Source organism: Chengkuizengella sediminis (genome assembly GCF_010078385.1).
Lineage (GTDB): Bacteria > Bacillota > Bacilli > Paenibacillales > KCTC-33759 > Chengkuizengella > Chengkuizengella sediminis.
On the sequence record NZ_SIJC01000012.1, the window covers coordinates 1 to 99198 of the forward strand.

Genomic DNA, 99198 nt, shown 5'->3' on the forward strand with positions numbered 1-99198 from the left:
TTTGGTTGATTTATAACTTCTAGGTTTGATGTCATGCCTCGATATAAATTAGAATCATTCAGGTTCATGACTTCACCTGTAAATTGAACTATATCGTTCGTTTCATTCGTTACAAGTAATAACCTACAATTTGTATCTTCAAGCATGTAGAGGATTCTATCTGTTGGGTATGTTGGATCAATCGGTACATAAGCTCCCCCAGCTTTCATAATTCCTAATACCCCGATAATCATCTCTATGGAGTGCTCCACCATAATGGCAACTAATTGATCAGGCCCTATCCCTTTGTTTTTCAACATTCGAGCTAGTTGATTCACCCGTCCATTTAATTCTTCATACGTCAACCGTTGATCTTCAAATTCGACTGCCACGTGATTAGGTGTTTTTTCTACTTGCTCTTCAAGTAGTTGAATCATCGTTTTATGTTTAGGATAATCTACAGTCGTATCATTCAACTCTACTAACTGCTGCTGTTTTTCTTGCTCAGTTAACATGTCAAACTCACCCAATGTAGCTTCTGGTTTCTCTATAATCTGTTCTGTTAATAAACTTAGGTGTGTGATCATCCTTTCGATCGTATCTTGTTTAAACAATTTCGTGCAATATTCGATATTAAGTAATAGCCCATCGGACTCTTCTCTTACCGTTAGTGTCAGGTCAAATTTTGAAATATGACTTTCCAGTGGATAAGGTTTAAAACTTAGGTTGTCCACCTTCATTTCTTTCATCTCTATGTTTAACATGTTAAACATGACACTGAATAATGGATTTCTGCTCATATCCCTCGTTAAGTTTAGACTTTCAAGTAGATCTTCCAATGGATAGTTTTCATTTTCGATAGCCCGTAATGTATTTTCCTTCACTTCAGTTAAAAAGGATGTGAATGTTTTGTCTGCTTCTGCTACATTACGAATGACTAATGTATTAACAAACATGCCAACAACCGGCTCTGTATCAACATGGGTTCTTCCTGCAGTTGGGGAGCCTACGATAATATCTTCTTGACCTGCATATTTGGACAACAGAATCGTGTATATTGCTAACAAAATCATATAAAGGGTCGTGTTTGTTTCTTTAGCCAACTCACCCAGTTTGGTGGTCATCCTTTTATCCAACTTAAAATGAAGATGATCTCCTTCAAAACTCTGAATGGATGGTCTCATATAATCTGTTGGTAGATTCAACACGGGCAACTCGTCAGAAAATTGATCTAACCAGTATTGCTTTTGTTTCTCCATCTCCTTGGTTGCGAACATTTCATTTTGCCAAACCGCAAAATCCTTATATTGTATTCGTAGATCTGGAAGATCTATTCCTTCATATAACTGTATAAAGTCTTGAATTAATAGGTTCATCGAAGTCCCATCTGAGATAATATGATGCATATCAAATACAAATAGATGTTGGTCTGTATCATATTGGATCAATTGCACTCTAAACAATGGGGCTCGACCCAACTTAAAGGGTTGAATAAACCCTGAGTCTAGTCTCTCTAGTTCGTGATGCTGAGCTTTCGTATATTGAATCTCAACGTCTACTTGATCATGGACTCGTTGTACCAGCTCATCCTCTAGCATTTCAAAGGAGGTTCTTAAACTTTCATGACGTTCCACTAAAGCATCCATTGCTTTTTCAAAACGCTTCTGGTTTAAATCCCCGGTGATTGTCATAACAGAGGGCATATTATAACTGGTATTGTGTTCTTCTAATTGCTGTAACACATACATTCGTTTTTGAGCCGAAGAGGCTGGGAATGTTTGCAGTTGCTCAAGTTGTGGAATGAAATGATATTGATGTTGATCTAATTGTTGTATTCGTTTTGAAAACTGTTCAATCGTTGGGAAAGTAAAAATATCTCTTAATGTCAAATTGACGTTCATTTCTTTATGCAACTTTGTAACAATTTGTACTGCTTTAATGGAATGACCACCTAATTCAAAGAAGTTATCTTTGATTCCAACAGTTTTTATATCAAGCACTTCTTCCCACAAAGATACAAGTTGACTTTCTAGTTTATTGCTTGGTGCTACATATTCTTCGACTTTTGTATATGAAACTTCCATTTTCAAAAGTGAATTCCGATCTATTTTCCCATTTGATGTAAGTGGGATTCTATCCACCTCTACCATATATGAAGGAATCATGTGAGAGGGAAGTTTTTCATACAAGCCCTCCACTATTTTGTCAACAGATGTTGATGTTTCTATAACAACAAACCCGCAAAGGTAACTATTATCAAACTTATCTATTTTATGAAGCACAACCGCCTCTTGAACGCCAATCTGTTCACTGATATTGGACTCAATTTCCCCTAATTCGATTCGATTGCCCCTAATCTTCACTTGTTGATCTATTCGTTCTATAAATTCAATATTTCCATCAGGTAACCACTTTGCCAAGTCACCTGTACGGTATATCCTTTTCTCAAGCTCAAAGGGGTGTGCTACAAATTTTTCATTCGTTAACTCTGGTTGATTCAAATAACCACGAGCTAAACCGTCCCCACTAATGCACAACTCTCCTACCACTCCGATTGGAAGCAGATTTAGATTAATATCTAATATGAACGCCTGATAATTTCTCATTGGTTTTCCTATCGATATGATAGCCCTACTATCATTCTCTCTGCACTGATAAATCAATGCATTAATAGTAGTTTCTGTAGGACCGTACATATTAAAAATTTGATCTGCATTCACATATTCCACTAACTTTTTATATAGTGATCCATGAAATGCTTCGCCTCCCAAAACGAAACGAGGAGTTGCAGTGTCAGGTTCTAGGTTCTTAACTATATGTTCCATTTGCGCAGGTACCATATCAATGAATTCAATATGATTATTTTGTACATATCGATAAAGAACATCATAGTTCGATTCCATTTCTACCGTCATTAAGTGTAAACATGCTCCACTACATAGTGCTGTATATATGTGTTGTAAAGATACATCAAATATGGATTTACTATACAACATGTGGTTTTTCATTTTGTAATATCCATGATCTTGAATTAATCCCAGCACTTGATTTGTTAAACTTAAATGCTCTACCATAACACCTTTTGGCAAACCAGTACTTCCTGAAGTATATAAGATATAGGCTAAATGATTTGTTCTAATTCCGACTTTGTTTATAACATTCTGAGCAGTTAACTCATCTATTATGTCTGTTATATATATTAATTTCCCTGAAAAATCTAAATTCATGGTTTCAATCGTTTTACGGTCTGTAATTAAATAATGACTTTTGCTATCATTTAATACATGTTTTATTCTCTCAGTGGGATAACTGCTATCAATAGGTAAGTAAACTCCTCCTACTTTATGAATGGCAAGTATAGAAGCTATCATTTCAATTGATCTTTCTAACATTAGACTCACAATAGTTTCAGTTTTCACTCCCTCATGAATTAGAAACTGTGCTATTGAATTTACCTTTTTGTCCAAATCTTCATATGTTATTTCTTCATCCGCATGCACAATGGCTTTATTTGTTGGATTCAACTTTAATTGTTCATCAAACAAATCAATTACGTTTTTTTCTTTAGAATATTCAACTTTTGTATCGTTAAATTCCACTAATAACTGATATTTTTCTTGTTTCGATATAATATCAATATCATCAAGTTTGATTTCAGGTTGTTCTACTATTTGTTCTATTAACAAACTAAAATGAACAATCAGACGTTCTATTGTTTCTCTTTTATATAATTTTGTGCAATATTCTACATTTAACTGGATTTCTCCAGCTTCTTCAGCCACACTTAAAGTCATATCAAATTGAGACACCTTATTCTCCAGTGGGTACGAGTGCATACTCAAACTCTCAAGCTTCATATCCTCAAATTCCATATTTAACATATTAAACATGACATTAAACAATGGATTTCTACTCGTATCTCTCTGTAGGTCTAAGTTTTCAATCAACTCTTCTAACGGGTAACTGTCATTTTCAATCCCTTGTAACGTATTTTCTTTTACCTCTTCTAAGAAGGACTGAAATGATTTATGACCTTTTGGAGCATTTCGCATCGCTAATGTATTTACAAACATCCCCATGATCGGTTCTATATCTGTATGATTTCTACCAGCGACAGGTGAACCTACTATAATATCTTCCTGACCGGTATATTTGTATAACAAAGTAGTATATGCTGCCATCATAATCATATACATCGTAGTGTTTGTTTGTATTGCCATCTGTTTAAGCTTAGAAGTTACCGTTTGATTCAAGCGAAAATCAAGATGATCCCCTTCGAAGCTCTGCATAGGCGGTCTTGTATAGTCCGTTGGCAAATTTAATACAGGGAGTTCATCTGCAAATTGAGTTAACCAATATTGTTTTTGTTTTTCCATCTGTCCTGTTGTAAACAACTCGTCCTGCCAAACTGCAAAATCCTTATATTGAACTCTTAAAGACGGCAATTCGTTTCCTTCATAAAGCTGTACAAAATCTTGAAGCAGGATATTCATAGAAGTGCCGTCAGAGATAATATGATGCATGTCCAATAAAAAGAAATGTTTTTCTTTGTTTATTTCAATAAGACTCACTCTTAACAATGGGGCTTCTGTTAAATCAAAAGACTGTACAAATGCTGATGTCAGTGTTCCCAATTCAAGTTCTTCTGCTTTTTTATAACTAATCTCAAAATCTATTTCTGAATGAATACGCTGAACAGGTTCTCCCTCAACCACTTCAAATGAGGTGCGTAAGCTTTCATGATGAGAAATTAAACCATAAATCGCCTTTTCAAATCTTGCTCTATTTAAATCACCTTTAATCTCCATAACTGAAGGCATGTTATAACTTTTGTCAGCGCCTTCTAACTGTTGTAACACATACAATCGTTTTTGCGCTGATGATGTGGGATATACTTCTCGTGTTTCAGCTTGTCGTAAAGACTTCATTTGAAGTTTATCTAATTGCTGCAAACATTTAGCTAGTTGTATTATGGTAGGATGTTCAAATATATCCTTTAAGCTAACCGACACCTCCATCTCTTTTTGGATGATGGAGATTAATTGCACTGCCTTTAACGAATGTCCACCCATCTCAAAGAAGTTATGTTGAATGCCTATACCATCAACACCAAGCACTTTTTCCCACAAAGATACTAGCTGGCTTTCTAATTCATTTCTTGGAGCGACATACTCTATTCCGGTATTCATGATACCTTCAGGTTGTGGTAGAGCTTTTCGATCAATTTTCCCATTCGGAGTTAAAGGCATTTTTTCTAATTGAACGAAAAAGGATGGAATCATATATTCTGGCAAAAACTTGGATAAACATTCTCTTAACTGTGCAGAATTCACTTGTGTATTACAAATCAAATAAGCACATAGTGTTTTTTCTCCTGTTCCATTTTCTTTTACAGTAACAACTGACTCCATGATTTCTGAATGTTTAAGAAGGTGGCTTTCAACTTCTCCCAACTCAAAGCGAAATCCCCTTATTTTCACTTGATGATCAATTCGTCCTAAATATTCAATATTCCCATCAGATGTCCATCTGGCTAAATCCCCAGTTTGATACATTAGTTCTCCTGGTTTATACGGATTCGAAACAAATTTTTCTGCTGTGAATTCAGGGAGATTCAAATATCCTCTTGCTACTCCACTACCACTTATGCAAAGTTGTCCACTTACTCCTATTGGAAGTAGATTGTTAAATTTATCTACAATATAAATTCTCGAATTTGCGATGGGTTTTCCAATAGGTATATTACTTTCATTTCCTTGAACTAAATAGGTAGTTGTATCCACAGTACATTCTGTTGGACCGTATACATTCGTTATCCTCACATCAGAAAACCCATTTAATACCTGTCTAACTTGCTTAATGTTTAGAATCTCTCCGCCAATGATTAAATGTTTGAGTTTACACTCTTCTCTATTTTCTATGAAGTAACTCATCATACTTATATGAATGGGGGTGCCGTCAGATATATCTATACTGTTTTTTTCATAAAAGTTTAATAGTTCTTCCCCATTATTTCTTGTATTCTCAGGAACTAGATGTAATGTATGACCTTTTGTTAAAGCTACAAATATTTGTTTTACAGATGCATCAAAATAATACGGTGCTACCAATGCAACATTTAGTTCATTGTTATACATGGAGTAAATACTCTTATTTAATGCTAACACCAGATTGTTCACACTGTTATGCTCAATCATTACCCCTTTAGGGTTACCTGTTGTTCCGGAAGTGTATAAAACATAGGCTAAATGACTTGCATTATTTATTGTTTCTAAATTAAATGAATCCCCTATAAATAATTCCTTGTTTAACAAATCTAAGGTCTGTCCATCAAACTCTATGTCACCCAACAATTTTTCTGTAGTTAGCAGTATATTGCTCCCACTATTCTTCAACATATACTCTATTCGCTCTTTGGGGGAGCCTGGATCAATGGGGACATAAGCGCCCCCAGCCTTTAATATCCCATAAATTCCTATAATCATTTCCAAGGAACGTTCTACCATCATACCTACCAGTTCGTCCGCTTGTACTCCCTTATTTCTTAGTACATTTGCAAGTTGATTTGCCTTTTCATTCAGTTGTTGATACGTCAACTTCTGATCTTCAAACACCACAGCAATGTTATTTGGAGTTTTTGCTGCCTGTTCCTCAAACTGCTCATGAATGGTTTTATATTTACAATAATTTTCGGATGTATCATTGAATTGCACCAACAACTGATGTTTTTCTTGTTCAGTTAACATGTCCAGATCCTGTATTAATTTATCAGGATTAGTTGCTAATTGCTCAACTAATAATCCCAGATGATGAACCATCCGTTCCATTGTTTCTTTTTTAAAGAGTTTTGAACAATATTCCAATTTGAAGGAAAGCTCCTCATTATCTTCTATCACCGTTAAAGTCATATCAAATTTTGAAATTCTGCTCTTCATTGGGTATGGTTGAAAGCTTAAATCTTCTAACTCCACTTCCTGCTGTTCCATATTTAACATATTAAATAACACGCTAAACAATGGATTTCTACTCATATCCCTTTTTAAGTCTAAGTTTTCTATTAACTCTTCCAACGGATAACTCTCATTTTCTATCGCTCTCAATGTATTTTCTTTCACTTCCGCTAAAAAGGCGTTGAATGACTTGATCCCCTCAGGTTGATTTCTCATAGCCAATGTATTTACAAAAATACCCACAATTGGATCTAGATCTACATGGTTTCTTCCTGCAATCGGTGAGCCTACGATAATGTCTTCCTGCCCAGAGTATTTGGACAATAAAATGGTATAAGCTGATAACAACACCATGTAAAGTGTTGTATTTGTTTTTTGAGCAAGTTGATTTATTTTATTTGTGAACGTATAATCCCAATGAAATTCAATATGGTCTCCTTCAAAACTTTGTATTGAAGGTCTTAAGTAATCAGTTGGTAGATTTAACACAGGTAATTCACCTGCAAATTGATTTAACCAATATTGTTTTTGTTTTTCCATTTGTTTTGTCTCAAACAACTCATTCTGCCAAACTGCAAACTCCTTATATTGAACTCTTAGAGGAGGAAGATCTACTCCTTCATATAACTGCACAAAATTTTGTACCAAGATGTTCATGGAGAAGCCGTCTGAGATAATATGATGCATATCCAATAAAAAGAGATGTTCATCTTGAACCGTTTGGATAAGACCTATTCTAAACAGTGGCACTTGTGTTAAATCAAAGGGTTGAATAAACCTAGATACAAGATCATCTAGTTCATGTATATCCGTTCTTTCATAAGATATCTCAATGTTCATAGGTAAATGAACTCGCTGAACAAGTTCTCCCGCTTCCATTTCAAATGATGTGCGCAAACTTTCATGACGAGAAATCAAGCCTCTGATGGCATTTTCAAATCGAGTTCGATTTATGTCACCCTTAATTGTCATCATCAAAGGCATATTATAACTATTATTTGTTTTTTCCATTTGTTGCAAAATATACATTCTTTTTTGTGCTGAAGAAACAGGATAAGTTTCCCTTTTTTCTATCTGAGGGATTGATGAAAATTCACTTTTTTCCAATTGTTGAATATGTAAAGCAAGCTCTGTTATGGTTGGATGTGAAAAAAGGTCTTTTAAAGTTAATGATATACCCATTTCTTTATGAATTTTAGAGATCATCTGCACTGCTTTTAAAGAATGACCACCAAATTCAAAAAAATTATTTTGAACACCGAGACTTTTTGTTCCTAAAATCCCTTCCCACAATCTAACTAAATCACTTTCCATTTCATTACTTGGAGCAATGTACTGTACATTTGTATTATTCTCTGGTTTAGGAAGCGCTTTTCGATTGATCTTCCCATTTGGTGTTAGAGGTATTTTTTCTATTTTCACAAAATAAGTTGGAACCATATATTCTGGTAAAGATTGTGACAAATGTGCTCTTAACTGAGTTGAATTCATTTCTTTTTTGCAAACAACATAAGCACATAAATTTTTGTCCCCTAATTCATCATCTTGAACCATGACGACAGATTCAATGATTTCTGGATGTTTTAAAAGCTGACTTTCAATTTCCCCTAATTCTATACGATAACCTCTAATTTTAACCTGAAAATCAATACGTCCTAAATATTCAATATTTCCATCTGGCAACCATCTCGCTAAATCACCCGTTCGGTACATCCGCTCTCCTTGATGAAAAGGGTTAGAAACAAATTTATCTGCTGTAATTTCAGGTTTAAATAAATAACCTCTGGCTAATCCGAATCCAGATATACACAGTTCACCAGGAACACCAACAGGTACTAACTGGTCATTAGAATCTAGCAGATAGATTTGATTATTAACTAGAGGTTTTCCAATAGGCACATTCCTACCCACTACTTTATGAGAGCCAAATTTATAAAAATTAGAACAAATAGTAGCTTCCGTTGGTCCATAACCATTTATGATTTGCATGGAATCGTTAAGCATCATATATTTATCTAATACTTCGTCTTTAATTGGTTCAACTCCTACTAACATCTTATTAAGTGACACGTGTTGATTAGTTTCTAATAATTGGGCTAATTCAGGTAAAATTGTTGGTGGAATGTAAGCAAAGGTGATGTCCTCATTTATAATCGTTTGTTGTAACAAATGGATATCTAGTGTTTTATGAAAATCAAACAAAACAAGGCGAGCACCCAACATCAAAGGTAAAAAAATTTCACCTACACTTACATCAAAGGAAATATTTGTTAAGCTTAAACATCTATCCTTAACGTCTATTTGTCTATTAAATTGATCATATATAGCCTCAATAAAGTTGTGTAGAGCCAAGTGCTCTACCATCACTCCTTTAGGTTCCCCTGTAGAACCTGAAGTATAAATAACATAGGCTAGATCATGAGATTTAGTCATTGAAAGTCTATTGTTTGAATCACCTTGGTATAACTCCTTGTTCTCTAAATCTATGACCTCTCCATCTTCAATCTTAATTTGATTGAAGTAGCGAGTTTGAGTTAAAACCCATTTGGAACGACTGTCTTTTAACATATACTGAATTCTTTGTTCTGGATGTGACGGATCTATGGGTACATAGGCTGCACCTGCTTTAAGAATGCTTAATATCCCTATGATCATTTCTAGAGAACGGTCTGCCATAATAGCAACTAATTCATTAGCCTGTACACCTTTGTTATTTAAACTTTGTGCCAATTGATTTGCTTTTTCATTTAATTGTTTATAGGTCAGCTTTTGTTCTTCAAACACAACCGCAACCTCATCTGGTGTTTTCTCTACCTGAGCCTCAAACAACTCATGAATGGTTATTTCTTTGGAAAAATCCAATTTTTCATTATTAAATTGATGCAATATCTGCTCTTTTTCTTCACTTGTTACCAATTCAACTTCTCTCAATGTGATAGTTGGATTTTCTACAACTTGGGACAAAATATGTTCCACATGTTTTGAAAATCGCTCCATATCAATCATTGAGTATTCATTCTCGTTATAATTTACAGTTAAGTATAGGTGATTATCGTTATTTATAATTATTTTCACATGACTATCAATCATTTCAGCAGACTGTAAATCATGGATGTTTTCATACAAAACAGCCACTTCAAATGTTTTATTTTCATTCATTGGAATTTTCAACTTTAAATCCTCTAAAATACGATTCAGTGGATAATTAGCATGTTTATAGGCTCCAACGATTGAGCTTTGAACCTCTAACACTAAATCTCTAAAACTTTTTTCAGAATCTACTGAATCACATATCGCTAAAAAAAGATGATCTTTCTCTTGATCTTCGAATGTTTTATCTAAAGTAGTTCCAATGGTAATATGATTTATTCCTGTATATTTATAAATACATATTTTAACTGCCGACAGGATAAAGATGAACAAAAGTTGATCAGAATGATTACAAATCTTCAAAAGTTTATGATATGTCATATCGTTAACTTTTGTTTGAATTGTGGATTCATTTTCCACATCACTTTGTTTCATTACATTGGAAGAATAAAAGGGAATATAAGTCTCTGTATTCCAATCTGATAACTTAGACATCCAATATTCTCGTTCCTTTATTCTTTTTTTATCATATAGTAACATTCTGTATCCCTCCGCTTTAAAATTGAAATGGGGCTTCATATATATCTGTTTTAATTTTCTCTTTTCTAGAATGAAAGTCCCCCTCAATCTCATCTATTTTGATGTCTAAATTTTGAGTAATGTTGTTAAGTAGATGTTCATAATGTTTAAATATTTTCTGTATAGTTGCTTTTGTAAAAAGCTGTGTTGCATATTCCACATTGAAAGATAATTTATCATCTTCCTCATTTACTACCAACATCAAATCAAATTTTGAAATCGTTGTTTGTAGTTCAGAGGGTTCAATTTCGATATCATTCATAATTAATTTTTCTTGATCAAAATTTTGAAATACAAACATCGTATCAAACAAAGGATTGCGACTTAAATCACGATCCATATCTAATTCCTCAACTAACTTTTCAAAAGGATACTCTTGGTTGGAGAAAGCAGTAATGGACTCTTCTTTCACTTCAGATAATAGACTTCTGATTGTTTTATCCCCTTTAGGAAAATTTCGCATGGCTAAAGTATTTACAAAGGCACCCATCACTTGATTAAGGTCAGCATGTGCTCTACCCGCAACAGGAGTTCCTACAATGATATCTTCCTGTCCAGTAATTTTATACAATAAAACATTGTAAATGGTTAGAAGTAACATAAACATCGTGCTTTCTGACGTTTGTAAAACTTCTCTCAATTGTTCAACTACTTCTTTTTCTAATTTAAACTTAATTTGATCTCCTTCAAAACTTTGCAATTTAGGTCTTTCAAAATCTGTTGGCAAATTCAGTATAGGTATTTCTCCTTTATAACGTTCCAACCAAAACTTTTCCTGGGCATTCATATGGGTTGTATTAAATTGTTCATTTTTCCATACTGCGTAGTCTTTATACTGGATTCGCAGCTCTGGTAGAGTTGTTTTCTGATATAACTTGATAAAATCCTTAACTAATATATTGATAGAAACACCATCTGCGATAATGTGATGCATATCAATGAAAAAGAGATGTTCTTCTTTATGTTTCTCAATGAGAACGACTCGAAATAATGGACCTTCACTTAAACGAAATGGTTTTATCAGCTCAGACATGAATTCATTCAATTCTATTTCTACTAATGATCTAAAATTAATCTCATAATTTATTTGATCATGTACACGCTGAACTGGTTCCTCATCTTTCATCTCAAATGTAGTTCTCAAACTTTCGTGACGAAGAACAAGTTCATGAACAGCTTCCTCAAATTTAGTTCGATTTAACACACCTTTCATCACCATTACTGAAGGAATGTTATAACTTGTATTGTTGACATCAAGTTGCTGCAACACAAAAAGTTGTTTTTGAGACGGTGATAAAGGATACAATTCTTTTGATTCAGCCTGTGGAATTGAAACAAACTCACTCTTATCTAATTGTTGAATTCGTCTGCTTAACTGTTCTATGGTAGGATTCATAAATAGTTCATTTAAACTCATTAAAATTTTCATCTCTTTATGCATCATCGAAATGAACTGAAGAGCTTTTAAAGAATGTCCACCTAACTCAAAAAAGTTATGTTGAATGCCTATCCCTTCTATCCCAAGTATTGTTTCCCATAAATATACAAGCTGATTTTCTAAATCATTCCTTGGAGCTAGATACTCTATGTCTGAATTCAGGATGACCTCAGGTTCTTGCAAGGATTTCCGATCTATTTTTCCACTTGAAGTTAATGGCATTTCTTCTAATTGTATAAAATAGGTTGGAATCATATAATCAGGCAAAGAGGTTGATGCATATTCTCTTAATTCCTTCATATTCATTTTTCGGTTACAAATTAAGTAAGCACATAAGGTTTTGTCTCCCGCTTCACCTTCTTTTACAGTGACTAAACACTCATTAATCTCTGAATGTTGTAATAGCTGATGTTCTATCTCCCCCAACTCAATACGGAATCCTCGGATTTTCACCTGGTGATCTAATCTTCCCAAATATTCAATACTTCCATCAGATAACCAACGAGTTAAATCACCTGTTTTGTACAATTTCCCTCCTGGTTGATAAGGATTCTCCACAAATTGTTTTTTTGTTAATTCAGAGCGATTTAAGTAACCTCTAGCTACTCCCACTCCTGAGATGTGTAATTCTCCAGCAACACCAACAGGACATAAATTTGAATATTCATCCAAAATGTAACATTGTACATTGTTTAAAGGTCTACCTATGGGTACGTTAACGCCTACCTGATGCGTGATTTCATGTTTGGTTGCATAGATCGTCGTTTCCGTGGGACCATAAATATTTTTAAGTTCTACCTGGCTAGTTAGTTTATAGAAATCATCTGCTATGTTACTTGGGACGGCTTCACCTGCTAAAAATACATACTTTAATACATTGAACATACTGATATTTTCTCGATTTAATATACTGAGTAGACTATTAAACATAGAAGGTACAAAATTAATATGAGTTACATTATATTTTTCAATACTACTTAAAATTTCATAAGGATCTTTTTCCTTACCATTTTTTAATATGGCTAGTTTACCACCACACAGGTAGTATCCAAACAACTCTGTAACCGATACATCAAATGTATATGTTGTTTTCAATAAATAGGTATCTTTTTCAATTAATGGATATGCATCCTGCATACCTAACAGTGTATTTATCACACTTTTGTGTTCTACCAGAACTCCCTTTGGATTTCCTGTTGATCCAGAAGTATAAATGACATACGCTAATTGGCTATTTTCTGCATTATTGTCCAAATTATTCTTATCCAAGTGATATATGCTTTCATCTTTTAAGTTCACAACGTCTAAATCATTCGTTGGATTGAACATCCACTCATCTTGAACTAACAGTGTATTAATTCCACTGTCCTGTATGATGAAGTGTATTCTTTCCTCAGGATAATTTGGATCAATAGGTAAATAGGCACCTCCAGCTTTGAGGATTGCATAAATACCTATGATCATTTCTATTGATCTTTCTGCCATGATTCCAACAATAGTCTCTGATTGAATCGATTTTTCTCTTAATGTTCGTGCGAGTTGATTCGCTTTTTCATTTAATTCTCTATAAGTCAACTGTTGATCTTCATATACCACAGCAATATTATTTGGTGTTTTCTCTACTTGCTTCTCAAATAACCCATGTATCATTTGCCCCTTTGGATATTCATTTGATGTATTGTTAAACTCGACTAACAACTGATGCTTTTCTTGTTTAGGTAGAATATCAATGTCTCTAATTCTAATTTTAGGTTGTTCTAAAATTTGTCTCACAAATATTTCAAGATGATTAACCATCCGTTCAATTGTTTCTTTTTTAAATAACTTTGTACAATATTCCATACTCAAGAAAAGTTCTTCAGCTTCTTCTATCACTGTCAATGTAAGGTCAAATTTGGCAACTTTATTCTCAATAGGATACGGAGTAAAATTTAAACCCTCACGATTCATTTCACGTAATTCCACATTTAACATATTGAATAAAACACTAAACAATGGGTTTCGGCTTGTATCTCTTTGTAAGTTCAGAGAATCAATTAACTCTTCTAATGGATAACTTTCATTTTCAATTGCACAAAGCACATTCATTTTTACTTCTTCTAAAAGTTTTTTAAATGTTTTGTGACCTTCTGGTGCATTTCGCATAGCTAAGGTATTAACAAACATTCCCATTACGGGCTCTATATCTGGATGAGCTCTTCCTGCAACTGGAGAACCTACAATAATATCTTCCTGACCTGTATATTTAGATAAAAGTGTTGTGTAAGCCGTTAACAATACAATGTATAAGGTAGAATCTGTTTCTTTCGCTAATCGCGTAAGTTTGTTAGTAATATTTTTACCCCAATGAAAATCAACACGGTCCCCTTCAAAACTTTGCATTACAGGTCTTATATAATCCGTAGGTAAGTTAAGTACAGGAATTTCATCAGAAAAACGCTCCAACCAATACTGTTTCTGTATCTTCATTCTATCTGTTGACGTCTGTTCAATTTGCCATGCAGCAAAATCTTTATATTGAATGTGTAACTCAGAAAGACTATTTCCTTCATATAGTTGAACAAAGTCCTTAATAAGTATGTTCATGGAAGTACCGTCTGAGATAATATGGTGCATATCGAATAAGAAAATATATTCCTCAAAATCAACTTGTATAAGGCTTACTCGAAACAATGGTGCTTGACTTAAATTAAAAGGTTGAATAAATGATGAAACCACTTGATCTACTTCATGTCTCACTACTTTCTTATAAGTAATATCTAAATTAATTTCATCATGAATACGTTGTACTGGTTCTCCCTCGATCATTTCAAATGATGTCCTCAAACTTTCATGACGTTTTATTAGGGATTTCAAAACATGCTCAAATCGACTCCGCTCTAAATTCCCCTTGATTCTCAAAACAGAAGGCAAATTATAACTTGTCGAGCTTTCTAATTGTTGTAGTACAAACATCCTTTTTTGTGCAGACGATAGCGAATAAACTTCTTTAGATTCAACCTGAGGGATTGGTGAATAATTTCTCTCATCTAATTCCTCTATTCTCTTAACCAACTTTTCAATTGAGGTATTTGTAAAGATATCCGTTAGAGTAAGTTGTATTCCTAATTTTTTTTGCAACTTAGATACGATCTGTACTGCAAATAAGGAATGTCCGCCTAATTCAAAGAAATTATCTTTAATACCAACCGGTTCCACTCCAAGTCCTTCTTCCCATAAGGAAACAAGCTGACTTTCTAGTTCATTTGTTGGTGCAACATATTCCACACCAACTCTATTATTAATATCCGGTTCAGGCAGTGCCTTTCGATCAACTTTTCCATTCGGAGTTAAGGGCATTTGTTCAAGTTGAACAAAAATGGCCGGGATCATAAAATCAGGTAAACTTTGCGATAAATATTCTCTTAATTGGGTGACATTTAATTCTTTATTACATACTACATAAGCACATAGTTGTTTATCCGTTCCCTCTCCTTTTACAACGATGATCGATTCCTCGATGTCTTTATGATCTAAAAGACGACTTTCAATCTCTTCTAATTCAATTCGCATGCCTCTGATTTTCACTTGGTAATCGATGCGACCTAAATATTCAAGATTACCATCAGGTAACCTTTTCACTAAATCACCCGTACGATATACTTTCTCCCCTAATTTATAAGGGTTTTCCACAAATTTTTCCAATGTTATTTCATCTGCGTTAAAATACCCTTTTGCTAAACCTGTTCCACCTATACACAATTCTCCAGCAACACCAGTCGGCATTAAAGTTAAATTTTTATCCATGACATATAACTCTGTATTATAAACAGCTTTACCAATAGGTACATTCGTTTTGATATAATCTTGTTTGTTTACACGATAATAAGAAGATACATCTGTACATTCCGTTGGTCCATAAGTATTAACCAATTCAACCTCTTTATTTGTGAATAGCCATGACTGTAGTTTATTCATATTAATCGGCTCTCCACCTAAAAACACTTTTCTTAGACTTTTTAATCGAACAAACTGAGAATCATGATTAAAATCAATCAAAGGATAAAATGCACTTGGTGCACAGTTGATTAAGGTAATCCCATTGTGAGCAACTACGTCCGACATAACATTATAATCATACAAACCTGGATAGTAGACATGTAATTGTCCACCCTTAATCAAGGCACTGAACAAGTTCTTTTGTGCCAGGTCAAAACTGGATGGTGCCATTAGCAATAACTTATCTTGTTCATGGATATGGAATTCAGATGTATACCAATGAAGTAAATTTACAAATGCATGGGACTTTACCATTACCCCTTTTGGATTACCTGTAGAACCTGACGTGTACAACACATAAATCAACTGTTCAGGATCATATGGCAACTCTAAATTGTGTGTTGGTAAATCTTGTTGGTGTAATACATCTTCAATACATACAACCATAGATTCAATATTCGTTAGATTAGCTTGCAGACGGTGTTGTGTCAGTAGTACCGACGTATTGGAATGTTGTAACAAGTATTGAATTCGTTCCTGTGGGTAATCTGGATCAATCGGAACATAAGCTGCCCCGGCTTTTAAAATGCCTAATACTCCTATGATCATATCCAGAGATCGTTCTACCATTATTCCAACAATGGATTGTGTCCGCACACCATTTTGTTTCAAATACCAAGCAATTTGATTTGCTTTAGCATTAAGCTCAGTATAGGACAACTTTATATCACCAAAAACTACAGCTATTTGATCAGGTGTTTTTTCAACTTGTTCTTCAAAAAGTGCATGAACTGACTTTTCCAGTGGATAGTTCATGGTTGTTTCAGTAAATCTATTTAATTCATCTTGTACTTCTCTTTCAGATAGTAATTCAATATCACCAAGCTTGATTTCAGGTTGTTCAACAACTTGTTCAACTAATAATCCTAAGTGATCAATCATTTGTTGAATTGTTTCTTTCTTAAATAACTTTGTACAATATTCTGTACTGAGAAGAAACCCATCTCCTTCTTCAATTACATTCAACATGATATCTGCATAAGATGCTTTATTTTTAATAGGATAAGGATGAAAACTTAAGTGTTCTAATTTCATTTCCTGTATCTCCATATTTAACATGTTGAACAAAACACTAAACAACGGGTTTCTACTTGTATCTCGCTGTATAGATAAATTATCAATCACATTTTCGATTGGATAGTTCTGATGATCAATAGCATGAAGTGCACTTTCTTTTACTTCTTGTAAAAAAACTTTAAATGTCTTATTACTTTTTGGAGTATTTCGCAGCGCTAATGTATTTGCAAACATTCCCATAATAGGTTCAATATCTATGTGAATTCTACCAGCTATTGGGGAGCCAACTATTATATCTTCCTGACCAGAATATTTAGATAGCATCGTTGTAAAAGCAGCTAACATTACCATATAAACCGTGCTACTTGTCTCCTTTGCAAGCTGATAAACCTTTTCAGTCATCTTTTTATCCCAATGGAAATCAATGCGATCTCCATCAAAACTTTGCATCACAGGTCTTACATAATCCGTTGGTAAATTTAATATCGGCACCTCATCAGCAAATTGATTTGACCAATATTGTTCTTCTTTTTTTAACTTGCCCTGAATTATTTGTTCATTTTGCCAATGAGCATAATCCTTATATTGAATTCTGAGATTAGGCATTGTTTTTTCTTCATAATACTGAATGAAATCTGATACTATGATATGCATGGATGTACCATCTGAAATAATATGATGAATATCAAATAGAAAAAGATGTTCTTCTTCATCTACCTGGATAAGACTCACTCTAAACAAAGGTGACTGACTTAAATCAAATGGTTGAATAAAACTAGAAATCAAATGATCAATTTCATCTTTCTCAGCTTTTTGATAATCTATATTGAAGTCAATATGCGTATGAATACGTTGTACTGGTTCTCCATCAGCCATTTCAAATGAGGTTCGTAAACTTTCATGATGTGAAATTAAACCTCTTAAAGCCTCTTCGAATTTTGCTTTATTTAACTGACCCTTTATGATCATTGCTTTAGGCATATTATAGTTTGTTTGTTTACCATCCAACTGGTGTAAAATATACATTCTTTTTTGAGCGGAAGATAAGTGATAAACTTCACTAGATTCAACTTTGGGGATTTCAATCTTTTCTCTTTCCTCTAATTGTTGATCTAATGAATTTTGAATGTATATCGCTAATTTTTGTATTGTTTCATGTTGAAGCAAATCAGTTACGCTAACTGTAATGTTACTTTTCTGACTGATTTGATTTACTATTTTTAAGGCTAAGATTGAATCTCCTCCTAAATCATAAAAAGGAGCATGAATATCTATCTCTTTAAAACCTAAAATTTCTCCCCATGCCTGCGCCACCGTTTTTTCTACCTCAGTTAACTCGTCTATTTCTCTTCCTATTATTTTAACTTCTCTCTCTACTTTGCTTTTAATCTGCGGTTCTGGCTGTAAATTTTCTACTGCTGGCAGCTCTAACCAACACCTAATATTTTCAAAACAATAAGTTGGTAAGCTGATTTTTCTTCTATGTTGACCATCGTAAAACAACTCCCAATCAATGTCTTCTCCATGTACATATGCTATACATGTCTCTATTAAATCCTTTTCTTCTCTTTGATCAGATGAAGGAGTGAATTCTACTTTCTTTTTATCACTATGTTTTGTTTTATGTTCACCATAAAATACATTTTTATAATCTTGATTAATCCCGCTATCTTTTTCAAGCATATTTAATTTCAATTTAAAATCTTCTACATCAGTAATTAACATTGCTAATCGATATGTATAATGTCCACGACCAGTATTGGCTGTATAACATAGATCATTCAGATTCACATATTCTTCTCTAGTAATAAAATTTTTATATTGTTTTATTAAACTATTTAATGAAGTTTTACTTTTAGCAGATAATGTAAACACATTTATAGATTGATTAATTAAGTTTTCTTGACCTTCCGTTTCGATCACTTCTGAAAATACATTTTCCTCTTCTAAAATAACGTGACAATTCGTCCCACTCATTCCGAAAGCACTTACACCAGCTCTTCTAGGGTAGTCTGTTTTCTCCCATTTTCTTAATTGACTATTTATGAATACAGGAGATGATATAAAATCAATTTCTGAGTTAGATTGATTAAAATGTAACATTGGTGGAATTTTGGCATGATGAAGAGCTAAAACCGCTTTCAATAACCCTGCTATACCGGCTGCATTATCTAAATGGCCAATATTTGTTTTTACTGCACCTATTGCACAAAACTGTTTTTGATCTGTGAATTTTCTATAGGCTCTTGTTATTGCGTCTATTTCAATTGGATCTCCTAATTTCGTTCCAGTTCCATGAGCCTCAAAATATGAAATCGTTTCTGGATTAACATCTGCATCCTGCAAAGCTTGTACTATAACTTCTTCTTGGGCTAAGACATTAGGTGCTGTAATGCCTATGGAGCTACCATCCTGATTTACTGCACTACCTTTTATCACCGCATAGATATGATCCTTATCCTGTTGTGCTTTACTTAATGGTTTTAGCAATAATGCAATTGAACCTTCACCAGTTCCCGTACCATCAGATTGATGATCAAAAGTTCTAGCTCTTCCATCAGAGGACTCTATCCCAATTTTAATATTTTTATCAAATGGTAGAATATTTACATTGACACTCCCTACAAGTGCCTGATCACAATCGCCGTTTTGAATCGCTTGGCAAGCAACATGGACAGCAACCAAAGAAGAAGAACAAGCCGTATCAATACAAAGAGCTGGACCCTTTAAATCTAGTAAATATGAAATTCTACTTGCAAGAATAGAAGTTAAATTCCCTGGTATCGCCATAGACAGAGCATCTGGTTCAACTTCAGCAATGAAGTTTTTATAATCAACAAAAGCATCTGCATTATAACCCACATACACTCCTGTTTTGCTACCTTTTAACTTATCTCCTCCATATCCTGCATCTTCAATCGTTTTCCAAGTAGTTTCTAAAAATAAACGTTGATTTGGATTCATTAAACTTGCTTCTTTTGGAGACAGTCCAAAAAATTTATAATCAAATTTATCTATTTCCTCAAGATATGCACCTTCATAAAACTGCATATTATTTTCCTTTTGAACTAAGGGGCGAATATCTTTCAATCGATTTTTGGGAAAGGTATGGACACAATCTTTTCCATTCATTAAATTTTCCCAAAATTTTGTTTGATCAGATGACATAGGTAAATTTGCTGAAATACCTATGATGGCAACATCCTTTAAGGAAACCTCTTTAATACTTTCGTCTAGCTGCTCTTCACTAGATTCTAGTAAGTTTAACTCTAGCATGTGACCCCTCCTAGTTAATTGAGTTTATGATAAAAATTAATTTTAAGTTAAGTAGATGGAGTTGCTGCTTCTGTTTCAATTTGCCTCGTTGAAGTTGACTGTCTTTGCTTCCATAGTGCAACCATCGTTCCAATTAATACAATTGAACTGACAAAAATAAGCGTGATAGAAGTCCAACCATATTCGTAGTTCATCTCTCTTAAAATGAAATAAGTTGCGAATAAACTAAATTCAATAGCAATCGTTGCCCAAATTGATTCATACCAGATGAAAACCAAATTAAAAATAATAGCGCCTAACATTCCGTAAATTGTAAGTATAATATCCCATTGAAAAAATAAATAACCGTATATTAAACCATTAATGACAATAGCTAAAGGTAACCATAATACACTTCTTAATTGATTAAAGATCATGCCTCTAAAAAATATTTCTTTATAAATCGCATGCAGTGCAACAAAGAAAATAACTAAAATTGCATTACCGGATAATAAGAATTTAAATAATGTTTGGAATATCGGAAATGAATCTTTTATGTATGGAATTTGAGTAATAGACATCACCCAAGTTCCCATGCTTACTCCTAATAATAAACAAAGGGCTGCCGTTTTTTTCTTAATTTTTACAAACTGACTAATTTGAAATAAACTTTTTTTATGCATAAAATAAATGATTATAAAGTAAATTGGCAAAGCAATAACATCATGTAATATTAGAAATAAAGGACCAAAATTTTCATTTATAAAAGACTCTAAAAATGAAATATTTAATTTTTCATAATAAAAATATTCAACAGACAAAATAATTACGCTATATAAGGCAATATAAATCACCAATATACCAAGCATTTGATAAAATTTTTCTCTTTTATTCGTTCCGTTTTCCAATATCCCTCATCCTTTCACATTTGTTTCTTTAATATTAGAGTTTTCATTTGGTACATCGCTTTTTAAAAAGTAAATTACAAATAGTAACATAAATAGAAAAGTCAATATATGAATAGGTATTAACACAGCATCTGACCATTTAGCCATACCTTCATCTACTTTTAATTCATGAAGTGAAAATATTGAAATATTAAGCACACTACCTATCCAAATCGTTGACCACAAGGACATTGTTTTTACATAAATTAACCCGTACAAAATTCCTAAGAGAAAACCGGTTACCATAATAACAGGGCTTGGTTGAAATAAACCATAAATAACAGCATTTAATAATAGAGCAAAAGGTAGAGGAAGTACTTTTCGAAATTCATTAAAAATAAGTCCTCTAAATAATATTTCCTCATAAAATACACCTATAATCCCTACCCCCAAAAACGTATAAATAAAGTATTCTGATGTTGCAAATAGCTCTATATATGACTGTAATCCTGGAAAAGATTCAGATATATATGAAATATTCATTAAGGAAATAAACCAAATTGATCCTGCAAATCCAATAAGAGTAAACCAAACCATTTGTTTTATATTCAACATTGAAAAATTACATATAGACCATAAACTCTCGTATTTTTCTTTTAAATACATCTTTTTAATTTTAAAAATTAAAAAATACATGATAAAAATCATTGAAACTGTAGCAGTTAATTGTATTGGAATATTTGATCCCATAAACGTTTTATACCAGTCTACATGGTTAAATATATAAGGATTAATCACATAAAAAGCTAACACTGCGGCACCAAAGTAAACGACTATATTCATTAACATAAGTAGCCATTTTTTTAATAGACTCATCAATTTACAACCTCTCTATCAAAATGATTTAAGATGTTTGATTGTTCTTCTCTACTCACTTTTTTTGTCTTTAAAATTTGCTGCAATAAAATAAATGCTTTTTTCAGTTGTTCTTCATCTAACAATTCCTTCTGCTGTGTCCATTGCTGTTGCATCTGTTGAAGTTTTCTATATGGTTGAATCACACCTTTTTCATACTCATTTGAATCCCAATTATAATTAGGAGTAGTGATGGCAGCGGTCATACACTGTGTAATAAAATGAATGGCAGACTGTTGTTTATTAGTTGATGAAAATTTCATCATCAGTTCATCTCTATCATTTCTTTTATCAAAGGAAAAAGACTTTATCGAAGGTTCAATCCGTTTGATCAAGTTTTTTAAAACTGTTCTAGGACCTAACTCTATCGTTGTTGTGACGCCTTTGTTAAATATATATTCCATTGATTCAACCCATCTCACTGGTTTAATCATCTGAGACACCAAATTTAACTTTAATTCATCTAAATCCTCAACATGAGGTAGTCCAGTTACATTGGATAAAACAGGTATTTTGAATTTTTGAAAAGAATATGATTTTAAATGATCTCCAAATTGTTCTGAGGCTTTGGTCATTAACTGATGATGGAATGGACCACTTACTTTTAGCGGGGTCACATTCCCTCCTTCTTGAGCACATTTCTCTGCTACACGTTTAACTTCATAGGAATGACCTGTTAAAACTAATTCCTTTTCTGCATTGTAACAAGCAATAGATACAGTACCGTTACCATCTGTCATTTGCTCAATACATTGTTCTACTGTTTGTGCTGATAGTTTTGATACTGCTGTCATCGCACCTATATTTTGTTCCGTTTCTTGCTGCATTAATTCTCCTCTCGTCCTGACTAATTTTAATGCGTCTGAAAACGTAAGTACTCCCGAACAAGTCAAAGCTGAAAATTCTCCTAAGCTATGACCCGCTAACATGTGTGGATTAAGCCCCAACTCATATTCAATCACTCTAAAATAAGCAATACTTGTAGTTAACAAAGCAAGTTGTGCATTTTTTGTTTTTGTTAATTCTTCAGAAGGGCCTTCATCACATAAAGTTTGAAGATTCATCCCCAAAACATCTTTCGCTTCTTCAAAAACCTCCTTTGCTATCGAATAATGATTTACTATATCCTTTGACATTCCAACATATTGAGAACCTTGACCTGGAAAAAGAAAAGCTACTCTTTCCATTACTCTTCCTCCTTCTTTGTTGCAGATACTTGAGATTGTGCAGCATATTGATTTGCTATAATGGTCGATAATTGTTTGAAACCTTGAAGAAATTCCTTCATTTTGTTGCTTGAAATTTTCTTACCATTAAATTCAGAAATAAGCATAAGTTCTGAACCTATTTCCATAAAGCCCAATGAAATATGAAACAGATTTACAATCTCCGTATCTAATGAGGACTTTCTCGTATGAATAAATAAAGGTAAAATATTGTATTTTTGGTGACTCATTTGTGCTTGTTTTAAATCATCCAATGTGTACGTCTGAGTTGGATTTTTTTCCTGTATCGTTGTTTTTAAATATGGTGGAATATCTATGAAATTTGTAAATTGATCTAAATCTAGTTTTAATGCCATATAGCTCTCATCACTAGTTAGAACTTGAATTGGAATCTGTTTGTTTTTTGTAATTTGCGCAAATAAATATCCGTATAAAGCGAGTAAAATATAACTTAATTCCAAATTTAGTTGGTAACTCATATCTTTAAAAATTTGAAATTGCTCTTCCTCTAACTTAAATGAATAGGATCGAACGGCCTGTTGTGATGTGCTTTCAAAATAAGTTTCTGGTAAGTGTACAAATTGAATTGGCAACTCACTTTTGTTTGTACTTTTGCTTTGAATAAATTCGGACAATTTTGCAATGGTTGGGTACGAGAATAAATCTGTCACCTTTATTTGCTGCGGCCAATGTTCTTCCAATTTAGAATGTACTCGAATCAAAAGTAATGAATTCCCTCCTACTTCAAAGAAATTATCGTAAATCCCAATCTTCTCATGACCAATAGTTTCACTCCAAACATGAAGTAATTTTTTCTGTATTTCATTTGTTGGAGAAACAGTATTTAAATCATTCTCCCTATCCATCATTGGCTCAGGAAGAGCTTTTCGATCCACTTTACCATTTGAAGTTAATGGTATTTTATCTACCTTCATGAAATAAGCTGGAATCATGTAATCTGGTAATCTTGATAATAAAAATGATCTTATGTCACTCGCTGAAAGCTTTTGTTCTGAAACATAATAAGCACATAAATATGGATCGCTTGTTTCACTTATTCTATCTACTACAATCGCCTGTTGAATATCACCAATGTCTAATAACTGAGTTTCAATTTCGCCAAGTTCAATTCGGTATCCCCTTATTTTCACCTGATGATCCATTCTACCTAAATATTCAATTTGTCCGTCCTCATTCCATTTTGCTAAGTCACCCGTTTTATACATCCACTGACCTACTGCAAATGGGTCTGGAACAAATTTATCCGCTGTTAACTCTTCATGATTTAAATAACCTGTTGCCAAACCTTCACCACTTATACATAACTCTCCGCTCACACCAATAGGTTGTAATTGTAATGATTCATTCACAACGTATAACTTCGTATTATCAATTGGTTTTCCAATTGGTACACTCTGTTCTCCATTAAAAGGAGTACATTCATAGTAAGAAACATCCACTGTAGCTTCCGTAGGACCATATAAATTAATCAAATTTGTATTGTTTGTTTTGAACAAAGTCTCGTTAAACTGTTCAACCTGTTTCAACTGTAAAGCTTCGCCACTTGTAAATACCTGTCTTAAACTTTTTAATTTAGGTTCAATAGATTTACCAGATACATACTCAAAAAATACTTGTAACATCGATGGAACAAAGTGCATAGTTGTAATCTTATGCTTTTCAATGGCATCAATCATCGATTGTGGATTTTTTTCCTCTTCAGGTTCAAGCAGGTGAACTTGAGCCCCTGTCCAGCTCCACCAAAACAACTCCCACACAGAAACATCAAATGTACAAGGTGTTTTTTGCATAATGACATCTGATTCTTGTAATGGATATTTGTGCTGCATCCAAGTAATTCGATTTACAACTGAGTGATGTTTGATCATTACACCTTTTGGCTTCCCTGTTGAACCCGATGTGTAAATAATATAAGCCAAATCTTCAGAACTGCTAATATCTTTAACTTTAATATCATTCTTTTCATTGATGTAATTTTTAGAATCATTTAAAACGATGATTTCACCTTCAAATGAAATCTTTTCTTTGAACTCTTTTTGTGTTAAAACAAGTTTACATTCACTATCTTTTAACATGAAAGATATCCGTTCTTGTGGAAACTGGGGTGACATTGGCAAATATGCCCCACCCGCTTTTAATATCGCTAAAATTCCTATGATCATTTCAGGAGAACGTTCCACCATAATGGAAACAATTTCGTTTTTTGTTACTCCCTTTTCCCTTAACTGTACAGCTAACTGATTGGCTCTATTGTTTAATACCTGATAAGTCATCTTTTCATCTTTAAATGTCAAAGCAACATGATTTGGCGTTCTTTCAACTTGTTCTTCAAATAATTTATGGATGGTTTTATGTTTTGGATACTCACGATCTGTATTATTAAATTGATATAGTATCTGTTTCTTTTCTTCTTTTGACATGAAATCCATATCACGAATTTTAATATTTGATTGTTCTGTAACTATATAAATCAACTGTTTAAAATGATGGGCAAGTCTTTCAATTTTGGATTTATGAAATAAATCCACATTAAATTCAAAGTTTAAAGTCATCCCCTGCTCTTCTTCAATAGCTTCAAGCGTCAAATCAAATTTTGATTGCTGATGATTTATTGGAAGTTGTCTACCTAATAAATCATCAAACTTAACTGAAGGAGTCCCCATATTTTGTAAAACAAACATGACATCAAATATTGGGTTCCGACTTAAATCACGTTTCACATTTAATTTTTCTACTAAAGCCTCAAATGGAACATCTTGGTTTTCAAAAGCTTGAAGTGCATTGTGATTCACTTTTTGCAAAAATTGTTTAAATGTATAGTTTTCTTTCGGTTCATTTCTCATTGCTAATGTATTGACAAACATACCGATTAAATCTTTTAAGTCTGAATGTGTTCTACCTGTAATTGGACTTCCTATAATAATATCTTCCTGTTTTGTATACTTTGCTAATAAAATATTGAAAACAGCTAACATAACAACATAAATTGTTGTCTCATGTTCCAATGCTAAATTTTTAATAGACGATAACAATTGGCTGTCTAGTTTAGCCTCATACTTATCCCCCTTGCCACTGCGTACAGGAGGTCTTATAAAGTCAGTTGGCAATTGTAATGTAGGAAGTTCTCCAGATAAAATATCGTTCCAATACTTTTCTTGTTTTTCATATTTTTCAGTTGTGAAAAACTCCGTTTGCCATTCCACATAATCCTTATATTGAATTTTCAGAGGAGATAAATCTAACCCCTGATAAATTTGTACAAATTCTTTCGTTAAATTCACTATGGATAATCCATCTGAAACAATATGATGCATGTCAAATAATAGTATATTTTTTTCTTTTCCTTGATTTACTAACCCTACTCTTAATAGAGGTGCTGAACTTAAATCAAAAGGTTTCATAAAATCGACCATCATCTGGTTGATATTATCGTATGTCTTATCTAACTTCTCTAATTGAAAAGTCACTTCTGGATGAATAAACTGTACTGCTTCTCCGTCTAGTAATTTAAAAGATGTACGTAATACTTCATGTCGTTTTAATATCTTTTGAAAAGTATCTTGAACTAATTTTTCGTTTAGTTTACCTGTGATCTCCATTGTAGCTGGCAGATGATACGTTAAATTATCCCCTTCAATTTGATGAAGAATAAACAACCGTTTTTGAGCTGATGACAAATAGTAATGTTCACGTTTCACAGCTTTTGTAATTGTGATATGCTCGCTAAAGTTAGCTTTCTCAATATACTTGGCTATCTCCCTTATCGTTGGTGATGAGAAAATTTCGCTTAAAGGAATCTCAACATTAAATTGTTCGTGAATTTGTGTAATTAACATCGTAGCTTTAAAAGAGTGTCCTCCAAGTTCAAAGAAATCATCATCAACACCTATACGTTTTATTTCTAATACTTTCTGCCACAAACCTACTAGTTTTTCTTCAATGTCATTGGTTGGAGCAACGTATTTATCTGAATTCAATTCCACAAGTTTGACCTGATTCTGTAATTCAATTCGATTTATTTTCCCATTTGATGTTAACGGCATTTCTTTCAAAGCTACAAAACGAGCTGGAACCATATAGTCAGGAAGGCTTCCTTTTAGAAATGTTCTTATTTGAGCAACATCAAATGGACCTTGACTTACAATATAAGCCACTAAAAATGAATCACCTTGAAGATCTTCTTTCACTAGAACAACAGCTTCATCTATATTCTGATGGTCTAATAAACATGCCTCAATTTCAGCAAGTTCAATCCGATAACCTCTTATTTTCACTTGATGATCTAATCTACCTAAATACTCAATATTTCCATCTGGTAACCATCTTGCCAAATCACCCGTTTTATACATAAGCTGTCCATCTATGAATGGATTAGGAACAAACTTTTCCTTTGTCTGTTCTTCTTTATGGATATAACCTCTGGCTAAACCATCTCCTGAGATACATAATTCTCCTACAATTCCAATAGGCTGCAACTGATGGTGATTATTCACTATCCAAAGCTGTGTATTATCAATAGGTTTACCAATTGGAATTACCTTTGTATCTTCAAGTGGAGTACATGGGAAGCAGGATACATCCACTGTAGCTTCTGTTGGACCGTATAAATTAATGAGTTCTGCATTATTTTTTAGAGATATAAAGTCATTAAATTTGGCCACGTGATGGGAATGTAGCACTTCACCACTTGTAAATACCTTTTTCAAAGCATGCAGCCTTTCCCATTGATTCGTTTGATTCAAATAATCTAGGAAAATTTGCAGCATCGACGGAACAAAATGCATCGTAGTAATATTCTGCTTGTCTATTTCTTCAACGATATGTGCAGGATCTTTTTCTCCTCCAGGGTCCAACAAAACTAATTTGGCTCCAACAAAACTCCACCAAAATAGCTCCCATACTGATACATCGAATGAAATTGGCGTTTTTTGCAGAATGATATCTTGTTCATTTAACGAATAAGTTTTTTGCATCCACATGATCCTGTTGATAACAGAATAATGCTCGATCATAACCCCTTTTGGTTTCCCCGTAGATCCAGAGGTATAAATCACATAAGCTAGATTGTTATATTCACTTGTTTTATGTAACGCAGAAACGTCACCTGTATAATATTGACTATCCCCTACATCAATCATTTTCCCTTGAAAACCAATGGAATTGATCCATTTTTGTTGTGTAAGTATCATTTTGACTTGACTGTCTTCCAACATATATTGAATTCGTTCTTCAGGTAGGTCAGGTGCAATGGGCAAATATGCTCCACCTGCCTTTAAAATTGCAAAGATACCAACTATCATTTCCAAAGATCGTTCAGCCATTACTGCAATCACTTGATCTGACTGTACACCAAAACTTACTAAAGTTTTTGCTAACTGATTCGATTTTTCATTCAATTCACGATAAGTTAATTTCTCATTTTTATACTGTACAGCAATATTGTTTGGTGTTTTATTTGCTTGTTCAACAAATAATTCAACCACAGTTTTATTTTTTTCATAAGGTGATGATGTTTCGTTAAAAACATTCGTTATCTTGAACTTTTCCTCTTCTGAAAGAATATTTATTTCTTTGATTTTTTGTTCTGGTACATTCGTAACCGACTTCAATATATTTTGGTAATGCTCTGTAAATCTGACCATCGTTTCTCTTTTAAAGAGATTGCAATTATATTCCAAAATACATTTTAAGCTTCCATTCTCTTCTGGAAAAATATCCAACTTAAAATCTAACTTCGATGTATTCGAATGTAAATCGTATTGTGTAAGTTTCAAATTGTCTGCCTCTAGGCTATAGTTGGTTTCCAGTTGATTATGAAAAATGAGCATTGTATCAAAAAATGGATTTCGTGACCGATCTGTATCTTTCAATAGTTTTAATATCATATCATTGTAAGGATACTCTTGATGTTCGTAAATATTTCCAAGCAGCTCCTGCATTTCACTCATCATTTCATTAGAAGATAATTCATCATTAACCTGATAACGAACAGGTAAAAAGTTAGCAAACATTCCTAACATACGATGAATATCTGGATGTCTTCTTGCTGCAGTTAAAGAACCAACAACAAGCTCATCCTGCCCAGTATATTTATTTAATAAAATATAATACACCGATAGTAAATACGCATTTAAGGTAATACGTTTTTTATGACATGTTTCATTTATTTGTTCCGTTATATGTTTTGATACATTAAAATAAACGGTTTCTCCATCAAACGTTCTCTTTTCTTCTCGACGGAGGTCTGTTTGAAGCTGAAGTTGAGGGATAACTCCAGAGAGTTGATTTGCCCAAAATGATTCTTGTAATTGATATGATTCCGTCGTCTTCCAGTGTTCATTTCTCACTGCAAAATCTTTATATTGTATTGAGATAGGAAGTAATGAACGGTGTTGATATAAATCAAAAAATTCTTCCATTAATACATTGATAGAAATGCCATCCATTATGATATGATGCATATCAAGAATAAGTATACTTTCATCATTTTCCTTCTGTACCCATCCTGCTCTTATCAATGGAGGTTCATTGAGATTAAAAGGTTCAATTAACTCTTCTGGTGTTTCTAAATCTTTTAATTGAATCGATAGAGAAGGCATTATTTTAGAGTATATTTTTCCATCTATCCACTGAAACGAAGTTCTTAAGACTTCATGTCGATCAATTAATTGATTTAATATTTTCTCAACCCTCAATTTATTTGGTTTTCCTATCACATTAAAAGCTACAGGCATATTATAAGATTTACCGATACCTTCAAACTGCTCCTGAATATATAATCTCTTTTGAGCACTTGATACTGGATAAAACTCTTGTTCAGCAATTTTATTAATAGGGACATATGACTTTTTGTTTGCTTGCAAGATGTATTTTGCTTGTTTTTCTATTGTAGCAAGTTGATAAAACTCAATGATCGGCAGTTCCACTTCAAACATCTTTTCTACTTCAGAAGCTAAAGAAGCCGCTTTTAAAGAGTTACCCCCAATTTCTAAAAAATGGCTTTTACGATCAATTTGTTCTATTCCTAAAACTTCAGACCATAATTTTGTTAATTTCTCTTCTGTTTCATTCATAGGTTTTTCTATCATCACAGCTTGTTTTTGTTCTACAAGATATTGTTCCATTTCTTTTACGATTTCGAAATAATCCCCATCCTCATACTGAGAAGCAAGTTTATATCTTTGCAGCTTACCACTTGTCGTTTTTGGAATGCTTCTAACTGGGATTACGTGTTTAATTTCCAATCCAGTTTGCAAATGAATGAATGTTTTTAGCTCTTGCACCAACGGAATAAATGCATCCGTTTTTTTACGAAAAACAACAAATGTTATGATGTCATCCTGCTGCTCCTCTGCATTAAATACCCCACAAACGGCTATCTTACCTGCATCAACACCTGGGACTTTCTCTGCAATTCCTTCAATATCATGAGGGTACACATTCTGTCCGTTAATAAAGATGATGTCTTTTTTTCTTCCAGTTACAAATAAACGATTGTGTTTTAGAAATCCTAAATCTCCTGTAACAAGCCACCCATCCTCAGTAATCAGTTCATTTGTCGCTTCTGAATTGTTGTAATATCCTGAAGTTACATTTTTACCCCGAATTTCAATATTTCCTATTACACATTCAGATAGTGGAATATGTCTATCATTTGTAATCCTAATTTGACATCCATCAACAGCATAACCTAAGTCGACAAAATGAATTTCATTTGAGGATGTTTGATCAATGATTTCAACTTGATTTCCTAAACGAACCGACTCCCTTTTTACGGATATAGATTGTAATGTTTCTTCAACTGGTGGGAAGGAAACAGCCAAACTTGCTTCTGCCATACCATACACTGGAAACATCGCATTTGGCTGCAATCCATACGGTTCGAGGACGGAAAGAAAGCGAAATGCTAGTTGATCTGAAATGGGTTCAGCTCCATTAAAAATTAATCTTATTTTAGATAAATCCCAATGAGCTGCCTTCTCAGGTTTGAAGGTTTTTAGAAAATGTTTATATCCAAAGTTAGGGGAAGCCAATGAAGTAATTTTGTGTTCACTTGCTTTTTCCAGCCATAACATGGGTTGCATCACAAACAAAGTCGTTGGCATAATAAATTGTGAAATATTAGCATACATAGGTGATAGATGATAACCTATGAGTCCCATATCATGGGTAAGCGGCATCCAGCTTAATGTTGAATCCTGACTACTCGTTTTAGAATTTAATACGATCCCACGCATGTTTGCCAACAAATTATCATGCGTAAGCATCACACCTTTAGGTTTTCCTGTGGAACCAGATGAGAACTGTATAAAAGCAATATCACTACTTTTAACCTGCTCTACATTCCCTAGTTGCTTCAAATCACTAATTTCATTTATTTCAATCGTATTCCTTGCAACTTCTTCATAAGGTGCGGAAACTTCCATTTGGTTAAAGGTTTCTTTTAAAGAAGGGAGTATATCATAATCTGTAACTATTTTAGGATCATCTAAAATCTGATAAATTTCGAGTACTTTTTTACGATGTTCATCAGTTGTTCCTATTGTCACTGGAACAGGGATCATTCCTCCTAATACACATGCCCAAAATAATAATATAAAGTTCTCATTTTCTTGAATTTGGAATATTATTTCTTGCCCTTTTTTAATTCCTTGGCTCTGTAAACCATGAAGCATTCTTAATGATCTATCGTATAAATCAGAGTAATATAAGGATTGTTCTTCCTTTTTTTTAATAAACGTAATATGTTGACTATCATTTTTACAATTTTCTATCACATCGATTAAACTTTCAAATTTATTCATTTTAACACCTCAATCGGCTATTTTTATATCATTAACCCTTTATTGGTCATCATTACTTCTCGATCAGTGACTGTATCAAGTTCCTCAAGTTTCCCCATATCTACTCTAAATAAACGATCAGCAACACCAAAATATTTGTCATCATGTGTAATGGCTATAATGCATTTCCCTCTTGATTTTAGTTCCGGTAAAAGTGTAGTGTAGAAAAAATGACGATAATCAGGATCTTGATCTGCAGCCCATTCATCAAATAAAGCAAAAGGTTTATCTTCTAAATAACTAATTAATAATGCCAGTCTTTTTCTTTGACCAGATGATAGTTTAATCGTACTGAACCCTTCTTTTGTAATTTGAACCTTATCTTGTAAATGTAATATTTTTAAATATTTTTGAGCCTCCTCAAATTTACTTTCAAAATCAATACCGTATAATTTATCAAATAAATAAACATCACTAAAAATAACTGAAAAATATTCTCCAACCTCATCCGAGGTTATCACTTGATCGTTCAGCCTCAATCCCCCTTCATCTGGATCATATAGTCCAACTAATAATTTTGCGAAGGTTGATTTTCCGCTTCCATTTCCCCCTGTAATAAATATTATTTCTCCTGATTGAAACTGTGCATTGATAGGTCCTATTTTAAAATGATCACTATTTTGTTGTTTATATTGATAAAAGGCGTTTTTCAGTTCCAACTTCATATGATTTACTTTTGGTAAATTTATAGGGTTTACATTTTTGGTTTCCAGTTCATTTAAATCTTTCAACATTACATTCATTCGATTCCAGCTCACTTTAATCATGAGTAGCTCAGGAATAGAGTTGAGAATACCTGTTAGTGGACCTCCCATATATAAAAATACGAATACAAAACTTCTTAACATGTCATTTTGAATATTTACGAATAAAATGGGAAAAAGAAAAACAACCGCTCCTATCACTGTTACAAAAAGTAAATCACCTGTCACAATACCATATGCTAATTTCGTGTCTGCAACAGTGCGTTTGTTACGATATTGATTACAGCTTTCCGTCATATCCTCTTTAAATTCGGTGGACTTCCGAGCATTCAAGGATAATTCTTTATAACCACCAACTAAATCATTTATAAATTTAAAAAAATGATTTTGGATATCTCTTGTTTTCTCCCAATCCTTCTCAGCAGATTTGCTAATAAAATAAAATAGAATAGATGCGATTGAAACAACAAACAATGAAATGAGTAATCCATAAAAGCTAAGTAAACCAAGATATATAAGTCCAAATACGATGGTAATAGACCACGTAAACACATTTACGAAAAAATTCGCAAATCTACTAATGATCTCTGTATCATTATTAAGAGAAGCTTGGATCTTTCCATCCTCCATCGATTCTAGAGTAGCATAGGAAGTTTTTAAAACTTTTTCTACAAAATGTACTCTTTTGTAGAAAACAATATCGTTTGTGATTTTAATCAACTTAAACCGAATCACAATTTGACAAAACAAAAATAATAAAATAGACAAAATAAAATAAGAGAATAATAAATTTTTTGGTAATATTCTCTGGTCAGCTATCGTTTCATTTAATACAAATATAACCATCGAGTTTCCTAATCCACTAATAATACTTAAAGTAATTAATGATATGTATGGTTTCTCTTCATGTTTTGTATAAATAGAGGTCATCCACATGTAGGATGTAAATAAACATATTGATGTTAAAAGTAATGCTAGTATCCATTTCATTTGATTTGGAACAGGATTAAAAAAATAAATGGTTGCAGTATATAAACAGTAAACGACAAATCCAATCACTATCATTGAAAATAATATTCCAAACCATTGACGTTTTCCAAATCTTATCCTAACTCGATCTTTTTTATAGATTTGAAAAATCGTTCTTACATTAAAAAAACAAAGACTTAACGTGATGAGTGTAAATAAAGATAATATACTAATATAAACTAATTGCATAAAATACAGTTCCTTTCACTTAAGTATAGTACTCATCAAAAATTTAACCCTAATTAAACTATATTTTAAACTTTTAGCCATTTGCTGATTATTTTCTTCAAAATATATAAATGCATGTTTATATTGAATGTGTTCAAAGTAACTCTCATCATGAATTCAGCAGTACTATCGTATTGAATTCATGCATGCCATTCTTATCACAAGATATATTTAATAAATTTGCTTTGTACAACTTCTTCTGGAAAATGAATATACATAGACTTTTGTTCTTTTAACCAACATCATGTTTTGTGAATATTTATCAATCATCCTCCAATAACTGAGACTTTTATTCAGATACTATAACTTTTAAATCGACATTATTTGCAACAATAAAGTATCCCTTCTTAACTTGTGAGTTCTCAGAAATTTTTTAATATCGTAACTCCACCTCCAAAATTATTTCATTTGGAATTTTTTTATCTTATAAAGAAAATTTAAGCAATTAAAAATCTTCTTCATCAATGAATTTATAAACATATATAGAATATTATAGAGTTCAAATGTTAATAAATAAAAACGCTATTTTTGTCATATTTAATTAAAATAATGAAAATTATTCTATTATTCCTCCTAATTCTCTATATTTCATAAAACAATATACATATATGTATATTGTTTTATAACTAAAGATTATAATTCTTAAACGATAAAAAAGCGTGACTTTTATGTCACACCTTAGACTTACTTTATATGTTGTATCATAGGATATAGGTAAATATTCTGCATAATCTGTTTTTTAAAAATATGTTTATAAAAAAAAGTGTGATACTGAATCACACTTTATAATAGATCTATTAACTTACTTCTCACCGATATTAGGAAGTTTAGTTTTTGCTATGCTTTGATCTAACTGTTCATATTCATAATATCCGATCGTTTCATACAATTCTTTTCTCGTTTGCATCTGTTCAAGGGATTTCACTTGTGTTCCAGAATTGAATATTTCTTTAAATACATTTTCATAAGCTTTTGCTGCTACTCTTAAAGAAGTTACTGGATAAATGACCATGTTATAACCCATTTCTGCAAATTGCTCCGCTGAGTAGTATGGTGTTTTCCCAAACTCAGTCATATTCGCTAATAAAGGACCTTCTATCAGCTCAGCCATTTTCCTAAATTCACTTTCTGAACTTAATGCTTCAGGAAAAATAGCATCGGCCCCTGCTTGAACATAAGCATTAGCTCTTTCTACTGCACTGTCAAATCCCTCAACTGATTTAGCATCCGTGCGAGCTACAACAAGAAGAGTCGGCGCTGCTGTTTTTATCATTTTTATTTTCTGTACCATTTCATCTGTACTTACTAATTTTTTTCCGTTTAAATGGCCACATTTCTTAGGTAAAACCTGATCTTCAATTTGTACTGCAGCCACCCTAGCTTCAACCATTTCTTTGGCAGTACGAGCTACGTTGATAACTTCTCCAAAACCAGTATCAATATCAACTAGTAAAGGTAAGTTTGTAGTTCGAACTAGCTCACGTGCTCGCTCTGCTACCTCTGTAGAAGTTACAATACCTATATCAGGCAAGCCACGACTTGCAGTATATGCTGCACCAGATAGATATAGTGCTTTAAAGCCAATTTTTTTTGCAATAAGTGCTGCCATTGCATCGTGTGTACCTGGTAATTTTAATATTTCATTACCCATGATAAGATCCTTCATCTGTGTAGCTAAATCTGTTTGATTCACTTCTTCTTCAATTAACCAACTCATATGTATCCTCCTCAATTGTTCATTTCATATATGAATATAAAATAATTGTACATTCTTTACTTCCATACTAACTGGATTTATCTATGAGATCAAGAAAGACAAATATAAAAAACCTTTCCAGTTGATATCTATATTCAAACTGAAAAGGTGTTTTCTTTATAATCATTTAATTCGTTATAGTAAGTTCATCATTCTCTAACTGCCAATTAATTTGAGTAAAGTATTCTTTAAAATAACTAACATTTACATACGTAATTCCTTCTTGTAAAACAACATGATCATCTACTGCTGGAAGTAGTAATTCTTGTTCATCGGTTTTAATTTCAATTGCTTTCTCTGTTTGATTCCAACTAATTTGTCCATCTACTAAAGCCGCTAAGATTCTTGATGGAACAAAGACTTCATTTTCTTTTTGTATAAATTCAAAATAATCATAAAAAGCAATGTCGTTAATAAAGACAGAATAATCATTTTTAACTAATTCTATCTTCTCTATTCCTGACATTTGTAAAGCGGAAATGAGCTGTGGAATTTCTTCCTTCACTTCAATGTCAGGTATCACACCAACTCCATCTACAATGTTTTTACTAGGATCAAAATACTCATGTGATGTTACAGATATCACTCCGCCATTTGATAGTGGTATTAAATTCTGAATGTGTCCCTTGCCATAAGATTGTTGTCCTATAACAGTAGCTAAATCATGTTCTTGCAAAGCAACAGATAAGGCTTCTGATGCACTAGCTGTATTTTCATTCACTAAAATAATGATTTCATAATCAATCGTTTTCCCATCTAAAATAACGATTGGATCCATATCATTAACATTATCTCTAGTAAACATTAGTATTTTTTTATCCATAAATTGCTTAGCTATATTTTCTAGTGTATAAATTAATCCACCTGGGTTATCTCTTAAATCTAAGATCAACGTTTCTAAACCATCTTCTTCTAATTCATTTAATTGCTCTGTAAATGGAATATCCATTTCCTCAGCAAACTCAAAAAGTCGTATATATCCAACTCCTTCTGAGATGACTTCACTTATGATTAGAGGATGCGTAACAAGTTCTCTCGTTAATTCCACATTCACTTTTCTACCATCTCTGACAATGGTCAACTCAATAGCGCTACCTTCCTTACCTTCAAATAATTCCTGTATCTCATCTTGTGTTAACCCTTTAATTGATGTACCATCAATCCCTACGATTATATCCCCTATTTCAAGGTTAATAGTAGATGCTGGAGAATCTGGGTAAATTCTATCAATAATTAAAGATTTATCCTTAACTACTGTTTCCAAACCTATTCCAACATACTCATAATCAAATAAACCTTCCTCTTCTAACTCACTTGGTGAAATGTAACGAGAATAAGGATCATTTAAATTGTTAACCATTCCCTCAATCGCTTGGTCTATTAATTCTTCTTGAGTCGGTGAATCTAGATGAAAGTATTCAATATAATCTATTGCCTCATATACTGCATCTAACTGATATGATTCATAATCATATTCGTTATCTTCAGCTATAACAATGTTTGGTGAAAATATCATTGAACATAATAATGTGAATGCAAGTCCAAGTTTAATAATTGCTAGTTTATTATTTTTAGTAATCAAAATGAGCACTCCTTGTGATGTTTAAGTTTATTCAAATTCTATATTTTGATTTATTGATTCAATCTCTATTATTTTCCATTTCCCATTCTTTGATTTCTTAAATTTAATTAAACTCTCATCCATTTCAACTTCTACTTCTCCAATATTTTCATACGTTGAAATAGCATTGTAATGTATAAAAAGTGTAACTTCATCCTCGTAAACATTCACAACTGATGCTTCTTCTATTTGAACAAAAGTATAATTATAATAAGTAAAAAGATATTCCTCATAATATTCTTCTAACCATCCAAGGTCCAACAATTCTATGTATTCTTCATGTAAAGTGGACTTTAATTTAGATAAATTTTCTTCTTTAATAGAATCTAAATATTTTTGAAAAGTTGTTAATATTTCTTTCTCATCTTTTTCTGGAAAATCAACATTTGAATTTTTAATTTTTTCTAAATTGATATATTCAAATAAAGTAATTTCAAGGTCATTTATGAGCCATTTATCATTTTCAGATTTCACTAATGTATATATTTGTTCATACATTTCATCTAAATAAAAAGACCCATCAATTCGTTCATATGTTTCCACAACATAAACATATGCTTCATTATCTTCATTACTTAAAATTTCTAAGTCTTTAATTTCAAAATGATCATTATAATTCTCAAAATTCCATTCAAATTCTGTATCCATACCCCAATCTTCTAAAAACTGGTCTTCAAACAAACTTATAATTTCCAAATTTTCTTCATTGTAATAATCTTCATATTGATTAAATAATTCAATAATTCGTTCTTCTTCATTCACCCTCGGTTCAGGGCTAGTGATAGATATCGTTTTCGTTGATCCATCCCAACTTACATTAGCTCCTGTAGATTCTCCTACAAACCGCAAAGGGACGAAGGTATGATTATTTACTAGTTGTGGCTCTACTAACATCTCAATAGACTTGCCATTTACTACAGCTTGGTTGCTATTCAGTGTCAATTCAACCGTTAGAGATTTATTTTCACCTGTGATTGTTTTCGTTTCTTGATTCCACTTTACATTCAATCCCAATTCACTAAACAATACTCTGAATGGAATAAGTGTTGTACCATTTTCAATAAAAGGTTCTTCTTCAAATAATAATTGTTCTCCATCAATCCATACTTCTATCTTTGTTTCTTCTGCCGCAAACGCTGTGGAAGAAAATATAATAGATAGAATAACCACACTAATTAATATACTTGTTTTCTTCAAAATCTTAATTCTCCTATAATCATAATTTTTATTATTCTTCTATTTAATTAGTTTCAAGGTCGAGAGTCTCAACAAAAAGTATTTTCCAACTCCCATCCATTGACTTTTTAAAATGAAAAATTTCATTAACATTTTGCTCAATTTCGGTTACTTCTTCATCTAACTCTTCATCATAATAGGTTGACTCAAAGCTATGAATTACATACAAACCTATATAATCCTCATCAAAAAATGAAACTAATGAGGTATGATCCATCTCAAGATCACTATATTCTACGAATTCAAATATAAGTCTCATAGTTTCCTCGTTTCCACCTAGATCCTCTGATATGATGGAGTCTTCATGAAAAGTAGAAATGAATAACCCTGCGTCACCATTGTCAAGTGCACGAAAATATTGTTTTAAGGTATTCATTATTTTCTTTTCATCTTTACTTGGTACTTCTATTTGAATATCTTTTAATTTTTCTAAATTAATATTTTCCATTTTTTGAATTTCGTCCTCAGAAATCTTCCATAATCCATCTTTATTTTTATGTAATGTATATATAATCTCCTGCCTGTTATCTACATAAAATGAACCACCTCTTCTTTCATACACTTCAATAGCATAAACTATGGCTTCTTCATTATCAATTTCTATAATTTCTAATTCTTCTATCGTCGTTTCTACATCATATTTTTCATAAAAGTAAGAAAATACTTCTTTCAGATTAATTCCGCTATTTATTTCATATTGCTCATTAAAGACCTCTAGAAGCTCAGTTAAATTTTTCTCATTTGAAGAAGTAAGATATTGTTCAAACAATGCTAAGATCAATTCTTCATCATTCACCTTTGATTCAGGGCTAGTAATAGATATCGTTTTCGTTGCGGCATCCCATTGTACTTTTGCCCCTGTAGATTCCCCTACAAATCGTAAAGGAACAAAGGTATGATTATTTATTAACTGTGGCATTACTAACATTTCAATAACTTCGCCATTTACTTTTGCTAGATTGCTATTCAATGTCAATTCTACCGTCAAATCTGCATTTTCACCTGTTACAGTTTTCGTTTCTTGATCCCACTTAACATCCAATCCTAATTCACTAAACAGTGCTCTAAATGGAACGAGTGTTGTACTTCTTTCAATAAATGGTTCTTCTTCAAATTGTAATTGTTCTCCGTCAATCCATACTTCTATCTCTGTTTCTTCTGCAGCAAACGCTGTAAAGGAAAATATAATAGACAAAATAAATAAGACTGAAAATATGATTCCTCTTCTCAATTTTTACTCCCCCTGATGTTCTGTTTTTTATGTAATCTTGAAGCACAATAACTATACACTATCATATATAAATTTAAAAGAATATACTATATGAAAATAATGTATGACTTTTTCATTACTTCTATATTTAAAAAAACGTTCTAAATGATCACTTCATTGAGATCAATTTAGAACGTTTTGTTTCTTTCTTAAAACATGATTCAAGCACCAAATTTTTCTTTTAACGATTCAACTAATTTTTCTGCCGCTTTCCAAATATCTCCTGCTCCCATTGTAATGACAAGATCATCCCTTACGACCGTTTGACTCAAATAAGCTGTCACTTCTTCCTTCGTAGCAATATGTTTTACGTTTGGATTACTGTTTTTACGAATGAGTTCAACCAGTTTTTCAGAATTAATGCCTTCAATTTGCTCTTCACCAGCAGGTGAATAAATATCTGTAATAATGACTTCATCCGCTTCATGAAATGCCTTGCTAAACTGTTCAAAAAGAAAATAGGTTCGAGTGTATCTCTGTGGTTGAAATACTGCAATAATACGTTTTTCTGTAGCTTTTGCAGCAGAAATCGTTGCTTGGATTTCCGTTGGATGATGTGCGTAATCATCAATCACCAATATATCATTTACTTCCCCTAGAACCTGAAAACGACGTTTAGCACCTCGAAACATCTTAATTTCTTTTGCAATTTGTTCTGGAGTTAAACCCGCAAGAGAACATACAGTGAAGGTAGCTAAGGCATTGTATACATTGTGTTTTCCAGGGACAGGAAGTTCTACTTCAATTAATGTTTCTTCTTTATGCTGAACATCAAATTTGATTTTTCGATCCCCTAATTGGACGTTTGTTGCTCTATAATCCGCATCTGTTTTAATACCGTAAGTGATAATATCTCCATGCAAGTCATTTTTCATCTCTTGCAAATATGGATCATCCAAACAAACAATCGATTTTCCACCGTTTTTTACTTGACTCAAAAATCGAGCATATGCTTGTTTCAATTTCATAAAATCCCCATCATAATTTTCTAAGTGATCTGCTTCTATGTTTGTGACAATAGCGATTGATGGGTGATATTGTAAAAATGATCCATCACTTTCATCTGCTTCTGCAACAACATAATCACCAGTACCAGCTTTCGCATTACTATCTACATTTACGATTTCTCCACCAATAATGTAAGTGGGGTCTAAGTTGTTTTTTTCCATAACAAGTGCAATCATTGAAGATGTGGTCGTTTTACCATGTGCACCTGCAATCGCAATGCCTTGTTTCTCGTTCATTAATTTTGCAAGCATTTGTGCTCGGTGTAAGACAGGAATTTTCAGCTTTTCTGCTGCAACCATTTCTACATTATCTTTAGACAACGCGGTTGAGTAAACAACCATGTCTGCTCCTTGGACATTATTAGGTTCATGTCCTATAAAGACCTTTGCCCCTTTTGCAATTAATTTATCAGTTAAATCTTTGCTAGTGACATCCGATCCTGTAACACGATATCCCATTTCCAGCATAACCCGTGCGATTGCGCTCATGCCATAACCACCAATCCCAATAAAATGGACATGTTCAGATGAGTTATTCAATGTATTTTCACCAACCTTTTTCTGAGTCAGAGTATTGTAACAAATTAGAACGAACATCAGAGATTAAATATAAAGTTCCTGTAACAACTGCTAGATCATCTTTATTCGTTTTCTCTATTAAATATTTAAGTGCTTTCTTCCAGTCAGATTCAACTATAATCTCAAGATCAATATTATTGTTTTTCGTTAATTCTTTTGTAATTTCAAATAATTTTTGAGCATCACATTTATTTCTAAAATCAGGCTCGGTTATCACCAATGTATTAACTACTGGTAGTATATGTTCTAAGTACCCGCGATGATTCTTTGAATCAAGCATTCCTAGCATAAAATGGACTTTTGTACCTGTATATAATTCGTTCATAGTTTTCGCTAAAGATTCAGCACCTTCCTCGTTGTGTGCCCCATCTAATAAAATACGTGGATTTGAACCAACAAATTCAAGTCTTCCAGGCCATTTCATTTTTTTAAATGCAAACTTAAGATCATCTTCTTCAACAATAAGTGCTTGATATTGTCTCAACACTTCTATAACCATCAATGCAACGGACGCATTTTTAAATTGATGTTCCCCTATAATGGAAATAGTTATGGAATCGATAGAGCGAAAGGGACTCTGAAAATGAAAGCTTTGTTCTTCTTCACTCATGTTTATCATATCGTATTGAAACTGCTCGTTTAACAGATACAATGTACTTCTATTTTCTATGGCAGTTTGTTTGATTACATCAATCGCTTCTTTTTGTTCCACAGCACTGATTACAGGAACTCCCGGTTTAATAATGCCTGCTTTCTGCTCAGTGATTTGTGAAATCGTATCACCAAGTATATCCATATGATCGTGACCAATATTTGTAATCACAGAAGCAATAGGAGTAACGATATTCGTTGAATCGTACAACCCACCCAGTCCCGTTTCCAAGATAACATAATCAGGATAACAAACCTTTGAAAAATACAGTATTGCCAAAGTTGTAGTGATTTCAAACATTGTGGGTGAGCCTAGTTCACTTTCTGCCATTTCATCTACAATGGGTTTTAGTTCATTTGTTAGTGATAATACATCTTCCTCAGGAATATCTTGACCATTCATTTGTATACGGTCCGTAAACCTTTGAATATAGGGGGATGTAAACATCCCCACATTATATCCAGTTTCTTGCAATACTTGATTAAGAAATGCGCAAGTAGAACCTTTACCGTTTGTACCTGCTACATGTATAAACTTTAACCTGCGATGTGGATTGCCTAACTTATCCATGAATACCTTCATTCTCTCCAACCCTGGTTTGATGCCAAATGGAATACTGCTGTTAATCCAATCCCTTGCTTCAATATAACTATTAAACATCATGACCTTCCTTTCAGATAAAGCGGATTTTCCTAATATGTGTTCAAACTATCCCTGTAATTCTTTAATCCGCTCTAATACTTTACCTCGCTTTTCAGAATAGTCGGCTTGTTTTGCTCTTTCCTCTTCAATGACTTTAGCAGGTGCTTTTGCAATAAAGCCTTGATTCGAAAGTTTCTTATCTACCCGTTCTACTTCTTTGTTTAACGTTTCAATTTCTTTTTCTAATCGATTAATTTCCTGTTCAATATTAATCAATCCTGCAAGAGGGAGATATAGCTCTGCACCTGTTACTACAGCCGACATCGCTTTTTCAGGCGTTTCCAGTTTGATGTTCAATTCTAATTTGGATGGATTACAAAATCTTGAAATATACTCTTTATTTTTTTCTAAAATGGATAAAACTTGTTCATCTTTTGGTTTAATGCATAATTCAATTTGTTTACTCATTGGTACGTTCACTTCAGCTCGAATGTTTCTAACAGCACGGATGATATCCATCATCAAGTTCATTTGTTGAACAGATTCAGGATTTACTCTAGCTGCATCAAATCTCGGCCATTCTGCAAGTACAATGGATTCACCTTGATGAGGTAGATGTTGCCAAATTTCTTCACTAATAAAAGGCATAAAAGGGTGAATTAAACGCATCGTTTGATCTAATACGTAACTTAAAACGGATTGTGTTTGTTTTTTTGCAGCCTCATCTTCACCATATAAATTTAATTTTGCAATCTCAATGTACCAATCACAGAAATCGTCCCATATAAAATTATATAAAAGACGTCCAGTTTCACCAAAATCATAATTATTCATTAAGCGTGTAACATCTTGAATCGTTTCATTTAAACGATGTAAAATCCATTGATCTGCTGTATCTAAATCTCCAGTTAAATCTATATCTTCATAAGTAAAACCTTCAAGATTCATTAATGCAAATCGTGATGCATTCCAAATTTTATTCGCAAAGTTACGAGCTTGCTCTACCTTTTCCAAGTGAAAACGCAGGTCTTGACCAGGTGTACTCCCTGTAGAAATCATAAATCGCATCGCATCAGCACCATACTTCTCTATAATTTCAAGTGGGTCTACTCCATTCCCTAAAGATTTGGACATTTTCCGTCCTTCTGAATCTCTAACTAATCCATGAATTAATACATCTTTAAATGGGTTTTGGTCCGTAAATTCCAATCCACTAAAAATCATCCTTGCTACCCAGAAGTAAATGATGTCATATCCAGTTACAAGGACATCCGTAGGATAATAACGTTTTATGTCCTCGGTTTCCATAGGCCATCCTAATGTAGAAAATGGCCATAACGCCGAACTAAACCAAGTATCTAATACATCCTCATCTTGTTTTAGGTTGCTACTAGCACATTTAGAACAGGATGTAGCTTCTTCTCGTGATACGATGATTTCACCACAATCTTCACAATGCCAAGCCGGAATTCGATGTCCCCACCATAATTGTCTTGAGATGCACCAATCACGAACATTTTCGATCCAACCTAAATAGATTTTTTCAAATCGATCAGGCACAAATTTTACTCCCTGATTAGACTTCTGCTCTTTAATTGCCGCTTCTGCTAATGGCTCCATTTTTACAAACCATTGTGTAGATAAGTAGGGTTCCACCACAGCCCCGCTTCGTTCACTATGACCTACTTGATGCACATGCTCTTCTATCTTAATTAGCACACCTTGTTCTTCAAGATCTTTTACAATTTGTTTACGACAGTCAAAACGATCCAATCCTTGATATTTCCCAGCATTTTCATTCATTTTTCCTGTTTCATCCATCACTAAAACTTGAGGTAATTCATGACGTTGACCGATCTCAAAATCATTAGGATCATGAGCAGGTGTAATTTTTACTGCACCACTACCAAACTCTTTTTCAACGTATTGGTCCGCTATAACAGGAATTTCTCTACCTATAATCGGTAATCGTATCTTTTTGCCGATCATATCTGTATATCTCTCATCACTTGGATAAACGGCAACAGCGGTATCCCCTAACATCGTTTCAGGACGTGTTGTAGCAACCGTAATCGTTCCACTGCCATCTGCAAGTGGATATTGTAAGTGATATAATTTCCCTTGTACTTCCTTGTATTCAACTTCTATATCTGAAAGTGCTGTTGCTGCAGTTGGATCCCAGTTAATAATATATTTACCTCTGTATATATATCCTTTTTCATATAGTTTCACGAACACTTCGCGTACCGCTTTGGATAGCCCTTCATCTAACGTAAATCTTTCTCGGGAATAATCTAACGACAAGCCTATTTTACTCCATTGATCCCGAATTGTACTCGCATATTTTTCTTTCCATTCCCAAGTTTTTTCTATAAATTTCTCACGACCTAAAATATGACCTGAAGTACCCTCTGCTCGAAGTTTTTGTTCTACCTTAGCTTGGGTTGCTATACCGGCATGGTCAGTACCTGGAAGCCATAAAGTATCATAACCCTGCATTCGTTTCATTCGAATCAATATATCTTGTAAAGTAAAGGTCAAAGCATGACCGATATGCAACATTCCCGTTACGTTAGGGGGTGGAATGACGATGGTATAGGATTCTGCATCTTTTCGTTTCCCCGCTTCAAAATATTTATTTTTCAACCAATAATCATACCATTTTTGTTCCGCTTCTTTCGGATTATAAGTTGTAGGCATTTCAATATTAGATTTTGGTTCTGACATTTTATTTTCCTCCTAATTTAAATAGTGTAGTTACACTTTTACTTTTATCATTAATTACATTTATAAATTCAAAAAGTAAAACAAAAAAAACCTTCATCCTCAAAGGACGAAAGGTTTTGCTTCCGTGGTACCACCTTTATTTCGTTTCAAAATATCATAATATGAAACGACACTCAAACAGATAACGGCTGTAACCGGCATTCATTGATTGTTCGTCAAAAAATAAATTTGAAAAACGATCTATTTTGCAACTCCAGGGCGACTTCAGCAGTTACAACCTACGAAACCTCACAGCCAAGAGTTCCGTTCTCTGAAGGTTTGGCTACTTACTACTCCCTATCTTCGTTTTTGATTTTATAACTCATATCATACCTATGTTCATTCATTCAGTCAATATTTTCTACATTTTTTGTTATATTATCATCATAACCAACTTTACTACATTCATAAACATAAAATATACCCCAAAAAGTTATACATCTTCATGAGGGATCATAAAGGAAATATAAAATAAAAAGAAGTTAACAAGAAGAAATGAGAGGTGATGTTGTGAGACAAACATGGTGGAAGATTAGATTCACAATTAAGGGGGTTCTTTTTCCTCTGATATGCCTTCAATTTTTTCGAACGTTAATTATCCCAAATCCATTAGATGTATTTATTTTATTTATATTGTTTGTTGTTTTTTTAGCACTTCTTTTAAATATAGTTTAACCCCAAAAAAACCGCTCTCAGTGATCTTAAAGATCATCTTAAGGACGGTTTTTTTCATTCATATTTTGAATTTTTATTTTTGAGGAATATAAATTACCTGACCGGCAAATACATCTTCTTGGTCACTAAACCGGTTATATAGCAAAATTTCTCTTGGATTTAATTCATATTTATCTGCAATCGTATCAAGTGTCTCTTCTTTTTGTACGATACACATTCTAACTTTTTTAAATTGATGTGTTTCCTCTTCTTCTGTTAAAAATAATTTTTTCCATTCTAATCCTTCATCTCTTCCCTCTGTTGCTTCTACATTTTCATTATTTTCAAAATCAGCTAAATCATCCGTACCTCTATTCTCATTCGTATCTTCTTCTTTATCTTTTTTATGTAATAAGGACTTTAATTTATTGGAAAATTTATTTTCTGTGGACTCATCATTTGATGATTTTTTACTTAAAAATGCAATTTTGAACTTGGAAGATTTACTTTCTTTTTGTTCATTTTCGGCTTCTTCAAGAGCTTCAACATTTGAATTATCCTCTAACTCTGCTTCCTCAACATCTGTTGTATTCTCTTCATTATCTTTTTTTGATTTTTTAGCTTCCTCTTTTACTTCTTTCTTGATTTCTTTTTTCATTTCAATTTTCATTTCTACTTTTTTCTCAACAACAGGTTTCTCTTTCTTTTCTTCCTTCACTTCTTCAATGATTTCTTTCTTTTCTATTTTTGGTTTAACGGCTAACTCTTCTACTTCTTTAACTGGCTCTTTTCTACTTTTATCACTAGTTTTACCTAGTTTTTCTAGTAATGGTTTAATTGGATTAGGTATCTTACTTTTTTCTTTTTCTTCTACATCACTTTTCTCTTCATTCACAGGTAATTCTTTGGTTTCTTTCACTGCTTCTTCTTTTGTTTCTTTCATTGCCTTTTCTTTCGTTTCTTTTACTGTTTCTTTTTTCACTTCTTTTTTCAATTGAATTTTCATTTCTACTTTTTTCTCTACGACCGGTTCCTCTTTTTTCTTTTCCGCTACTTCCTCTTTTACTTCTTCCTTTACTTCTTCCTTTACTTCTTCTATTTTCTCAATTTTTTCAATTTCAGCTTCTTCTTCCACTTCTTTTTCTAAAGCCTCAACAATAGGTTCTTTGCGTGTACTTTCAAACCTAGGGATATCTCCTCTTGCTTGCATAGGATTGAAGTTTTGAGCCGTCGTTTCTTCCAGAAATGGTGCTGCTGTTTCTCCATTCCATTCTGGTTTGTTTTCATTTGTATGATGAACAAAAACTGTCTCCTCAACATTATTCCAGTGATCATCTTGATTCGATTGAACCTCTATTCCAACTAGAGAAAGAACACCTGATACATTTAAATTCCTAGTGGAAAGTAAATCTATATCAAAGTTTTCAATTTCAACTCCGATTTCTTCTAAGCTGTGAATCCGATTTAAAGGTAATGTTATGTCAACTGGAATAAAATGTTCTAGTATTCTTTTATTATGTTTATCTTTGATACCTACATATTGTCCAGAAAGTATTAATTTACCTACTAAATTTGCCTGATCTCCTCTTGTTTCTAAATGTATATCCGGGATTAATTCAATATCGTCTAAATCTTGAATTCCCTCAATATCTTCGGGTAAATGTACTCTCTCAAAAATATCAAATCGTAATCCTTTTGGCTGATCATTCACATTAAATCCTCCCCTCAATAAAATGAACCTTTCTAAATCCTCGTAAAAGGAATAAATCATGTCTCTGTAAATTTATATGGATAAAGGAGGATAACCATGACTACTTTTTATTCTTTCAGCATATGTGTTTCCAAAATATTCCGATATAATAACTATATAAAGCACCCAGACTGAACATAAGCTCCCATCGGAGCGCGGTAGATTTTGTTAAAAAATCACTTCTTAGGAAGTGAAACCGTGACAGTAGTGCCTTCGTTTTTACTACTTTTAATGTAAAGTTGTCCCTGATGGAGTTCAATGATTTTCTGACAAATTGCTAAACCGAGACCTGTACCACTTTGATTAGCATCTACTTGATAGAACATTTTTGTAACAGATGTGAGTTCGTTTTTGTTAATTCCAACACCTTCATCGCTTATGTGGAGATTTACATTATTTTCATTTTTTTCAATTTTTAAAGTGATTGCTGTATCTTTAGGTGAATATTTAATCGCATTATCTAACAAGTTAATTAATACTTGCTTAAGACGATTTTTATCCCCTGTAATAAGCAGTTCCTGATCATAATGAAATATTATGTTCATGTTCTTTTCCTTCACTTTTGTTTTCATCTGGAAAATGACTTCATTTATTAGTTTAGTAAAGTTAAATGATTTCTTTTTTAATGTGAGAGAACTCGCTTGATACCTTGAAAAATCTAATAACTCTTCAACCAAACCTATCAATCTCTCTGTTTCGTCCTGAATGGTTTGCAAACCTTCCATTGTTTCTTGTTTATCAGATAAATCTCCAGATACAATCGTTTCACTCCAACCTTTAATACTTGTTAATGGAGTTCTAATTTCATGTGAAATTGACGAAATAAATTCATTTTTCATTTTTTCATTTTTAGTGAGTTCATCTGCCATCACATTAAATGTTTTTGCCAATGTGCCAATCTCATCAATATAGGTTTCTTTTATTTTACTTTTAAAATTACCTTGTGCTATTTTCTCTGATGCTTTTGTTAATTCGTTAATTGGGCTAGCTATGGATTTAGCTAAAGTAATACTTACAAGAAAAATAACAAATAAAATCATAAGACCTATACCGATCGAAACTGAGTAAATGTTAAATACCGTCTGATCCACATTTTCTAGTGATGTAATAAACCGCAATACTGCAAACGGCTTTTCACCTTCAAATAATGGAGTAGATACTGCTAATACTTTTTCATTAGTTAAGAAGTGGTCTCCTCTCCAGGAGGTTTCAACGCCTTTTAATGCTTGTAGTACATCTTCTGTTTTGATCACCTCATCAAGCCCTATTCCACTGGATGTTAAAAGAACTTTTCCTTGTTGATTTATGATTTGAAGCTCTGCTCCTTCATATGAAAATTGATCTTTAATTAATTGTAAATTACCATCTAGATTGTATGAATTTAAACTCATGTAGCGGTTCGCATAGGAAGAAGAAACCTGAGCATGATTTTTCAGTATTTTCTCAATCCCATCGTAGTAATAAAAGTGAATAAATGTAAGAAAAATACCTTCTAGTAATGCGATTGTTAAAAATACGACAAGCGTGTAGTGAGTTACAATTCTTTTTTTTATGCCTGACATTATTCATCACCTGTCCATTGATATCCATAACCCCATATTGTTTTAACGATTGTTGGTTTAGAGGGATCATCTTCAATTTTTTTTCTAAGTCTTCTGATGTTTACATCCACTATTTTGGCGTCTCCCACATAATCCAATCCCCAAATTTCATCTAACAAATCGTTTCTACTAATAGGTTCTTTGTTTTCCATTAATATTTTCAATAACTGAAATTCAGTTTGAGTAAGATCAATGAGCTCACCACTTTTTTTTATCTTATTGGTTTTTGGAAAGAGTTCGATAAGTGGCGAATTGATATTTTGCTCCTCTGTATTTATTTGACGAGAGGATACATTTAATCTTCTTAATAAGGATTGTATTCTCGCAATAAGAGCTTTGGGACTAAAGGGTTTGTTAATGTAGTCATCCGCTCCTGACAATAAACCGTTAATATGATCCGTTTCTTGTACTTTTGCAGTAAGCATAATAATACCAATGTGCTCATTAAATTCTCGAATTTTATCACACACTTCAAAGCCATCTATACCTGGCAACATCACATCCAATATAACAATATCTATATCCAGTTCTCTATTGACAATTTCAAGAGCTTCTTCACCGTTGTCTGTTTCCAATACATGAAAGCCATGTCGTTTTAAATTAATATGAATAAATCTTCGAATGCTATTTTCATCTTCAACTATTAATATTTTACTCAAATTACCACCTACCCTTATATTAAACCTGTTATGAAAGAAGGTTCTTTGATTTCTTTTTTACCATCAAAGTAAATGAAAACTTCTTTGTAATTGTTTATCATCTATAGTGGTACAATACACGTAAGTATCTGTTCGAATTAATTCAATTTTCCCTTCAAGTTTCTCTTCTTCTGATACTGGAATCACATAAACATCAAATAAAAGATTCTGATCCTCAGTATTTATAAATTTAATTTCCTTAAAGTCAAGATTACTTACAATGGTTACGTTTTGATTTGACCAAGGAAAGTTAAAGCGATAACCATATTCATAATTGTCATAACGCTCTTGTACAAATTTCAACCTCGTTTCTCCATCCCACTGATAAAAACTATGAATATACGGAGTATAAGCATGTCCATCATCAAACCCAACAGGAATCCGGGGAATACCAATTTCGATAATTCCATCATGATTGATATCTTCACTTTCTAACATTGTAGCCTTATAGTTTGGTAGATCTTCATCATCAAATACACTTTTTAGTTTTAATCCGTCAAATAAAAGGATATTCGTATATGCAGAGTGAGCTCCATATACGTTATCAATAACGATACCTCTTTGATCTCTAGCCACATAACCACTTTTCGGAATAACTCCAAGTGTGCTTGGATTAAGGGATAAAGAATCAATAAATTCCATTTCATAGTTGATAAAATTGTAAACGGAAGCCTCGTGTGAAATATGATTCTCTTCAAGAAGAAAAATAGTTACATCCATTATCCCATCCCCGTTTAAATCATCCATTTCTTTATAAGTGTAGGAAGTATTGAAAATTTTACTGATTTTATTTACATCATATTGATAAATTGTAAGTCTATTGTTTAAATAAAGATTATCTTTTACAAAAGAGAACCCTGCTATAATATCTAAACGACCATCATTTGTTACATCAACAAAATCTAATTCATAGAGTGCATTCCCATCCCCTTCAAAGGTTTGAGCGATATCCCATTTTCCATTTGTTTCTTTCAGCACCAATCCTTTTACGTATGTTTCCTGATTACTTGTATAAAATGTAATGGCTTCAAATAAACCATCCTCGTCCAGATCAATCAATGAATAGGAATTCTGGTATTCCCCAGTTACTGCTTCAAGAATTGTGGCATCACTTGGAATAAAGGATTTTATAGCTTCATTAATTAAAGAAACAGGCTGGGGAGGGGTCATCAATGATTCATTTTTTTTTAAAATTTCACAGCCAGATATTAAAAAAGAAAAAATCAGTATGATATATATTTTTTTCACGATGCACCTCCATCTTCATTCTCTCTACAGCAACTGAAATTCCCTTTGTAAATTTTTATCATCTACCGTAGTACAATACACATATCTGTCTGTTCGGGCTAATTCAATTTTCCCTTTAAGTTTATCTTCTTCTGTTATAGGTATAACATAGATATCAAATAAAAGACTTTGATCCTCTGTACTAATAAATTTTATTTCTTTAAAATCAAAATTGCTTTCAATCGTCACGTATTCTGGAAACCAAGGTAGTTCATAGCGGTAATCATATTTATAATTATTATATCGTTCACTAACAAACTGTAATCTTTTGTCTCCATCCCAGCGATAATAACTATTTATATAAGGAATATACCTATCCTCTTCATCTTCATATCCAACAGGAATCCGAGGTATACCGATTTCTATAATTCCATCATAATTAATGTCTTCGCTATTCAACCTATAAACCTTATCATTAGGCTCTTCCTCTTCGTTAAAAACACTTTTTAAATTGGAACCATCAAATAACAGAATATTTGTATAAGCTGTATGCATTCCGTTGGCCACATCTAGAACAATGCCTTTTTCTCGCTCCCAATTTACATAACCACTAACGATGTTATAATACCCAAGCATAATTGGGTTAAGTGGTAAAGAATCAATTAACTTCATTTCTTGAGTTACATAGTTGTATATAGAAGCCTTATTTGAGTGATGATTTTCATCAAGAAGAATAACGGTTATATCTTCCACTCCATCTTCATTCAAATCATCCATCACTTTATATGTGTACGAGGTATTAAAGTTTCTGCTGATTTCATTTCCATCATATTGATAAATCACTAACCCCCTTACTTCATAAGCATCCGAAAATGAGAATCCAGCTACGATTTCTAAAAGCCCATCATTTGTTACATCAACAAAATCTAATTCATAAAGTGCATTGCCATCTCCCTCAAAAGTGTGAACAACGTTCCATTCTCCATTTGTTTCTTTTAAAACCATACCATGTACTGTAACCTTTTGTTTCCCAGTGTAAAATGCGACAACCTCCAATAATCCATCTCCATCTAGATCAATTAAAGAATACGAATTTAGATATTCACCAGTTGAAGCTTTGATAATGGATGTATCACTAGGTAAATAGGATTGAATAACTGCATTTATATTAGAAACCGGTTGAGGGGGTTTCATCAGCGATTCATTTGTTTCAAAAACAACACAACCAGATAATAAAAAAGTCATAAAAAATATGATGTATATTTTTCTCACGATACGCCTCCTGAAAGTGAAAACTTTTTTTCTTCATGAGTATTATATAATTTATTAGTTTTCAATTAGTGACAAATGGTAACAAAAGAATGTCACACTTTTTATTTCGAATAGGATTGTTCAACTCTTGTAATGTATGTTATAATTATAAAACCAATTTTTAACATTCACCTCAATTTTATTTTCATCACACAAAGTTTTAATCCATTCTACAAACTCACCTTATTATTTATGGCATTTTCAAATCAACACATGCATCATTTTTTATTAAATACATTAAATTTGTACACTTAATTAGGTTATGACCGTGCCTTCATTTTACTTTCATTCATATGATGAACAAGTAGTATCTTTTTACTCATAGTTTTAAAAAATGAATTGGGAGGTTAAAAAAATGGACAAAGATTTTAAGCTTATCCCTTATAAAGTGGATAAAAAAAATGTGCAAGTGAATGAAATCCCTCAAGGAGTTAGGATGATTCAAGCACCAGAAGTTTGGGATCAAAGTGAAAGAGGAAAAGGTATTGTAATTGCTATTATTGATACTGGTTGTGATAGAGACCATCCTGACTTAAAAGACAGAGTCATTGGGGGCAGAAATTTTACAGATGATGATAATGGAAACCCTAACAAATTTAGTGATTATATTGGACATGGAACGCATGTAGCAGGAACAATTGCAGCAAGTATAAATGGAAGTGGAGTTGTCGGTGTAGCACCTGAAGCAAGTTTATTAATTTTAAAAGCTTTAGGAGGGAAATACGGCTCTGGAAGTTACGATTGGATTATTAATGCAATCAATTACGCAGTTGATAAAAACGTAGATATTATCTCTATGTCTTTAGGAGGTCCTCACGATATCCCTGAGTTACATCAAGCTGTAATCAATGCAGTTGAAAAAAATATATTAGTTGTTTGTGCAGCAGGGAATGAAGGAGACGGACGATCTCATACAAATGAGTATTCGTATCCTGGCAGTTACAATGAAGTTATTTCAGTAGGTGCCATTGATTTTGAAAAAAGATCTGCTAATTTTACAAATTCTAATAATGAGATTGATTTAGTCGCTCCCGGTGTGAAAGTCATTTCAACTTATCCAAGAAATAAATTCACAGAATTAAGCGGGACTTCAATGGCTACTCCCCATGTTTCAGGAGCATTAGCTTTATTAAAAAATATTAGTGCAAAAGAATTTGGCAGACCATTAACTGAAGCTGAATTATATGCACAATTAATAAAAAGAACCGTATCCGTAGGATATCCAAAAACAATAGAAGGAAATGGTCTCGTTTCCTTAGCATTACCAGATAGAATTTCAGGAATTTTAAGTCCTTTATGTATGATTAATATGTCTAATATATCTTAAAAGAGAGGGCTAAATTAATAAAAATGTTCATATTACCACCCTACAGGGTGGTTTTTTATGTACCTTAAAAATATTAGCAAAATTCAACTAATTTTTTTTATATAAATTATTAAATAATAAAATGCCAATGATTACACCAAAGTTAATTTGGTTCATTAGCGTTTCATTCAGATTTAATAGATAGTAGAATGTTTTAAACATTCAGGAATCTGTTATTGACCTAAAAATATTAAAATAGTCATATACAACTTGTAGATAATGGATAGCATATATTATACTTCAGATTATAACAGTATATTAAAATAACTATCCTAAATTTTTTTGAAATAAACATCAATCAAATATCACACTACAATTCTGGAGAATTGGAGGTGAATTTCACATGGCACAAACTATTGATATAAAAAGTACATTAGGTTTTGAAAATACCATCAATAGTACCTTCGAGAAAAACCAGCTCATTCGTGTCGGGACAGTAGATGGTAGTTTTGTACAAGGGAAATTTAAGTTTGCTAAGAACTCTGTTATAGCATTACGACAAGAAGGTAAAAATGAGAATACGATCATTTTTCTTCCAAATGGATGGTGTGTTGGTCCTGCCTAGTATTGAATCAATTAAAAGGGATGTAGTAGATACAACCCTTTTAATATTTAATCAAGTTTTTCTATTAATTCGAAATCCCCAACAACCTTTTCAACACCATTAATTATGATAGACACTTTGTGCATACCTGGATAATATTTTCGAGTCGTGATTAATTTAAAAGAATGATTTCTATTTATATCTTCACTATTACTAGTTAACACACGTTCAGATATTTTAAACACTTTCTTCGTTAATTCTCCATTTGCTTTCATGAAATAGATCGCATATTCAATGCGCACTTTCTCATCTGTTTCTTTATTTTTTTGAAGTTCAAATGAAAAAGAAAGTATATCACCGATATTTACTTTGTCAGTATTTATTTGAAAATTAGCAACGTCAATATATTTTGGATCACTAAAACCGAACATTAATAGAGCCTCGGTATCTCCAGCTTTTAATAACGTACGTAGTGCGTGTTTTACTAACCAATCCGTTTCTTTAGATTCACCTAACCACTTTCTAGCTACTTGTAAAATCAATTTTGGATGATCTTTAGAAATATCATTTAAGTTATTGGCGACACTTCTTCTTACGTATTCTTCTGGATCATTTTTTAACATTTCTAATATAGGTAGTATCAAAGAAGGATCTTTTTTAAAAGCAGGTAAAGCAATAGCCCAAGGCAATCGTGGACGACATCCTTCACTGGCAAGTCTGCGAATATGTTGATTGTCATGACGTGCCCACTCTGCCATCTTTTCCATCATTCTATGAGCATCCTTGATAATAAATGGACGAACAGCAAATTCAGAAGAAGAATACTTGGTGAATTCCTCTAATGCCTTGATTGAAATATCCCAATCATCTAATCCGTACAACTCCACAAAGTTAGGAAATATCATGGGTGCAAATCCAAATTTAAATGTTACCTTTGATGCCACTTTCATTAAAATTTCAATAACAGACTCATAATCTTTAGGCAATGTCTCATGTAAACACTGCGTTATATGGTGCATTCTTTCCTTTAATTCATATCCATCCCATTCATTTGTAAATACCTTTTTTAAAAACAATTCCTTAGAAAAGTTGGAATCATATTTACTAATTGTGCCCGTTAATTTTTCAAAAAAAACTTGATTAAATGTATTTTTTACTGGTTCCATTTCTTAAATCCTCCTAAATTATCAATTAACACAAGTATGACCTTAGGTTCTATTTTAACACAAAATAGGAACTAATGTTCTTTTTACAATTTTAATATATTGACTTATTATTTTAAATGGTTTAATATATTTTACGTTCAACTGTCGACAGTCAGGTTTTTTAATTAAACATGTGAAATAAATTTTCGTATAACCTCGTAATATGGACGAGGGTATCTACAGATGACCGTAAATATCTGGCTACGAGAGAATGTTGTTTCAAACAACGTTTCTCGTGGCTTTTTTAGTTTGAAAAATACTTAAAACCTTTTTTGGAAATCATATTTACAACAATAGTTATATTTGAGAGGTGGATTTAAAAATGAAAGAAATACTATTAAGCTTATTAGCAGGAATCCTTGTAGGAATGTTATTTAAGGTGCTAAAACTCCCTGCTCCGGCCCCACCAGTTTTAGCTGGTATCGTAGGTATATTCGGAGTCTATCTAGGTGGGAAACTTTTAGAGTGGGTTATGAAATTAACAACTTAAAACTCATTTGACTTAGTACTCAAGCAAAAAGTGTGTGATTATCTCCATATTTAATCAAAAAATTCTCCAAACTAGTAACCGTTCATTATAGTTTGGAGAATTTAATTTCAAATAAAGATATAGTTTATTGTATAAATTGTATTACTTGTTCTGCTGTTTTTTCTCCCTGACCTATACAGTCTGGAATGCCAACTCCTTCATAACCTGCCCCAGTTAAAAAGATACCTGGATAATTTTCTGCACATTGTTTTCTTGCATTTCCAATGATATTTAAATGCTCAATTGGATATTGAGGCATAGAGTTATATAAACGAGTAACTTTATGGAATAGTGGTGTTGCTTTTATTCCCATTAAATCTCCGATCTCTTGTTGTACCTTTTCTATAATCTGTTCATCATTAAGTTGTTTCCAAGCTTCTTCACCTGACCTACCCACATAACATCGAAGTAATATTTTCCCCTTTGGAGCTGTGTGCAACCATTTCGATGAAGTCCAAGTACAAGCAGTCATGAATCTACCTTCCTTACGAGGAATAACAAACCCTGAACCGTCCAGATCATGATTTATATCTTTTTTATCAAAGGCTATAATTACATTGGCAACTGATGCATATTTTATTTTTTTCAATTGCTGCACTTGATTTAAATCTGTAAAGAGATCTGCTGAAAAATGTGGTGGGATTGCTAATACAACAACATCTGATTCGATCATTTCTCCATTAGACAAAGTGATTTCATACTCATTTATTTTTTCTGCAGTTTTATTTGATTGTTTCGTAATTTTGGTAACAGATTGTTCTGTTATGACTTTCACATCACTTAATTCCTCAACAAGCGCATCTACTAGTGTATTTAATCCTTTTTTATAAGTCAGAAACATACTATTTTGTGCAATTTTCGGCAACGAAACAGCTGAAGCTCCATTTGCAGGCGCACGCTTTCTACTAATAGCCATCCCTAATATCAAACTACGGTATTTCTTTTCAATACCTCGAAATTGCGGAAAAGTAGCTTTTAAGCTCAACTCATTTGGATTCCCTGCATAAATGCCAGATAATAATGGCTCTGCAATATTCTCAGCTACTTGTTTACCTAGTCTCCGTGAAAGAAAACCACCTAAGGTCTCATCACTTGAACTAGATCTACGAGGAAGAAGTAAATCCATTCCCGCTCTTAATTTTCCTGGCAAAGAGATTAGACCCGTTTTCATAAACGGCGCCATTTTTGTTGGGATACCTAATATTAGACCAGGTGGCATTAGGTGAAATTTACCTTTATGAAGAATATAGTTTTTCTTTGCGTTTGGGTTTGTAGCTGTTAATTGATCCTCTAAACCTAATTCTCGAGAAATCTTTATAATCGGATATTTTCGAGCTAAAAAAGAATCAGGGCCTCTTTCAATCACAAAATCTTCATGTAACAATGTTTGGATTTTTCCACCTAATCTACTATCCTTATCAACGATGGTTATTTCTATCTGTATTCCCTGCTCTGAAAACTTCTTTTTCATATAAAATGCAGTGCTTAAACCTGTTATTCCTCCACCAACAATGGTAACCTTTTTAGGAGTTTTCTCCATCATGATCAATCCTTATCTAGTTTGGCTATAACAACTTCTGCTACCGTTTCCATATATCTTGGATCTGTATTTAACGACTCTGTACGCTCTAAATGCATTCCTAACTTGCGAGCAACCTGCTGACACTCGATATCTATATCATAAAGAATTTCTAGATGATCTGATACAAAACCAATCGGACAGATTAGGACATCTTGAACATTTTCTTCACTTTGTATATGATTCAAAACGTCTAGTATATCAGGTCCCAACCACGGCATGGCAGTCTGACCTGCACTCTGCCATGCAAAATCCCAGTTTGTAATTCCTGTTTTTTCAGCAATTTTTTTAGAAGTTTCAATTAGTTGTTCTGGATACGGGTCATTTATTTCCAATATTTTTTCAGGTAAACTATGAGCACTGAATAGAACCTTTATCTCATTTTTATCTAGACCCTCAAACTTTTGTAAAGCTGCTTTTACTCTTTCAGATAGAACTTCAATTAATTTAGGATACATATGATAACTTTTAACAAAGTTAATGCTCAAACCAAGTTCATCTGCTTTTTCCTCTGCACGTTTTATATAACTACCCACACTCATTGTTGAATAATGTGGTGCTAAAACAACTCCAACCGCTTTTGTGATCCCATCTTCCACCATTTTCGCTATCCCATCTTCTATGAAAGGATGAGCATGCTTCAAACCTTGGTAACATACAAACTCGTATTCTGATTGTTGTTTATTTAAAGTCTTTTCAATCTCTTCTACTTGTCGATCTGTATTTTTACGTAGTGGGAAAAACCCTCCAACAATGGCCTCATAACGACTGATTAAATCCTCTAATTGTTCTGGTTCAGGTGGTCTGCCTCTACGAATATGGGTGTAATATGCTTCAATTTGATCCATACTTTCTGGTGTTCCGTAAGACATGACTAATACTCCTATTTTTTGCGTCATCTTACTCCACTACCCTTCTGCATTTTGCTAATTGCTGCATGAGAGTATTCATGTATAAACTGTGTTAATTCTTTTAACTTATCTATGGATGCCTCAGGAAATAAACCATGACCTAGATTAAAAATAAATCCTGGCTCGTTAATCCCTTGATCAATAATTTCCTTTGCATAATCTTGAATGACCGTCATCGGTGCCATTAATATTAGTGGGTCTAAATTACCTTGGACAGCATATTTGTGATTTAATCTATGACGCCCCTCTTGAATGGATACACGCCAATCTAAACCGATTACATCTGCTTTTAGTTTTGTTAAGGATGGCAATAATTCACCTGAGCTAACCCCTGGAAAATAAATTTTTGGCTGATCGTATATTTCTAGTTCTTTAAAGATACGTTCAATTGTTGGCAGCACAAATATTTCAAAATCTTTAGGAGCTAAAGCCCCTACCCAACTATCAAATAACTGAATTGCTTTGGCACCTGCAGCAAAGTGAGCTTTTAAATAAGTAATGATCATGTCTCCTAGTTTGTCCATCAACATAAACCAAATCTTAGGCTCGCTGTACATCAACTCTTTGGTTCTAATGTAATTTTTAGACGGTCTTCCTTCAATGATATAACTCGCAATGGTAAAAGGTGCTCCTGCAAAAGTAATTAATGGTTTCGTTAATTCACGATCTAAAATTTTTATAGTATCTATGACATGTGATAAATCCTTCTCAACATCTATCGGTTTTAATTTTAAAACATCTTCTTTTGATCTAATTGGATTATCAATGACTGGACCAATATTTTTTACGATATCAAAGTCAATCCCAATCGATGCGACTGGATTCATAATATCCGAATAAAGAATGGCAGCATCTACACCCAATTTTTTGACAGGCATCATCGTCACTTCTGCTGCTAATTCAGGCTGCTCACATATTTCCAATAACGTAAACTTCTCTTTTATTTTTCTATATTCAGGATCATATCTTCCTGCCTGTCTCATATACCATACAGGAATCGTATCTATCTCTTGTTTAAGACATGCCTTTATAAACCGATCTTGAACACTCATTATGTAAATTCCCTCTTTTCAGAAATATCCTATCCATAATTATGCCCTTTTTTTGAGTTTGTCACAACCGATAATATTCATTTATATCTGACAATAGTATGACAAAACTATTTCACTAAGTTGAAACTACTCATTAAACTACTGCTATATGAATATTGAAAGTATAATGCAAGCGGGATAAGGGTGTATTTTAAGAGAAGGAATCGTTATTAATATAAAAGGGTGTACATGTATTTGATTAAATCCATATAAGAAGCTGGGGACCCCCAAGTAGGAATCACCAGCTTTTTGTATAAATCACAACTTCTATATATTATAGTCGCTTCAATGCTTCACGATGCGCTTCAATCGTTGTTTCAATATCTTCATCGGTATGTGCTAACGAAACAAACATCCCTTCAAATTGAGATGGTGCAACGGAGACACCTAAGTCTAACATGTTCCCAAAATATTTCGTAAATCGTTTTAAATCAGAGGAACTTGCAGTTTCGTAATTCGTCACTTTCTGACTTGTGAAAAATGGACAAACCATCGAACCGATTCGATTCATCGTGCTTTCGATTCCAACTTCTTCTGCATTTTTCATCAAGCCTGCCTCTAATTTCGCAGACCTTTCTTCCAATTGCTCGTAAACACCAGGTTCACCTAATAGCTTCAATGTAGTGTAACCTGCCACCATCGCTAAAGGATTTCCTGATAAAGTACCCGCCTGATAAATTGGACCGGTTGGTGCCATCTGCTCCATTATTTCTCTTTTTCCACCATAGGCTCCTACAGGTAAACCTCCACCGATCACTTTACCTAAACAAGTTAGATCTGGAGTAACTCCAAATCGTCCTTGTGCACAATTTAAGTCAACACGAAAACCTGTCATCACTTCATCAAAAATAAGTAAACTGCCGTACTGTGTTGTCAAATCACGAAGTCCTTCTAAGAAACCTGGTAATGGTGGTACAACCCCCATATTTCCAGCAATCGGTTCAACAATGACACCTGCAATATCTTCTCCAAATTTTTCAAATGCTAGCTTAACTGATTCTATGTCGTTATAGGGTACAGTTAAAGTATTTTGTGCTACAGACTCAGGAACACCTGGACTATCAGGTAAACCTAAGGTTGCAACACCAGAACCCGCTTTAATTAATAAAGAATCTGCATGTCCATGATAACAGCCTTCAAACTTTAATATTTTGTTCCGTTTTGTATAACCTCTGGCTAACCTTAAAGCACTCATAGTTGCTTCCGTACCAGAATTAACCATACGAACAATTTCAATGGAAGGTACACGTTCACACACAAGCTGTGCCATTTGTGTTTCAATTTCTGTTGGTGCACCAAAGCTTGTACCTTTTTCAGCTGTAAATTTTATTGCTTCAATCACTTCAGGATGAGCATGTCCTAAAATTAACGGTCCCCAAGATGCAATATAATCAATGTATTTATTACCATCAATATCTATCACTCTTGAGCCTCTAGCTTTTTCTATGTAAACTGGTGTTAATCCTACAGATTTAAAGGCACGAACAGGACTATTTACTCCTCCTGGAATATGCTGCTTTGCTAATTCAAACGCTTCTTTTGACTTCGTATCGATTCTTTGATTCATTTCATACATCTCCACACTTTCCTTGTTAACTTAAAAATTATTTTACTACATCTATTTTAAAAGTATAAGTCACCTTCAACCGCATAAATATGAATTGTAATTCATTAAAGTAAAATAAAATCACTCATTTAAACTGGAGGACATTTATGCGTTGGTTGATTGCTTATTTTTGTATATTAATCTCTATTTTATTGTTAAGTAAAGGTTTTAGTTTACCAACCGTTAATTCTAATCATGTTGATGGCAGTCAGATTGGAATTTATTTTTTGGGATTTGAGATTAAGGATAAGGTTCCGAGAGAGTACGTTCCTATCTACTCTGCTATCTTCTTAATGGGAAGTTTTATGTTTGCCACCTTTTCAACTCTGATCACGATGACCTCACTTTTAACATTAAAAAGATTTAAATAACCACCCAGTTTTCGGATGGTTATTTAAATCTTATATTGATTCAGTACGTAACCATCTTGCTACATCTTTTGCAAAGTAAGTTAGAATCATATCGGCTCCCGCACGTTTAAACCCTACTAGTAACTCCATCGCGACCGCCTTTTCATCTATCCAACCTTTTTCAGCTGCCGCTTTTATCATGGAATATTCCGCACTAACATTATATGCCGCAATCGGAAGGTCGAAATTTTGCTTTAATGAAAGAATAATATCCATATATGCCATCCCTGGTTTGACCATCAAAATATCAGCACCTTCCATTACATCGGATTCTGCTTCTCGGATTCCTTCGCTAGCATTTGCAGGGTCCATTTGGTATGTTTTGCGATCCCCAAACTGTGGTGAGGAATGAGCAGCGTCTCTAAATGGACCATAAAATGCAGATGAATATTTCACTGCATAGGACATAATAGGAATATGTTCAAATCCTGACTCATCTAATCCAGAGCGAATCGCAGTTACAAAACCATCCATCATATTAGATGGAGCAATAACGTCAGCTCCCGCTTTTGCTTGCGATACAGCTGTTTTTACAAGTAATTCTAAGGAAGAATCATTTTCAATAACAGCCTCTTTTCCATCATCAGATTTTTTAACAATCCCACAATGACCATGATCCATAAACTGACACAAACATGTATCTGCCATTATTAATAAATTCGGGTTCATTCGTTTGGCTAAACGAGTAGCTTTCTGAACGATACCCTGATCATTATAGGCTTGTGTTCCAACATTATCTTTCTCACTGGGTACACCAAATAGGATAATAGATTGTAAACCTAGCTTCGAAATTTCTTTTATTTCTGTTTCTAATTGATCTAACGAAAAATGGTACACACCAGGCATTGAAGGAATTTCATTTTTGATTCCTTCACCTTCCGTTACAAAAATCGGATAGATTAAATCATGAACAGTTACATGATTTTCTTTAACTAAATTACGAATAGCTCGATTGTTTCTTAATCTTCTATGTCTTACTGTTGGAAATGCCAATTTTTCTTCCTCCTTCATTTACTCCCCCCGTCCAATGTAAATCACTAAGAAAAAAATAAACTGTAGTGATTTACTCTTGTGAGTGACTTTTGCGTTCTTTGCAAGTGGAACGAATAAGAGTAAACACAATTTAAAAAAATTTTTGAATTTAGATTTATACTTCTTTGATTGCTTCGATCAATGATTCAATCGTAGCTTCATTGGCTACTTTTGTTATACTAAATCCGAATTCTTTCGCAGTTTGTGCTGTAATAGGACCCATACATACGATCTGTATACCCCTTAAATATTGCTTTGCATCATATCCATTTTTCTTAAGAATATCTACTAAATTACGAACCGTTGAAGAACTAGTAAAAGTTATAATATGAAGTCGATTTTTATCTATATACGTCAGTACCTCTTCAAGTCCGTGATCACAAATTACATTTTCATATACATCTACTTCCGTAACATTCAATCCAAGTTTGCTCAATTCTTGAGGTAAAAATTCACGTGCAATATCTGCTCTTGGAAGCAAAACATGTTGTCCTTTCTCTAACTCTGGTAAAATTTCTTCTAACAATCCCTCTCCTTGGAATTGTTTTGGAATGGATACTACAACAAGCCCACGTTCTTCAAGGGAGTTTGCTGTTTTTGGACCAATAGCAGCAATACGGGCATTTTGCATCGTACGAATATCAATGCGTAAATCTCTTAACCGTTTAAAGAAATATTCTACCCCGTTTACGCTAGTAAAAATGATCCAATGATATGAATCTAACCTTTGAAGGGCTTTATCTAATTCATTTAACGTTTGTTCATTCTCAGGTTGTTTTAATTCAATGACAGGGAATTCAACCGCTTCTCCTCCTAGGTCATCAATTTGATCAGCTAGTTCACTAGCTTGTGATCGTGCTCTAGTCACAAGTACTCTTTTTCCGAATAACGGTTTATTTTCAAACCACATTAGTTTCTCTCTCAGTTTTACAACCTCACCTACTAAAATAACGGCTGGTGGTTTAAACTTTTCTTTTTCTACTTGTTCAACAATGGTTTCTAAAGTGCCAATTAAAGTTTTTTGCTCTACTCTTGTGCCCCATCGAATTAGAGCAACTGGAGTTTGTGGAGATTTACCGTGTTTAATTAATTGATCACGTATGTACCCAATCTTTGTAATTCCCATTAAGAAAAGAATCGTTTCTGTCGCTGTTGATATTTTTTCCCAATTAATCGTTGAATCTATTTTTTCAGGTCTCTCATGACCTGTTACAACTGCAAAAGAGGAATTAAAATCACGGTGTGTTATTGGAATCCCTGCATAGGAAGGAGCAGCAATAGCAGAAGTAATACCTGGTACAATTTCAAATTCAATATTATGGTCAACCAGCAAAGATGCTTCCTCTCCTACACGACCAAAAATATTGGGATCACCACCTTTTAAACGTGTTACAACCTTACCTTGCAAAGCTAAATCAACTAATAGTCTATTAATTGCCTCCTGATCCATCGTGTGCTGATTTGGTAATTTACCAGCGTATATTTTTTCTGTTCCAGGTTTTGCATAGGTAAGTAAACGTGGGCTGGCTAATCTATCGTACACAATAGCATCCGCTTTTTTGATGGATTCCAAACCCTTTACTGTAATTAATTTTGGATCCCCCGGTCCTGCACCAACTAAGTAAACTTTCCCCTTTGTCAATTCTCTCCCCTCACTTCATCTAATATTCGATTTGCTCCCCGATCAATTAATATTTGTGCCAATTGGACACCTAACTTCTCTGGATCATTACCAATTATTTGATCTTTGATCACGGTTTCTCCATCTGGAGAACCAACCAAACCATTTAATTGTATGTCAGCAGTTTCCCCTTCATGCTGTAAAATACCGTGGGCAGCTACAGGAATTTGACAACTTCCGTTTAAAGTAGCTAAAAAAGCTCTTTCTGCTCGAACAGTTTTCGCTGTTTTCTTATCATTGTAAAGGGATAAGAGTTTTATAATAAACTCATCATCGTCTCTACACTCTATTCCTAGTGCCCCTTGACCTACGGCAGGGATACAAAGCTCTGTTGGGATAAACTCGGTTATCTTATCCTGCCATCCCACTCTATTCAGACCAGCAGTCGCTAGTACGATCGCATCATATTCACCGTCGTTTAATTTATTAATTCTAGTTCCAATATTTCCTCTGATGAATTTAATTTCAAAATCAGGACGATAACTTTTTATTTGACTTGCACGTCTTAAACTACTCGTTCCTATCACTGCTCCTTTGGGGAGATTAGACAATGATATGTTCTCTCGAGATACGATACAATCTCTAACATCTTCTCGTTTTGGAACTGCACCAATCATTAAACCTTCTGGTAACTCTGAAGGCATGTCCTTCATACTATGTACTGCAATATCAATCTCTTCATCTAACATCGCTTGTTCGATTTCTTTCACAAAAAGCCCTTTTCCACCTACTTTGGAAAGAGTAACATCTAGAATTTTATCACCTTTAGTAACTATTTTTTTAATTTCAAATTGAGCTTGAATATGATGCATTTGACATATTTCTTTTAACGCTTCAATCACATGATTGGTTTGTGTCAGTGCTAATTGACTTTGTCTTGTTCCTACAATGATTGTTCTCATGATTATACTCCTTTATCCTTATCCTCTAAATAACGATCGATCCAATTTTCTTTATATATATAGTCAGGATCCTCTAAATTTTTATATAATTCCTTCTGAAAACTATGAAATTGCCCCTCACGTATGAAACGAAGTATATCTAGTTCCATGATACCCCTGGATATTGCTTGCCTTTGATGAGAGTCATTGATTTTTGTTTTTACAAATAAACGAAACTCACTTAAAAAATCGAGGTAAATTTCATATTCATTCCCATACTTATTTTCTAATTCTTTTTTGATCGATCTTGCAACAGAGGGACTAGCACCAGAAGTAGAAACCGCAATTTGTAATTTCCCTCTTTTAAAGCTAGCGGGAAAAATAAAATCACTACAGTCTGGACAATCTACAATACTCACGAATATATTTTGTTTTTTCGCATCTTCATAAACCTGTAAATTAACTTGATTTTGGTCTGTTGCAGCAATCATCAAATAGGGTGTTCCAACTTCAGATATATCATAGTTTTTTTTACATATTTGCAGTTTCCCTTCTCTTTGCCAATATTTGATCTGACTCGTTACTTTGGGACTAATCACCAAAATACTAGCCATTGCTTCCATTAGTGAGTTGATTTTTCGCTCTGCTACTTTCCCCCCACCAACAACAATACATTTTTTATGTTTCACATTGATCATAATTGGCATAACATCATACACAGGTCTTCACATCCAAATCCATATATGAAAATCAGATAAATAGTTTGAGATTATAAAATTAATTAATAACAATACAAACGCGATTACATTCCAAAAAGCTAATATATTTCCTAAAGTATGCTTTTTTAACTTTTTAAATAAATAAAAGATATAAGCTACTAATACTAATAATGAATTAATTACTTTTAAATCCACTAAATATGACAAATGATTGGTTAACACCATCCAAATCAAGCTTAATATAATAGATAATAACAATAATGGCAATCCAATAATAACAGAATAAAACGCAAACTTATCGATTTTTTCGAGGCTTGGTAACTTCTTTAAATAATTAAACCATTTCTTTTTTTTCAACATATGAAAAAGCAAAAGATACAAACATGACAAAATAAATGAAATTAAAAAAAAAGCATAACTGCTTATCGCGAGAGAAATATGAATAAATAACAACTCATCATGAATCTCCCAGCTATGTAATGTTGGTATAGCTGAAGAATCACTAAAAAAACTTAATGCCATGATAGTAAAGGCGGTAACATTTACTGCAAATACGAATAAATCATGTTTCAATATAAAGTTGAGCATCAATGATATGGTTACAACGATCCAAGAGAAAAAAAATAAAGTTTCAAACATCGTTAAAATTGGAAAATATGAATTGTCTATCATTCTTAATATAAAAAAATTGGATTGCAAAATCCAAACGATAATAAGCAACCCTGTCCCTATCCATTTCGCTCTCCGATTTTTATGAATGGTATCAGAGAATGAAAATAACAGGCTCAGGGTATACAAATAAATAATAATATCATATACAAAAGTTTTTGATTCCATGGCAGCCTCCTAGATTCATTCTTGCCTAAGGTCGAGCTGCTAGTTTATGCTTGTGTAAAAGCAATAGTTTTGCTTTTTCTTCAGTTTGTTTTTTCTCTTCGAGATGATTTAGTCTTACGATTTCTTTGTTTTCTTCAAGTTTCTCCTCTAAGGCAAATAGATGAGAAAACAATTGAATTGCCGCATCTCCTTTGCGATCACCAGCCATCTCTTTAATACGTTGAATGGGATCGTGAAGAACCTGATTTGCAATGCTTTTAGATAACTTACGAATGATTTTGATCTCACGATCATCTAAATCAGGTAGTTTGTTCAATAAACTTTCCATCGTTTCTGCATGAATATCTGCTGCCTTCTCTTGCAGGGCTTGAATAACCGGACCAAGACCTAACGTATTGTACCAATTTTCGAAGGCTACGATTTCTTGTGTAATCATTTTTTCAATTTTTTCTGCTTCTTGTTTTCTTTGTTCCACGTTATTTTGTACGATGCCTTCCAAATCATCAATATCATACAAAAACACATTAGGAATATCCATGATATCAGGGTCTAAATCACGTGGAACAGCAATATCTATCATAAATAATGGACTTGATGTTTTTCGAGTTTTCATCAAGTTTTCAACTTGACCCTTAGTTAAAATTAATTCAGATGACCCTGTGGAACTAATAATAATATTTGTTTCAGAAATATATTTATGATAACCATCAAAAGAACAAGCGATTCCATTAAACTGCTCAGCTAGTTTTCTAGCTTTTGAAATGGTTCGATTTACAACAATTACTTTTTTTGCACCATTTGCATGAAGATGTTTAACTGTTAATTCACTCATTTTACCTGCTCCGATAATCATCACTGTTTTATTACGGAAATCACCGAAGATTTGTTTTCCTAATTCCACTGCTGCATAACTTACGGAGACAGCATTCTCACCAATTGTTGTTTCAGAATGAGCTCTTTTTGCCATCGTGATCCCTTGTTTAAATAAATGATTGAACAATGTTCCTGTAGTTTTCTCTGATTGTGCTAATAAAAACGCATCCTTCACTTGTCCCAATATTTGGGTTTCACCTATGATCATAGAGTCTAATCCACTCGTTACTTTGAACAAATGCTCTATAGCACCTTCGTCTTCGTAAACATATAAATGTTTAGCAAATTCTTCTCGAGAAACTCCGAACCAATTTTGCATAAAGCTTCTAATATAATGACCGCACAAATGTAAACGGTCTACTACAGCATAAATCTCTGTCCGATTGCAAGTTGCTACCATAACACATTCCAGTATGCTTTTTGTGTTTTTCAACATCCTTAAAGCAATGGGAGTCTGTTCCTCAGATATTGCGAACTTTTCTCTGATATCTACTGGGGCTGTACGATAGTTTAATCCAACTACTACAATGTGCATGTGCTCACCTGCCTTCATTAAATAATTACATAACTCCATTATTATAACATATTTAGACATCCTACATCTTAAAAAACATATGAAAAATTGAACAAATTAAAACAAATAAAAGTAAACTACTACAGTGTAGCCAAACCGATTAGCTTCTTCCATAAGGGCTTTTATTTTATTATGACCAATAACAGTTTACTCTAACAATATTTTTCTTAAATATCCTGATACTGCTTCATCTAATTGCATCAACTTGTCATTTTGTGAAGAAATGATTTTTCCATCTTCTGAAAGTAAAGTCTCATATACTTCAACAATTTCAACGAAAGCTTTATTCAACTCTTGAAAAACCGCAACCTCTTCTGGTTTCAATATACGATCCCCTCCAAGCTGCAAACGGATAATATATTGCATAATATCTAAAAAGCTATGTACGTTAGTTAACTTAGTATCACCATAAGCAAGAACTAAATGCTGATGAGAATAATCTGAAGTGTAAGCAAATTGTTTAAGTGCGTTTAACTGCTCAGTATTACTTGCATTCATCGAATCATAAATTAAGTTATTTAACAGTTCAATTTGAAATAATGAAACTTGATACAACAATATATTACTGTCTTTCTCACTTTTTTTTGCAAAATACAAATCAACCAATTGATAAATCGGCCAAGCAACTATAAGTACAATAATAATAAATATCAACATCTGTCTATTCCGCATATAATTCTCCCCCCATTTTAAACAACCCTTCTAAAATAAAGGTTTAAAAAGTTTCGTTTCCAGCACCAAGAAGGTTGTATGAACCCGTAAGAAGGAAGCGCGGAGTGTAGATACTGCTACATGAGCACTGGACTTCAAGGGTTTATACAAGATTCAAAGTTGAGTTTCTTCTATGAATTACTTCGTGATGGGAAGGGGACTTTTTAAACAACCTCTATATTGATGTTTATGGGGGTTGGGTAAAACAAATAACCATGGATTCATCCATGGTTATTATTCATATCATTGCTTTATATATTTAATACTTAACAAGTCGTAGCTTGTGCATTTTTTATGTTTGGAGTCTCTACACCTAATTCTCCCAGACCTCGAATAATCTTTTTAGAGTGTACCTGCTCAGGATTTAATTTAGAGACCAAATAATTGATGGCTTTTTCAGGATCAACCGTTACTCCACAAGTATAACAATCTATTGCAGCAAATTGTTTTTCAGGATAGGTGTGAATGGAGATGTGACTTTCTGATAACATGACTAAGATTGTTACCCCTTGAGGATCAAATTTCTTTTCCTGTACAGATAATACAGTCGCACCACACTCTTCAGCCGCTTGTACCATATGTTCTTTTAAAAATTCAACATTATTTAATAATTCTACTTCTACTCCCCAAGTATCTATAACAACGTGTCTTCCGAAAGTTGAGTATTCCATCTTCCGGTCCTCCTTCCTAGGAATAAAATAATTTGAATTTCATCCGCTAGGACCTACGTCATTCACTTCCCGAGGGTAACATTATTACCATCGTTTCATTGTCTGAGTGAATCCTGGTTCCTATTTTGAGAATTTCAACGAATCTAAAAATAACATCTATTGGGCAGAATTGCAATACTTTTTTTCAATTTTTTTTAAAATGAAAAAATTTAACAGAGGTTGCTCACTATTTATGCTTATAACCACTCACAAATAGCTTTACTGCAAAATTAACTCTTTGCCCTAGATCTTCCATTGTAAAGTCATTTGTGAACAAAATATCCATTTTATAATTTTCGAGAATACCAATAAACGCTTTTGCATGTAATTTTGGTTCCAGTATTGATTCTATATCTAGTACATCTGAAACTAAGTTTACATAATTTTCAATATGCTCAAACATTAATTGCATAAACTCTGGGTCACTATTTAACCCTTGAAAAAAAATCCTAGTATGATTTCTCATACTATAAAAATAAGTTAGATGATGTTTGGCAATAATGGTTAACTCATTTTCAAAAGAATCTGTTTTATTTAACTCGTCTGTTAACTCGTCAAGAAATAGACTAAAATTTCTTCTCGTTATTTCCTTAAACAGTTCTTCTTTACTTGAGAAATATAAATAAACGGTACCTTTGGCTATACCTGCATGTTCAGCAATTTCAGATATCTTGGTTTCGTAAAAACCTTTCGTTGAGAATAAATAAAATGCTGAATCTAAAATCATATATCTTTTCTGTTCTGAAGGGTATGCTGTCATAAAATCACCTTGTATCATAATAAAAAACTAACACTTTAAAAACAAGAAATTAAAATGAAAAGGATTGACTCACTCTGCCAATCCTTTTTTTAATATAACATATTCATAGAGATAAAAGATATTTTTAAATTTTTACTGTTCTTGTTTATATGTTCTATAAAAGGCTAAAACATAAATAATGGGTAAAAATACTAGAGTAAAAAATGTAGATGTTGTTAATCCTCCAATAACAACAACAGCTAAACCTTTAGAAATAAGTCCCCCTCCAGGAGTTGTAAAAGCTAGAGGCATTAATGCAGCAATAGTTGCTAAGGCAGTCATCAGGATAGGACGTATTCTTGTTTTTCCAGCCTCAATGACAGATGCTCGTATAGTTAATCCATTAGAACGGTTTTGATTAATACGGTCAACAAGAACGATAGCATTTGTAACGACAATACCAACTAACATAAGAAAACCAATCATAGCACTCATAGACAACGATTCTTTTGATATAAACAATCCAACTATTGCTCCAATAGGTACAAACAAAATTGAAGTTAATATGACAAATGGAAGTCGTGCTTTCCCAAAAAACACAAGCATAGTGATATATACTAATCCAATTGCAATGACAATAGCTACAACTATATCGATGAGTACTTCCATTGTTTCATCATTACCTCCCCCAACTTTTACGGTTACTCCATCAGGAATCTTCATCTCCTCAACAGCTGATTTAACTTCTTTTGTTGCAGTAGAAATATTATTTCCTGTAGCTAATGCAGAAACTTTTGCATAGATTTGTCCGTCTAGTTTTTGTATAGAAGTAACTACATCATCCTCTGTTATATTTGCTATGTCCATTAATTGCACAGGACCACGCGAGGAGAAAAATGTAATCTTACCAAGTTCTTCAATCCCTGATACAGATTGATCGTATTGTATTTTTATGGTTTGCTCTTGTCCATCAAGTTCATACGTTCCCACATCAACGAGACGAGTCTGATCATTAATTGCAGCCAAAACCATAAAAGAAGATAATTCGTATTCATTTAACTTTCTTGCATGCAAATTCACAGATATTTGTTGCTGTTTTTCACTCATATTATTTTTTACATACTTAACATCATTTCGCTTTATCATCATTTCTTCTATTTGCTTAGAAGCAGATAAAAGCTCATTAATATCATCAGAAAATAAATTCACATCCACATTGTTTTGTGTAGGTGGACCCCCAGCTTGTAACTCTTGGACACTTAGCGTAGAATTTTCCTCATTCGTTAATACGATATCTTCCAATATTTTTTTCACATCTTTTATAGCATCATCTACATCCATATTTTCTCCAAGTTCAATATAATATTGAGCCCGATTCACCAAACTAGTACCCGTTATGTAGTCATAATTCCCAATAGATACAAACACATTTGGATATTTATCCTGATTCTCTTTTAGTTTACTTTCTACAGCTAAAGAGACTTCATTTGTTCTTTCAATAACAGAGGATGGTGGCAAGTTGATTTCTGCTACTAACATTTTTTCTTTCTCATTTGGCAAAAATACAAAACCGAGTTTAGGTACAAATAATAATGAACCGATTAACAAAAGTAGTGAAGTTGTAATGACAAAAACCTTTTTATTTAATGCAAATTCTAATAACTTCTCATACCAGCGAACGTAAAAAGGTTCTTTGTTATTTTCTTTCAAAGTAATAAAAGAATAATTAGCTAACACAGGAATTAAAGTGATTGCAACAACTAACGAGGCAAGTAATGAAACTACTACCGCTACAGCAAATGGCATAAAAAATGCTCCTGTAATTCCCCCAACTAATCCCAATGGCATAAAAACTACAATCGAGGCTAATGTTGAGGAAATAATTGGACTAATCATCTCTCGAGTTCCTGAAATGGTTAGGTGAAGTCGATCTTTTTGTGGTTCAAGTCTCTTCTTTCGATATATGTTCTCAATAACAATGATACTATCATCAACTACACGACCAACGGCAACAGCTAAACCTGCCAGACTCATCGTATTTAATGTGTAATTAAACCACTTCAAAAAAATCACACCAACTAATAATGATAAAGGAATAGAAACTACAGCAATAATCGTTGCCCTAAGATTTCTTAAAAATTAGAACTGCAATAGATGCAAATACAACACCCCATATCCCTTTGCTGACTAATTCAGAGATGGATAATTTGATTTCTTTTGATTGATCAAAAACGATAGCATAATCAATATTATCTGCATAGCTATCAATGACTTTGAAAAATTGGTCTGCCACTTCAACTGTGTTTGCGTCCTTCTTTTTATTAATTAATAGCGATATGCTGCTTTTTAAGTTATATCTCGAAAGCTCATCTTGTTTTTGTACCTCTTCAAAATTTGCAATATCACCTAATAAAATGGTTTCTTGAGTAATGGGAGAGGTTAGTTCAATTTGATTGAGATCATTCATGGTCTCGATTTTCTGGTCAATTCGTACTGGTACAACGACAGAATCACTTTGTATTGTTCCTGCAGGGAAGGAAAAAAATGAGGTTTGAATTTTTTCTTTAATTTGGTTTAAACTTATACCTTGTGTTTTGGCTAAATTCTTATCCACAACAACTTCTAAAAATTCCTTTGGAACAGCTGATATGGCAACGCTTTTTACTCCATTCACATTCAATAACTCTGGTTTAAGAACATTCTGTGTCCAACCCGTAATGTCTTCATCCTCTTTTGGAAATAATGCAAGGTTTACGACGGGAAGAGAACCAAATGAAAATAAGTCAACATTCGTAACTGCTTCTTCGGGAAGTTGAATTTCCCTTATTAATTCATTTACATTTTGAATGGTTCGATCCATATCTGTTCCAATTGGAAAAGTTAATTGTATGCGCGATAAACTCTCCATAGATTGGCTTGTCATTTTTTCTAAACTGGATAAAGAATCTAATTGTTCTTCTAAAGCACGTGTTACGTACACATCCACATCTTCAGATGATGCTCCAGGATATATTGTTGTAATCGATAATTCAGGAAATTCAATGTCTGGAAGCAAATCTGATTTTAAAGATAAAAAAGATAAGATTCCCCCTCCAACTAGCAAAACAGAAATGATAAGGATTGCCGCTGGATTTTTTAAACTAAATTGAGTTAAAAATTTCATAATATTTGCCCCTCTACCTAATTTTATAATAAAATGACTGGTTGGTCAGTCATTTTATTATAAAATTATCCAAATCACATGTCAATTATGATTTGGTAATTTGGTTTTGAATAAGTCCCCATAATTCATCTTTCCCCAATCCTTCTTCAGATGAAAATAATAAGATTGGATCTTCTTTTTCAAGGTTCAATGTATCTTTTATTACTTTTAAATGTTTATTTCTTTTATTTTTTGAAATTTTATCAGCTTTTGTAGTAATGATTATGCGAGGAATTTGCTGATATACTAACCATTCATACATGGCAATATCATCTTTAGTAGGTGGATGACGAAGATCAATAATTTGTAAAACCGCTTTTAATTGTTCTCTCTCTAACAAATATCGTTCGATCATTTCTCCCCATTCTTGTCTTCGAGACTTTGAAACTTTAGCATAACCATAACCTGGAAGATCAACAAAATACAAATCTGTATTAATGCGATAATAATTCAAAGTTTGTGTTTTACCTGGCTGAGAACTTGTTCTTGCTAAATTTTTTCGATTAATCATTTTATTAATTAAAGATGATTTCCCTACATTAGAACGACCAGCAAGTGCAATTTCTGGCAATCCATCTTCAGGATATTGATCTGGTCCTACTGCACTAATAATAAATTCTGCCTGATTTACTTTCACATCAATGTACCTACTCTTTCTATTTAATGAACCTCTTCTAGTTTTCCCCCTACTTACTATTAACAAAAAAACTGAATAAGTGATCACTCATTTAAAATGAGTAATCACTTATAGTATATCATTAAGCTTTCTTTACTGTATTAATGTTTGTTCTAATACAGTGTCCATATGTGATACAGGAACAAATTTAATATCCTTTTTCACCGCATCTGGCAATTCTTGAAGATCTTTTTCATTTTCTTCAGGAAATAGTACTTTTTTGATCCCTGCTCGATGAGCTGCTAACGCCTTTTCCTTCAACCCTCCAATTGGAAGAACTCTCCCTCTTAAGGTTATTTCTCCAGTCATCGCTACTTCTTTGGAAACAGGTACGTCTGATAACGCTGAGATTAAAGCTGAAGCAATGGTGATCCCTGCTGAAGGTCCATCCTTTGGAATCGCACCTTCTGGAATATGAATATGAATATCATACTTATCATGAAAATCAGGCTCTAAATTTAATTCTTTAGCTTTAGAACGTGTATAACTGAAAGCTGCTTGAGCAGATTCCTTCATAACATCTCCAAGTTTACCAGTAAGTGTGAGCTTACCATTTCCAGGCATGACTGTTACTTCGATGGTTAAAGTATCTCCTCCCACCTCTGTCCAAGCCAACCCAGTAACTGCTCCTATCTGATTTTCTTTCTCAGCTAAGCTATATCGATACTTACTCGGGCCAAGGTATTTATCCACTTCTTTAGAAGTGATGGTTATTTGATGACTTACATCAGTAGAAACAACTTCCTTCACTACTTTGCGACAAAGTGCTGCAACTTGCTGCTCTAGATTCCTTACACCTGCTTCACGTGTATACTCTTGTACAATCGATAATATCGTATTATCTTCTACTATTAACTGGTTTTCAGCTAAGCCATGTTCCTTTTTTTGTTTAGGAATCAAATACTTCTTAGCAATTTCTAATTTTTCATTTTCTGTATAACCTGATATATATAACATTTCCATACGATCCAATAATGGACGAGGGATATTATGAACCGCATTCGCAGTTGTGATAAACATAACATTAGATAAATCAAATGGTTGTTCAATAAAATGATCACTAAAAGTGCTGTTTTGTTCAGGATCTAATACTTCTAACAGCGCTGACCCAGGATCTCCACGAAAATCCATTGACATCTTATCGATTTCATCCAATAAAAAAACGGGATTGTTCGTGCCTGCATTTTTCAACCCTTGTATAATCCGACCTGGCATTGCACCTACATAGGTTCGTCTATGTCCACGAATCTCAGCCTCATCTCTCACCCCACCTAGTGAGATACGAACAAATTCACGTCCTAATGTTCTAGCGATGGACTTCCCTAAAGAAGTTTTCCCAACTCCTGGTGGACCGACTAAACAAAGTATAGGTCCTTTAATTTTCTTGACCAGTTTCTGTACAGCTAAATACTCCAGTACTCGCTCTTTTGGTTTTTCAAGCCCATAGTGGTCTTCATCTAGGATTTTTTCAGCATGTGTAATGTCTAAATCATCTTCAGTTTGTTTGTTCCATGGTAATGCAATCATCCAATCTATATAATTACGAATCACTCCACCTTCAGCAGAAGTGGAAGGCATTTTTTCCAAACGCTCTATTTCTCTTTCAATTTTTTCTTTAATTTTTTCAGGCACATCTATTTCAGCAAGTTGAGCTCGAAGCTCTTCCACTTCACCTGCTCTACCTTCCTTATCACCCAATTCCTTTTGAATAGCTTTCATTTGTTCTCGTAAATAATATTCTTTCTGAGTTTTCTCCATCTGTTTTTTCACACGTTTATTAATTTGTTTTTCCAATTCAAGAACTTCTCGTTCATCATTTAAAATATTCAGTACTTTCTCCAGTCTTTCGTAAACATCCAACGTTTCAAGGATCTGCTGTTTATCTTTAATTTTTAAAGACAAGTGACTGGAAATAACATCTGCTAATCTACCTGGTTCATTAATATCAGAAACAGATGCCAGCGTTTCAGGTGTAACCTTTTTTGACAGTGAGATATAATTCTCAAACTGTTTCAATACACTTCTCATCAATGCATTATTCTCTGAGTTATCTGATAATACATCGAATAAATCTTTGGCATTCACTTCATAAAATTCATCATTATCAATATATTCTACAATTTCACATCGATTTAATGCTTCTACTAGCACCCTGATCGTTCCATTAGGAAGCTTAAGCATTTGTCTAACTTTTGCTTTTGTACCAATTTTATAAATGTCATCCTCAGTTGGTGCTTCAATACTCACCTCAGATTGAGAACATAGCAGAATCAAGTTATTTTCTACCATCGCTCTTTCAAGGGCTTTAACTGATTTTTCTCGACCAACATCAAGATGCAAAACCATACTTGGATAAACAAGTAATCCACGTAGTGGTAATAATGGTAAGCGATCTTCTCTTGTTTTATTTAGACTCATCTCTAGTACCCCCAAAGATTCTCTCCTATTAGCTGTATATTATTTTATCAAATGCTTAATTAAAAAACCAATTTCTAACTGATACCGCCCATATTTTCAATAAATTAGCATTTTTAATTGTAGATTATACATTCTATGTGACTTGTAAAGCTATTGTTCTAGTGTAGATGTACCTGGTTGAAAAACTGGAAGCACTTTAACATCTATTCCTTCATTGTCCATATTTTGTTGATCAGATGGCTTGTTAGATTCAATACCGATTGAATATTTAAGCACTTGATCAATCGTTTCCATAGGAATAACCTCAATTCCCTTTATGGTAAAAAATGAATCTTGCCAATTTTCTTTTGGAATGAATACTTTTTTTGCACCTGCTTGAATCGCAGCTTCTACTTTGGCTACAACTCCCCCAACAGGTTTCACTTTCCCATGAATGCTCACCTCACCCGTCATGGCAATTTTATTATCTACAGGAATTTTATTCACAGCAGATGCAATCGCAGTAGCAATAGTTACTCCTGCTGATGGTCCATCCATTGGAACACCTCCTGGAAAATTAATGTGAATATCAAAGTCATCAGCATTTATCCCTACTTGCCTTAATACCGTAAGTACATTTTCCAAGGAACTCTTAACCATACTTTTTCGACGAATTTTTTTGCCCCCACCACCCATTTCCTCTTCATCTACAACACCTGTAATAGTGAATTTTCCTTTACCTGGTACTTTAGCCAGTATAGCAGTGGCTTCTATTTCCAATAAACACCCTATATTAGGTCCAAATACAGCAAGGCCATTCACTAAACCAACTTTGGGTTGAATCGGGATTTTTTTATCTGGACGAGGTTGAATATTACTGCTATTAATCACCCACTCAATATCTTCTGCTGTTATTTCCTTTCTCTGATCTGTCATCGCAATCCCAGCTGCCATCTGTACAATATTTACAGCCTCTCGGCCGTTCGTAGCATATTTACTAATCACTTCTATCGCTTTATCTTCATAGGGCATTCCAATCTTATCCACCGCGTTTACTGCAATTTGAGCAGTTTCTTTAGGTAAAAGAGGTTTAAAAAACACCTCTATACAACGAGATCTAATAGCCGGGGGAATTTCCTCCGGTGTTCTAGTCGTTGCCCCTACCAATCTAAAATCAGCAGGCAGTCCATTTTGAAAAATATCATGAATAAATTGAGGAATATTTTTATCGTCTGCACTATAGTACGAACTTTCTAAAAAGACTTTTCTATCTTCCAACACCTTTAATAATTTATTCATCTGAACGGAATGCAATTCTCCAATTTCATCGATAAAAAGGAGCCCACCATGTGCTTTTGTTACAGCACCAGGTTTAGGTTGCGGGATACCCGCTACCCCCATTGCACCAGCTCCTTGATATATAGGATCATGTACAGAACCAATTAACGGATCAGCAATACCTCTTTCATCAAAACGAGCAATAGTAGCATCAATTTCTGTAAACTTCGATTCTTTATAAAATGGAGAAAATATACTTTTCTTTGCTTCCTCAAGCACAACCCTTGCAGCAGCTGTTTTCCCTACTCCTGGGGGACCATAAATAATAACGTGCTGTGGATTGGGTCCACATAAACTTGCTTTTAACGCACGGAGTCCTTCTTTCTGACCTATGATATCTTCTAAGGTAACGGGTCTAGCTTTTTCTGATAATGGTTGAGTTAAATGTATGGATCTCAATTTATGTAATTTTTCCATCTCTCTTTTAGACTCTTTATCAACTGCAGTTTTACTGTTTTGCTGACTTCGTAATTGATTCCAAAAATACAATCCAATAACTACAGCAAAAAAACCTTGAATAATCATTAAAATGACCATAAAACTCATATTATGTTCGACCTCCCCTTTTCTTCTAACTACAAGCTAGTATTACCATGGTTAACGTCACTTCATACGCAATTTCCTTTAAAACTCCAACAACACCTCACAAACTATCTTTGACTCCTATTTATTTTTCTTAAGTCATGATTGTATAAACATAAAAAGAAAAGGGAAGTGGACACTTTGAGGTTTCGTCCTTGTATTGAAATATACATGATGACATAGTAAAACAAATTGTTGATGCTTAATTAAATGATGTAAACAACAATGTTATTGAAAAATTTAAGTTTCCAGGCATAACCTGCTTATTTTGCATAACTATTTTTAAAAAAATTTAACTGATGGACATGTGATCATGCTAGAGGGAGGAAATGTGGACGTCAGATGGGGAATTAAATATTACAAAAGGTAGAGCGTTGGATATTTTCGAAGTAGTTTTTGATGATGTACTAAATTTCCTAAATAAGAAGTAATCTCGCAAAAAAAAATCAAGCCATTTGATGATCTAATAAATCATTTTTCTAATCGTACAAAGACCCCTAATTATGAGTTAGCGGTCTTTGTACGATATGATGGATTTACAAGTCCTAAGTTTTCTCTTAGACTCACTCCCTCATACTCTTCTCTAAACATGTTTTTTTGCTGCAAAATAGGAACAACTTTATGAATAAATACTTCTAGGTCTTCTATCATATTTAATGGCATTAAATTGAAACCATCACATGCTCCTGCTTTATACCATATTTCCATTTTATCTGCTAACTGTTCAGGAGTACCAATAAACAAATCGTGTGGTGAAATCGAAGCTACATGTTGTGACAATTGTTTCAAATTCAGCTTTCTTTTCTCAGAAAATTTTTTATAAGTTAAATATTTCTTTGTCTGCTCTTCATCTAGAGTTTCTTCCAAATCAGCTAGTGGTTTATTTAAATCCATAGCCAAAAAATTTACTTGAGGTAGTATTATAGATAAAAGTTTGAGTCCTATATTCGGATCAATGAGTGATTGCAACTCATTATATTTTTGTTGAGCAATATCTTGTGTTTCCCCTAGAATAAATCGAATACCCGACGTAATGACAACCTCATCTCTATTCCTATCAAATGAAACAGCTTGTTCCTTTAAATTTTCATAATATGCTTTTGCATTATCAATCCCTTTGTTATTGTTTACAAATACTACCTCTGCATATTTTGCAGCAAGTTGCTGTCCTGATGTTGAAGTGCCAGCTTGAATTAATACTGGATGCCCTTGAGGAGGCCTCGATAAGTTCAAGGGACCTTCTACTGCAAAAAATTCTCCTTGGTGATTTATTTTATGAATTTTATTATAATCTACAAAAACACCCTGTTCTTTGTCCTGTATCCATGCATCATATTCCCATGAATCCCATAATCCTTTTACAACTTCAACAAACTCCTCTGCTCTTCTATATCTCTTACCATGTTCCATATGTTCATTAAAGCTAAAGTTTTTAGCTGATCCATGATCTGCAGTAGTTACAATATTCCATGCAGACCTTCCTTTACTTATATGATCTATGGAACCAAATCTTCTAGCTATATTAAATGGTTCATTAAAGGTTGTAGAAGCTGTAGCAGCAAGACCGATTTGATTTGTTTGTGCAGCTAATGAAGAAAGTAATACCGTAGGTTCTAGTGCATTTAAAACATTTGTGTGGGAATATTCATCAATGTATAACCCATCTGCGAAAAAAACGAAATCAAGCTTTCCTTTCTCCGCCAACCTTGTCACTTCCAAATTATAATCATAACTAAAAGGATTTTCTTCTAAAGAAAGCCTCCAAGATGATAGATGATGTCCAGCTCCTAAAATAAAGAGAGCAATTTTCATACGATTATTTATACCTGACATAATATCCTCCTATACACTGTTTTCAACAGATAAACCTTCTTCTTGCTGTACTACGTTCTCCTTTACTAGAGTTGCTTTTGTCCAACGACCATATAAATAGTAAGCAAATGAGCTTACAAATGTTAATACTTCAATCAGAGCCAACGTAATAAACACTCCATTGGTTTGATCTTTGAATAGTTGTGGCACAAACAATAAACAAACCAATACAACAACATACATGTTTGTAACGGTTAATATAATTCCACCTTTGGAGTCACCCGCTCCTGCTACCACAAATATAAAAACAATCGCAATCGTATTCAAAACCCAAGGAATCGTGTAATAAGTGAAAAAATTCGAATACAAAGGAATAAAATAATCATTCGTTGATAACGCTTTAGCTAATAAATTTTTACTAAGCAAAACAATTGCAGCAGCGATAGAACCATATCCCAACAAAATCATTACCATTTTTTTCACAAGATCCTTTACTGCCTCAATTTGTTTAGATCCGATATACTCAGAAACCATCGGTATGATACTGGCGGCAAAATTTTGTGCAAAAACACCTAGAAACACAAAAATATAAGAAGCGACAGCATAAACATTAAATGCATCCTCTGGATAATACGATAAAATGAGAATATACAAAAACATTGAAACATTATAGGTGAGTCCACTAAAAATTTGCGAGCCGATATAGGTAATATTTTGTTTTAGGAGCTGAAAATCAATTTTAAATGAAATCTGTTTTTTTGAGAGACCGATTTGTAAATGATCTTTCATAAATAGCTGCCAAATCATATAAATCGAACACAATAAATTAGCGACGATAGTACCAGTAGCAGCACCTGAGATGGCACTCATTCCGAATTGTATAAATACCAACATAAAAATAGGTGTGATGATAAGATTTGTTAATAGGGTAAGACCCAGACCCTTATATACAAGATTAAGCTTTTGAAAGTATCTTGGTAGTAATAAAAGGAGATTATTTAAAGAAATAGCAATATAACCAACTAAATATACACTCAAGTAACCTTCAACGTAGATCGAGATTTTCTGTGATACGCCAAACATTAATATTAACAATGGCAAGAGCAACAACCCAATTAACGTGGTGATCAACCCTGCATGAATTGAAAATGAAAAGCTTCCTTTCACGCCTCGCATTACCTTCTCAATATGACCAGCACCATTATGTTGACTAATATAAACTAATAGCGCTGAAATGACGCCTACTAAAACCGCTTCTATTAATAAAACAATAGACGAAGATACTCTTAAAGCAGATAACGCTTCCGGTTCACCAATAAAATAGTAAATCCAAAAAAAATCAATCCCGATCAGAAGAAGGTCTGCAACACCTATGAGCGTCATTGGAAGAGAAAATGAAATGATTTTTTTCCAATTTAAATTTGCTGTTTCCATTTTACCCACCTTTCTACTCAACCGTTCCAGAGATTAAACAATAATATGGTGTATATTTGGATGTATCCAATTCCATTAACGACTCAAGCAGTTCAATATCATAACTTTTAATTGGACGGCAGTATTGAAATTGACTAACATGGTTCAAAGAAATCAATTGGCATAAATAACCTAAAGATAAAATATACTGAGTTGCATTTTCCAAATGGAACACCTCATGGTTAATGAGAAATACAACAAAAAATGATACGCCTTTAAAGTTAATATACGGGTGTGTTTTATTTAATTTCACATAATTTATATTTGGTCCTTTTTCGTCTGTTGGTGGTTTGAAGATGCCATTACCTTGGTTGATATATGGAATGATTTGTAGTTGATTTCTAAAATCATGCATATCAAACAGTTGCTCTAAATGGTTAAACTCATGATCTAACTCGTCTTTAAATGAATAAGCTTTACTGATAATTTTCGGATTCACATTTGTAATTGGATATAAAAAAGGGCCACTATTTCTCATCTTGCATTTGAGTCTAAATTTAGTTAATTGATCATTCTCTACATCTATTGAAGTTTGTTTAATAAGTCGCAGGTGAATATTATGAGTGATATTTGACAGCTTATATTCACTTCCTAACAGCTTCGCAGTTGCTGCGATGTTGTATATAAAATGTCCTGTCTCTAAAATCAATAAAGATTTTTTTATGTTCATGTAATAGCTAGGATACTTATTCGTAAATTCAATTAGAATATCCCCTTTTTCAGTGTTTATCTTCGGATTATAATAATACCTATATTTTTCTTGAGAATCATCCTTTGTAACAAATTGATGATTTCCTAAAGATATAAACATTTTCAAAGGGTATAAACTTCTAGGAGATGGGTAACCTTTATGGATTTTATACGTTGTATCTCTCTCTATTCTTACTAAATCGTTAATACTTAACATATTCCTTATATAGGGGTCATTTTCATGTAGTTCAGCTACTTCTTCAATAAACTGATAATCATTTGTACTAGATTCCAGTTGCTGCGCAATCAATTTTGATTCTAGACCAAAGTAATGCGCCATTTCACTAAGAAAATCTTTAGATGTATACTGCACACTATCACTCCTCACTGCTTGTTCAAGCTAATGGATGCAAATTCCGATTCTCAATTCGACGATTTGTCTTTTCATGATTTACTAATCTTATTAAATGAGATGTAAAATCCAACGGGGTAGCTCCTATTAAAATTGCTTTGGTACAATAAAATGATAGAGCTTTCATAAAATCATTTGTTTGATTTACAATAAGTATGTCTTTATACACTTGTTTCACTTTGTCCTTCACGAATTCTAATTCTTCTTCAATATAAATACTTTTAAAAATACCTTCAGAAATCAGTTCTATATAGTTATATGGTTTAGCATTTTTCACTTTTTGCTCCAATAGTGGTTTTGAACAATAGGATAGAAAATAATAAATATGATCAAGTACATCATCTATCTCCTTTGTTTCCTCTATTCTATTTAAGTGATCAATGATCTTTTCTTTTGAGTTATTAGTGAGTTTTTGATAAGAGTTAAAAACCTCATAAAAAGCAGAATCTACTGCATATTGGATATTTATGTGACATCCTAAACCTGTAATTGAATAAAAAACATTGTCTTTATCTATACTTCTCAGCAAACACCAAACTACAGGAAGTTTCGTCTTGTTTTGTACATAATAAAACTCTAAATTATATCCTAGCTCTTCAAAATATAGCTTTCTTCCAAGCATGTTACTGCTCTCATGACCAAATTCAATTAAATAAATTGTATGTTGCTTTTCAAACCAAAAATTCATGAACGTGTCTCTTTCAACTGCTTCTAATATGGAGTAAAGGGAAGCTTCCTCTAAGCTATTTCCTACAGAACAACCGTTGGAGCTCTCATAGACAAACCTGTTTTTAATATCTTGCAATAAATATTGACTAATTTGTTCAGGAATATATTTCTCTTTACGATCTAACAGTGAAGTTGCTTTAACCCATTGCAAAGTAAGATCATCTGTGTACATCTCAAGAGCAGAGGATTTATCTACAACTTCGCTATCGTACACGCCAAAAATAATAGGATGCACTGCATTATTTTGAATTTCTCGATAACTTGCCTCTAAAGTATTAGGTAGTTTACTCGAAGCTGCACTTCTTTCCAAATATTCTGCTATAGCTTTAAACTTGGCATGATAAATATTAAAATCATAACCAAATCCTTGTATCGAATAATCCTCTTTGTTCGCCACAGATACAAATCCATCATTTTCATCAAATATACAACCGCCTTTATAAAAAAGAAGCAAAAGGTTAAGGTCCTTCACTGGTATATTGCTTTCTAACCTTTTGTGTTCCGGAGCATGTTTAACCTTATGAGCGTGATGATTTCTATACAATAATTTAACATTTGTTGAATCAAACCTTAGTGCTATGAATTTATGTATATTTAATAGAAAAAAGTATACGTACTTGTTTAAATTTACAATTTCATTGCACTTTTCAATCATACATGGCCATTCTGATAATTCCTTATCTATTCCTTCTACTTCACATTTTCTAATCTCCAACAATTCTTCCGTATAGGTAACAGTCAAAGCCATCCCGTTGAAATCCACATGAATTGTATTTCCAACTATTTCTATATGACAATTGACATCAATGCTCCTAAAAATGTTAATACATAATTCCTTGTAGTTGTTCATTAATAATTTCGTTTCCACTTATCTTCAACTCTTTCCCTTTAAATTGATGATTAATGAGCAGCGTTAAAAATAGAGTGTATTCATTACACGTGTTTTCCCCCGTATAAATTGCAGTCAAATTGTCACTCTTCAACTCTTTATGACCTTCTTTGTTATGGATAGAAATATTTATTGAGAAGTAAATACTTAACAATTTACGAAGAAACGATTCACTATTTAAAGGATACTCTGTATTACATCCTCTAATTTGATATTGTTCTCCTTTGTTAGAACAATTTAAGATAACAAATAGGTTTCGAATCGCATCTTCTTTGTCATAACCAATTGAGTATAAATTACTTTTGCTTTCTAAATCATGGAGTGTACAATGCACAAGTGGAAAATAATTTTCTTTATTAAATTCAATGTCATAACCAGACAATTTGTAGTCTACCAAACAACTATTAGAATAATTTAATTCGTTCACCTGTTCTGTAATAAGATAATCAAACTCATTGTTATAAATCGTCAAGTCAATTTTGATAATATGAACATCATTTATATCAAGAACGTCATCCCTTAGCTTCTCCAAAAAAACAAACGCTGCATATTGATCCATCATTACACTATCTATCGTATAGTTATTTAACTTGTTGGATGGTTTTGTTGTGATATACAAACTATCTTTGCATACATACACATATACCTCTTTACCATCCATAACATTGTTATGTAAACATAATGTTTGTCCCAATTCATCTTCTATTATTTGACTTTTCTCACTAAGCTGTTGTTGAATTGATTTTAGTAATGCTAATGGTCCGTGAATACAATTAATTCCTTTTAAATCAGCATACTCTTCTTGATCATGTTCGAGACTCACCATATTATTTTTCATCAACACTTGTAACATTTTAGACTCAAAAGATTTGTTATCTTCTAAAAGAGGAGAAATATTTGGATTCAATTTTATTGTTTTCAACAACTGGTAAGTTAACTCTTTTTGTTTATCGTTTAGATTCATTTTTAAGTTTTTATCTTTCGTTGTCAGAATAAAGTCAGAATCAATATCAACAATATGCAAAGTAGGTTCTATATAGGCATTCATTCATTAATTCACCTCCAATAGTTTTTCTTCATATCGCATCGAACTAATTAAGAAATTCATATAAAACTTTTCAATAGGTTTAATGTTTAAAAGCACTAATTTTTCATACAATACATTTAAAATCCATTTATTTGTACATAATACTTTGTCGCTCAAGACAGCTTCCTTCAACTCCACATCTTCAAAAATGGATGCATGCCTCACAGAAGTTTGATTCACTTTAGAATTAAATTGGTTTGATGAATATGGAGAGTGGAAATTGATCAATCCTTCATCAACGTACTTGGAAACTAATCGATAAACCTCGAATAAACGTGAAACTAATTTTGAGCTCCCATCATTACCCTTTTTTAAACTCTCAACATCAACCACTATTCTCTTTTTAAAAATTTGTTGAATCCGCTTTCTATCACTTAGTTTGAGAGAGTTTAAAAATCCAATATAATGTGATAAATGAGACGTGTATCCATTAGAGTATAATAAATCACTTTCACTAATCACCTTATCAGGCAATTGTTTTACAAATGGATATATATCATGAACAATTGTTAAAACATTATTATCCTTCCAGTAACGCTCCATATAAAAAGAATCAAATATCCGATGAATAAATATATATAATTTCAATTGATCCATATTCTCGAAATAAAAACAATCATCTATTTGATTGATCTTCACTTTATTTTGAAAAATTTCTTGTTGAGAATGAAGTTGATTCGTGATCCGGGCTACCTTTTCATATTTATTTTTGAAGGTATCTATACAGTAAGTAGAGGTAGGTTCATTTTTTAAGATGGAAGACAGTAGCTTGTAGTTTTTATTCACTTTATCACTATCAAAAAAACCTAGTATTTTTACATGGTAACCATATTGCCAACCTTTAATCAAAGTTGTACTCTTTTCAGTTTGTACGATATGCTTCAAAGTTTTAAACACTTGATGATTAGTATTCTCTTCATTGACGAAACATGTAATTTCATAAAAGTTCATGATACCCCCCCTGAATATCTAAAGTGTACTTGAGGTTGTAAAAGGTATAACTTGCTGTTTCATAAATTTTATTTTCCAGATCACGGTCAATCCCCATAAAACGATTCATTGTCATATGCACTATGCTTTTTAAAATATAAAAACTTCTCTCACTATGAAATGATTGCTGTACTTGTTCACAATATTCTCTTGCTAATTTCCTTTTCTCTAAAAGAACATTGTTTTCTCTATCGTAGAAAAAAAGCATTTCTTTTGCTGCACCCGTATACTTTTGTCTGTTTGTGCTAAACTCCTTTAAAACAGATTTGTCTTTTTCACCTCGTAATTCTCTTAAAAATTGAAAAGCATTGTCATAATTATCAAACAAATCCATCACAGTATATAAACAAACCATAACACCTTGTTCCAGTTTACTTTTATGCTTGAACATTTTCAGCTCATTCACTAGATATAAAAACTTTGTATCATAACAAAAAAACTCATGTGCCACATTGCATAATTCGTGACCGCCATATCTTGAATACTCAGGAAAAAAGGTTTCTTCTGAATATTTTTTTATCGTTCTATCCTTCACCCATTTCTGTAAAAACAAATCAAATTTTAATTTTAACAACTGATCATCGTGTTTAAATCTCAAACGAATATGTTCATCATTATCACTGTAACTCACTATAAAATATTGGTGGATGTTCTGTTCTTCCAACCACTTAATACAGCTGTTACTTATCTGTAATCTCTCACCTTTTCTATAATAAATATTGTAATAATACCAACTGAGATCAGTGATTGGTGTAGGACCATCATAACAATTTGTAATTTCAATTGATTTATCTTTATGATTATGGTCTGGCAGCACAGTTATAATGAAATCTAAATTCATATTAGCAGCGTCGTTTATATCATATAAATCTGGCGCTTCTGTTAAAATGATAAGCTCCTTTGTACTCTGACTGTTTAATTCGTTTAATATTAAGTCGACACCTAATGATGTATGGACATGGACAGGTAAACTCATATCACCTTTCAACAAGTAAACTACAGGATCTACTTTATAATATTTAATAAATTCCTGAATATATTCTCTTTCACTTTTACCTGTTAAGCTTATTTCTCTTTCCATATGTGTTTTTTTGATATTCCAACGTTTTAAAGACAAAATAATTTGTTTGTATTCAATTCTTGGAATATAATTCAAGTTCTCTGCAATACCTAAATTAAAATCTCTAGGTGTATTGGAAACGTATTTCCCAAATTGATGTAAAAATAAAAGAGAACGATCTTCGTTGAAATTGCTATAATATAACATATGGGTAAATGTGGGGATAATTTTTTTACCAATAGATTTGCTCTTTAAATAGAGACCGTCATGATCTAAACCGACTACAATATCCTTTACAGTAATATAAGTTTTATCCTTACAATGTTCAGGTGTATTGATAAGTATTTGTATATCATCTTTAGCATAAGTAACTCCTAAGTCACTATAATGATTTGCCACAACATTTACTTCTGCATTTACAATGTTCTGATTACTGTACCTCAGTTTTCGAGTATCTTCATTTGTATTCAACTTAAATCTTCCTCTGAATGAAGTAGAGGTATTGCTAAAGGAATTTTCATTTAAAACGATTTTATCTCTACCATTTTCTTTAATGAGATTAACTTTAACATCATATCCTTCATTTATTTTTTTGCCTGAATAATGTTGAGATAAATCCGTAATAAATTGAATATCATTATTGGATAATCGTATGGTATTGTTTTTATTTAAAATGGCATCTTGTACTAGATTTAAAATATATTCATTAAACTTATCTTCTGTCGATGAATCCATGCTTATATAATGTTGATCAAACTTAGGGGCGCCGATACCAGTATCCTCATCAATGAGATCAATTAAGTTAATTTCATTAAAAAAACCGTATTCATCAAGAAACTGAACTTCATAGTTTTCCCATAATTTGTGAAAAGAATTTAAAACATTGAACGAGGACAAAAACTGAACATCAAGAGCAAACTGTTGCATAATATTTTCATCTAGTTTATAAGCAGCGTGATGTGAAACTAAGTCCACTACAACATACCTTTTACTTATACAAACTTCACTCATTTTATGGATAACTTCCTGATAAGTTTGAATACCATCACCAATTTGACTGATTTTATATAGTTCTATCAACTTCTCTATTTCTATTAACTGTTCATAAAGCTCTGCATCTATGAGTTCTTTCTCCTTGAGAATAAGTTGTAGACCACTTTTATTCTGCTGAAGATCTAAAATAGAATGTGGTCTTAGATGACTAAATATCATATTATTATTCAACAAACGTTTAATTGAGATGAGAATATGTTGTTCTTTTTGAGGATTTCCCCCACTTAATAACAGAATAATTTCATTCAAAGTTTTAGGAGCATCGAGTGCTGACATCAACTCTCGAAGAAATTTCGTTTTTTTAAGACTCATTCTATTTTGGCTATCGTCAATTGCAACATCTAAATAAAATTTATCATTCATTTCTCTAAGTAAGTTATTTTTATACAACAAAATATTAGAATCAATAACTTGAGATTGCTCAATTCGTTTAACAAGATGGCTTAACCAATCCATTGAAATCCTTACTTCTTTGTAAGAATCAGTAATAGATTGTTCATTAGAATTGAAATCATTTTCCAATAATCCTGCAAACAACCCATATGGCATTGGTCTCGATGACATTCTCAAAATATATTTCACAACGGAAACGATCACATCTTCACTCATTTTTTTTCCGTTTTTAATCTCTATCAATTGATGATGTAAATCATGACTTGCAATAAGAATTCTTTCCATAAATGAAAGATCTTCTATGATGTTTAAAATATAATTTTTAAGATTACTTGTATGAAAAAGATCATATATATAATATTTTTCCATTGCTGGACTTCTAACAATATATTTATTGCAAATACTCATGCACAACACTCTTTCATCATGTAATTATTGAGACTCAAATAAAGTGAATGCTCAGTTAACATAACTAACTGAGCATTCATTGTTACTTTTAGTGTTTAGTTTTTACTACTGAACAAGAATTATGGCCATTTGAAGCTCCCATAGCTTCTAAAACTGTAGCAGATGATACTTCGTACACCTCAAGGTCAAGATTAAACTCTTCTTCCTCAAGATTTAATTTTTTTTCTTCTGACATAATATTTCTCCTCCTGTCATTTTAGAATAGATGCAAGACTTTAAGTAGTAATTAATCTTTCTATATAGTACTATAATCTGTATATTATTGTCTATAATGCATAATCCTTGAATATAACCAACTAGATCCCAAATAACTATAAAAATATAGATAAACCTCTTATTTTCTATTTGTAATATACAAATATGTATATCGCATTAGTGAAACGGGTTGATTTTGCTACAAACAATCAAATGTCTTACGTAGCATTAAATTGACAAATTATGAAATAGACATACGTGAGAGGAACATGGTGTACTCTTGGGTGAAGGTAGGGGAATTTCCACATCAAAAAACCCCTAACTAAGAGCTAGGGGTCTTTGGACGGTGATTTTTTGAAATCATTCTAATATTTAACGAGGAGAAACCTTTATCATATAGGAATACAATAAAATTTTAACCTATGTCAAAGCTTTTGGCTTATTTCAAGGGTTGATATTTCTTCTACATCGAATCAGAAAGAATCACTTTGGCTGATTCGTTGAATTGATAGTCCAACGGAACCACACCTCTCTTTCACCGTCAAAAGTATTATGACCCATTTGAAATATAAATATTCACTTATTTATGTGCCAATTTGCGACCTGGAATTTCACCAGTTTTTTCAAAACCTTCAACGATCACATCAATTTCTTTTTTCAATTCATTCACTAACTCAGCTTCTGGTACCTTACGGATCATTTCTCCATAACGGAATAACATCCCTTCACCTCTTGCACCAGCAATACCAATATCTGCTTCTCTCGCTTCTCCAGGTCCATTTACAGCACAACCTAATACTGAAACCTTAATTGGGACCTTTACATTTTGAATGTAGTCTTCAACTTCATTAGCAATGGAGAATAAATCAATATCAAGCCTTCCACAAGTTGGACATGAAACAAGTGTGGCTGCATTAGCAATCAAGCCAAACGATTTTAATAATTCTCTTGCTACTTTCACTTCTTCAACTGGATCTGCACTTAAAGAAATGCGCATAGTAGAACCTAAACCTTTAGCTAACAATGCACCTAAACCTGCTGCACTTTTTATTGTTCCTGCATGTAAGGTACCTGCTTCTGTTATCCCTAAGTGTAGTGGATAATTAAATTTTTCTGCAAATTTTGAATAAGCCTCAATAGCCATAGGTACATCTGAGGCTTTCAAAGAAACAATAATATCTTTAAAATCAAGTTCTTCTAAGATCCTTATATGGAATTCAGCACTTTCAACCATTGCATCTGGTGTAGGATATCCATATTTATCCAACAAATGATTTTCAAGTGAACCTGCATTCACACCAATGCGAATGGGTATACCACGTTCTTTACACGCTTTAACTACTGCTTCAACCTTTTCCCTTTTTCCAATATTTCCTGGATTTATTCTGACTTTATCAATTCCATTTTCTATGGCAGCCAGAGCTAATTTATAATCGAAATGAATATCTGCAACTAATGGAATACTAATTTGTTTTTTTATTTCTTTAATCGCGTCAGCAGCTTCTTGATTATTTACAGTGACTCGAACTAATTGACATCCGGCCTCTTCCAACCTATGAATTTCAGCAACAGTTGCTTTTACATCTGCAGTTTTAGTTGTACACATACTTTGAATAATCAGCTCATTATTTCCGCCAATCGTTAAATCCCCAACCTTAACAGGTATCGTTTCATCCCTTAAAAACATAACCGTCTCTCCCATGAAATACAACTACCTATCTCAATACATCCATTTATAGACCTGAAAGTAGTAAGATAGGTAATTTAGATTTTATGAATTTTTTTATGCACTTTCCTCTTTACTGTTGTCATCTTTTAACAACTGAGGAGCTACATTGTTCTTGATAACATCCTCTTTGATAATACATTTTTTAATATCTGTTTTGGATGGAACTTCATACATTACATCCAACATCACACCTTCGATAATGGCTCTTAAGCCTCTGGCACCTGTGTTCCGCTTAATGGCTTCTTTTGCAATTTCATTTAAGGCATTATCTTCAAACTCAAGCTCTACACCATCGATTTCAAGCAATTTCTGATATTGTTTTACTAGAGAATTTTTAGGTTCCTTAAGTATGCGAACTAGTGCAGTTTCATCTAATTTTTCCAATGAAGAGATCACAGGTAAACGTCCAACAAACTCAGGGATTAAACCATATTTTAATAAATCCTCTGGTAAAATCATTGACAAGAAATCTTCATCTTTGTTCATGTTATTTTTCGTATTGTCATTATTATTAAAACCAATGACTTTTTTACCAAGTCTTCTCTTAATAATTGGTTCGATACCATCAAATGCACCACCGCAAATAAATAGAATATTTGTTGTGTCTATTTGAATGAATTCTTGATGGGGATGCTTACGCCCTCCCTGTGGTGGTACAGATGCAGTTGTTCCTTCTAAAATCTTTAAAAGTGCCTGCTGTACCCCTTCACCTGAAACATCCCTTGTTATAGATGGATTTTCAGATTTTCTGGCAACTTTATCAATTTCATCAATGTATATGATTCCTTTTTCTGCCTTTTCTACATCATAATCAGCGGCTTGAATCAATTTTAATAATATGTTCTCAACATCTTCCCCTACGTAACCCGCTTCTGTTAAAGATGTTGCATCCGCAATAGCAAACGGTACATTTAAAATTTTTGCTAACGTCTGAGCTAGAAGCGTTTTTCCACTACCTGTAGGTCCAATTAGTGCGATATTACTTTTCTGTAATTCCACATCTTCAGCTTTATTTTTGGAATTGATACGTTTGTAATGATTATAAACAGCGACGGACAATGATTTTTTAGCATGCTCTTGACCGATAACATAATCATTTAAGATACCAAAAATCTCTTGAGGTTTTGGTATTTCTTGAACTTCTAACTCTTCTTCAGTACCTAGTTCTTCTTCAACGATTTCAGTACATAGATCTATACATTCATCACAAATATATACACCTGGACCTGCAACTAATTTTCTTACTTGTTCTTGTGATTTTCCACAGAAAGAACATTTTAATTGACCTTTTTCATCGTTAAACTTAAACATTCCATCACTCCTTTATAAAGTCGGTACGAGTGATAACTTCATCAATTAATCCATACTCTTTTGATTCGTCAGCACTCATAAAGAAATCCCTATCAGTATCTCTCTCTATTTTACTCATAGGTTGTCCTGTTCTCTCTACATATATTTGATTTAACTTTTTCTTTGTACGAATAATCCAATCCGCATGAATTTTGATATCTGTTGCTTGACCTCTAACACCACCAAGAGGTTGATGTATCATGACTTCACTATTAGGCAAAGCAAAACGTTTGCCTTTCGCACCTGCTGTTAGCAATAGTGATCCCATACTCGCAGCCATTCCAACACAAATCGTTGAAACATCAGGTTTTATAAATTGCATTGTATCAAAAATCCCCATCCCTGCAGTAACAGAGCCTCCAGGTGAATTAATATACAAATGTATGTCTTTATCTGGGTCATCCGCAGCTAAAAATAACATTTGAGCTATGACAATGTTTGCTACATTATCATCAATTGCACTGCCTAAAAAAATAATTCGATCCTTTAGTAATCGTGAATAAATATCATAAGATCTCTCTCCACGATTCGTTTGCTCAACTACTATAGGTACAAGATTCATGCATACATCTCCTTTTATCTATACAGAATGAACCTTAAAATGAATTTGTTACAATTTAATTCATTTTAATTATTTTATCATGTTATGACCGTGATGTCATATTGAACTAATAATCCTTACTTAAGATCATTTACGTCCATGTGATTAATGTAAGATCAGTACTTCTTGCGCTGACAAAGTGGGGGACTATTTGGAATATCCCTTTAAGGTAAAAAATAAGGCACGCGCTAATATAGCTGTGCCTTTTACAAGTCAGTAATGATTTATTCTTCTACAGCCTCTTCAGCTTCTTCAATTGCTGGTACATTCACACTGTGCTCAAGTAAAATCTGAATTGCTTTACGATTAGCAACATCTTGCTTTAAGGTTTCTAGATTCCCATTAACAGTAAATATGTTTCTTAGTTCTTCTGCCGTTTTTTGATACATACCTGCAAGTTTCTCTAGTTCCTCATTTAAATCTTCTTCAGAAACTTCAACTTTCTCATTAACCGTGATCGCTTCTAAAACTAAAGTCTGATTTACTCTTTTTTCAGCGTCATTTTTCATTTGTTCTTTTAATGCAGCTTCATCTTGATTAGAAAATTGATAATACATTTCTAAAGTCATACCTTGCATTTTTAAACGATTTTCAAAATCCTCAATCATGTGATTCGTTTCTGTATCTATCATGACTTGAGGAATAACAACTTCAGAAACTACTGTTGCTTTTTCAACAACTGTATTTTCTCTATATTGATCCTCTTCTTTTTCCTTAGCTTCTTGTAAACCTTTTTTAATATCTTCTTTGTATTCATCTAAAGTTTCAAATTCACTTACATCTTTTGCAAACTCATCATCAAGTGCAGGGAATTTTTTTCTTTTAATTTCATGTAATTTCACTTTAAACACAGCAGGTTTTCCAGCTAAGTTCTCAGCTTGATATTGTTCAGGGAATGTAACTTCTACATCTTTATCCTCATCTTTAATCATTCCTATTACTTGATCTTCAAACCCAGGAATAAATGAACCTGAACCTAACTCTAATGAATACTTTTCAGCTTTTCCACCTTCAAAAGGTTCATTATCTACAAAACCATCAAAATCAATGATGACAGTATCGCCATTTTCTGCTGCGCCTTCTTCAACAACAATTAACTCCGCATGACGCTCCTGATTTTTTTTCAATTCTTCTTCGATAGCCTCATCACTCACTGAGAAATCTTTCTCAGGAATTTCCAAACCTTTATATTCACCTAGATTCACTTCTGGTTTAACTTGTACCTTAGCAGAGAACTTAAGTGGTTGACCTTTTTCAAATTGTTCTATATCAATTTCTGGACGATCAATTGGATCAATCTTAGTTTCCATTACTGCATCGGAATATGCAACAGGCAATATAATATCCAAAGCGTCTTGATATAAACTTTCTACTCCAAATCTAGCTTCAAAAATTTGACGAGGCACTTTACCTTTACGGAATCCTGGTACGTTAGCCTTCTTTGCTACTTTTTTAAAAGCTTGATCAAGAGCGTCTGCTACTTGGCTTTCATCTACTTCAATGTTAAGAACGCCTTCGTTCTTTTCTAATTTTTCCCAGCTTGCTTTCATTTTATGCTTTCCCCTCCAAAAAATTTACCGTTTCTTCATTTGGTAATTATCTATACTTACCATTATAACCACTACATTATAAGATAAACTTTGAATATTGTCCATGAAAAGACAGATAGAAATTTTCTATTCCTACAAAACTTTATTATACAAAAGTTAACTATAAAAAATCAACAGTATGTATCTCATAGATTTCAATATATTTGTAAAACCGTTTCAATGTAAGATTTCATTTTTTTGTATGTCTTTTCCATCATTATCACATCATCTTTTTTCAAGTCATATGATTGAATTAACAATTCCTCATCTATGTTTCCTATCGTCATTTCCAATGAAATTTTATGTAATGCATAAGCACAAGGAGCTGAATTTTGGTGTTGGGTAATTTCACTGTAGCTTTTGGTTCCATATATGTAGGATAAAAATTCCTTCCAAGTTTGTTCTGCAAATGCACTAACGATAGGATCGTTATTTTCTGTTATCTCTCTTACAATATGAATAACATCAACTATGATGTTCGGAAAATCCTCAAAATGTATAGGTGTATTCTCAATATTAACCTTTAGTCTCTCACCTAATTTATTAAAAGAGACTTCCCCTTTTGCTTCCCTTTGTTTTAATGTTTGTAATGCTTTAAATTGAAGCATCGGATTTAAGTTCTCGTTCTGAAACCATTTTATTATCTTTTCATTCATTTGAGAATCATCTATATGAACTAACTGATCTAACGCTAACCATTTCTTTTCAAGAGAAGATTCATTCATTAACATTTCTAATAATTTATCGGTATAATCCTCATCCTCTAATAGCTTCGTTTGGATTTGTTCATTTATTATTTTTTTTTCATCCCACTCTTCACCATCAGCTTTTTGATCTTGTTGTAGACTTGCTGTATGAGTAGTTAACCATTCTAAAAGCAATTCCCATTCCTCGTATGTATCTTTATCTTCACCTTCACACAGCAGTAAATAATGTAATAATTTTAGTGCTTCATCATATTGCTCCGTCTCTAACAATGTAGTTAGAGTGTTCTGATAACTTTGTAAAGTACCTGGGAATAAAACTATATTTTTCTTTTGGTTCATTTCCTTCACCTCTCAATCAATAGATGTTTTTTTGTATAAAAATGTCATTCTAGATCATTAAGGGACTTTTTAAACGCGTCTTTTAAGTGTAATATATAGCTAAGTCATACTTATATATTTAATAAAGAGGTCTTGAAATGATATTCTCAATAAAAAAACTTACTCTGAAGATTAGTATATGTTTATTGTTCATCCTACTAGTCAGTGCTTGTTATGCTCAAAATAACACAGAAGATGTGACTGAGTTACATATATCTGCTGCCTCAAGTTTAACAAATGCTCTAAACGAAATAAAAAATGAGTTTGAAAAAAATAATGCTGAAATAAAAATTATTTATAATTTTGGCGCATCTGGAACCTTATCAGCTCAAATCAAACAAGGAGCACCTATAGATGTATTTTTTTCAGCAAATAAGCAATATATGGATGAGTTAGTTGAACTTGGTTTAATTGAATCAAATGATATCGTTAATTTACTTTCAAATCAAATCGTATTCATAACAAAAAACGATTCTGACCTATATATTGACTCATTAGATGAGTTATTAAATTCTGAAGTTATTTCCATTGCAGTTGGAGATCCTGCAATCGTTCCAGCAGGAGATTATACAAAGCAACTACTAAACAATTCAGAACTATGGCAAGAATTAGAATCAAAATTCATTTTCACTACAAATGTTAGACAAGCTTTAAATTATTCTGATACAGGAAATGTCGATGCTGCATTTGTTTATAAAAGTGATGCGTTGCAATCCAATCAATCAAAAATCATTTATATAACAGATCAAACCAAATACGACTCGATATCCTATCCAATTGGTATTATCAATGATACAGAGAAGAAAAAATCAGCAGAAACTTTCATCACCTTCTTACAAAAAGAAGTTTCTCAAAATATATTCAAGGAGCATGGTTTTTTAAAACTAAAAAAATAAGGTTGATCCTATGACAAACATCGAATTAGAATCATTTATCACACCTATTATTATCTCTTTAAAAGTTGCTTTTACTGCAAGTATTGTTGTTTTCTTATTTTCTATTCCAATTGCGTTTATCATGGCGAGAAAAAAATTCCCTGGGAAAGCATTGTTGGAGACCGTTTTTATGCTTCCATTAGTCCTTCCACCTACAGTTGTTGGATTTCTTTTATTAATGCTTTTAGGAAGGAGTAGTTGGGTTGGACAAGCGATTGAATGGATATTTAATCAACCTGTAGTTTTCACTTGGTGGGCTGCAGTAATCGCCGCGTCTGTTGTCTCATTTCCTCTCGTCTATCAAACACTCAAGTCTGGATTTTCATCCGTTGAAAACGAGATCGAAAACGCTGCGAGAAACAGCGGGGCATCTGAATGGCAGGTAATAAGGTATATTACTATTCCATTATCTTTCAAATTTTTTATATCAGCATATATTTTAGGATTTGCTAGAGGATTAGGGGAATTTGGAGCTACCATCATGATTGCAGGAAATATCCCCAATAAAACACAAACGATATCCACTGCCATTTTTCTAGCTACGGAAACAGGTGATATGACTTTAGTATGGTTGTGGGTCTTTAGTATCGTACTTATTTCGTTTATGATGTTATGGATTGTAAACCGTTCAAATCATTAGTGTGAAAAGGAAGTATATGTTAATGTATTTCCTTAAATTTAAGTAGGTTTGTAGTCAACTAATGAGTTTTTTTTAAAATTTTAAATTAAGTATTGCATAATTAAAAATCATGTGATATTATATTTCTTGTCGCTTCAAACGAAACAAACTTGTCCCAGTAGCTCAGCTGGATAGAGCAACGGCCTTCTAAGCCGTCGGTCGGGAGTTCGAATCTCTCCTGGGACGCCATTACGATTTTGTGATACAAGTTAGGTACATATAACAAACCCTCAGAAACGCCGTTATTTCAACGTTTTTGAGGGTTTTTTTATTTTTATAAATTGACAAGAATACGATATAAAAACATATAAAATGATTTTTTTTTACACATTTTTTACACAATCATTTCACGTGACATGATCATTCCCAAAACGTGCTCATCCGTATCTAATTCATTTAACAATTTTATATATTTTCTTTCTGAATCAAAATCGATCGTCAACACCAAATCATCATTGCTCGCATTTTCTTTTGTTATAGCAACTTTAGGTAAAATATTACATTACCTTCAGATACATATATTTAATATAATATATTTTTTTATGGGCATGGTTTCATTTAAGGTGAAACCTAAGAAAAACCACCGACTTTTTAAGGTCAGTGGTTTCTTCTCATTTTAAAAGGAGAATCATAATCCCTAGTATTTGATCCTTGTTGAAAAGGAAATACGGCATCAATTTGACAAGTAGATAGAATGCATTTTTCTGAAGGTCTGGATACTATTACAATACCTTCTCCAACCTGATTTACAATGCCTTCACAAATTCGTTGACCATTACAAGGAAATATTACCTCAACCGATTGTTCTATTTTGAAT

General features: G+C 32.9%; 56 protein-coding genes, 1 tRNA gene, 1 pseudogene, 1 riboswitch and 1 other annotated feature. Of the genes and pseudogenes, 7 read left to right on the forward strand and 51 right to left on the reverse strand.

What is annotated here, in order from left to right; all coding sequences use genetic code 11:
* The 19 genes from EPK97_RS18185 to EPK97_RS18275 form a co-directional block, all read right to left on the reverse strand.
* On the reverse strand, window positions 1-10559 hold a 10559-nt coding region (locus EPK97_RS18185), incomplete at its 3' end, for a non-ribosomal peptide synthetase (RefSeq protein WP_240903879.1).
* Between the two features lie 16 nt (window positions 10560-10575).
* Window positions 10576-20367 (reverse strand): non-ribosomal peptide synthetase, encoded by a 9792-nt coding sequence (locus tag EPK97_RS18190; RefSeq protein WP_162038058.1) that lies wholly within the window; start codon window positions 20365-20367, stop codon window positions 10576-10578.
* 47 nt (window positions 20368-20414) lie between these two features.
* Window positions 20415-21254 carry a CPBP family intramembrane glutamic endopeptidase gene (locus EPK97_RS18195; protein WP_162038059.1) on the reverse strand — a complete coding sequence of 280 codons (840 nt, stop codon included), beginning with the start codon at window positions 21252-21254 and terminating at the stop codon, window positions 20415-20417.
* A gap of 6 nt (window positions 21255-21260) precedes the next feature.
* Window positions 21261-22109 carry a CPBP family intramembrane glutamic endopeptidase gene (locus EPK97_RS18200; protein WP_162038060.1) on the reverse strand — a complete coding sequence of 283 codons (849 nt, stop codon included), beginning with the start codon at window positions 22107-22109 and terminating at the stop codon, window positions 21261-21263.
* Window positions 22109-23335 (reverse strand): ACP S-malonyltransferase, encoded by a 1227-nt coding sequence (fabD, locus tag EPK97_RS18205; RefSeq protein WP_162038061.1) that lies wholly within the window; start codon window positions 23333-23335, stop codon window positions 22109-22111. The genes EPK97_RS18200 and fabD overlap by 1 nt, the downstream gene beginning before the upstream one ends.
* Window positions 23335-32199: a non-ribosomal peptide synthetase gene (locus EPK97_RS18210; protein ID WP_162038062.1), complete on the reverse strand. Its 8865-nt coding sequence runs from the start codon at window positions 32197-32199 to the stop codon at window positions 23335-23337. The genes fabD and EPK97_RS18210 overlap by 1 nt, the downstream gene beginning before the upstream one ends.
* A gap of 23 nt (window positions 32200-32222) precedes the next feature.
* Window positions 32223-34160, reverse strand: a complete 1938-nt coding sequence (locus tag EPK97_RS18215) for a cyclic peptide export ABC transporter (protein ID WP_162038063.1) — start codon at window positions 34158-34160, stop codon at window positions 32223-32225.
* An 841-nt stretch (window positions 34161-35001) separates the two neighbouring features.
* Entirely contained in the window at window positions 35002-35865 is an 864-nt protein-coding gene (gene prpB / locus EPK97_RS18220) for a methylisocitrate lyase (RefSeq protein WP_420826811.1), read from the reverse strand.
* A gap of 217 nt (window positions 35866-36082) precedes the next feature.
* Window positions 36083-37537 carry a S41 family peptidase gene (locus tag EPK97_RS18225; RefSeq protein ID WP_162038065.1) on the reverse strand — a complete coding sequence of 485 codons (1455 nt, stop codon included), beginning with the start codon at window positions 37535-37537 and terminating at the stop codon, window positions 36083-36085.
* A gap of 27 nt (window positions 37538-37564) precedes the next feature.
* A complete protein-coding gene (locus EPK97_RS18230) occupies window positions 37565-38773 on the reverse strand; it encodes a copper amine oxidase N-terminal domain-containing protein (protein WP_162038066.1) in 1209 nt (402 codons plus the stop codon).
* A gap of 43 nt (window positions 38774-38816) precedes the next feature.
* Complete coding sequence (locus EPK97_RS18235) at window positions 38817-40043, reverse strand: stalk domain-containing protein (protein ID WP_162038067.1); 1227 nt, start codon at window positions 40041-40043, stop codon at window positions 38817-38819.
* Window positions 40044-40243: 200 nt separating this feature from the next.
* Complete coding sequence (murC, locus tag EPK97_RS18240; protein WP_162038068.1) at window positions 40244-41686, reverse strand: UDP-N-acetylmuramate--L-alanine ligase; 1443 nt, start codon at window positions 41684-41686, stop codon at window positions 40244-40246.
* On the reverse strand, window positions 41637-42980 hold the full coding sequence (locus EPK97_RS18245; RefSeq protein WP_240903881.1) for a bifunctional folylpolyglutamate synthase/dihydrofolate synthase: 1344 nt from the start codon (window positions 42978-42980) through the stop codon (window positions 41637-41639). The genes murC and EPK97_RS18245 overlap by 50 nt, the downstream gene beginning before the upstream one ends.
* 48 nt (window positions 42981-43028) lie before the next feature.
* Entirely contained in the window at window positions 43029-45689 is a 2661-nt protein-coding gene (locus EPK97_RS18250) for a valine--tRNA ligase (protein ID WP_162038070.1), read from the reverse strand.
* A 99-nt stretch (window positions 45690-45788) separates the two neighbouring features.
* Window positions 45789-46041, reverse strand: a binding site (T-box leader).
* 435 nt (window positions 46042-46476) lie between these two features.
* The gene (locus EPK97_RS22455) at window positions 46477-48093 is read right to left on the reverse strand and encodes a LysM peptidoglycan-binding domain-containing protein (protein ID WP_162038071.1); all 1617 of its coding nucleotides are present in this window, start codon (window positions 48091-48093) and stop codon (window positions 46477-46479) included.
* Window positions 48094-48308: 215 nt separating this feature from the next.
* The gene (locus EPK97_RS18260; protein WP_162038072.1) at window positions 48309-49694 is read right to left on the reverse strand and encodes a sensor histidine kinase; all 1386 of its coding nucleotides are present in this window, start codon (window positions 49692-49694) and stop codon (window positions 48309-48311) included.
* Window positions 49694-50392: a response regulator transcription factor gene (locus EPK97_RS18265; protein ID WP_162038073.1), complete on the reverse strand. Its 699-nt coding sequence runs from the start codon at window positions 50390-50392 to the stop codon at window positions 49694-49696. The genes EPK97_RS18260 and EPK97_RS18265 overlap by 1 nt, the downstream gene beginning before the upstream one ends.
* Window positions 50393-50455: 63 nt before the next feature.
* On the reverse strand, window positions 50456-51679 hold the full coding sequence (locus EPK97_RS18270) for a hypothetical protein (RefSeq protein ID WP_162038074.1): 1224 nt from the start codon (window positions 51677-51679) through the stop codon (window positions 50456-50458).
* A 24-nt stretch (window positions 51680-51703) separates the two neighbouring features.
* Window positions 51704-52930 (reverse strand): FG-GAP repeat domain-containing protein, encoded by a 1227-nt coding sequence (locus EPK97_RS18275; protein ID WP_162038075.1) that lies wholly within the window; start codon window positions 52928-52930, stop codon window positions 51704-51706.
* Between the two features lie 394 nt (window positions 52931-53324).
* On the opposite strand from EPK97_RS18275, the gene EPK97_RS18280 reads away from it, so the two are divergent.
* Together EPK97_RS18280 and EPK97_RS18285 are read left to right on the forward strand one after the other, a co-directional pair.
* Complete coding sequence (locus EPK97_RS18280; protein WP_162038076.1) at window positions 53325-54296, forward strand: S8 family peptidase; 972 nt, start codon at window positions 53325-53327, stop codon at window positions 54294-54296.
* A gap of 382 nt (window positions 54297-54678) precedes the next feature.
* Window positions 54679-54900 (forward strand): hypothetical protein, encoded by a 222-nt coding sequence (locus tag EPK97_RS18285; RefSeq protein WP_162038077.1) that lies wholly within the window; start codon window positions 54679-54681, stop codon window positions 54898-54900.
* A 47-nt stretch (window positions 54901-54947) separates the two neighbouring features.
* On the opposite strand, the gene EPK97_RS18290 is transcribed toward EPK97_RS18285, so the two are convergent.
* Window positions 54948-56045: a DNA alkylation repair protein gene (locus EPK97_RS18290; RefSeq protein WP_162038078.1), complete on the reverse strand. Its 1098-nt coding sequence runs from the start codon at window positions 56043-56045 to the stop codon at window positions 54948-54950.
* A gap of 165 nt (window positions 56046-56210) precedes the next feature.
* Window positions 56211-56308: riboswitch (purine riboswitch) on the forward strand.
* 98 nt (window positions 56309-56406) lie between these two features.
* Between EPK97_RS18290 and EPK97_RS18295 the strand changes: the two genes are divergently transcribed.
* Window positions 56407-56574, forward strand: coding sequence for a XapX domain-containing protein (locus EPK97_RS18295; RefSeq protein ID WP_162038079.1), 168 nt, complete (start codon window positions 56407-56409; stop codon window positions 56572-56574).
* Between the two features lie 124 nt (window positions 56575-56698).
* Here EPK97_RS18295 and hemG read toward each other — a convergent pair whose 3' ends face one another.
* The 4 genes from hemG to hemL form a co-directional block, all read right to left on the reverse strand.
* Complete coding sequence (hemG, locus tag EPK97_RS18300) at window positions 56699-58153, reverse strand: protoporphyrinogen oxidase (protein ID WP_162038080.1); 1455 nt, start codon at window positions 58151-58153, stop codon at window positions 56699-56701.
* A gap of 5 nt (window positions 58154-58158) precedes the next feature.
* Window positions 58159-59091, reverse strand: a complete 933-nt coding sequence (hemH, locus tag EPK97_RS18305) for a ferrochelatase (RefSeq protein WP_162038081.1) — start codon at window positions 59089-59091, stop codon at window positions 58159-58161.
* Window positions 59088-60155, reverse strand: a complete 1068-nt coding sequence (gene hemE / locus EPK97_RS18310; RefSeq protein ID WP_162038082.1) for a uroporphyrinogen decarboxylase — start codon at window positions 60153-60155, stop codon at window positions 59088-59090. The genes hemH and hemE overlap by 4 nt, the downstream gene beginning before the upstream one ends.
* A 313-nt stretch (window positions 60156-60468) precedes the next feature.
* Entirely contained in the window at window positions 60469-61761 is a 1293-nt protein-coding gene (hemL, locus tag EPK97_RS18315) for a glutamate-1-semialdehyde 2,1-aminomutase (protein WP_162038083.1), read from the reverse strand.
* A 146-nt stretch (window positions 61762-61907) separates the two neighbouring features.
* Here hemL and EPK97_RS18320 point away from each other — a divergent pair, with 146 nt between their 5' ends.
* Window positions 61908-62171, forward strand: a complete 264-nt coding sequence (locus EPK97_RS18320) for a hypothetical protein (RefSeq protein WP_162038084.1) — start codon at window positions 61908-61910, stop codon at window positions 62169-62171.
* A 30-nt stretch (window positions 62172-62201) separates the two neighbouring features.
* On the opposite strand, the gene hemB is transcribed toward EPK97_RS18320, so the two are convergent.
* From hemB to EPK97_RS18450, 26 genes and pseudogenes are all read right to left on the reverse strand, one after another.
* The gene (gene hemB / locus EPK97_RS18325; protein ID WP_162038111.1) at window positions 62202-63203 is read right to left on the reverse strand and encodes a porphobilinogen synthase; all 1002 of its coding nucleotides are present in this window, start codon (window positions 63201-63203) and stop codon (window positions 62202-62204) included.
* A gap of 154 nt (window positions 63204-63357) precedes the next feature.
* Window positions 63358-64884 carry a uroporphyrinogen-III C-methyltransferase gene (cobA, locus tag EPK97_RS18330; protein ID WP_162038085.1) on the reverse strand — a complete coding sequence of 509 codons (1527 nt, stop codon included), beginning with the start codon at window positions 64882-64884 and terminating at the stop codon, window positions 63358-63360.
* Window positions 64881-65825: a hydroxymethylbilane synthase gene (gene hemC, locus EPK97_RS18335; RefSeq protein ID WP_162038086.1), complete on the reverse strand. Its 945-nt coding sequence runs from the start codon at window positions 65823-65825 to the stop codon at window positions 64881-64883. The genes cobA and hemC overlap by 4 nt, the downstream gene beginning before the upstream one ends.
* 2 nt (window positions 65826-65827) lie before the next feature.
* Window positions 65828-66523 (reverse strand): NAD(P)-dependent oxidoreductase, encoded by a 696-nt coding sequence (locus tag EPK97_RS18340; RefSeq protein ID WP_162038087.1) that lies wholly within the window; start codon window positions 66521-66523, stop codon window positions 65828-65830.
* 6 nt (window positions 66524-66529) lie between these two features.
* Window positions 66530-67360 carry a cytochrome c biogenesis protein CcsA gene (gene ccsA, locus EPK97_RS18345; RefSeq protein WP_162038088.1) on the reverse strand — a complete coding sequence of 277 codons (831 nt, stop codon included), beginning with the start codon at window positions 67358-67360 and terminating at the stop codon, window positions 66530-66532.
* A 25-nt stretch (window positions 67361-67385) separates the two neighbouring features.
* Entirely contained in the window at window positions 67386-68768 is a 1383-nt protein-coding gene (hemA, locus tag EPK97_RS18350) for a glutamyl-tRNA reductase (protein ID WP_162038089.1), read from the reverse strand.
* A gap of 186 nt (window positions 68769-68954) precedes the next feature.
* On the reverse strand, window positions 68955-69479 hold the full coding sequence (locus EPK97_RS18355) for a hypothetical protein (protein ID WP_162038090.1): 525 nt from the start codon (window positions 69477-69479) through the stop codon (window positions 68955-68957).
* 305 nt (window positions 69480-69784) lie between these two features.
* Window positions 69785-70189: an adenosylmethionine decarboxylase gene (gene speD / locus EPK97_RS18360; protein WP_162038091.1), complete on the reverse strand. Its 405-nt coding sequence runs from the start codon at window positions 70187-70189 to the stop codon at window positions 69785-69787.
* Window positions 70190-70415: 226 nt separating this feature from the next.
* Window positions 70416-70988: a TetR/AcrR family transcriptional regulator gene (locus tag EPK97_RS18365; protein ID WP_162038092.1), complete on the reverse strand. Its 573-nt coding sequence runs from the start codon at window positions 70986-70988 to the stop codon at window positions 70416-70418.
* A 132-nt stretch (window positions 70989-71120) separates the two neighbouring features.
* Window positions 71121-74130, reverse strand: a pseudogene (locus EPK97_RS18370) (efflux RND transporter permease subunit).
* Between the two features lie 85 nt (window positions 74131-74215).
* Entirely contained in the window at window positions 74216-74806 is a 591-nt protein-coding gene (yihA, locus tag EPK97_RS18375) for a ribosome biogenesis GTP-binding protein YihA/YsxC (protein ID WP_162038093.1), read from the reverse strand.
* Between the two features lie 132 nt (window positions 74807-74938).
* The gene (gene lon / locus EPK97_RS18380; protein ID WP_162038094.1) at window positions 74939-77263 is read right to left on the reverse strand and encodes an endopeptidase La; all 2325 of its coding nucleotides are present in this window, start codon (window positions 77261-77263) and stop codon (window positions 74939-74941) included.
* A gap of 150 nt (window positions 77264-77413) precedes the next feature.
* Window positions 77414-79126 carry an ATP-dependent protease LonB gene (gene lonB / locus EPK97_RS18385; RefSeq protein ID WP_162038095.1) on the reverse strand — a complete coding sequence of 571 codons (1713 nt, stop codon included), beginning with the start codon at window positions 79124-79126 and terminating at the stop codon, window positions 77414-77416.
* A gap of 537 nt (window positions 79127-79663) precedes the next feature.
* Complete coding sequence (locus tag EPK97_RS18390) at window positions 79664-80995, reverse strand: LLM class flavin-dependent oxidoreductase (protein ID WP_162038096.1); 1332 nt, start codon at window positions 80993-80995, stop codon at window positions 79664-79666.
* A gap of 9 nt (window positions 80996-81004) precedes the next feature.
* The gene (locus EPK97_RS18395; RefSeq protein ID WP_162038097.1) at window positions 81005-82408 is read right to left on the reverse strand and encodes an MATE family efflux transporter; all 1404 of its coding nucleotides are present in this window, start codon (window positions 82406-82408) and stop codon (window positions 81005-81007) included.
* A 13-nt stretch (window positions 82409-82421) separates the two neighbouring features.
* Window positions 82422-83510 (reverse strand): hypothetical protein, encoded by a 1089-nt coding sequence (locus EPK97_RS18400; RefSeq protein ID WP_162038098.1) that lies wholly within the window; start codon window positions 83508-83510, stop codon window positions 82422-82424.
* A 22-nt stretch (window positions 83511-83532) separates the two neighbouring features.
* On the reverse strand, window positions 83533-85146 hold the full coding sequence (locus EPK97_RS18405; protein WP_162038099.1) for a YcaO-like family protein: 1614 nt from the start codon (window positions 85144-85146) through the stop codon (window positions 83533-83535).
* A complete protein-coding gene (locus tag EPK97_RS18410; RefSeq protein ID WP_162038100.1) occupies window positions 85100-86215 on the reverse strand; it encodes a hypothetical protein in 1116 nt (371 codons plus the stop codon). The genes EPK97_RS18405 and EPK97_RS18410 overlap by 47 nt, the downstream gene beginning before the upstream one ends.
* A 3-nt stretch (window positions 86216-86218) precedes the next feature.
* Window positions 86219-87205, reverse strand: coding sequence for a hypothetical protein (locus EPK97_RS18415; protein ID WP_162038101.1), 987 nt, complete (start codon window positions 87203-87205; stop codon window positions 86219-86221).
* Window positions 87192-90158 (reverse strand): thiopeptide-type bacteriocin biosynthesis protein, encoded by a 2967-nt coding sequence (locus tag EPK97_RS18420; RefSeq protein WP_162038102.1) that lies wholly within the window; start codon window positions 90156-90158, stop codon window positions 87192-87194. Before EPK97_RS18420 ends, EPK97_RS18415 begins: the two co-directional genes overlap by 14 nt.
* A gap of 88 nt (window positions 90159-90246) precedes the next feature.
* On the reverse strand, window positions 90247-90393 hold the full coding sequence (locus tag EPK97_RS18425; protein WP_162038103.1) for a thiopeptide-type bacteriocin: 147 nt from the start codon (window positions 90391-90393) through the stop codon (window positions 90247-90249).
* A 600-nt stretch (window positions 90394-90993) separates the two neighbouring features.
* Window positions 90994-92100, reverse strand: coding sequence for a flavodoxin-dependent (E)-4-hydroxy-3-methylbut-2-enyl-diphosphate synthase (gene ispG / locus EPK97_RS18430; RefSeq protein ID WP_162038104.1), 1107 nt, complete (start codon window positions 92098-92100; stop codon window positions 90994-90996).
* Window positions 92101-92196: 96 nt separating this feature from the next.
* A complete protein-coding gene (clpX, locus tag EPK97_RS18435) occupies window positions 92197-93453 on the reverse strand; it encodes an ATP-dependent protease ATP-binding subunit ClpX (RefSeq protein WP_162038105.1) in 1257 nt (418 codons plus the stop codon).
* Window positions 93454-93457: 4 nt separating this feature from the next.
* On the reverse strand, window positions 93458-94054 hold the full coding sequence (gene clpP, locus EPK97_RS18440; protein ID WP_162038106.1) for an ATP-dependent Clp endopeptidase proteolytic subunit ClpP: 597 nt from the start codon (window positions 94052-94054) through the stop codon (window positions 93458-93460).
* Between the two features lie 263 nt (window positions 94055-94317).
* Window positions 94318-95643: a trigger factor gene (tig, locus tag EPK97_RS18445; RefSeq protein WP_162038107.1), complete on the reverse strand. Its 1326-nt coding sequence runs from the start codon at window positions 95641-95643 to the stop codon at window positions 94318-94320.
* 194 nt (window positions 95644-95837) lie between these two features.
* Complete coding sequence (locus EPK97_RS18450; protein WP_162038108.1) at window positions 95838-96728, reverse strand: hypothetical protein; 891 nt, start codon at window positions 96726-96728, stop codon at window positions 95838-95840.
* A gap of 137 nt (window positions 96729-96865) precedes the next feature.
* Here EPK97_RS18450 and modA point away from each other — a divergent pair, with 137 nt between their 5' ends.
* The 3 genes from modA to EPK97_RS18465 all read left to right on the forward strand — a co-directional run bounded on the left by modA (window position 96866) and on the right by EPK97_RS18465 (window position 98570).
* The gene (gene modA, locus EPK97_RS18455; RefSeq protein ID WP_162038109.1) at window positions 96866-97663 is read left to right on the forward strand and encodes a molybdate ABC transporter substrate-binding protein; all 798 of its coding nucleotides are present in this window, start codon (window positions 96866-96868) and stop codon (window positions 97661-97663) included.
* Between the two features lie 10 nt (window positions 97664-97673).
* A complete protein-coding gene (gene modB, locus EPK97_RS18460; RefSeq protein ID WP_162038110.1) occupies window positions 97674-98342 on the forward strand; it encodes a molybdate ABC transporter permease subunit in 669 nt (222 codons plus the stop codon).
* Window positions 98343-98493: 151 nt separating this feature from the next.
* Window positions 98494-98570 (forward strand) — tRNA-Arg (locus tag EPK97_RS18465).
* A gap of 408 nt (window positions 98571-98978) precedes the next feature.
* Here EPK97_RS18465 and EPK97_RS21580 read toward each other — a convergent pair.
* A partial coding sequence (locus tag EPK97_RS21580) for a hypothetical protein (RefSeq protein WP_205690283.1) occupies window positions 98979-99198 on the reverse strand: 220 nt, incomplete at its 5' end.

Excerpts from the sequence above, each read along its gene's own strand:
- EPK97_RS18190 (WP_162038058.1), bottom strand. The coding sequence starts at position 20,367 with ATGCTAGAGTTAAACTTACTAGAATCTAGTGAAGAGCAGCTAGACGAA.
- EPK97_RS18200 (WP_162038060.1), bottom strand. The coding sequence starts at position 22,109 with ATGAGTCTATTAAAAAAATGGCTACTTATGTTAATGAATATAGTCGTT.
- fabD (WP_162038061.1), bottom strand. The coding sequence starts at position 23,335 with ATGGAAAGAGTAGCTTTTCTTTTTCCAGGTCAAGGTTCTCAATATGTT.
- EPK97_RS18210 (WP_162038062.1), bottom strand. The coding sequence starts at position 32,199 with ATGAATAAATTTGAAAGTTTAATCGATGTGATAGAAAATTGTAAAAAT.
- EPK97_RS18215 (WP_162038063.1), bottom strand. The coding sequence starts at position 34,160 with ATGCAATTAGTTTATATTAGTATATTATCTTTATTTACACTCATCACG.
- prpB (WP_420826811.1), bottom strand. The coding sequence starts at position 35,865 with ATGAAGGATCTTATCATGGGTAATGAAATATTAAAATTACCAGGTACA.
- murC (WP_162038068.1), bottom strand. The coding sequence starts at position 41,686 with ATGTTCGTTCTAATTTGTTACAATACTCTGACTCAGAAAAAGGTTGGT.
- EPK97_RS18245 (WP_240903881.1), bottom strand. The coding sequence starts at position 42,980 with ATGTTTAATAGTTATATTGAAGCAAGGGATTGGATTAACAGCAGTATT.
- EPK97_RS18250 (WP_162038070.1), bottom strand. The coding sequence starts at position 45,689 with ATGTCAGAACCAAAATCTAATATTGAAATGCCTACAACTTATAATCCG.
- EPK97_RS18260 (WP_162038072.1), bottom strand. The coding sequence starts at position 49,694 with ATGTCAGGCATAAAAAAAAGAATTGTAACTCACTACACGCTTGTCGTA.
- EPK97_RS18280 (WP_162038076.1), top strand. The coding sequence starts at position 53,325 with ATGGACAAAGATTTTAAGCTTATCCCTTATAAAGTGGATAAAAAAAAT.
- EPK97_RS18285 (WP_162038077.1), top strand. The coding sequence starts at position 54,679 with ATGGCACAAACTATTGATATAAAAAGTACATTAGGTTTTGAAAATACC.
- EPK97_RS18290 (WP_162038078.1), bottom strand. The coding sequence starts at position 56,045 with ATGGAACCAGTAAAAAATACATTTAATCAAGTTTTTTTTGAAAAATTA.
- EPK97_RS18295 (WP_162038079.1), top strand. The coding sequence starts at position 56,407 with ATGAAAGAAATACTATTAAGCTTATTAGCAGGAATCCTTGTAGGAATG.
- hemG (WP_162038080.1), bottom strand. The coding sequence starts at position 58,153 with ATGGAGAAAACTCCTAAAAAGGTTACCATTGTTGGTGGAGGAATAACA.
- hemH (WP_162038081.1), bottom strand. The coding sequence starts at position 59,091 with ATGACGCAAAAAATAGGAGTATTAGTCATGTCTTACGGAACACCAGAA.
- hemE (WP_162038082.1), bottom strand. The coding sequence starts at position 60,155 with ATGAGTGTTCAAGATCGGTTTATAAAGGCATGTCTTAAACAAGAGATA.
- hemL (WP_162038083.1), bottom strand. The coding sequence starts at position 61,761 with ATGAATCAAAGAATCGATACGAAGTCAAAAGAAGCGTTTGAATTAGCA.
- EPK97_RS18320 (WP_162038084.1), top strand. The coding sequence starts at position 61,908 with ATGCGTTGGTTGATTGCTTATTTTTGTATATTAATCTCTATTTTATTG.
- hemC (WP_162038086.1), bottom strand. The coding sequence starts at position 65,825 with ATGAGAACAATCATTGTAGGAACAAGACAAAGTCAATTAGCACTGACA.
- ccsA (WP_162038088.1), bottom strand. The coding sequence starts at position 67,360 with ATGGAATCAAAAACTTTTGTATATGATATTATTATTTATTTGTATACC.
- hemA (WP_162038089.1), bottom strand. The coding sequence starts at position 68,768 with ATGCACATTGTAGTAGTTGGATTAAACTATCGTACAGCCCCAGTAGAT.
- EPK97_RS18355 (WP_162038090.1), bottom strand. The coding sequence starts at position 69,479 with ATGCGGAATAGACAGATGTTGATATTTATTATTATTGTACTTATAGTT.
- speD (WP_162038091.1), bottom strand. The coding sequence starts at position 70,189 with ATGGAATACTCAACTTTCGGAAGACACGTTGTTATAGATACTTGGGGA.
- EPK97_RS18365 (WP_162038092.1), bottom strand. The coding sequence starts at position 70,988 with ATGACAGCATACCCTTCAGAACAGAAAAGATATATGATTTTAGATTCA.
- lon (WP_162038094.1), bottom strand. The coding sequence starts at position 77,263 with ATGAGTCTAAATAAAACAAGAGAAGATCGCTTACCATTATTACCACTA.
- lonB (WP_162038095.1), bottom strand. The coding sequence starts at position 79,126 with ATGAGTTTTATGGTCATTTTAATGATTATTCAAGGTTTTTTTGCTGTA.
- EPK97_RS18390 (WP_162038096.1), bottom strand. The coding sequence starts at position 80,995 with ATGTCAGGTATAAATAATCGTATGAAAATTGCTCTCTTTATTTTAGGA.
- EPK97_RS18395 (WP_162038097.1), bottom strand. The coding sequence starts at position 82,408 with ATGGAAACAGCAAATTTAAATTGGAAAAAAATCATTTCATTTTCTCTT.
- EPK97_RS18410 (WP_162038100.1), bottom strand. The coding sequence starts at position 86,215 with ATGAATGCCTATATAGAACCTACTTTGCATATTGTTGATATTGATTCT.
- EPK97_RS18415 (WP_162038101.1), bottom strand. The coding sequence starts at position 87,205 with ATGAACTTTTATGAAATTACATGTTTCGTCAATGAAGAGAATACTAAT.
- EPK97_RS18420 (WP_162038102.1), bottom strand. The coding sequence starts at position 90,158 with ATGAGTATTTGCAATAAATATATTGTTAGAAGTCCAGCAATGGAAAAA.
- EPK97_RS18425 (WP_162038103.1), bottom strand. The coding sequence starts at position 90,393 with ATGTCAGAAGAAAAAAAATTAAATCTTGAGGAAGAAGAGTTTAATCTT.
- ispG (WP_162038104.1), bottom strand. The coding sequence starts at position 92,100 with ATGTTTTTAAGGGATGAAACGATACCTGTTAAGGTTGGGGATTTAACG.
- clpX (WP_162038105.1), bottom strand. The coding sequence starts at position 93,453 with ATGTTTAAGTTTAACGATGAAAAAGGTCAATTAAAATGTTCTTTCTGT.
- clpP (WP_162038106.1), bottom strand. The coding sequence starts at position 94,054 with ATGAATCTTGTACCTATAGTAGTTGAGCAAACGAATCGTGGAGAGAGA.
- tig (WP_162038107.1), bottom strand. The coding sequence starts at position 95,643 with ATGAAAGCAAGCTGGGAAAAATTAGAAAAGAACGAAGGCGTTCTTAAC.
- EPK97_RS18450 (WP_162038108.1), bottom strand. The coding sequence starts at position 96,728 with ATGAACCAAAAGAAAAATATAGTTTTATTCCCAGGTACTTTACAAAGT.
- modA (WP_162038109.1), top strand. The coding sequence starts at position 96,866 with ATGATATTCTCAATAAAAAAACTTACTCTGAAGATTAGTATATGTTTA.
- modB (WP_162038110.1), top strand. The coding sequence starts at position 97,674 with ATGACAAACATCGAATTAGAATCATTTATCACACCTATTATTATCTCT.